At 36.0% G+C, this 115,343-nt stretch carries 115 protein-coding genes and 2 pseudogenes (1 of these 117 running past the window's edge); 43 read left to right on the top strand and 74 right to left on the bottom strand.

Going from position 1 to position 115,343, the window contains the following annotated elements; all coding sequences use genetic code 11:
• Positions 1 to 270, bottom strand: partial view of a glutamate--tRNA ligase gene (gltX, locus tag CES88_RS00580; protein WP_290729505.1) — the beginning only. Its footprint begins 1,158 nt before the window's first position; only the first 270 of its 1,428 coding nucleotides appear in the window; the start codon lies at positions 268 to 270; the stop codon falls past the left edge of the window.
• Positions 271 to 281: 11 nt separating this feature from the next.
• The gene (locus tag CES88_RS00575) at positions 282 to 2,066 is read right to left on the bottom strand and encodes a glutamine--tRNA ligase/YqeY domain fusion protein (RefSeq protein WP_290729502.1); all 1,785 of its coding nucleotides are present in this window, start codon (positions 2,064 to 2,066) and stop codon (positions 282 to 284) included.
• Positions 2,067 to 2,225: 159 nt separating this feature from the next.
• Here CES88_RS00575 and CES88_RS00570 point away from each other — a divergent pair, with 159 nt between their 5' ends.
• Positions 2,226 to 3,074 carry a serine protease gene (locus tag CES88_RS00570; RefSeq protein WP_290729499.1) on the top strand — a complete coding sequence of 283 codons (849 nt, stop codon included), beginning with the start codon at positions 2,226 to 2,228 and terminating at the stop codon, positions 3,072 to 3,074.
• Position 3,075: 1 nt separating this feature from the next.
• Here CES88_RS00570 and CES88_RS00565 read toward each other — a convergent pair whose 3' ends face one another.
• From CES88_RS00565 to CES88_RS00550, 4 genes are all read right to left on the bottom strand, one after another.
• Positions 3,076 to 3,636, bottom strand: a complete 561-nt coding sequence (locus tag CES88_RS00565) for an energy transducer TonB (RefSeq protein WP_290729496.1) — start codon at positions 3,634 to 3,636, stop codon at positions 3,076 to 3,078.
• 120 nt (positions 3,637 to 3,756) lie between these two features.
• The gene (locus CES88_RS00560) at positions 3,757 to 4,443 is read right to left on the bottom strand and encodes a hypothetical protein (protein ID WP_290729493.1); all 687 of its coding nucleotides are present in this window, start codon (positions 4,441 to 4,443) and stop codon (positions 3,757 to 3,759) included.
• Between the two features lie 178 nt (positions 4,444 to 4,621).
• Positions 4,622 to 5,236: an FKBP-type peptidyl-prolyl cis-trans isomerase gene (locus CES88_RS00555; RefSeq protein WP_290729490.1), complete on the bottom strand. Its 615-nt coding sequence runs from the start codon at positions 5,234 to 5,236 to the stop codon at positions 4,622 to 4,624.
• A 51-nt stretch (positions 5,237 to 5,287) separates the two neighbouring features.
• Complete coding sequence (locus CES88_RS00550) at positions 5,288 to 6,826, bottom strand: hypothetical protein (RefSeq protein WP_290729487.1); 1,539 nt, start codon at positions 6,824 to 6,826, stop codon at positions 5,288 to 5,290.
• A gap of 10 nt (positions 6,827 to 6,836) precedes the next feature.
• Here CES88_RS00550 and CES88_RS00545 point away from each other — a divergent pair, with 10 nt between their 5' ends.
• The gene (locus CES88_RS00545; RefSeq protein ID WP_290729485.1) at positions 6,837 to 8,084 is read left to right on the top strand and encodes an NnrS family protein; all 1,248 of its coding nucleotides are present in this window, start codon (positions 6,837 to 6,839) and stop codon (positions 8,082 to 8,084) included.
• Here CES88_RS00545 and CES88_RS00540 read toward each other — a convergent pair.
• Positions 8,071 to 8,670: a ChaN family lipoprotein gene (locus tag CES88_RS00540; RefSeq protein ID WP_290729482.1), complete on the bottom strand. Its 600-nt coding sequence runs from the start codon at positions 8,668 to 8,670 to the stop codon at positions 8,071 to 8,073. The genes CES88_RS00545 and CES88_RS00540 overlap by 14 nt on opposite strands.
• A gap of 94 nt (positions 8,671 to 8,764) precedes the next feature.
• On the opposite strand from CES88_RS00540, the gene CES88_RS00535 reads away from it, so the two are divergent.
• Complete coding sequence (locus CES88_RS00535) at positions 8,765 to 9,928, top strand: hypothetical protein (RefSeq protein WP_290729479.1); 1,164 nt, start codon at positions 8,765 to 8,767, stop codon at positions 9,926 to 9,928.
• A complete protein-coding gene (locus CES88_RS00530) occupies positions 9,928 to 10,959 on the top strand; it encodes a tRNA pseudouridine(13) synthase TruD (protein ID WP_290729476.1) in 1,032 nt (343 codons plus the stop codon). The genes CES88_RS00535 and CES88_RS00530 overlap by 1 nt, the downstream gene beginning before the upstream one ends.
• Here the strand turns inward: CES88_RS00530 and CES88_RS00525 are convergent.
• Genes CES88_RS00525 through CES88_RS00510 form a run of 4 tightly spaced genes read right to left on the bottom strand, consistent with a single transcriptional unit; the run spans position 10,943 to position 14,282 of the window.
• The gene (locus tag CES88_RS00525; RefSeq protein ID WP_290729473.1) at positions 10,943 to 12,148 is read right to left on the bottom strand and encodes a TIGR03862 family flavoprotein; all 1,206 of its coding nucleotides are present in this window, start codon (positions 12,146 to 12,148) and stop codon (positions 10,943 to 10,945) included. The genes CES88_RS00530 and CES88_RS00525 overlap by 17 nt on opposite strands.
• Positions 12,141 to 13,058: a cupin domain-containing protein gene (locus CES88_RS00520; RefSeq protein WP_290729470.1), complete on the bottom strand. Its 918-nt coding sequence runs from the start codon at positions 13,056 to 13,058 to the stop codon at positions 12,141 to 12,143. The genes CES88_RS00525 and CES88_RS00520 overlap by 8 nt, the downstream gene beginning before the upstream one ends.
• A 5-nt stretch (positions 13,059 to 13,063) precedes the next feature.
• Positions 13,064 to 13,393 carry a DOPA 4,5-dioxygenase family protein gene (locus CES88_RS00515; protein WP_290729467.1) on the bottom strand — a complete coding sequence of 110 codons (330 nt, stop codon included), beginning with the start codon at positions 13,391 to 13,393 and terminating at the stop codon, positions 13,064 to 13,066.
• Position 13,394: 1 nt separating this feature from the next.
• Positions 13,395 to 14,282 carry a LysR family transcriptional regulator gene (locus tag CES88_RS00510; RefSeq protein ID WP_290729464.1) on the bottom strand — a complete coding sequence of 296 codons (888 nt, stop codon included), beginning with the start codon at positions 14,280 to 14,282 and terminating at the stop codon, positions 13,395 to 13,397.
• Between the two features lie 85 nt (positions 14,283 to 14,367).
• Here CES88_RS00510 and CES88_RS00505 point away from each other — a divergent pair, with 85 nt between their 5' ends.
• The 4 genes from CES88_RS00505 (at position 14,368) to CES88_RS00490 (ending at position 20,435) form a co-directional block, all read left to right on the top strand.
• Positions 14,368 to 15,480, top strand: a complete 1,113-nt coding sequence (locus CES88_RS00505) for an S-(hydroxymethyl)glutathione dehydrogenase/class III alcohol dehydrogenase (protein ID WP_290729461.1) — start codon at positions 14,368 to 14,370, stop codon at positions 15,478 to 15,480.
• 14 nt (positions 15,481 to 15,494) lie between these two features.
• Positions 15,495 to 16,331 (top strand): S-formylglutathione hydrolase, encoded by an 837-nt coding sequence (fghA, locus tag CES88_RS00500; RefSeq protein WP_290729457.1) that lies wholly within the window; start codon positions 15,495 to 15,497, stop codon positions 16,329 to 16,331.
• An 81-nt stretch (positions 16,332 to 16,412) separates the two neighbouring features.
• On the top strand, positions 16,413 to 17,918 hold the full coding sequence (locus CES88_RS00495; RefSeq protein WP_290729454.1) for a potassium/proton antiporter: 1,506 nt from the start codon (positions 16,413 to 16,415) through the stop codon (positions 17,916 to 17,918).
• A gap of 105 nt (positions 17,919 to 18,023) precedes the next feature.
• Positions 18,024 to 20,435, top strand: a complete 2,412-nt coding sequence (locus CES88_RS00490; protein WP_290733269.1) for a methyl-accepting chemotaxis protein — start codon at positions 18,024 to 18,026, stop codon at positions 20,433 to 20,435.
• A 3-nt stretch (positions 20,436 to 20,438) separates the two neighbouring features.
• On the opposite strand, the gene CES88_RS00485 is transcribed toward CES88_RS00490, so the two are convergent.
• Positions 20,439 to 21,347 (bottom strand): glutaminase, encoded by a 909-nt coding sequence (locus CES88_RS00485; RefSeq protein ID WP_290729451.1) that lies wholly within the window; start codon positions 21,345 to 21,347, stop codon positions 20,439 to 20,441.
• A 67-nt stretch (positions 21,348 to 21,414) separates the two neighbouring features.
• Positions 21,415 to 21,885 carry a YaiI/YqxD family protein gene (locus tag CES88_RS00480; protein ID WP_290729448.1) on the bottom strand — a complete coding sequence of 157 codons (471 nt, stop codon included), beginning with the start codon at positions 21,883 to 21,885 and terminating at the stop codon, positions 21,415 to 21,417.
• Positions 21,886 to 21,981: 96 nt separating this feature from the next.
• Between CES88_RS00480 and CES88_RS00475 the strand changes: the two genes are divergently transcribed.
• From CES88_RS00475 to CES88_RS00460, 4 genes are all read left to right on the top strand, one after another.
• A complete protein-coding gene (locus CES88_RS00475; RefSeq protein ID WP_290729445.1) occupies positions 21,982 to 22,593 on the top strand; it encodes a hypothetical protein in 612 nt (203 codons plus the stop codon).
• 121 nt (positions 22,594 to 22,714) lie between these two features.
• Positions 22,715 to 23,185, top strand: a complete 471-nt coding sequence (locus tag CES88_RS00470) for a hypothetical protein (protein WP_290729442.1) — start codon at positions 22,715 to 22,717, stop codon at positions 23,183 to 23,185.
• Positions 23,186 to 23,237: 52 nt separating this feature from the next.
• Positions 23,238 to 23,858: a glutathione S-transferase family protein gene (locus CES88_RS00465; RefSeq protein WP_290729440.1), complete on the top strand. Its 621-nt coding sequence runs from the start codon at positions 23,238 to 23,240 to the stop codon at positions 23,856 to 23,858.
• Between the two features lie 13 nt (positions 23,859 to 23,871).
• Positions 23,872 to 24,405: a YaeQ family protein gene (locus tag CES88_RS00460; RefSeq protein ID WP_290729437.1), complete on the top strand. Its 534-nt coding sequence runs from the start codon at positions 23,872 to 23,874 to the stop codon at positions 24,403 to 24,405.
• 39 nt (positions 24,406 to 24,444) lie between these two features.
• Here the strand turns inward: CES88_RS00460 and CES88_RS00455 are convergent, their stop codons facing one another.
• Both CES88_RS00455 and dbpA read right to left on the bottom strand, forming a co-directional pair.
• Positions 24,445 to 24,987 carry a hypothetical protein gene (locus CES88_RS00455; protein ID WP_290729434.1) on the bottom strand — a complete coding sequence of 181 codons (543 nt, stop codon included), beginning with the start codon at positions 24,985 to 24,987 and terminating at the stop codon, positions 24,445 to 24,447.
• Between the two features lie 104 nt (positions 24,988 to 25,091).
• Positions 25,092 to 26,468, bottom strand: coding sequence for an ATP-dependent RNA helicase DbpA (gene dbpA, locus CES88_RS00450; RefSeq protein WP_290729431.1), 1,377 nt, complete (start codon positions 26,466 to 26,468; stop codon positions 25,092 to 25,094).
• A 101-nt stretch (positions 26,469 to 26,569) separates the two neighbouring features.
• On the opposite strand from dbpA, the gene rlmF reads away from it, so the two are divergent.
• Positions 26,570 to 27,553, top strand: coding sequence for a 23S rRNA (adenine(1618)-N(6))-methyltransferase RlmF (gene rlmF / locus CES88_RS00445; protein WP_290729428.1), 984 nt, complete (start codon positions 26,570 to 26,572; stop codon positions 27,551 to 27,553).
• A gap of 5 nt (positions 27,554 to 27,558) precedes the next feature.
• Here rlmF and CES88_RS00440 read toward each other — a convergent pair whose 3' ends face one another.
• Positions 27,559 to 28,761: a DEAD/DEAH box helicase gene (locus CES88_RS00440; RefSeq protein WP_290729425.1), complete on the bottom strand. Its 1,203-nt coding sequence runs from the start codon at positions 28,759 to 28,761 to the stop codon at positions 27,559 to 27,561.
• A 115-nt stretch (positions 28,762 to 28,876) separates the two neighbouring features.
• Here CES88_RS00440 and CES88_RS00435 point away from each other — a divergent pair, with 115 nt between their 5' ends.
• Positions 28,877 to 29,845: a tRNA-dihydrouridine synthase family protein gene (locus CES88_RS00435; RefSeq protein ID WP_290729422.1), complete on the top strand. Its 969-nt coding sequence runs from the start codon at positions 28,877 to 28,879 to the stop codon at positions 29,843 to 29,845.
• On the opposite strand, the gene CES88_RS00430 is transcribed toward CES88_RS00435, so the two are convergent.
• Together CES88_RS00430 and CES88_RS00425 are read right to left on the bottom strand one after the other, a co-directional pair.
• Positions 29,842 to 31,101 (bottom strand): type II secretion system protein, encoded by a 1,260-nt coding sequence (locus CES88_RS00430; protein ID WP_290729419.1) that lies wholly within the window; start codon positions 31,099 to 31,101, stop codon positions 29,842 to 29,844. The two genes, CES88_RS00435 and CES88_RS00430, sit on opposite strands and share 4 nt — an antisense overlap.
• Positions 31,102 to 31,167: 66 nt before the next feature.
• Positions 31,168 to 31,971: a TSUP family transporter gene (locus CES88_RS00425; protein WP_290729416.1), complete on the bottom strand. Its 804-nt coding sequence runs from the start codon at positions 31,969 to 31,971 to the stop codon at positions 31,168 to 31,170.
• A gap of 190 nt (positions 31,972 to 32,161) precedes the next feature.
• Here CES88_RS00425 and CES88_RS00420 point away from each other — a divergent pair, with 190 nt between their 5' ends.
• A complete protein-coding gene (locus tag CES88_RS00420; RefSeq protein WP_290729413.1) occupies positions 32,162 to 34,345 on the top strand; it encodes an OsmC domain/YcaO domain-containing protein in 2,184 nt (727 codons plus the stop codon).
• Here the strand turns inward: CES88_RS00420 and CES88_RS00415 are convergent.
• From CES88_RS00415 to CES88_RS00395, 6 genes and pseudogenes are all read right to left on the bottom strand, one after another.
• Positions 34,342 to 35,250, bottom strand: a pseudogene (locus tag CES88_RS00415) (ThiF family adenylyltransferase); the annotation flags it as partial. The gene CES88_RS00420 and the pseudogene CES88_RS00415 overlap by 4 nt on opposite strands.
• 66 nt (positions 35,251 to 35,316) lie before the next feature.
• A pseudogene (locus tag CES88_RS16640) lies at positions 35,317 to 35,712 on the bottom strand (molybdenum cofactor biosynthesis protein MoaE); the annotation flags it as partial.
• A gap of 23 nt (positions 35,713 to 35,735) precedes the next feature.
• Complete coding sequence (locus CES88_RS00410) at positions 35,736 to 35,978, bottom strand: MoaD/ThiS family protein (protein WP_290729407.1); 243 nt, start codon at positions 35,976 to 35,978, stop codon at positions 35,736 to 35,738.
• Positions 35,975 to 37,009, bottom strand: a complete 1,035-nt coding sequence (gene moaC / locus CES88_RS00405) for a cyclic pyranopterin monophosphate synthase MoaC (RefSeq protein WP_290729404.1) — start codon at positions 37,007 to 37,009, stop codon at positions 35,975 to 35,977. The genes CES88_RS00410 and moaC overlap by 4 nt, the downstream gene beginning before the upstream one ends.
• Positions 37,010 to 37,951 (bottom strand): GTP 3',8-cyclase MoaA, encoded by a 942-nt coding sequence (gene moaA / locus CES88_RS00400; protein ID WP_290729401.1) that lies wholly within the window; start codon positions 37,949 to 37,951, stop codon positions 37,010 to 37,012.
• Between the two features lie 122 nt (positions 37,952 to 38,073).
• On the bottom strand, positions 38,074 to 39,123 hold the full coding sequence (locus CES88_RS00395; RefSeq protein WP_290729398.1) for an alkene reductase: 1,050 nt from the start codon (positions 39,121 to 39,123) through the stop codon (positions 38,074 to 38,076).
• Positions 39,124 to 39,207: 84 nt separating this feature from the next.
• Between CES88_RS00395 and CES88_RS00390 the strand changes: the two genes are divergently transcribed.
• A complete protein-coding gene (locus tag CES88_RS00390) occupies positions 39,208 to 39,492 on the top strand; it encodes a helix-turn-helix domain-containing protein (protein WP_290729395.1) in 285 nt (94 codons plus the stop codon).
• A gap of 296 nt (positions 39,493 to 39,788) precedes the next feature.
• On the opposite strand, the gene CES88_RS00385 is transcribed toward CES88_RS00390, so the two are convergent.
• The 4 genes from CES88_RS00385 to CES88_RS00370 form a co-directional block, all read right to left on the bottom strand.
• A complete protein-coding gene (locus tag CES88_RS00385) occupies positions 39,789 to 40,826 on the bottom strand; it encodes a hypothetical protein (RefSeq protein ID WP_290729393.1) in 1,038 nt (345 codons plus the stop codon).
• A complete protein-coding gene (locus tag CES88_RS00380; protein ID WP_290729390.1) occupies positions 40,823 to 42,727 on the bottom strand; it encodes a hypothetical protein in 1,905 nt (634 codons plus the stop codon). The genes CES88_RS00385 and CES88_RS00380 overlap by 4 nt, the downstream gene beginning before the upstream one ends.
• 88 nt (positions 42,728 to 42,815) lie before the next feature.
• Entirely contained in the window at positions 42,816 to 43,475 is a 660-nt protein-coding gene (locus CES88_RS00375; protein WP_290729387.1) for a DUF4097 family beta strand repeat-containing protein, read from the bottom strand.
• 75 nt (positions 43,476 to 43,550) lie between these two features.
• Positions 43,551 to 44,273, bottom strand: a complete 723-nt coding sequence (locus tag CES88_RS00370) for a thrombospondin type-1 domain-containing protein (RefSeq protein ID WP_290729384.1) — start codon at positions 44,271 to 44,273, stop codon at positions 43,551 to 43,553.
• 508 nt (positions 44,274 to 44,781) lie between these two features.
• Between CES88_RS00370 and CES88_RS00365 the strand changes: the two genes are divergently transcribed.
• From CES88_RS00365 to CES88_RS00345, 5 genes are all read left to right on the top strand, one after another.
• Complete coding sequence (locus CES88_RS00365; RefSeq protein WP_290729382.1) at positions 44,782 to 45,762, top strand: DDE-type integrase/transposase/recombinase; 981 nt, start codon at positions 44,782 to 44,784, stop codon at positions 45,760 to 45,762.
• 28 nt (positions 45,763 to 45,790) lie between these two features.
• The gene (locus CES88_RS00360) at positions 45,791 to 46,552 is read left to right on the top strand and encodes a DNA-formamidopyrimidine glycosylase family protein (RefSeq protein WP_290729379.1); all 762 of its coding nucleotides are present in this window, start codon (positions 45,791 to 45,793) and stop codon (positions 46,550 to 46,552) included.
• 157 nt (positions 46,553 to 46,709) lie between these two features.
• A complete protein-coding gene (locus CES88_RS00355) occupies positions 46,710 to 49,061 on the top strand; it encodes a murein L,D-transpeptidase catalytic domain family protein (RefSeq protein WP_290729376.1) in 2,352 nt (783 codons plus the stop codon).
• A 103-nt stretch (positions 49,062 to 49,164) separates the two neighbouring features.
• On the top strand, positions 49,165 to 49,659 hold the full coding sequence (locus tag CES88_RS00350; protein ID WP_290729373.1) for a hypothetical protein: 495 nt from the start codon (positions 49,165 to 49,167) through the stop codon (positions 49,657 to 49,659).
• 56 nt (positions 49,660 to 49,715) lie between these two features.
• Positions 49,716 to 50,399: a lysophospholipid acyltransferase family protein gene (locus tag CES88_RS00345; RefSeq protein WP_290729371.1), complete on the top strand. Its 684-nt coding sequence runs from the start codon at positions 49,716 to 49,718 to the stop codon at positions 50,397 to 50,399.
• Here the strand turns inward: CES88_RS00345 and CES88_RS00340 are convergent.
• Positions 50,387 to 51,730 (bottom strand): hypothetical protein, encoded by a 1,344-nt coding sequence (locus tag CES88_RS00340; protein WP_290729368.1) that lies wholly within the window; start codon positions 51,728 to 51,730, stop codon positions 50,387 to 50,389. The genes CES88_RS00345 and CES88_RS00340 overlap by 13 nt on opposite strands.
• 158 nt (positions 51,731 to 51,888) lie before the next feature.
• Here CES88_RS00340 and CES88_RS00335 point away from each other — a divergent pair, with 158 nt between their 5' ends.
• A complete protein-coding gene (locus tag CES88_RS00335) occupies positions 51,889 to 55,494 on the top strand; it encodes a hypothetical protein (RefSeq protein WP_290729365.1) in 3,606 nt (1,201 codons plus the stop codon).
• Positions 55,495 to 55,514: 20 nt separating this feature from the next.
• On the top strand, positions 55,515 to 56,063 hold the full coding sequence (locus CES88_RS00330; RefSeq protein ID WP_290729361.1) for an NYN domain-containing protein: 549 nt from the start codon (positions 55,515 to 55,517) through the stop codon (positions 56,061 to 56,063).
• Here CES88_RS00330 and CES88_RS00325 read toward each other — a convergent pair.
• The 8 genes from CES88_RS00325 to CES88_RS00290 all read right to left on the bottom strand — a co-directional run bounded on the left by CES88_RS00325 (position 56,044) and on the right by CES88_RS00290 (position 63,295).
• A complete protein-coding gene (locus tag CES88_RS00325; RefSeq protein WP_290729358.1) occupies positions 56,044 to 56,583 on the bottom strand; it encodes an NUDIX hydrolase in 540 nt (179 codons plus the stop codon). The genes CES88_RS00330 and CES88_RS00325 overlap by 20 nt on opposite strands.
• Positions 56,584 to 57,168, bottom strand: a complete 585-nt coding sequence (locus CES88_RS00320) for a hypothetical protein (RefSeq protein WP_290729355.1) — start codon at positions 57,166 to 57,168, stop codon at positions 56,584 to 56,586.
• Positions 57,165 to 57,884 carry a glycerophosphodiester phosphodiesterase family protein gene (locus CES88_RS00315; RefSeq protein ID WP_290729353.1) on the bottom strand — a complete coding sequence of 240 codons (720 nt, stop codon included), beginning with the start codon at positions 57,882 to 57,884 and terminating at the stop codon, positions 57,165 to 57,167. Before CES88_RS00315 ends, CES88_RS00320 begins: the two co-directional genes overlap by 4 nt.
• On the bottom strand, positions 57,868 to 58,668 hold the full coding sequence (locus CES88_RS00310; RefSeq protein ID WP_290729350.1) for a DUF1338 domain-containing protein: 801 nt from the start codon (positions 58,666 to 58,668) through the stop codon (positions 57,868 to 57,870). The genes CES88_RS00315 and CES88_RS00310 overlap by 17 nt, the downstream gene beginning before the upstream one ends.
• Positions 58,665 to 59,852, bottom strand: coding sequence for an FAD-dependent oxidoreductase (locus CES88_RS00305; RefSeq protein WP_290729347.1), 1,188 nt, complete (start codon positions 59,850 to 59,852; stop codon positions 58,665 to 58,667). Before CES88_RS00305 ends, CES88_RS00310 begins: the two co-directional genes overlap by 4 nt.
• A gap of 70 nt (positions 59,853 to 59,922) precedes the next feature.
• Positions 59,923 to 60,882 (bottom strand): hypothetical protein, encoded by a 960-nt coding sequence (locus tag CES88_RS00300; RefSeq protein WP_290729344.1) that lies wholly within the window; start codon positions 60,880 to 60,882, stop codon positions 59,923 to 59,925.
• Positions 60,883 to 61,033: 151 nt separating this feature from the next.
• The gene (locus CES88_RS00295; protein ID WP_290729341.1) at positions 61,034 to 61,591 is read right to left on the bottom strand and encodes a GNAT family N-acetyltransferase; all 558 of its coding nucleotides are present in this window, start codon (positions 61,589 to 61,591) and stop codon (positions 61,034 to 61,036) included.
• Entirely contained in the window at positions 61,592 to 63,295 is a 1,704-nt protein-coding gene (locus CES88_RS00290; protein ID WP_290729339.1) for a hypothetical protein, read from the bottom strand. It lies immediately after the preceding gene.
• A 212-nt stretch (positions 63,296 to 63,507) separates the two neighbouring features.
• On the opposite strand from CES88_RS00290, the gene CES88_RS00285 reads away from it, so the two are divergent.
• The gene (locus CES88_RS00285) at positions 63,508 to 64,530 is read left to right on the top strand and encodes a sugar ABC transporter substrate-binding protein (protein WP_290729336.1); all 1,023 of its coding nucleotides are present in this window, start codon (positions 63,508 to 63,510) and stop codon (positions 64,528 to 64,530) included.
• Entirely contained in the window at positions 64,530 to 65,321 is a 792-nt protein-coding gene (locus CES88_RS00280; RefSeq protein ID WP_290729333.1) for a transporter substrate-binding domain-containing protein, read from the top strand. Before CES88_RS00285 ends, CES88_RS00280 begins: the two co-directional genes overlap by 1 nt.
• On the opposite strand, the gene CES88_RS00275 is transcribed toward CES88_RS00280, so the two are convergent.
• Both CES88_RS00275 and CES88_RS00270 read right to left on the bottom strand, forming a co-directional pair.
• On the bottom strand, positions 65,322 to 66,743 hold the full coding sequence (locus CES88_RS00275; protein ID WP_290729330.1) for an aldehyde dehydrogenase family protein: 1,422 nt from the start codon (positions 66,741 to 66,743) through the stop codon (positions 65,322 to 65,324).
• A gap of 44 nt (positions 66,744 to 66,787) precedes the next feature.
• Positions 66,788 to 67,027, bottom strand: a complete 240-nt coding sequence (locus CES88_RS00270) for a hypothetical protein (protein WP_290729328.1) — start codon at positions 67,025 to 67,027, stop codon at positions 66,788 to 66,790.
• Between the two features lie 328 nt (positions 67,028 to 67,355).
• On the opposite strand from CES88_RS00270, the gene CES88_RS00265 reads away from it, so the two are divergent.
• Complete coding sequence (locus CES88_RS00265) at positions 67,356 to 69,347, top strand: transketolase C-terminal domain-containing protein (RefSeq protein ID WP_290729324.1); 1,992 nt, start codon at positions 67,356 to 67,358, stop codon at positions 69,345 to 69,347.
• A gap of 24 nt (positions 69,348 to 69,371) precedes the next feature.
• Here CES88_RS00265 and CES88_RS00260 read toward each other — a convergent pair whose 3' ends face one another.
• The 7 genes from CES88_RS00260 to CES88_RS00230 all read right to left on the bottom strand — a co-directional run bounded on the left by CES88_RS00260 (position 69,372) and on the right by CES88_RS00230 (position 75,049).
• On the bottom strand, positions 69,372 to 70,565 hold the full coding sequence (locus CES88_RS00260) for an MFS transporter (RefSeq protein ID WP_290729321.1): 1,194 nt from the start codon (positions 70,563 to 70,565) through the stop codon (positions 69,372 to 69,374).
• A gap of 37 nt (positions 70,566 to 70,602) precedes the next feature.
• The gene (locus tag CES88_RS00255) at positions 70,603 to 71,058 is read right to left on the bottom strand and encodes a hypothetical protein (RefSeq protein ID WP_290729318.1); all 456 of its coding nucleotides are present in this window, start codon (positions 71,056 to 71,058) and stop codon (positions 70,603 to 70,605) included.
• Positions 71,059 to 71,407: 349 nt separating this feature from the next.
• Complete coding sequence (locus tag CES88_RS00250; protein WP_290729315.1) at positions 71,408 to 72,082, bottom strand: hypothetical protein; 675 nt, start codon at positions 72,080 to 72,082, stop codon at positions 71,408 to 71,410.
• 25 nt (positions 72,083 to 72,107) lie between these two features.
• The gene (locus tag CES88_RS00245) at positions 72,108 to 72,308 is read right to left on the bottom strand and encodes a hypothetical protein (RefSeq protein ID WP_290729312.1); all 201 of its coding nucleotides are present in this window, start codon (positions 72,306 to 72,308) and stop codon (positions 72,108 to 72,110) included.
• 11 nt (positions 72,309 to 72,319) lie between these two features.
• Positions 72,320 to 72,772, bottom strand: coding sequence for an HAD family acid phosphatase (locus tag CES88_RS00240; protein WP_290729309.1), 453 nt, complete (start codon positions 72,770 to 72,772; stop codon positions 72,320 to 72,322).
• The gene (locus tag CES88_RS00235; RefSeq protein WP_290729306.1) at positions 72,759 to 73,181 is read right to left on the bottom strand and encodes a DUF296 domain-containing protein; all 423 of its coding nucleotides are present in this window, start codon (positions 73,179 to 73,181) and stop codon (positions 72,759 to 72,761) included. The genes CES88_RS00240 and CES88_RS00235 overlap by 14 nt, the downstream gene beginning before the upstream one ends.
• Positions 73,178 to 75,049, bottom strand: a complete 1,872-nt coding sequence (locus CES88_RS00230; RefSeq protein WP_290729302.1) for an MFS transporter — start codon at positions 75,047 to 75,049, stop codon at positions 73,178 to 73,180. The genes CES88_RS00235 and CES88_RS00230 overlap by 4 nt, the downstream gene beginning before the upstream one ends.
• Before the next feature lie 98 nt (positions 75,050 to 75,147).
• Between CES88_RS00230 and grxB the strand changes: the two genes are divergently transcribed.
• Entirely contained in the window at positions 75,148 to 75,792 is a 645-nt protein-coding gene (gene grxB, locus CES88_RS00225) for a glutaredoxin 2 (protein WP_290729300.1), read from the top strand.
• Here the strand turns inward: grxB and CES88_RS00220 are convergent, their stop codons facing one another.
• A complete protein-coding gene (locus CES88_RS00220; RefSeq protein ID WP_290729297.1) occupies positions 75,793 to 76,668 on the bottom strand; it encodes a DMT family transporter in 876 nt (291 codons plus the stop codon).
• 43 nt (positions 76,669 to 76,711) lie between these two features.
• On the opposite strand from CES88_RS00220, the gene CES88_RS00215 reads away from it, so the two are divergent.
• Together CES88_RS00215 and elbB are read left to right on the top strand one after the other, a co-directional pair.
• Positions 76,712 to 77,329, top strand: coding sequence for a hypothetical protein (locus CES88_RS00215; RefSeq protein WP_290729294.1), 618 nt, complete (start codon positions 76,712 to 76,714; stop codon positions 77,327 to 77,329).
• On the top strand, positions 77,322 to 77,981 hold the full coding sequence (gene elbB / locus CES88_RS00210) for an isoprenoid biosynthesis glyoxalase ElbB (protein WP_290729291.1): 660 nt from the start codon (positions 77,322 to 77,324) through the stop codon (positions 77,979 to 77,981). The genes CES88_RS00215 and elbB overlap by 8 nt, the downstream gene beginning before the upstream one ends.
• On the opposite strand, the gene CES88_RS00205 is transcribed toward elbB, so the two are convergent.
• Positions 77,968 to 78,441 (bottom strand): Mpo1-like protein, encoded by a 474-nt coding sequence (locus CES88_RS00205; protein WP_290729288.1) that lies wholly within the window; start codon positions 78,439 to 78,441, stop codon positions 77,968 to 77,970. The genes elbB and CES88_RS00205 overlap by 14 nt on opposite strands.
• A gap of 166 nt (positions 78,442 to 78,607) precedes the next feature.
• Between CES88_RS00205 and CES88_RS00200 the strand changes: the two genes are divergently transcribed.
• Positions 78,608 to 79,144, top strand: a complete 537-nt coding sequence (locus CES88_RS00200; RefSeq protein WP_290729286.1) for a hypothetical protein — start codon at positions 78,608 to 78,610, stop codon at positions 79,142 to 79,144.
• On the opposite strand, the gene CES88_RS00195 is transcribed toward CES88_RS00200, so the two are convergent.
• Together CES88_RS00195 and CES88_RS00190 are read right to left on the bottom strand one after the other, a co-directional pair.
• Entirely contained in the window at positions 79,141 to 80,622 is a 1,482-nt protein-coding gene (locus CES88_RS00195) for a hypothetical protein (RefSeq protein WP_290729283.1), read from the bottom strand. The genes CES88_RS00200 and CES88_RS00195 overlap by 4 nt on opposite strands.
• Positions 80,594 to 81,208 carry a 50S ribosomal protein L25 gene (locus CES88_RS00190; RefSeq protein ID WP_290729280.1) on the bottom strand — a complete coding sequence of 205 codons (615 nt, stop codon included), beginning with the start codon at positions 81,206 to 81,208 and terminating at the stop codon, positions 80,594 to 80,596. The genes CES88_RS00195 and CES88_RS00190 overlap by 29 nt, the downstream gene beginning before the upstream one ends.
• 142 nt (positions 81,209 to 81,350) lie before the next feature.
• On the opposite strand from CES88_RS00190, the gene CES88_RS00185 reads away from it, so the two are divergent.
• Positions 81,351 to 81,989 carry a hypothetical protein gene (locus CES88_RS00185; RefSeq protein ID WP_290729278.1) on the top strand — a complete coding sequence of 213 codons (639 nt, stop codon included), beginning with the start codon at positions 81,351 to 81,353 and terminating at the stop codon, positions 81,987 to 81,989.
• 196 nt (positions 81,990 to 82,185) lie between these two features.
• Positions 82,186 to 82,563 carry a response regulator gene (locus CES88_RS00180; protein ID WP_290729276.1) on the top strand — a complete coding sequence of 126 codons (378 nt, stop codon included), beginning with the start codon at positions 82,186 to 82,188 and terminating at the stop codon, positions 82,561 to 82,563.
• A gap of 59 nt (positions 82,564 to 82,622) precedes the next feature.
• On the opposite strand, the gene CES88_RS00175 is transcribed toward CES88_RS00180, so the two are convergent.
• On the bottom strand, positions 82,623 to 82,766 hold the full coding sequence (locus CES88_RS00175; protein ID WP_290729273.1) for a hypothetical protein: 144 nt from the start codon (positions 82,764 to 82,766) through the stop codon (positions 82,623 to 82,625).
• A gap of 59 nt (positions 82,767 to 82,825) precedes the next feature.
• Positions 82,826 to 83,941 carry a DNA recombination protein RmuC gene (locus CES88_RS00170; protein ID WP_290729270.1) on the bottom strand — a complete coding sequence of 372 codons (1,116 nt, stop codon included), beginning with the start codon at positions 83,939 to 83,941 and terminating at the stop codon, positions 82,826 to 82,828.
• A 111-nt stretch (positions 83,942 to 84,052) separates the two neighbouring features.
• Between CES88_RS00170 and CES88_RS00165 the strand changes: the two genes are divergently transcribed.
• Positions 84,053 to 84,499, top strand: coding sequence for a DMT family transporter (locus tag CES88_RS00165; RefSeq protein ID WP_290729267.1), 447 nt, complete (start codon positions 84,053 to 84,055; stop codon positions 84,497 to 84,499).
• A gap of 1 nt (position 84,500) precedes the next feature.
• Here CES88_RS00165 and CES88_RS00160 read toward each other — a convergent pair whose 3' ends face one another.
• The 3 genes from CES88_RS00160 to CES88_RS00150 all read right to left on the bottom strand — a co-directional run bounded on the left by CES88_RS00160 (position 84,501) and on the right by CES88_RS00150 (position 87,846).
• Complete coding sequence (locus CES88_RS00160; RefSeq protein WP_290729264.1) at positions 84,501 to 85,397, bottom strand: M23 family metallopeptidase; 897 nt, start codon at positions 85,395 to 85,397, stop codon at positions 84,501 to 84,503.
• A gap of 67 nt (positions 85,398 to 85,464) precedes the next feature.
• Entirely contained in the window at positions 85,465 to 87,465 is a 2,001-nt protein-coding gene (locus CES88_RS00155) for a methyl-accepting chemotaxis protein (protein WP_290729260.1), read from the bottom strand.
• 141 nt (positions 87,466 to 87,606) lie between these two features.
• Positions 87,607 to 87,846 carry a hypothetical protein gene (locus tag CES88_RS00150; RefSeq protein WP_290729257.1) on the bottom strand — a complete coding sequence of 80 codons (240 nt, stop codon included), beginning with the start codon at positions 87,844 to 87,846 and terminating at the stop codon, positions 87,607 to 87,609.
• Positions 87,847 to 88,065: 219 nt separating this feature from the next.
• Between CES88_RS00150 and CES88_RS00145 the strand changes: the two genes are divergently transcribed.
• On the top strand, positions 88,066 to 88,380 hold the full coding sequence (locus CES88_RS00145) for a hypothetical protein (RefSeq protein WP_290729253.1): 315 nt from the start codon (positions 88,066 to 88,068) through the stop codon (positions 88,378 to 88,380).
• A gap of 102 nt (positions 88,381 to 88,482) precedes the next feature.
• Positions 88,483 to 89,214, top strand: a complete 732-nt coding sequence (locus CES88_RS00140) for a glycerophosphodiester phosphodiesterase family protein (RefSeq protein ID WP_290729249.1) — start codon at positions 88,483 to 88,485, stop codon at positions 89,212 to 89,214.
• Here the strand turns inward: CES88_RS00140 and CES88_RS00135 are convergent.
• Together CES88_RS00135 and CES88_RS00130 are read right to left on the bottom strand one after the other, a co-directional pair.
• Positions 89,192 to 89,632, bottom strand: coding sequence for a TM2 domain-containing protein (locus CES88_RS00135; protein WP_290729246.1), 441 nt, complete (start codon positions 89,630 to 89,632; stop codon positions 89,192 to 89,194). The genes CES88_RS00140 and CES88_RS00135 overlap by 23 nt on opposite strands.
• The gene (locus CES88_RS00130; protein WP_290729243.1) at positions 89,632 to 90,288 is read right to left on the bottom strand and encodes a class I SAM-dependent methyltransferase; all 657 of its coding nucleotides are present in this window, start codon (positions 90,286 to 90,288) and stop codon (positions 89,632 to 89,634) included. Before CES88_RS00130 ends, CES88_RS00135 begins: the two co-directional genes overlap by 1 nt.
• Positions 90,289 to 90,419: 131 nt before the next feature.
• Here CES88_RS00130 and CES88_RS00125 point away from each other — a divergent pair, with 131 nt between their 5' ends.
• Positions 90,420 to 91,172 (top strand): transporter substrate-binding domain-containing protein, encoded by a 753-nt coding sequence (locus tag CES88_RS00125; protein ID WP_290729240.1) that lies wholly within the window; start codon positions 90,420 to 90,422, stop codon positions 91,170 to 91,172.
• 25 nt (positions 91,173 to 91,197) lie between these two features.
• Here the strand turns inward: CES88_RS00125 and CES88_RS00120 are convergent, their stop codons facing one another.
• From CES88_RS00120 to CES88_RS00085, 8 genes are all read right to left on the bottom strand, one after another.
• The gene (locus CES88_RS00120; protein ID WP_290729237.1) at positions 91,198 to 91,527 is read right to left on the bottom strand and encodes an SWIB/MDM2 domain-containing protein; all 330 of its coding nucleotides are present in this window, start codon (positions 91,525 to 91,527) and stop codon (positions 91,198 to 91,200) included.
• Between the two features lie 142 nt (positions 91,528 to 91,669).
• Positions 91,670 to 92,518, bottom strand: a complete 849-nt coding sequence (locus CES88_RS00115; RefSeq protein ID WP_290729234.1) for a hypothetical protein — start codon at positions 92,516 to 92,518, stop codon at positions 91,670 to 91,672.
• Positions 92,519 to 92,577: 59 nt separating this feature from the next.
• Positions 92,578 to 94,077, bottom strand: a complete 1,500-nt coding sequence (locus CES88_RS00110; protein WP_290729232.1) for a chemotaxis protein CheW — start codon at positions 94,075 to 94,077, stop codon at positions 92,578 to 92,580.
• Positions 94,078 to 94,085: 8 nt separating this feature from the next.
• Positions 94,086 to 94,550, bottom strand: a complete 465-nt coding sequence (locus tag CES88_RS00105; RefSeq protein ID WP_290729229.1) for a chemotaxis protein CheD — start codon at positions 94,548 to 94,550, stop codon at positions 94,086 to 94,088.
• Positions 94,547 to 95,380, bottom strand: coding sequence for a CheR family methyltransferase (locus CES88_RS00100; RefSeq protein WP_290729227.1), 834 nt, complete (start codon positions 95,378 to 95,380; stop codon positions 94,547 to 94,549). The genes CES88_RS00105 and CES88_RS00100 overlap by 4 nt, the downstream gene beginning before the upstream one ends.
• Positions 95,381 to 95,382: 2 nt before the next feature.
• Positions 95,383 to 97,998, bottom strand: a complete 2,616-nt coding sequence (locus CES88_RS00095; RefSeq protein WP_290729224.1) for a PAS domain-containing methyl-accepting chemotaxis protein — start codon at positions 97,996 to 97,998, stop codon at positions 95,383 to 95,385.
• A gap of 265 nt (positions 97,999 to 98,263) precedes the next feature.
• Positions 98,264 to 99,076, bottom strand: coding sequence for a mechanosensitive ion channel domain-containing protein (locus tag CES88_RS00090; RefSeq protein ID WP_290729221.1), 813 nt, complete (start codon positions 99,074 to 99,076; stop codon positions 98,264 to 98,266).
• The gene (locus CES88_RS00085) at positions 99,066 to 102,110 is read right to left on the bottom strand and encodes an ATP-binding protein (protein WP_290729218.1); all 3,045 of its coding nucleotides are present in this window, start codon (positions 102,108 to 102,110) and stop codon (positions 99,066 to 99,068) included. Before CES88_RS00085 ends, CES88_RS00090 begins: the two co-directional genes overlap by 11 nt.
• 158 nt (positions 102,111 to 102,268) lie before the next feature.
• On the opposite strand from CES88_RS00085, the gene CES88_RS00080 reads away from it, so the two are divergent.
• Positions 102,269 to 102,661 (top strand): hypothetical protein, encoded by a 393-nt coding sequence (locus tag CES88_RS00080; protein ID WP_290729216.1) that lies wholly within the window; start codon positions 102,269 to 102,271, stop codon positions 102,659 to 102,661.
• On the opposite strand, the gene CES88_RS00075 is transcribed toward CES88_RS00080, so the two are convergent.
• The 5 genes from CES88_RS00075 to CES88_RS00055 all read right to left on the bottom strand — a co-directional run bounded on the left by CES88_RS00075 (position 102,654) and on the right by CES88_RS00055 (position 107,484).
• On the bottom strand, positions 102,654 to 103,784 hold the full coding sequence (locus CES88_RS00075; protein ID WP_290729213.1) for a hypothetical protein: 1,131 nt from the start codon (positions 103,782 to 103,784) through the stop codon (positions 102,654 to 102,656). The two genes, CES88_RS00080 and CES88_RS00075, sit on opposite strands and share 8 nt — an antisense overlap.
• Before the next feature lie 43 nt (positions 103,785 to 103,827).
• Positions 103,828 to 105,522 (bottom strand): hypothetical protein, encoded by a 1,695-nt coding sequence (locus CES88_RS00070; RefSeq protein WP_290729210.1) that lies wholly within the window; start codon positions 105,520 to 105,522, stop codon positions 103,828 to 103,830.
• Between the two features lie 78 nt (positions 105,523 to 105,600).
• Positions 105,601 to 106,485 carry a D-Ala-D-Ala carboxypeptidase family metallohydrolase gene (locus CES88_RS00065; RefSeq protein ID WP_290729209.1) on the bottom strand — a complete coding sequence of 295 codons (885 nt, stop codon included), beginning with the start codon at positions 106,483 to 106,485 and terminating at the stop codon, positions 105,601 to 105,603.
• A gap of 86 nt (positions 106,486 to 106,571) precedes the next feature.
• Entirely contained in the window at positions 106,572 to 106,910 is a 339-nt protein-coding gene (locus tag CES88_RS00060; protein ID WP_290729206.1) for a hypothetical protein, read from the bottom strand.
• A gap of 43 nt (positions 106,911 to 106,953) precedes the next feature.
• Positions 106,954 to 107,484, bottom strand: a complete 531-nt coding sequence (locus tag CES88_RS00055; RefSeq protein ID WP_290729204.1) for a shikimate kinase — start codon at positions 107,482 to 107,484, stop codon at positions 106,954 to 106,956.
• A 118-nt stretch (positions 107,485 to 107,602) separates the two neighbouring features.
• On the opposite strand from CES88_RS00055, the gene CES88_RS00050 reads away from it, so the two are divergent.
• Together CES88_RS00050 and CES88_RS00045 are read left to right on the top strand one after the other, a co-directional pair.
• The gene (locus tag CES88_RS00050) at positions 107,603 to 107,968 is read left to right on the top strand and encodes a hypothetical protein (protein ID WP_290729201.1); all 366 of its coding nucleotides are present in this window, start codon (positions 107,603 to 107,605) and stop codon (positions 107,966 to 107,968) included.
• Positions 107,969 to 108,031: 63 nt separating this feature from the next.
• Positions 108,032 to 109,288: a chloride channel protein gene (locus CES88_RS00045; RefSeq protein ID WP_290729198.1), complete on the top strand. Its 1,257-nt coding sequence runs from the start codon at positions 108,032 to 108,034 to the stop codon at positions 109,286 to 109,288.
• A 218-nt stretch (positions 109,289 to 109,506) separates the two neighbouring features.
• Here CES88_RS00045 and CES88_RS00040 read toward each other — a convergent pair whose 3' ends face one another.
• A complete protein-coding gene (locus CES88_RS00040) occupies positions 109,507 to 110,061 on the bottom strand; it encodes a transporter substrate-binding domain-containing protein (protein WP_290733268.1) in 555 nt (184 codons plus the stop codon).
• Between the two features lie 93 nt (positions 110,062 to 110,154).
• On the opposite strand from CES88_RS00040, the gene CES88_RS00035 reads away from it, so the two are divergent.
• Entirely contained in the window at positions 110,155 to 110,733 is a 579-nt protein-coding gene (locus CES88_RS00035; RefSeq protein ID WP_290729195.1) for an HAD family hydrolase, read from the top strand.
• Positions 110,734 to 110,752: 19 nt separating this feature from the next.
• Here the strand turns inward: CES88_RS00035 and CES88_RS00030 are convergent, their stop codons facing one another.
• On the bottom strand, positions 110,753 to 111,565 hold the full coding sequence (locus CES88_RS00030; RefSeq protein ID WP_290729193.1) for a LysR family transcriptional regulator: 813 nt from the start codon (positions 111,563 to 111,565) through the stop codon (positions 110,753 to 110,755).
• A gap of 85 nt (positions 111,566 to 111,650) precedes the next feature.
• On the opposite strand from CES88_RS00030, the gene CES88_RS00025 reads away from it, so the two are divergent.
• Positions 111,651 to 112,373: a TSUP family transporter gene (locus CES88_RS00025; protein WP_290729190.1), complete on the top strand. Its 723-nt coding sequence runs from the start codon at positions 111,651 to 111,653 to the stop codon at positions 112,371 to 112,373.
• A 13-nt stretch (positions 112,374 to 112,386) separates the two neighbouring features.
• On the opposite strand, the gene CES88_RS00020 is transcribed toward CES88_RS00025, so the two are convergent.
• Positions 112,387 to 112,806 carry a hypothetical protein gene (locus tag CES88_RS00020; RefSeq protein ID WP_290729187.1) on the bottom strand — a complete coding sequence of 140 codons (420 nt, stop codon included), beginning with the start codon at positions 112,804 to 112,806 and terminating at the stop codon, positions 112,387 to 112,389.
• 229 nt (positions 112,807 to 113,035) lie between these two features.
• Here CES88_RS00020 and CES88_RS00015 point away from each other — a divergent pair, with 229 nt between their 5' ends.
• Positions 113,036 to 113,665: a hypothetical protein gene (locus CES88_RS00015; protein ID WP_290729184.1), complete on the top strand. Its 630-nt coding sequence runs from the start codon at positions 113,036 to 113,038 to the stop codon at positions 113,663 to 113,665.
• 85 nt (positions 113,666 to 113,750) lie between these two features.
• Positions 113,751 to 114,488 (top strand): sulfite exporter TauE/SafE family protein, encoded by a 738-nt coding sequence (locus tag CES88_RS00010; protein ID WP_290729181.1) that lies wholly within the window; start codon positions 113,751 to 113,753, stop codon positions 114,486 to 114,488.
• 70 nt (positions 114,489 to 114,558) lie between these two features.
• Here the strand turns inward: CES88_RS00010 and CES88_RS00005 are convergent, their stop codons facing one another.
• Positions 114,559 to 115,065 carry an ORF6N domain-containing protein gene (locus tag CES88_RS00005; RefSeq protein ID WP_290729178.1) on the bottom strand — a complete coding sequence of 169 codons (507 nt, stop codon included), beginning with the start codon at positions 115,063 to 115,065 and terminating at the stop codon, positions 114,559 to 114,561.
• Between the last annotated feature and the right edge of the window lie 278 nt (positions 115,066 to 115,343).

The raw sequence follows: 115,343 nt of genomic DNA, 5'->3' as shown, positions 1-115,343 counted from the left end.
ATACATTTGCATTCTTTCAGACTGTCTATAAGGTCCAAAGTCACCGCCTTTATCTGGCCCTTCATCGTGTTCAATTCCAAGCCAAAGAAGATCAGCAATTTGTGATTCTTCAAACTCTCTCTTTGATCTTTCAAGGTCAGTATCTTCAATTCTTAGAATATACTTTCCACCCTTTGCTTTTGCGAAGAGGTAGCTATAAAGAGCAGTTCTGGCCCCTCCAATGTGGAGGTAACCTGTTGGAGATGGTGCAAATCGTACACGTACTGTCATATTTTTTTCCTTTATTCTGTAACAACTTCTTTTTTACTTGTTTTAACAAAATCATCCATAATCTCTTTTAAGTCACCTACAGATACTTTTAATTCTGCATTAGCCTGATCAACTTTGGACCAAGTGTCTTTTAGCGTAATTATTCGATTAAAGACTTTGAGATCACTCGTAGAGTCCTTATCAACAATGAAGTACCCCTGTCTTTCAAACTGGTATCTCTCTTCAAGCTTTGCTGTTCTTAAACTCTTCTCTACATACGTCTTAATTGTTTTAAGAGAATCAGGATTAATACTTTCAACAAATGACTTCTCTTTATTGCTCATAGGATTTGGAACAGTGAAAAGTCTATCGTAGAGTCTACATTCAACTTCAAGATTTTCAGTCGCAGAAACCCAGTTGATAATCCCCTTAACTTTCTTCATACCTTCTGGAGTCACACCAGCAAAAGTTTCTTTATCATACGTGCAGTGAAGCTCAACAATTTCACCATTCGCATCTTTAATCACTTCATTACAAGTAATCACATAAGCAAACTTAAGTCTTACAGATCCACCAGTTTTTAATCTAAAGAATTTTCTATTGGCCTCTTCTTTAAAGTCATCGCGCTCAATATAGATTTCTTTTGTGAAAGGAACTTTACGAGTTCCATAGTCTTCATCCTGTGGATGATAAGCACACTCAATCTCTTGAGTCCCTTCTTCCCAATTTGTAATAACAACTTTAATCGGATCGATCACACCAAAAACTCTTGGAGTAATTGGACCAAGAGTATCTCTTACATTTGTCTCTAACGTAGACATTGCAATTGTTCCATCTTTCTTCGTCACACCAATTTGCTCACAGAAATTTCTTAAGCTCTCTGGCATATAACCTCTTCTTCTCATTCCTGAGATTGTAGGCATCCTTGGATCGTCCCAACCGAGAACATGCTTTTCATCAACTAATTGCTTCAAATATCTCTTAGACATAATTGTGTACTCAAGATTTAATCTTGAAAATTCAATTTGCTGAGGGTGAGACTTTGTCCCCAATGTTTCTAAAACCCAATTGTACAATGGCCTTCTATCTTCAAACTCAAGTGTGCAAATAGAGTGAGTAATATCTTCAATAGAATCTTCAATACAGTGAGCGAAGTCATAGATTGGATAAATATTCCACTTATCACCTGTCTTTGGGTGATGAGCTTTTTTTATTCTATAAATGATTGGATCTCTTAAATTAATATTTGGAGAGCTCATATCAATTTTTAAACGAAGAACCATCTTCCCTTGTTCGATCTCACCATTTTTCATTTTCTCAAAAAGAACTAAGCTCTCTGCGGTATCTCTATTACGATGAGGACTATCTTTTCCAGGTTCAGTTAGTGTCCCTCTATATTCTCTCGCCTCTTCAGGAGAGAGTTCACAGATATAGGCCTTATCCATATTAATAAGCTTAACTGCGTACTCATACATTTGATCAAAGTAATCAGAAGCGTAGAATAAATTCTCTCCCCAATCATAACCAAGCCACTTAACGTCCTCTTGGATTGAATCAATATATTCGACATCTTCTTTTTCTGGGTTTGTATCATCAAATCGAAGGTGACATTGGGCCTTAACTTCTGCTGAATTATATGACTTCGCTAAACCAAAGTTTAGGCAAATAGATTTTGCATGACCAATATGTAAGTACCCATTTGGTTCAGGAGGAAATCTTGTAACAACTCTCGCACCATTTTTCCCAGACTCAAGGTCTTTTTCGATAATGCCTCTAATGAAATTAGTCTTGACCACTTCAGTGTTTTCTTCGGTCATTTCAGTCACCTTCTTATAAAATTTTTAAGTCCCGATTATAACGAAAAAAGAGAGGGGTGTCAGTCTACTTTTCTTACCTTTGCCTCTAAAAAAAGCCATTCCAAAGATAAAAGTTACACTTCTCCCGCAAGCTAGGAGTTTATGTGTTAAATAACCTCTATGAAACCTATTCTACTCATCACAGCGATACTTTTTAACGCACCTATGCTTTCTTCTTATGCAAAGGGAACGAAGATGCTCTATGGACAAGATGATCGCTACCAAGTCGTCAATAGTACACCTATGAGAAATTCAATAATGGCCCAAGTTTCAAAGAGTAAAGTAGATTTAAAAAACTTGAAATTTAAAAACTTTATAAGCTTGGCCAAAAGACATAACCTTTGCGCCGATGAAAAGTATGCTCAAGAGCCCTCTATTTCAGAATGTACATCCTTTGTTATTGGTAATGATCTAATTGCAACTGCCGGTCATTGCCTCTTCATTAATGGAAAAAATGACAAAGAAAACTGTGAAGAACATTTATGGGTAATGAATTATACAATAAACTCTAAACTCTCTAAAAGTGATCTATACGGCTGCAAAGAAGTTATTAGAATAGGCGCAGACCCTGATGAATACTGGGATTATGCAATAATAAGACTTGATAGAGAAATTAAAGGGGCACAGAAGTTAACTCTAACCGAAAGACTTCCTATTCTCGGAGACAACCTCACTTCAATCGGCTTTCCCTTAGGAGCCCCTATGAAGGTAAGTCCTGTTGGAAAGTACTTTGGACTTGAAGAGGATTTACCTATCTATTCTCTCGATCTCTTTCAGGGAAACTCCGGTTCGCCCATAATTAACCAAAATCAAGAAGTCTTTGCTATTCATATAATGGGTCCAAGTGATGCTATATACTACGACTCAAAATCAAAGTGTAATAGATATAATCGCTGTGAACCCAATCAAAGTTCTTGTCAGAAGAATTTAGGCTTTCCTTTTAGAGAAATTGGAATTTCATTTAAATAAACTAGATATTTTGAAGGGAGAATACAAACGGCTGATGATTTTGCGATTTAACAGGCTTCCCGTCAACAAGTGCAGGTGAAAACTTCCACTGCATTGCTGTCTTTATGGCCGCTTCATCTAGGACTTTGAATCCAGAGCTCTTAAGAATACTCACATCATAAGGAAATCCCTGCTCATTGATAAGAATTTTAACCACAACGCTTCCCTCTATTCCTCTCTTAATTGCCATTCGAGGATACCTAGGTTTTGGAGCATGCATACTGGTCTTATTAAAATTCGTTTTCATGATCGCGGCCTGAGGCTTTGAGACCTCTTGCTCAATAACAACTTCTTTCTTGGCCACAAGCTTCTTTGATTTCTTAACTAACTTCTTCTTTTGAATTGGCTTTTTCACTGCACGCTTTTGCATATTGAGCTGAAGCTTAGACGGAGAATTTGCCATTGAGACTTCTGAGAGAATTGTTAGAGGAGAAGATTTAGCGCTAAAAAGAACAAGAGCATGCACCGCCAAAGCTAAGCAAAGGCTTATTTGAAACGATTTATCTCTTGCTATATTAAACACTCAGTCTCCTATATGCTGCACCGAGAAAGTTATATTAAATAATTGATTGAATCACAATTTAAAAATTCTACACTCAATCCATATGTTTGACCAGCCGAACTAGCGCCAAATCTATAGAATTTACTTTGTATTTCCCATAGAGAAATCGAGCGCTCTCTTAAAGTCTATAATCTCGCTTCTTCCACTCTCTTTGAAAGTGTAAGAAAAATTATTTAGAAATAAATTATCTACTGCCACCCAAGAGTTTCTTCGAAGCTTCTTTCCCGACCTAAGCTCTATATCCATGACATTGAAAATAGCAGGAATTCCTCTATAAGCACCTTTCTTAGACCTAACTAAGTTCGCCTTCTTACAGCCTTGGAAACTCTTACAGAAGAGCTGCGCAGAGAGAGAATTCTCAACTCTCTCCCTATAAGAAGCTATTAATTTTGAGAGAGTATATGTCTTTAGATTTGTTTCATTAATACCAAATGTTGAAGGACAGAGGCGATGATTTCTCTCATTGGCCCTCTCCGTTTTTGTAAGGATGAGCTCAATCGAGTCTCCTTGTTGATCAACTTGGCCTATATCAATTCTTGTTTTAATAAAGTAGCTACACTTCTTTCTTTCAGAGATCGTTATGACTTTTGGTACTTCATAGACAACGAAGTTTCCAACTTTGATACTCTCATCAAGCTGAGTCACTCGCACTAACTCGGGAGCAATATTCTCTTTAGCAATTGGAGTTGCAGGAATAGGCTGAACTTCATTCTTTGACCCACATCCACTTATTAGAATTATGGCCACAGCTGAAAAAGTCTTCTTCATATACGTCTCACTTTCTTTACAAACGAGGGTTGTACAAAATTTAACGCATCCTATCAGCTAAGGTATTAAAATGTAATAAGAACTAAATAAAAAGAGATAAGCCAATGAAATCAATATCTTGAGTATGGAAAAAGTTACAATACTCACTCATTTGTAGTGAGTATTGTAACGTTAGAAATTACTTTACTGAAACAAGTTCAACATCAAAGAGAAGAGTTGAATTTGGTGGGATTACTGGAGGTGATCCAGCTTCTCCGTAAGCAAGGTTAGCAGGAATAAATAATTGCCACTTAGAACCTTCGCTCATTAGTTGAAGAGCTTCTGTCCAACCTGGAATAACTCCGTTAACTGGAAAGTCTATTGTCTGTCCTCTTTGGTAAGAAGAATCAAATACGCTTCCATTAATTAGCTTACCTTCGTAGTGCGCTTCAACTGTGTCTGTATTCGTTGGAGTTTTCCCGCTTCCCTCTGTAAGGACACGGTATTGAAGACCACTTTCAAGAGTTTTAATTCCCTCTTCAGTAGCATTCTTTGCTAGAAACGCTGAACCTTCTTCAAGGTTTAGAGTAGATTCTTTTTCCATTTTCTCTGCTTGCTTAGCTTGCATGTAAACTTGGAAACTTTGCATAATTTCTTGCATCTCTGGACCAGTAAGATTTGACGGCTCACCGTTGAATGCATCTTTAAATGAATTGAAGAAAGCCTCTAATTCAACAGTTATTCCCTGCTCTTTAAAGTCACTTCCAATTTGTTGACCCAGCACGTAGCTGACCTTATTCCAATCGACGCTCATAATTACTCCCTTTTTTTAAAGGGGCATCATAAATTATGAGCGCTCTATTGTCTAATCTATCGTATTATTTAAAAATTCTTTAACTAATCTCATATCTTCAGCAAAAGAAACTTCATTTCTTAGAACTTCTCTCGCCCACTCTCTCTGCTCTTCAGTAGAGTTGCGGCTTTCAAGAATTTCTTTCGCTGTGTTTTCTCTAGCGATACGAGCTTCACGCTTCTTATCGTAATCAATAACTTTCTTTCCTTCTTTAATCGGTTGGTCATAAGACATTCCACCAATTTGTCTAGCCGATGGAGTCTGAGGCATGAAGAGATAATCAACTCTCTTAACTCCGAGCTTCTTATTCTTTCTCTTCGAAGAAAAGTTTTTTACATAAGAGTTAAATGCTGCTCTTGGTACGTAGTGCTCAGGGTCTTCACTTAGGGCGTAACTAATAGTTCTAAGAGTATCTAATGTTCCCTCTGTTCCTGCATTCCTTGAACCGTATCTCAACGGATTAATTAAAGAAAGATTTTGAACATCAAAAACAGTTCTTAAGAAGTTTCTATGAGAACCCTTAATGCCTACTTCTCTCAGCGCATCGTTTGAAGTCGTTGTACAATTATAACCTGGAGTGATTTCTAATCCCTTCTCAGTTCTAACTTTGTGATTTTCAACTTCAAGATAGTCTCTCACATACTTTAGTTTGTTCTTATCAACACCATAAATAAATAAAGTAAATGTTGGTCTATAGTTTTGTTGACCTTGAATAAAATGACCAAAGTAACTTACAAGATCAGTATTTCCCGCAAGAACTTCTTTTGGACCTTCAAAGTAGAAATTAGAAACTTCTCCCTTGATAGACATATCTTCTTGGACTGTTCCCATTCCAACTGTAAAATGCCCGCCAGCAGCTCCAGGCGAATCTCCCTGTCTTCCACTAAGAGTAATAACTAGAACAGACTCACCAGGGTAAACCTTCTTCTTTGAGTCATAAACTGGCGCTCTAAATGGAACCATTGATTGAGAGTGAATATTCTTTGCCATCTCTTCAATGATAAACTCTTCAGGGTCACTTTCAAACCCTTGTGGTACTTGAAATTGAACTTGAGTATTAGCAGAAATTAAATCATCTAAGACAATAGCGTTCATTTCAAAAGCGTCGTCTAGATAATTTCCTTGGGCGATTATATTCTTACCGACAAATGAGTCTTTAGATTTCTGATCAAAACTAATTTTATAAATTTCTTTCGTTCTACCAAATTTAACTTTCTGATCACCGATATAAAGAGATCCATCTTCTTTCTTTTCAAGAGTTCCTACGAGTTCATCATCTCCGGCAACGATTGTTGGAGACTGCTTAGTCACAACTTTTGAATCAGTAATATCTCCTACAAATTCAAATATATAATTTGGAGAATTCAAAACCTTACTATCTAGTGTGAAAGCAAATTCTTTACTGATATCAATCACCCTAGACTTATCCTGACTCTTAAGTAGTATTTGATCTCCTACTTTAGATAGGGTTCCTCTAATTGAACCTTGCTCGGCAAGAATAGAAGGAATGAATAAAAAGCTCGAAGCCAGTAGTACTAGTAAAAATCTCATATAATCTCCAATGTCCCTTATAAAGCAAAATATGGGCCATATTTTGACGACTAAGTATTTGATATTTGCTTATACTAATCGTATAAATATTAGACAAATAAAAAGTTTTGACACTGTAATAAAGAAGCATAAGATGTATTTCTTCCACGCACCCTTTAGACCTTTCTTCACATTAACTGCCTTAGCAGCGATTCTCATTCCTATGTACTTCGTAGGAATTGTAGTTAATGGCTACTATATAAATGAAGCCTACCTAAGTTCAAACTTCTGGCATGCCCATGAAATGATTTTTGGACTCACGAGCGCACTTCTTGCAGGCTTTCTTCTAACAGCTGCTCCTAAGTGGACGCAAGGAAAAGCTGTCAGTAGCAATTGGACTCTTCTTATCTTTTTCTCGTGGATTGTCGCTCGATTAATTATGATCTATCAGCCATCTGAATTGGCCATCTATATTTTTTGCGCTCTTCCTCTCATTCTCTTAATCGCTAAATTAATTCTAATTCTCCGTGGAACTCAAAATGCTTACATAGTTCTTCCACTTCTTTCTCTACTACTTCTAAGTGAAGTATTTTCTATCTACGGAGCAGTTCATGAGAATGAATCACTATTAGAGAGTACTTATCAAGTCACGGCCTTCATCATTGCAGCTCTTCTTATTATATTCTCAGGAAGATTAATCCCCTTCTTTGTAAACTCAAAGTTTCAAACTCAGCTTATTAGTCAGAATAAGAAACTTGATCTATCAATTGTTGGTATTTCTCTGGGAGCGCTAATTTTCTCTCTTATAAATTTAAAATTTGCCACGGCCACATTGTCTTTTAGTTGCTTTCTACTTCTCTCTTTTCGTTTTAAAATATACTTTTTAAAAAAGATTCTTAAAGTTCCTATGCTCTGGATTCTCTTTCTAGGGCATCTCTGGCTAAATACTTACTTTCTTTTAAACTCTCTCGCTCTCTACCTAGGGCCTTTGACAGAGGCAAGGGCAGTCTTACATGCTCTCTATGCAGGGGCGCTGGGAACATTTGCCGTTGGAATGATGACGAGGGTTTCACTAGGACACTCGGGGCTAGAGATGAAAGCGACTAAGCTTATAATATTCTCTTTCATTTCCATTTTCATTGGAGCTCTGACACGAGTCTTCCATCCTATTTTCTTTGGAGGATTACACGGAACACTACTTCATATTTCAATGGGGTTTTGGACTCTATCGTTTATTCTCTTTTTAATTAAATTCTTTCCTAAATTTATAAAGAAGTAATATCAAAAGTAGCTGAGTCAGCGTAACACTCGTTTCGAAGCCCTGAGGGAAGATATTCCTTTAAAGAGTGAAATGAACCAATGATGACAATAATTCTTTGAAAGTCGGCCCGGCACAAGAGCTTTGCCATATGGGCCTCTCTTGCTACGCGAACTTTTGAAATATCTGGCGGAACAGGATAGAGAGCAGTTTCAGCTGGCCACTTTCTCTTATCTAGGTCAATGGCCAAGAGTTTGAGTTCCAGAGATTTAGCTCTCGTAATTAATTTCATATAGTTCTTAGTATTATATTGCCAGCGAACTCTTAAATACTCATAGAGTTCAAACTCAGAATTTTCACGCTCTTCTAAGAAGTTATCAAGTAGATACTGCTTATGGCTTTCAACCATCTCAAGTCCTAGAGTATCTCCTCCACTATCTTTAAAGCTCTGTAGAGAGTCTGAGAATATATCTCTTGCACGATCATTTATATGCCTCTCTCCAGCAAAGAGAACTCGAGAAGTGCTATCTAAATAGAAAGAGCTTAAGTCCTTCGCGTTAGCACCAAAGCAGAGGATGAGAATTAGGGTCATTATGTACTTTTTCATAGTATCAATATAGAGGATCTAGAAAAAAGTGATAGGGATTGTGTAAATTAAACAATGATAGTGTCTTATTAATATCACTATGTTAGAAATTCCCATGGCAAAGAAGAAGTTAAAATCAGGATTCCAATTAGATGGAATCGCTCCAAATATCTTATTAAAGCACGTAGAGAATACGGCGCCCTTTCTCTTTAGTGGTGAATTAGACACAAGTGGAGACAAGAGGGCCTACCTAGAAAAACTTAAATTCTATAAGAAGAACTTAAAGCAACTCTCCAATATTAATCTCACTGAATACTTTCATATCTGCCTTGCCGCTCATTGGACAACTGCCGGAACCTTTGTTCCTACTGATGTAGATAATCAAATTAGAGAAGGCCTTTGGAAGCATAAAGATATTAAGAAACATATTCAAAGAATGGCAAGACTTACAATTGAGTCTTGGTCATGGGATTATGCTCAAGTAACAAATAGAAAATCCTATAATAGAATTAATGATGAAGTGATGAGTACTCATGAAGGAACATGGCTAAGTGTTGCTATCGGAGCCTACTGTGCACTTATAAAACATCAAGAGTCAGAACTTGCCGAAGAAGTGGCCAACGTTATCCTCGCTGAAATTAAAAAAGAGGAAACTCTCCTTCTACAACTTAGAGAAGATAGAGACCATATTAATTTTCTTAGGGCCGCTCCACTCATGGCACATAATTTTGGAGACCTTGACCGAGTCATGATCCAGTGGAATATGAATATTGAGGACCCATTTTGTAAGAAGATCTTCAAACTAGGTCATGAACTCAACGATGCCTACGATCCAATTCTTGTCTTTACGGGAAAAGTGAATAAAGAATTTAGTTCCAAAGAAAATCATCGGCATATGTCCATGAGACAACCAAAATCACTTAGAAAGTCATCAGACTTCCTCATTCCAGTTGGCCCATTTATGGACCAGTGGGGAGAAGATCTTGGAAAGAGTGAGAAAATAACAATGGATGAGAAAGCTGAAATTGTAGCGGCCTTCTTTGAAGGTTATACAAGGCAAGATCAGGCCTTTGGATACTGTAGAGCGTTTGGCGCCATGATGAGAACATTTGATAATGGTGTAGATGTCTTTGGTCCCTATATGCCTTTTGACGTTCTCCATGAAATCAAAAATTCTAAATTCACTCAAATAGCAGAGAGAACACTCGAAGACTTTGAGAGTGATTATATTAAAGGTCTTGATGAATTTATCTGTCCTGTGACAGGAATGAAATTCTAATGATTACTCTTCCCTACTCAACACCATTAGAGCTTTCTATAGGTGGAGTCATTAAAGAAGAGTGCGAGCACTTTCTAGTAGATGAGATTCCTCTCTATGAACCAGAAGGTTTAGGTCAACATATCTACCTTCTTATTAGAAAAACAAATTTAAATACTACTGATATTGTTAAATCACTTTGTGAGTTATTTAAAATTACAGATAAAGATATTGGTTACGCTGGCTTAAAAGATAAGAGGGCCATTACAACTCAGTGGTTCTCCCTTTCACTTGGGGCAACAGCTGATATTGCTGAAGTATGCAAAAAGATTTCGTCTAGTTTAGAAAATGTAGAGATATTAAAATCTTCAAAACATTTAAATAAATTAAAAACAGGTCATCTAATTGCCAATAGATTCACGGTAACAATTTCAAATACGACTAAAGACTCCTTTCAAAATGCAGAAAAAATTCTAGAACTTATTAATCAAAACGGATTACCAAACTTCTATGGAGAGCAGCGTTTTGGCTCTAAGGGCGACAACGCTGATATTGGAAGAGAGGTCTTAACAGGAAAGAAGAAAGTTAAGAAACATTGGCTTAAGAAAATGTATATCTCAGCTTATCAGTCAGAACTCTTTAATAGCTGGCTTACAAGTAGAATAAGCGACAATCTCTTCAATGAATTAATACCAGGGGATCTTCTACAAAAATCGGAAGGTGGGCGCAGCTTTCCCTTTGATACCAATAAAGATCACCTACAGGAATTTAAAAGAGGTGAAATATCTTATACTGGACCTATCTTTGGTTCTAAAGTAACGGGGCCGACTCTACAAGCAGCAGAGAGAGAGGAGCTTATCTTCTCTAAAGATGAAGTCACTCTTGAAGATCTAAAGAAAATGAAAGTACAAGGAACGAGAAGATCAGCAAAGGTCTTTCCACAGAGTATAGAAATAGAAAAGGAAGATCAAAATATTATTCTATCCTTCACTCTTCCTGCGGGTAGTTACGCAACCATTTTGCTACGAGAGTTTACTAAGAGTCTTTCTTAGAAATTTCATCAGACACAAAGTTTGCCATAGAAAAACACCCCTGTAAAAGATAGCCGCCAGTTGGCGCTTCCCAGTCGAGCATCTCTCCTATGAGATAAATAGATTTACTTCCCTTTAACATAAGACTCTTATCTAAGTTAGAGAAGCGAACTCCACCACTTGTAGAGATGGCCTCATCTAATGGTCTTGCAGATTCAAGAGTAATAGGAAGATTTTTTATGGCCTTAGATAATTTGGCCATATCTTCAAAATGATCTTTTGAGACTAATTCTCGCAGCAGCTTCATAGAAAGTTTAGAGAGGTTTAAAACTTTTCGAAGATGGTTGCTTAAGGAGTTCTTCTTTCTTGGTCGATTAATTTTCTCTAAAATTTCATCTTCAGTTAATTGTGGCTTTAGATCTAAAGTTATTATCGCAGTTTTTCTCTCTGCAATTTGTCCTTGAATCAGAGAACTCAGAGCATAGACTCCTCCACCTTCAATTCCATATTTTGTAATCATCACTTCACCAGAAGTAACTTCTTTGTGAAATTTAACTTTAATATTTTTCAAGTAGTCGTCTTCAAAATCTTCTTTAAAATGATTACTCCAATTCACAGTGAAGCCACAATTCATAGAGCGAAATTCTTCTAAGTCTAAATTTAATTTTTTAAGATACCCTGTCCAAAGACCATCGGAACCAGTCTTCTTCCAACTGCCCCCACCAAGGCAGAGAATCGTATGATCAGACTTTGCCTTGAGTTCACCAATTGTATTTTCAAAGAGCAGGTTTCCTTCAAGATCAATATCAATGAGTTTATGCTTTAAATTTAAGGAAAAATTAGGGTTTTCCTTTAAAGACTTGAGCCACAGACTTAATAACTCTGCCGCTTTTAATGATTTTGGAAAAACTCTTCCACTAGAGCCAATAAATGTTTCAACACCTAGAGAGTCACACCATAGTCTTAAGTCTCTAGGACTAAATTGTCCGATAAGTTCTGTAAAGATTTTTGAGTTATCACCATATCTTGAAACAAATATTTCAAGATCTTCGGAATGAGTTAGATTAAGCCCACCATTTCCGGCCACAAGAAACTTCTTTCCCACTCCACCCATTTGATCGTAGAGTGAAACTTTGTATCCCTTCTTTAAGAGAAGATAAGAACAAAATAGACCCGAAGGTCCAGCACCGATGATATTTACACTATTCATCAGGAGAAGCCTCTATTCCATTAAATTCAACAAAACCTAGTATATCTTCAGCCTTCCAATTCTGAATATCTTCTTTTAATGAATCAATTAGCATTTGAAAGTCTTGAACTTTTCTATTGGCTGACTCTTGATTATTTAAACCAATTACTGACTCTCTCCATAATTCAGATTGAATGATTCGAGCACGAAGTCCCATGGATAGGATATCGGCCCACGATGGCACTGAGAAAGTAAAGTTAAGGGCAAGGGCTTCACTATGAGCATGAGTTTTATGCCAATAACCTCTTGGAACAAAGAGAATTGAACCTGGTGTTAGTCTATACTCATGCTGATAATTTATTGAATCAGAGAAAGGAGCTTCCATATAACTAGCAAGCTCTGGCTCAGCCTCGGTTCCCAACGTGTGCCTTGTAAGAGGATTCTTTATTGATTGATTTTCTTCAATCCACCAAGATTTCTCTCCGTGAACTTGAATGATTAAATTAATATTTTGATCAAAGTGTGTTGCTGTACCACCACCCTTAGGTGTCGCATAAATGAGATTTCTAGAAAGTGTTGCATTTGAAACACCAAGGTCTGCCGAGAGGCCATCTAGTAAACTTTGATAACACCCACCGCGAAGATTGGCGTCATTAAAGAGCAGTCCCATTCCTTTAGAGAAGTACTCCTTTGCAGAGCTAGCCTTAACTTTCTTTGTGCTTGCTTCATCTTTTAAATCTAATAGATGAACATCAACTTCTTCTTTCCAATTGGATAAGAGAGAATCGAGAGAGGAGAGAAATTTTAATTTTTTTAACTCCTCTAAGAATTTACCATCTGATTCAAAGAAGTAGACTTTATTTTGAAGTACACATTCTTGTAACTTACTTATTTCTTCTACTGGCAAAATTTTATTTAGAAAGTGATACATAGTTTCTACTTTTTAAATCGGCTAGTATCTAATTCAAGCATCTCACCCATCCAGATGGTATGATCAGTGTGATCGATATAATCATTACCCGTATCAGGGTGCATGAAAATAGTAAGCCCTTCTCTATTTTCTAAAATCCAAGGCATTGCCTTTGGAAGATCATCATTGCTAAATAGTAACTGGCAACTCCATCTTGGATGAGGTCCCACTAACTTCTCATGGGCCCTTCCCACTGAGAAGAACTCCACCTGTCTTGCTCTTTCAATAACCTCAAGAGCTTTCTCATGTGTTGATTCATCATAGTAAATATGTGCGTGATATTCTTTAAAGTTCATTTTACTTCTCTTTATCTAAATGGTTTTCAAGCAGGTCTAAGAAATGTTTTAAGTTTGTAGAGCTCTTCTTCTTTGAATGAGTTACCGCCCAAATAGGAATCTCTTTCACAACATATTGATCTAAAATACTAATTAGCTGCCCATTATCTAAGTACTCTTTTACATAAACATCGGGTAGTTTTACAAGTCCAATATGGTCTAGTGCAGCTTTTAGTAACACCCGTCCATTATCAGAGCGTAAGTTTCCACTCACTTTTACTCTTTGAACTTTCTTCTTTATATTAAAACTCCAAGAATCCCCAACACCTACTAAACAATTAAATTCAGCAAGCTCCCTTGGTGACTTTGGCTCTCCATTCGCTTTGAAAAACTTCTTACTCGCGCAGATATACTCACGTCTAGAAGAAATTTTTCTAGCATAGAGATTAGAATCCTGTAACTCTCCCACACGAATGGCCACATCTACATTCTCATCTAGTAGATCAACGTTTCTCGTTGAGAATGAAATATCTATCTTAAGATCTGGATAGAGCTTTGCCATTTCAAAGAGAATGGGAGCGAGATACTCCTCACCAAAAGCCCCTGCAACGGAGACTTTAAACATGCCTTTTGGAGACGGAGAACGATTTAAAAGCCCTTCTCTTATAGAATTGAGGGCATCAAGCGGAGCCTGACACTTTTCAAAGAGATCCTCCCCTAAAAAGGTTAATTTCACCTTTCGAGTGGATCTAATGAATAATCTCTCTCCAAACTCGTCCTCTAGGCCAGTAATAAGCTTACTAACATAGGCCTTTGATACTCCTAACTCTGTAGCAGCAGCAGAAAAGCTCTTATTCTTAGCAACTTTTTCAAATACCGAGATGGCCGAAATTACTTTTATTGTTTCCATATGGAAACACTCTGTCACCATAGTAAACTATTGTCAACTTAGTGCTAAGATAATGAGGTTTTAAAATCTACCACAGGAGATCTATATGAAAGTTAAAGCAGCTGTTGCATGGGGACCAAAGCAACCACTCACAATTGAAGAGGTTGATCTTGAAGGACCAAAGAAAGGTGAAGTGCTTATAAAAGTTATCGCGTCTGGTGTTTGCCACACTGATGCCTACACTCTTTCAGGTGAAGATCCAGAGGGAATCTTTCCAGTAATCCTTGGCCATGAAGGTGGTGGAATAGTTACAGAAATTGGTGAAGGCGTTACAACTCTAGCTGTTGGTGATCACGTCATTCCTCTCTACACACCAGAGTGTAGAGAATGTAAATTTTGCAAATCGGGAAAAACAAATCTCTGTCAAAGAATTAGAGAGACTCAAGGCAAAGGCCTTATGCCTGATGGAACTTCTAGATTCTCTAAAGATGGAAAGCCTATCTTTCACTATATGGGTACATCGACATTTGCAGAGTATACAGTTGTTCCAGAAATCTCTCTCGCCAAAATTAGCAAAGAAGCTCCTCTCGATAAAGTTTGTCTCCTTGGTTGTGGTGTAACAACAGGGATTGGAGCCGTTTTAAATACAGCGAAGGTAGAAGAAGGTGCGACTATAGCAGTCTTTGGTCTTGGTGGAATTGGACTCTCAGTTGTTCAAGGAGCGAAGATGGCCAAGGCTTCAAAGATTATCTGTATTGATATTAATGATGATAAATTTGAGATGGCCAAGAAATTTGGTGCCACCGATTTTATCAATCCAAAGAAGTACGACAAACCAATTCAAGAAGTTATTGTTGAATTGACTGAAGGTGGAGTTGATTATTCGTTCGAATGCATTGGTAATGTTGATTTAATGAGAGCTGCTCTTGAGTGCTGCCATAAAGGATGGGGGGAATCAATCATCATAGGCGTTGCTGGTGCTGGAAAAGAAATTAGCACGAGACCATTTCAACTTGTCACAGGAAGAGTTTGGAGAGGGACGGCCTTTGGAGGAGTCAAAGGAAGAACAGAGCTTCCAGGTTATGTGGATAAGTATATGAGTGGTGAAATTAACTTAGATGATCTAGTTACTTTTAAATTACCTCTTGAAGAAATCAATACGGCCTTCGATTATATGCATGAAGGAAAGAGTATTAGAACTGTTATAGATTTTGAATAGATTAGGAAGAAGAAATGATCATTGAACAAACAAAGAAGAATAAAACCTTTAATGGAGAAACTTGTTACTACAAACATAAGTCTGTAGTAACTGGAACCAGTATGGCCTTCTCTACTTTTGAACCGCGTCCCAAGGAAGAGATTGAAAATGCCATTATATGGCTATCAGGACTCACTTGTACGGAAGAAAACTTCATTACAAAGTCAGGAGTCCAAAAACTTCTCGCTGGAACAAATACAATGGTCATTTGCCCAGATACCTCACCTAGGGGTCTTGAGTTAGATAAAGAACATGAGAGCTATGACTTTGGATCAGGTGCGAGCTTTTATTTAAATGCCACAACTTCTGGTTATAAAGATCATTATAAAATGTACGACTACGTCTCCATCGAATTAATAGAAATCCTAAAGAAAAACTTTAATGTGAAGAAAATTTCTATAATGGGTCACTCTATGGGTGGCCATGGAGCTCTTGTACTTGCCCTAAATGAGATAAATCTCTTTAGTTCTGTTTCCGCGTTCTCCCCCATCGTTAATCCAAGCGAATGCTCTTGGGGAAGAAAGGCCTTTAAAGGCTATCTGGGAGAAGATAGTGATGAATACTCTAAGTACGATGCAACACTGCTTATTAAGAATAAGAATTTAAGAAGTGATAAAATTCTCATTGATCAAGGACTTGCTGATGAGTTCTTAGAAAAAGAATTGCTAACCGACAATTTCATTCAAGTATGCAATGATGCAGGACAAGAGTTAGAAGTGAATTACCGCGAAGGGTATGATCACAGCTATTTCTTCATCTCTACATTCCTAGAAGATCACATTACACACCATTTAAATATTTTGAATCAATAACTTCTAGGGTATCCTAATAAAAAGGGTACCCTATCTAAAAAAGTTTATTAATTTTTCCCTTAAAATTCCGAGAAAGAAAGAGTGGAATATATTCTAAACAATGCTTTGATTATTGGTTCAGTACTTTTGCTACTTAGTGTAGTAATGAGTAAATCTTTAAGTAAATTCGGCCTTCCTATTCTTATTCTCTTTTTATTTATTGGAATGATCTCTGGAAGTGAAGGAATTGGTGGAATTGATTACGAGAATTATGAGCTAACCCACTCTCTATCACTAGTGGCCATTTGTTTAATTATTTTCACCGGTGGTCTTCTTACAAAAATATCAGACATAAAACCTGTCATGAAATCAGGAGTTGTCTTATCAACTCTTGGAATTCTTCTTACCACTGGAATGGTCGGTGTATTCTGTCACTACCTCTTCCATATTGATTTCTTTGAAGCACTACTTATTGGAGCAATTCTCTCCTCCACAGATGCTGCAGCCGTTTTTACAGTTCTTCGAGATAAGAACGCTCAAGTATCAAAGAATGTTAAGTCTCTTTTAGAGCTAGAGTCAGGAAGTAATGATCCAATGGCCTATCTACTAGTGACCATTTTCCTTGGCCTCTATCAAGCAGACGCGACAACAACAACTCAAGCTTCCTCCTTTCTTTTATTTCTCGTGAACCCTCTCTTCGGTATTCTAGGTGGCTACGCTTTCTTTAAAATATTCAAGCTTATCAATGACAAAGTAGAACTGGATTTTCAAGGACTCTACCCTGCTCTAGCTCTTGGTTTCTTATTTCTTACTTATTCTCTAGTAACTTCTTTCTACGGAAATGGATTTCTAGCCGTTTATATATTTGGACTAAGGATAGGAAACGAGAGGATTATCCACAAGCATATTCTCACATCTTTCTTTGATGGAATTTCATGGCTCTTTCAAATTGGCCTCTTTATTATGCTAGGTCTTCTCGTATTTCCATCTAGACTCTACGAGATCGCTCCAAGTGGAAGTATGTTAGCTCTCTTTTGTATTATCATCGCTAGACCTACTATCGTCTTTATTTGTCTCATGTTTTCTAAATTTGATTTCAAAGAAAAGCTTCTCATTTCTTGGGCAGGACTAAAAGGGGCTACTCCAATAGTGTTTGCTAGTTTAGTGGCAACAAATGTAGGGAAGGAATCTCTATTTATATTTGATCTTGTCTTCTTTACTGTACTTATTTCTGCTCTAGTTCAAGGCTCTACAGTGAAGCTCCTTGCCAAGAAATTAAACTTACTAATTGAATCTATTTTTGATCCTGACTTCCCGATTGATCTCGAAGTTATTGAGAAAACAAAGAATGGAATTAGAGAAATTAAGATTGAAGATAGTGACTTTGCTGTGGAAAAGAGAGTTGTTGATCTAGGTCTTCCAAAGGGAACCGTAATTCTATTTATTAAGAGAAATGGAGGATTTATCATTCCTGATGGCTCCACGTCATTTAAATCCCAAGATAAGATACTCATCGTGACTTCTGAGAAAGAAGATCTTGAGAATTCCTTAACCCACTTTCGAGTTGATAAGACCGAGGACGAGCCTGAAATAATCTCAATGGCTTAGACTACCTTAAGAAATATATAATTTAATTATTAATCTTAAAACTTTCCCACACTTCTGACGATAAAATTAAATACACAATATTTAAACGAGGAAATTAGTGTGAAGATGTCTCTTAAAAATAAGTTAATTATAAGCTTTTTAATGGCAGGTCTTATTCCAGCTCTAACTATTGGAATCATGTCCTATAAGTATTCATCCAATTCACTAGAGATGGAAATTAAAGAAAAGCTCGTTGCAATTAGAGAATCTAAATCATTTCAAATTCAAGAAATGATAAAGATTATGAAGACTCAAGTTAAAGATCTTGCAGAAAGTGGCTTAACAACTGGAGCCTATATAAATTTAAAAGCGGGATATGATAACTACACAAACGATATTGCAAATGCTGATGCCTACCAGGCCAAGAGTGATATTGAAAAATACTATAAAGATAACTTCGTTTCTGAGTTCAATAAGAAAAATGCAAATAAGATTGATGCTAAAGTCATTACATCGACTTTAAACGACACATCTCTTCTTCTACAAAGAGACTTCATTGCTAATAATTCAAATAAAGCTGGTGAAAAATATAAATTAATGAGTGTTAATGAATCGGGTTATTCTACAGCTCATAGTAAGTTTCATGCTGACTTTGTAAAGTATGCGAAGAATTATAATTACTACAATGTTTTCATAATTGATTCTAAGACAAGTAATATTATCTATACGATTCATAAAGAAAGTGATTTCGGTGCGAACTTAAAAAGTGAGCAATATAGGAATAGTCCTCTACTCGCCGTCTATAATCAAACTCTAAAAAATCCAAATGAAGCGATTATCACAGATATCGGAAAGTACTGGCCTAGTTTCAATGCTCCCGCTCAATTTGTCGGACATAGTATAAAAGTAGATGGACAAGTTGTGGGGTCTTTAATTTATCAAGTTCCTGTTCCTAAGTATAACTCTATTCTTACAGGAAACTATGGTTGGGAAAAGCACGGACTAGGAAAGACTGGTGAAAATATTCTCTTTGGTAAAGATCTCATCGAGAGAACAACCTCCAGGTTCCTACACCAGAATAAAGACTTATTTCTAAAAGAGCTAGCTGCTATTAATTATTCAAAAGATAAAATTCAATATATTCAAGCTCAAGAAACAAGTGCCCTCTCTCTAAAAATAGAGAGTAACGATATTGCAACAGCTGTTAAGGATGATTCTCCAAAAGTTCTCTACTACAAGGACATCTCTGATATGACTCAAATTGCGGCTATACAGAAAATAGAAGTCGAAGGGCTCTCTTGGTTTATGCTAAGTAAGATTAGCCGAGAAGAGGCCTATGAAACTGTCGCCTTTTTAAGAAATCTGATGTTCATAATTGTAGGGATATCTGCAACAGTCATAGTTGTATTCTCCTTTCTCTTGTCGACCAAACTTTCCAATAAAATTTCTCATATTGGAATGGAGCTAAAGAAAGGTGCTGAAAATGTTCTTGGAAGTAGTACTAGAATTGCAGAAGGTTCAACAGAACTTTCAACAACAACGGATCAATTGGCCGCAAGCGTACAAGAAACTTCCTCTTCAATAAGTGAGATTTCGGCCATGGTGACAAGAAGTTCTGAGTCCGCCGAAAAAGCCTCGAAGCTAAGTAAAGAAAGTAAAGAGAAAGCAGAAAAAGGAAAACTATCTGTTGCTGAAGTGAAGAGAATAATTGAGCTCATTCATAGAAGTAACGAAGATGTTGTTCAAGGTGTAGATAAGAATAACGAAAAGATTGAAGATATAAATAAAGTCATTCAAGAAATTTCTGAAAAAACAAAAGTTATCAATGACATTGTTTTTCAAACAAAGCTTCTCTCTTTCAACGCTTCAGTAGAAGCCGCAAGAGCAGGAGAACAAGGGAAAGGCTTTGCTGTCGTTGCTGAAGAAGTTGGAAACCTTGCCTCTATGTCAGGAAAGGCCGCTGCCGATATTGGGCTTCTCTTAGAAGATAGTACTCAGAAAGTAAGCAATATCGTTCAAAGTTCCAAAGAACAAATGGAGAAGATTCTCGTCTCGGCCAAGAAGAATGTTGAAGATGGTATTGAGAAATCTGGAGAATGTGAAGCGATATTAGATGAAGTTTTAAATAGCTTTCAAATTGTTGATCAATCAGTAACTGAAATTGCGACTTCTGCTGGAGAACAAGCACAAGGTGTTCATGAAATCACTCAGGCCATTCAAGAGATTGATACAGCAACACAGCAAAATTCAGATGTTGCCAGTGAATCTTCAACAAGAGCAGAAGAACTTAGAAATCAATCAGATATACTTTCAACTATTGTTCTAGATATGGAAGAAATTGTTCACGGAACAAGAGAGCACACGACTTATAAGAAAGTTGAAAGAAAACCTAAGAAAGAAGTAAAGAAAGAGAAATCAACATTGAAAGTTGTAAAAAAAGAACCGGTTGTGACTAAAGTAGCTCCTGCCAAGAAAGAAGCTCAATCAATAGAGGGAATTCCTTCTGCTGATGATGATCGTTTTGAAGATATTATTTAAGAACTAGAAAATTGATTTTTCAGTGTAACTCGTAAAAAGCTCCAGGGCCTTAGTTCCAATAAGCGAGTTACCTGAAAGATTCAATTCAGGAGACCATACTGCGACAGAGAACTCTCCAGGCAAAACTCCAACAATTCCACCGCCAACACCACTCTTAGCAGGTAAACCTACCCTATAAGCAAAGTCCCCTACATTGTCATAGAGACCTGAAGTGAGCATCAATGAATTTACTCTCTTCGCCTTGAGCTTACTAATAACTTCTTCCCCGTTAAGAGGATTGACACCAGCATTGGCCAAGAATAAGAAAGACTTTGCAAGATCTTCCGTATTCATAGCGATCGAGCAATGATGAAAGTAAATATCTAAGAGTTTAATTGGATCAGAGTGAATATTTCCAAAGCTCTTCATAAAGTAAGCTAGTGCCGTATTTCTCTCCGAGTTTTGAAATTCTGATTGAGCAACCTCGTCATCAAATTTTATTTCTGGATTTTGGCAGAGCCCTCGAACAAAGTTTAAAATTTCATTATAAGGATCAGTGAATCTCTGATTAATAGCATCTGTTGTAACAAGTGCTCCAGCGTTGATGAATGGATTTCTTGGAATCCCCTGCTCAGTCTCAAGTTGAACTAAGGAGTTAAAGGCAGTACCAGATGGCTCACGCCCAACTCGGTTCCATAGCTCATCTTGTAAGAGCTCCATTGCCATAGTGAGAACAAAGACTTTTGAAATACTTTGAATAGAGAATTTCTTAGAATGATCACCGCAGGAGAAAACCTCTCCATCAATCGTCGCAACACTCATAGCAAATTGCTTAGGATTCACTTTCGCAAGCTCTGGTATATAATTGGCGACCTCACCCATTCCAAAGTATGGTTGAATATCTCTTTCAATTCTATCTAAGATGTCTTGCACTTAATTCTCCAAAGCCAATTTATACATGATGAGAATGGGATAAATACATAATTCAGTAATTTTTATACTAGTTTTTAAGCTTCTTTGTCACAATCCGGTTTAAGGAATTTGTAAAACTCTCCTTATCTTTAGGACCAAAAGGAGCTGGACCTCCGGTATCAATGCCGCTATCTCTAAGGTCTTGCATAAAGTCGCGCATAGAAAGCCTCTCGGAGACATTCTCTTCAGTATAGAGCTCTCCTCTAGGATTGATGGCAATTGCTCCTGATTCAACAATTAGAGCGGCAAGAGGAATATCTGCGGTTATGGCCACGTCATCGCTGGAAATATGATCAACTATATACTGATCTGCCACATCTGCACCTTGGTCAACGTGAACAAAGCGAATAAATGGAGTATGAGGAAAACTCATAAAACTATTGGCCACCAAGACCACCTCTATCGACAAACGAGATGATGTTTTAAAAACAGTCTCTTTAACTACTTTTGGACAGGCATCTGCATCAATCCATATTTTAAATTTCGCTTTTTCACTCATAAGCCAACTCTAGCAGAGTATTGAATATTTTTCAGTACTTAATTTATCAATTCACGACTAAAAGAAATCATGTTTATATAGGCTAAAGGAAGAACTATGAAAAAAATCACTCTATCTCTACTAATATTCTTAAGTACTAATATACTAGCGGCGACCACGACTGTGGACCCATTCTCATTTGAGTTCTTTACTCATGAATCCAAAATAAATGTGAAGGCCACTTTAGTTCAGTCTTGCCGATATGAGAGAATTGTCTGGGGAGATTCATCAGAGTACAATACTTCTTACAACCAAATTCCTCTAACTCTTAAAAATACTAACTTAAGAAATGGTCTGGTTAGACATCAGGTAAGCCTATCTACAAAGCAAGTTATGAGTGTAAGTGGAGCCTTCAAGCCAACTAAGGGTTGCAAGAGTGATATAAAGATCGAACTCGTCGATGCTATTTACTCAGTTGGTTGGGCCAATCAATACTCAAGACCAATTAACTTCGAGTTCTATGATATAGAGAGCTATAGACCAGGAAATACTGAATTAGATACTTCTAAAATTGAAGATCAAATGGGTAATAAGACTTTTAGCTACCTCTACACACCAAAGTCCTCTCAAGTGAATATTAATCTCCTTGCTGATGGTAATAAGCTCTATGGCTTTTCAAAATCTGCAGCGATAAATAAGAAAACCCAAATGCCTTTCAAACTAAGGTAGTTAACCTACTGTTTTTACAGCTCACTGTAAAAGGTTTTAACGGCCTTGAATATATTTCAAGATCAATAGAGAAAAATAAATCCTCTGATAAAATAAGTAAAAAATTATCAGAGGAAATGTCATGTCTATTAGAAAAGTTTTAACCTTCGCTTCAATTATTCTAGCGACCACTTCTATCTCAGCTGGAGAGATTACTCCAAGAGAGTTCATCGACTGCTATAAGAAAGCCGTTAATGAGAGAATTGAAGAAATAAAAGAAGATAAGCCAGAAGCTGAACTATGTGATCAAATGACAGCAACAGAAGAAAGACTCTTAGATGCTCTCTACTTAGACGCGTTTATTATAAACGGAAGATATACTAACTTCACAAGTGCTTCAATGGGAAATGCTTCAATACAAAGTCACTATGATCTAATCAAAAATGAAAAACAAAAATATGATATCTCATGCTATGAGAGTAGATTTCACCTGCTAAAGAGAACTGACTTGGACTTAATCGAAGAAGCTCTCGAAAAAATGTTCAACATGAAACTAGGATTTAAAGGTTGGTCTAAGAAAGTCAAAGATCTAGACCTTTCATATTGTAAGTAATACTGGCTTTTCATAAACTTCAGTACTAGAATTTCTAAAAAAGGAGTTCTATATGCTGAAGTTTTACGGTTTTAATTCACAAAATAATAAGAAAGTTATTTATGTCGCTGAAGAGCTAAACCTCTCTTATGATTTTCAATTAGTAAATTTAATGGAAAGAGAAAATCGTACAGAAGAATTTCTAAAAATGAATCCCGTTGGAAAAGTTCCCGTTCTTGAACATGATGGAAAGTATCTCTTTGAGTCAGGGGCCATCTGTAGATACCTTGCAGATATTTCAGACTCTCCCCTACTTCCTTCAGATAAATTCGAAAGGGCACAAGTTGATCAGTGGATGGAATTTTTCACTAATCATCTAGGTCGCTGGCTAAACTCTCTCTTCTTTGAAAGAATACTCAAAAATTTCTTAGGCCTTGGTGAAGCGAACCAAACGATTTGTGAAGAGGCTGAAAAATTTAGTTCAATACAATTAAAGATAGTTGAAAAAGAACTTAGCAAAAGGAAGTATATAGCATCAGATAATCTTAGTATTGCTGATCTCTTTGCCTATGCCTATGTAGAACAAATGGACCCACTTGAAATGTCTTTCGATCAATTTCCAAATACCTTAAAGTGGAAGAATGAAATTTCAAAGAGAGACTCTATTGCAAGGGCCCAGAAGAACTTTAAATAAGAAGGAAATTTAAGTGGCACTTAGTTCAACAATTTATAAAGCAGAGATTACTCTTTCAAACTTGAATGATCATTACTATGATGACTTCTCCCTCACTATGGCAAAGCATCCGTCAGAAAATGAAGAGAGAATGATGAGAAGGCTTCTCTGCTTTTTAAGCTGCGCTCATAAAGACCTAGAGTTTACTAAAGGTCTAAGTTCAACTGATGAACCAGAGCTGTGGCAAAAGAGCTTAACAGGAGATATTCTACACTGGATAGAGCTTGGAGAGCCTGATGAAAAACGCATTCGACAAGCCTCAGGAAAGTCTAAGAGAGTTTCAATCTTCACGGTAAATAAGAATACTTCTGAACAGTGGTTTCTAAAGGTGAGAGATAAAGTCTCTCACGAGAAAGTTAATATCTTTCATCTTGAAAACCTTACGAAAGAAGATCTCACAAGTCTTGTGACAAAGAGCATGAAATTAAGCTGTACTATTGAAGATGATTCACTTTATTTATCAAATGATGAAAGGACAATTCACTACAAGATAGATAAGAAGTTATAATTTCTGATCAAAAAAAAGGTGCTTAGAGCACCTTCAGTTTTATCTTAATTTAGAGATTACTTCATAGCTATACTTACCATGATAGTAAATTTCGGTTCTAAAGATTCCCATCGAATGAACTCCTGGATGGTAATAAAGAAACATATGCCACTTACCTTCCGGATAATCATCATCCATAGTCGACTTAGATCTTATTTCAACTTTATGGGCACCTTGATAACCATCAATATCTACTTGTTTAATGTACTTCATCGTTGCAACTTTATCTTCGTTAGCAATATCAATTGGTCCACCGCTCTGAAGATCATAATAACCTTGCTCGACAATCATACCTACTGGAAAAGAAAGGATGTAAGAACCTTCCATATACTTCTTTAGAATTCTACCAATAATCCCTTTAGGCTTAAGCTTGTAGTCAATATTTACTTGGAAGTCATTATTGAATGCTTCGAATTTCTTAATCTCAAGATTTCCATCTTTGTGATACTTACCATCTAGAACTCTATGGTGAAGAGACTCTGTGACCGCAAGAACTGATGTTGTCATAAAAAGTGAAAGGATAAGTGCTAAGAAAGTTTTCATTACGTTTTCCATTGAAATAAATAATAATTACTTTAAATGCTATCAAAGTTGAAAATAATGTGCATGATTTTTATATACTTAAGGCATCGCACAAGGATATTATTTTAAGCAAGCCCTACTCTAAAGCGCCTCTTCTTGATCTTCCCTGTCGACAGCCCTTCTAGAACTGCCCCAACTTTCTCAGTACTAATTGCAACATAGCTAAGAATATTCATTACAGTAATGTCCCCTATATCGCTTGCATCTATTCCAGAAGTCCCAATAATTGCCCCGACAATATCCCCTGGTCGAATTTTATCCTTCTTTCCTCCACTGATGAATATCGTCGTCATAGGTGGAGTGAGCTGATAGCTCCCCTCCGCTGCGTCAAAGTCATCAATATGAGTGATATTAAACTTTAAATTCATATACTCTTCAATGGCCTCAACTTTATAGTCTTCTTTTGACACAAAGAGACTAAGAGCAAGACCCTCGTGCCCAATTCTTCCCGTTCTTCCAATTCGGTGAACGTGAACCTCGGGGTCAGTAGAGAGATCAAAATTAACGACCAGGCTTAATTCTTTAACGTCTATTCCTCTCGCAGCAACATCTGTGGCCACAAGAATCAAACAACTCTTATTAGAGAATTTAGTCATAGCAAGAGTTCTATCCCTCTGCTCATGATCCCCATGAATCGCCAGAGCAGAAACTCTCTCACTCTGTAAGTAGTCCGCAACCTCATCACAGCTCTTCTTTGTCTTACAAAAGACTACCGTTGACTCCGGAGTATACTTGGCCAAGAGCTTTGAAAGTAACTCTAATTTTTCTCTATGAGAATTTAGTTCAAAGAAAATTTGTTCAATCGTGCTTTCTTCTTGTTTAGAGTCTACCTTTACAAAATGAGGACTTGTTTGAAGAGCGCTACTCAACTCAATAATTTCATCGGGATAAGTTGCAGAGAAGAGTAAGGTTTGCCTCTCTAAAGGAAGAAAAGTTTCAATTTCTCTTATTGATTCATAGAAACCCATATCGAGCATTCGGTCAGCTTCATCTAAAACAAATGAGGAAATTTCATCGATTTCAAAGTGAGCGTCTTTTAAGAATTTTAAAACTCTTCCTGGTGTTCCCACAATAATATGAGCCCCGTGCGCCAGAGAGCGAATTTGGTGATACTCGCTAGTGCCTCCACAAACAGTAGTGATTTTCACATTACTAGTAAGTCTTGCAAGCTTTCTAATTTCTTTCGCGACCTGATCGGCCAGCTCTCTTGTAGGACAGAGGACAAGAGACTGAGGTCTGGTACTATTTAAATTTAGAGAGTTCAAAACACCTAAACCAAAGGCCGCAGTCTTTCCACTTCCAGTCTTAGCCTGTCCAATAATATCAGCGCCTTCTAGTATTATAGGTAGACTCTCTTTTTGAATAGGAGTCATTGAAGAGAAGCCAAGGCCACTTAGATTTTCGATTAATTCTTTTGATAGTTTAAGTTCTTTAAATTCCATGGCGAACCTTAGCATGGGCGCAAACTAAGCACCATAGAAATGACAGAGAGCTGTAAAATAAAAGGGTCTTATACTTTCTTTCTGTGCTAGTATCGGTCACTATGAAAAACGAAAAAAGTAAGGGTCTACACCCTAGAAGTCACCACAACGAAAAGTATGATTTTAGCGAGCTTATAAAGTGTACGCCAGATCTTGAAAGATTTGTTTCAACAAAGCCAAGTGGTGAGCTATCAATAAACTTCTCAAAACCAGAGGCCATTAACCTCTTAAATAAATCTCTACTCCATCACTACTATGGTGTTGAGAAATGGAATGTCCCTAAAGGACATCTCTGTCCACCAATTCCAGGAAGAGCTGACTATCTTCATATCATTGCAGACCTTCTCTCTTCGACTAATAGTGACGAAATTCCGATAGGAGAAAAAGTCAAAGGCCTCGATATTGGAGTTGGAGCAACTTGTATTTATCCCCTTATCGGAAATAGAACTTATGGTTGGAAATTTGTAGGATCTGATATTGATTCAGAGTCTGTGAATTCATCTAAGAGCATTGTTAAAGCAAATAAGAATATAAAAATGGGTGCTATTAAAGTGCGTTTTCAAACAGAACAGGAACATATCTTTGATAATATGATCCAATCTGGAGAAAAGTTTGATTTCACAATGTGTAATCCTCCATTTCATTCTTCCCTAGAGGAAGCTGAATTATCTGCACAAACAAAGATCAAGAATCTTGAAAAGAGTGCAAAGAAAAATGGCATTGAAGTAAAAACGAATTCAAAGAATAAAGTGTCATCAAACTTTGGTGGCAATCAAAATGAACTTGTCTTTCCAGGAGGAGAGATCGAGTTTATAAGAAAAATGATTAAGCAAAGTGCACAGAAAAAACCAAATGTTCTCTGGTTTACGACTCTTGTTTCTAAAGAGGCCCACCTAGATACGATCTACCAACTGCTTAAAGACTCAAAAGTTGAGGAGTATAGAACACTCCCTATGCAACATGGAAATAAAGAAGGTCGAATCGTTGCTTGGACTTTTCAAAATGATCAGCAAAAGGCTTCATGGGCCAAGAAGTGGGAGAAGTAGTCGTTCTACTTTCTTCTAGCTCTCTTTCTCCTATTAAAGCTCTTAGGTGCTTTAATGGCCTCTACACTTGCTGAGGTAAGTGCTTCATGAAAGGGATGATTTTCAACTAGTGGAATATTTCTACTAATTTTCTTTTGAATATTTCTAAGTAATGGGAGCTCTTTTTCTACACAAAGAGAAATGGCCACTCCATCTCTTCCCGCCCTAGCAGTTCTTCCAACACGGTGAACATAGTAGCTAGAATCTTCAGGAAGATTGTAATTCACCACATGAGTCACATCACTAACATCAATTCCTCTTGCCGCAATATCTGTGGCCACGAGAACTTTAACATTCCCTTCACTAAAATCTAAGATCGCTTGATCTCTTTCTCTTTGACTTCTATTGCTATGGATTTCAGTACAGGAAATTCCACTCTTTTCCAAAATATCAACAATAATTGGCACACTATACTTTGCCTTACAAAAAACAATGACTCTCTTTGCTTTAGAAGAATTTAAAAGAGAACAGAGAAGATAATTCTTATTTTCAGCACTGACATAGTAGAGTTTTTCTAAGACTCGCTTGGCAACAGTCGACTCAGGTTCTATCTCAACTCTAATAGGATTTCTTAAAATTGACTTTGCAAGATCTGCAATCGCTTTTGGCATAGTTGCAGAAAATAAAATAGTTTGCCTCTCACTAGGAAGCTGAGAAATAATTTCATTCACATCATCAAGAAAGCCATAATCAAGCATCATATCTGCTTCATCAAGAACTAAGGCAGAAAGTTTTGAAAAAGAAACTTCCCCCCCTCGAATAAAGTCAAGTAACCGACCAGGAGTAGCAATGAGAAAATCACTTCCTTTAGAAAGTTTTTTCAATTGCTCTTCTTTACTCACCCCACCAATGGCAACAGTGGAAGTAATTCCACAACCAGCTGAATACGATGAAATATTTTGATCAATTTGTGTAGCCAACTCTCTTGTGGGAGCGATGATTAAAAATCTAACTTCATTGGAAGATAGATTAATTTTTTCTTTAAGAATCTTTTGAACAAGAGGGAGCGCAAAGGCCGCAGTCTTTCCCGTTCCAGTTTGAGCAATGCCCAGAAGATCCTTTCCATTTAAAAGGTGTGAAATACATCCGCTTTGAATCGCTGTTGGGGCTTTGTAAGTGAGCTGATTTACAATCTCTTCACATAACCCTAAATCTCTAAAATTATTCATTTCTATAAGATTCCACGCTTTACTCCGATTAGTCTCAACTCCTGTAAAAAATATCCACCGAAGCTTCAAAAATTAAAGAAATTGACTATATAACTCCTAGCAAGTAGCTCTAGATATGTTTGAACCTGACCACCATCTCGTCTTGGCCCCAATAAAGGGTGTAACGAATTATATTTTTAGAAATGCCCTAGAAGCGACTTTTGGTGGTGCAGACTCAGCAATCGCTCCCTATATCGTGACGAAAGAAAGTGGAGAACTTAATCAAAGACAACTCTTCGATGTTGATTTTACAAAGAATCAACTACCAACAACGGCACAAATCCTCACGAAAGAAGTAAGTCAATTTCTTCATGTAGCAAAACTCTATAAAGATATGGGAGTAAAAAAAGTAAACCTGAATATGGGTTGTCCCTACCCTATGGTGGCCAATAGAACCAAAGGCTCAGGTCTATTGTTACACCCTGAAAAGGTGGAGAGACTTCTAACAGAGATAAAAGAGAAATGTCCAATAGAGTTCACTGTTAAGATAAGACTTGGACGGGAGTGTACAAGTGAGATCAAGAAAATTATTCCCATTATAAATGATTTAGAAATAAATGATCTTACAATTCACGCCAGACTTGGAAAGCAAATCTATAAAGGAAGCGTTGATATAAATGGCTTTGAAGAATGTCTTCCTCTTTTAAGGACTATTCCGACTTACAATGGTGATATAAAATCAGTTACAGACTTCAATAGACTATCAAAGCGCATGCCTCAGATAAAGAAATGGATGATTGGTCGTGCCGCACTTTCAAATCCCGCTCTTCTCTCTCAGATCCGCGGAGAAGTTTTCAATGAGCAAACCTATCGATCTAAATTTATTAAAATGCATCAAATGATGAGTTATGAGTACCTAAACTCTGCTAATGCAAAATCAGATTATTTACAAAGAATGCGAGAGCATTGGCTCTACTTCAAAGATATTTTTGAAAATGAACATAAAGTCTATAAGAAAATAAAAAAGGCCAAAACAATTGATCAATTCCATGAAGTCATTGAGTGGGCCATGGACCAAGAAATTTCAGAAAATATCTTAAACTAATTAGTCCACCTCTTTATAATTGGTGAATACTCTCCTTCGCAGAAGAATCCTATGAATAGAGCGTCATCGGACCCGACATCTCCAGACGTCATAATTCTTCCCCATGAGCTATCAGAAGTACTTTGAATCTTCTTACAAGAAGCTTTTTCAGGAGAGGAATACCATTGGTCAGTATGCCCCATACAAATAGAACACTTCTCCTTCATATAATCATCTAGCTCTGTCGATGTTCCACTAGGACAGCGTAAGCGGTAATAAAAAGAATCGTCTTCGTTTACATCCCCTGAAACCTGAAGTGTTGCGCTAGAATTGAATGAGAAGTTGTACTGCTTACTGGAAAGAGGAGAATTATTTACGATAGAGCCGTTGTCAGTAACATCACGCCACCCAAAACCAAGTTGGCACTGTTGTAAATATGAATCTATTTCATTTCCAGATCCGCAATTCCCCGAAAGCCTAAAGCGATCATCAGAGTTCACATCACCTCTTAAACGAATAGCTGCAAAACCTCCTGAGTTCATATCTAAAACAGTAGACCTAAAGGCTCCTCCATTATCACTATGAGATAGGGTCATAGAACAACTTGAAGGGTAAGAGAAGTTCTCCTTCTCGCTCTCTAAGAATTCTTTATGGCATGAAAGAATACGGCTAACTCCAGAACTTTCAGGAGTTTGTCCCGAAGAGAGATTGACGACAAGGTTATAATCTTCAACCATTTCTCTAACAGTTGTTGCTGTGATTTTCTTCTCAATTACGACTCTTAAGATGGCCACATCATTAATAGAAGAAGAGTCTTCGTAGTCCCAATTTAAAGCACCATCGGCATCTGGGTTATTAAAAATCAATTTCATTGATTTAATCGTGAGTTTACCAAATTTACTCTTATCGTTATCACCTGGATTATTTGCTCCATTAAATCTTTTTAGAGTTCTACTTGTTCCTTCAATATTAGAGTTATAAAGAGAGATATCAATACCTTCTGCTTCATTATCATTTTCAGATTTCTTAAAAGTAACAGGATCTTCAGGATTACCTTTCTCACCATTTCCAGCAAGGCTCACTCTACAATATCTCTTATCGTTTAATAGTAAATGTATGGAAGACTTTAATTCTAGTTCGTCATTCTTAGATTCTGCAAAGTTTTGCTGATCACTCATATTCTTACTCATCTGCATAAATGCCAGAGATAGAACTCCCATTAGCCCCGCTACAACGATGACTTGAACAAGCGTAAAACCTTTATTATTTTTGAGCATAAGCACACCTATTTAAAATATATCTATAAGTATAACAGAAAATTTTAATCGAATATAATCTAAATTTTATTTACTTGCGATAATATCGAAGACTGACTTACAAAGAAGACCTATTAACACAAAGTTAAATACACTTTTTATAACTTTTGTATTCTCTCTTACAACAAAACTACTTCCTATGAAATTTCCCGTAATACTTGCAATAATAGCAATACTGGCAACTTCCCATGCTATTAGTCCCTTAGTGAAGAAAACAATGAATGCAGAAATATTACTCGTAAAATTAATTAGACGAGCACTTGCAGAAGCTTTATGCATTTTCATGTTCATAAAAAGAACCATTGCGACAATAAGAAAAGTTCCAGTCCCTGGCCCAAAGAAGCCATCATATCCACCAATAATTAATCCAATAAGTGAGCATCTTACGATTAAGGCCGTCGTACCAATAAAAACTTCATCAGTATCTAGAATTCTATTTCTGTAGTGATTTAGAATAAAAATAATAGGAACAATAACAATCAAAATATAAGTCATATTCTTGCTATCTAAGTGCGTTGCTAGGTTTGCACCAATTGAAGCGCCAACGAGTCCAAAAATAACACCAAACATGATGATTCGAAACTCAATTACGCCACTTCTTATGTAGCGAAAAACCGCGACGGAGCCACCACATGTACTCACAAGTTTATTGGTTCCTAGAATTAATTCAGAAGGTAAACCTAGAGCAATATAAGTCGGTATTGTAATCAATCCACCACCGCCAGCGATTGAATCAACAAAACCTGCAAAGCCAACGAAGATAAAAATTAAAACATACTGAATTCCAGATATATCCATCTCTACATTGTACTTTACAAGAATAGAATTCATAGAAGAAAATAAATTATCCTCCTCATAAATATCTGTAATTATTCTAAAATCGACTAGACTTCAAGCTCTTCTATTCATCAAATAAAAAAAGCTTATATAGGGCAAGAAAACTTAAAACTCTAGAGAGTAATTCTTATAGTACTTTAGACGTAGTCTATTATTTTTAAGCACTTACTGCTATATCTCTCCTATGAAAGTAAACGTAATCTATCTCGACAATTTAAAACTTGAAGCAAGCTTCGATGACTATAGAATCATCTCTGACCAACCGGTAAGATACAAAGGTGACGGACTCGCTCCAGGTCCCTTCGATTACTTCTTGGCCTCTTCGGCCATGTGTGCAGCCTACTTTGTAAAAGTTTATTGCAAGGCCCGTGGTATCCCAACGGAAGATATAAGAATTAGCCAACAAAATATTGTCGATCCGGAAAATAGATATAAGCAAAGCTTTATTATTCAGGCTGAACTTCCACCAACCATTTCAGAAAAAGATCGCCAAGGAATCATAAGCTCAATGGACCGCTGTACTGTAAAGAGAGTGATTCAAAATGAGATTGATTTTAAAATTGAAATCAAAGACTCTCTAGAGAGTGATGCCGGTCTTGAGTATGAAACTGAAACTACTCCAGGAACCCAGACAATGATTCTTGGAAAAGATTGCTCATTAGAAGAAACAATTGAAAATATGACAGGTCTTCTAAAAGACTTAGGAATAAATATTGAAATCGCTTCATGGAGAAACCCTGTTCCTCATGTATGGTCAGTACATATTCGAGATGCTGACTCTCCTATTTGCTACACAAATGGAAAAGGCTCAACAAAGGACTCTGCTCTTTGCTCGGCCCTTGGTGAGTACTTAGAGAGAATTAGCAATAACTACTTCTACAACGACTACTACCTAGGAGAAGAAGTTGCCAATGCTCAGTTCGCTCACTATCCGAATGAGAAGTGGTTTAAGTTAACGCCAAACGGGAAAATGCCCGAAGGGTTGATGGATAAAACTCTATTCAATACCTATGATGTTGATGGAGAGCTAAGAGCACATCATCTCATCGATACAAATTCAGGAAATAAAGAACGTGGAATTTGCGCTCTTCCATTCACTAGAAACTCTGACCAAGAGACTGTTTATATTCCAGTGAATTTAATTGGAAACTTATTTGTTAGTAACGGAATGAGTGCAGGAAATACAATTTTTGAAGCCAGAGTTCAATCTCTCTCTGAAATTTTTGAGCGCGCTGTAAAGAATCAAATCATCTTAGATGAAATAGCTCTTCCAGATGTACCTATGGAAGTCTTAAAAAGGTTTCCAACCATTCTAGAAGGCATCAAGAAACTGGAAGAACAAGGTTTTCCAATTCTTATAAAAGATGCTTCTCTAGGTGGAAAATTTCCTGTTATGTGTGTGACTCTTATGAACCCAAGAACAGGTGGAGTCTTCGCGTCTTTTGGAGGGCACCCAAAATTTGAAGTGGCCCTAGAGAGAAGTCTAACTGAGCTACTGCAAGGAAGAAGCTTTGAAGGAATGAATGATATCGCTCTTCCAACATTTAATGAGTTTGCAGTAAAAGAACATAATAATATTGTCGACCACTTTATTGACTCAACAGGAGTTGTCTCTTGGAAATTCTTTAGCTCAAAGTCAGATTATGAATTTGTAGACTGGGATTTTACCGGAACGACAGAAGCTGAGTATAATTACTTAATGAGTATTCTAAAAGAAATGGGTAAAGAAGTTTATCTCGCAGACTATGAAGAACTTGGTTCGTGCGCCTGTAGAATTCTCGTTCCAGAATACTCAGAAATTTATATGCCTGAAGACCTAGTATGGGACAATAATAATAAAGGTGTTCACTTTAGAGAAGATATTCTAAGTCTCCATAGACTTAGTGATAAGCAACTAAATCAACTTTTAGAAGATATGGATGAATATGAGCTAGACGATCACTTACCTGTGTCTGAACTCATAGGAGTTGCCTTTGATGAAGTCTCTAACTGGGGACAACTAGTTAATGGTGAATTAAAAGCAATGATCAATCTCGCTCTTGGAAATTTAGAAGAGGCCAAGGATAGCGTCGAGCTACTCAATCAATTTAACGAATACGCCCCAGATAGAAAGAAGTACTATCAGGTACTAAATATTCTTCTTGATATAGCAATTGATGACGACTTAAACTTTGAAGACTATAAAGAAAACTTAACTCTTATGTTTGGAGAAAAAGTTCTTAATGAAGCAAATTCTACAATCAACAGAGAAGTTAAGTTCTTTGGTCTACAAGAAACTAGTATAAATCTTGAGGGTATTGATAAACATCAAAGACTAATAGAGAGTTACAATAAACTTCAAGTCGCTAGAAGTAAGTATCAGAATTAGAGAGAGCGCGCTCCACCTTTTAGAGAGAAGAAAGAATCATGCCCCTTCTCTCTCAGACTTGCCACGACATCTTTAGATCTTACCCCTCTGTGACAATAGAGGGCTTTCACTCCTTTATGACTGAGAGAGTTGGAGATAACCTCTTCCTCATTTTCTCGAATATCTAAGAGAAGTGCTCCTAGCTCATTCGCTTTTTTTAGAGTTATCTCAAAAGAGCTTTCCTGAATATCAATATTTCCTAAACAAGTAGGACAATTCTCTCTTCTAAGATTCTTTATTTTCATTTGAGAAAGATTTTCAAGATTAAAAAGGTGCGTTTCATGACTTGTATTATTAGTACCATTATTTAAATAGAGAATTGCTTCATTTGCCAAGAGACTTCCAATAACTGCGACACTTGAACCAAGAACCCCAAAGTCATTACAATTTCCAACTTTAGAGTCTTTAGGAGTCTCATCATAAGCACATCGTAAACATCCCAAATTCTCTTTAGGAAGAAACGTTCTAATCTGTCCTTCAAACCTATAAATACTTGCTGAAATGAAAGACGTTCTATTCTTAAAGCAAGCGTCATGCAAGAGAAACTTTGTTGCGAGGTTATCTGTGCAATCAATAATTAAATCTCTTTCGCTTATGAGTTCTAAAATATTCTCTTCAGTAATCATTGTATTAATTGCAGTGACATTAATAAAAGGATTCAAAGTCTGAAGTCTATTGGCAGCGACGATTGCTTTCTTCTCCCCGACAACATTCGGTGAATAGAGAACTTGACGGTGAATATTTGAAATAGAGATAGTATCAAAATCTACGACTTCGATGCTTCCAACCCCTGCGGCCGCTAGAGATTGAAGAACAGGACATCCAAGTCCTCCAGCTCCTATGACTAAGACCTTGGCTTCTTTTAAGCGATCTTGATCGACCAGCTTTTCCTGTTTTTCATAATATTCTTCTTCATGAAAATGCACATGAGTATGATGGTCTCGGCAAAAGACCCATTTAGACTCTTCTTCTGTGTAGTGCTCTTTCTTCCAAATCGGAAGACGGTGCTTAATCTCATCTATAACAAAACGAGAAGCTTTATAAGCATCATCCCGATGGCTCGCGGTTGCTCCAATCCAGATCGCTGTTTCAGAAAGTTTGAGATGTCCAAAACGGTGAACACATTCAATATGGTGGAGATTAAACTTCTTCTTAGCTTCTTCTAAGATTTTCTTTCCTTCTGAATTGGCAAGGGCCTCATACACTTGATACTCAAGAGAAGAAACTTTCTTTCCTTCGTTATGATCTCTTACCCAACCTTCAAAAGTAACCAGTGCCCCTGCAGAGATATTTGAGATATCAGATATTAAGCGATCCCTTTGAATCACCTCTTGTGTTAGCTTAAACACCTCTAGCCTCCCGCGACTGGAGGAATAAAGACGATACGAGCTCCGTCGATTACCTCTCTACTCTTATCTATATATTCGTCATTAACAGCAATTTGAATCATGCTTAGAGGAAGGTCAAATTCATACTTATGATTTAATTCATTATAAAGATCCGCGTAAGTCACCGCCTTAGTTTCTAACTCTTCTTTTTCTATATTGGACTTCTCACGCAACATCGCAAAATACTGAATATAAACTCTTTTCATATCTTAACCTCTTCTAATTCTAGCGGAGTATTGATATTAGCAAGATTTACAACTCCACTCTGCAAGAGAGTCTTCACTCTTGCATTTTTTAAAACTTTAACAGGACAAGAGGTTCCTTCCTCAACAGCTGTCTTAAAAAGACTATAGGCCTTTGGCGTGTACAGAGTACAAAGTGGTTCAGCAAAGTCTTTATCACTATTTTTAAACGCGATAGCGTCACTTGATTCACAGTAATTTTCAAGTAATTGAGAAATAGTCTCTTCATTAAAATAAGGAAGATCGCAGGCAACAATAATCCAATTTGAGTCAGGATACTTTTCAAAAGCAGTGAGAATTCCAGAAATTGGCCCTTCACTCTCCTTTGAATCAAATATCGTTGGTATATTTTCAAGAGAAGTGTCACTCCACTGGCCCTCTCTTGCCGAAAGATAGACCTCATCGCAAACTTTACCTAAGACAGACTTAATATACTCAGCATGGGGCACTCCTTGATACTCGATAAGCGCCTTATCTCTTTTCATTCTAGAACTCTTTCCACCAGTAAGAACTAATCCTCTTAGAGGACGATTAAAGACAAGCCTCTTTCCTCCAGACTTCTGGAGGAGCTTGGTCTCTCCGAGAATCATTTCATGTGAGACTGCTTTGCACATATCATAAATTGTGAGGCAGGCCACAACCGCTCCGTGCATGGCCTCCATTTCAATTCCTGTTTTAGAACTTGTCTTAACTGTGCAAGTCACAATAATTTTCAAGGAATCACTTGGTTGAATATTTACCTTACAACTTTCAATAGGAATCTGATGACAGAGAGGAATTGTTTCATGAGTCTTCTTAACCGCCATTGTTGCTGCAATAATCGCCGTTTGAAAAACAGGTCCCTTCTTTAGAACAAAATCACTCCCTGTAAAGTACTCGCGCATACTCTCAGGTAATTGAATCGAACTCTCGGCCGTTGCAACTCGAGTATTAACTTCTTTAGCTGAAACATCTACCATGGAAGGCATATTATTTTGATCAATATGAGTAAGCATCTATCCTCCTATGGCATTCATCTGATGCCCTACTTCTTTGGGACGACTAATTGGCTTCATTCCAAGAAGTGTATGATAAATCTCTTCTCTTTCAGAAATTGATTTATCTTTAATTTGAAGTCCACCTTCTTTTAGAAGGCAGGCCTTAAGTTGCCCATCAGCAGAGAGTCTCCATCTTGAACAATTCCCACAAAAGGGCATAGACTCTGAAGCGATGAAACCTATTTGTGCTCCGTTATCTAAGAGATAATTAAATGAGGTTGAATCATACTCTTTTGTCACTCTCTTAAGCTCGTACTTTGTTTTTATAATTTCTATTAAATCTGTGGCCGAAATAAATTGATCATTCTGATTCTCGCAGGCAAAACCAATTCGCATAAATTCAAGAAAACGAATTTCGATTCCTGTTTTAGCCGAGTAATTAATAAAGTCAAAAATCTCATGATCATTGACTCCTTTCATTGCAACGACATTAATTTTTATTTCGAACCCCTTTAAACGAGCAGTCTCAATATTTTCTAAGACTCTACTTAGGTGATTCCCATAAGTGATTTTTTTAAAATTATCTTGATCCAAACTATCGAGACTAATATTTAAGTACTGAACTCTATTTTCAAGGAGAATATCAAAGTAGCGATCGAGAAGAATAGCATTCGTAGTTAATCCAATTTTCTTAATTGGAAGTGGAGAAATTCTTTCAATGATTTCTTTGAAAGATCTTCTCATTAATGGCTCTCCACCAGTAATTCGAATCTCTTCTAGACCAAAAGAGCAGAGATCTGTCACAATTTCTTCATATTCAAGAGGTGATAGAAAGCTCTTCTCATCCATAAAAATTGAATCCACTGGCATACAATAGTGACACCTAAGATTGCACTTATCGGTAAAGGATAACCTCAATTTTCGAACTCTACGACCGTGAGGATCTATAAGACTTTTCAAAGAATCCTCTGAGAGTAATGCGAAGAATAAAACATTCTAGTTTTTTCCATGTCCACATCAAGTAGTCAACTCAGAGGCCTATTTAAGCGCCGCGCACAGTAGACATGCGCAGCGCAAGAAAGCTATAAATGTGGGTAATCTGTATAACCAATTTCTGTTTTCGTATAAATAGTCTCAGGATTAACTTCATTTAAATCCGCCCCCACTTCAAATCTCTTAACGAGATCAGGATTAGCGATAAAAGGAAGCCCAAAGGCCACTGCATCAACTAGGCCCGAATCAATGGCCTTCTCAGCACTCTCTTTTGTAAACTTCTCATTTCCAATAAAGACACCACTAAATAATTCCCTAAGTTTTGGAGTGATGCTGTCATCGGCTTGATATTCTCTTGTAAAAATAAAAGCTATCTCTCTCTTACTAAGTTCTCGGGTCACATAACCAAAGGTTTCAAGTGGGTTTGAATCTCCCATATCATGAGCATCACATCTTGGAGCTAAGTGAACACCCACTCTATCTGCTCCCCAAACACTTATCGCTGCATCGGTCACTTCTAATAAGAGCCTCGCTCTATTTTCAAGACTTCCACCATAAGTATCTTCTCGGTGATTCGTGCTATCTTGGAGAAATTGATCGATTAAATAGCCATTGGCTGCATGGATCTCAACCCCATCAAAGCCCGCCTCTTTAGCATTCTTTGCCCCCACTTTATACGCCTCGACAATTTCTTTTACCTCTGAGGTTTCAAGTGCTCTTGGAGTTTCATATTCAGTAATTGGACGAACAAGAGAAACATGTCCATTGGCCTTTATAGCAGAAGGGGCCACTGGCAATTCTCCATTTAAGAAGCTTGAATGAGAAATTCTTCCGACGTGCCAAAGTTGCATAAAGATTTTTCCACCTTCGGCGTGAACAGCTTTGGTAATTTTCTTCCATCCCTCGATTTGTTCAGTCGACCAAATACCAGGAGTATCGGCATACCCAAGTCCCATAGGAGTTACAGAAGTTGCTTCCGTAAGAATAAGCCCTGCTCTTGCTCGCTCACCGTAATACTTGGCCATTAAGTCATTGGGGACTCTTGTCTCTCCGGCCCTTGCACGAGTAAGAGGGGCCATTATAATTCTATTTGATAAAGTTAAACTTCCTAACTTTAAAGGATTAAAAAGTGAACTCATAAACTTCTCCATTGTTTGACATTTATCAAACTATATTCTGAGACTTGTATCTTTGCAAGTTTTTTGTTAGATATATATCTAACTATGAAGAAAATAAAACAAGTTCCGTTAGACAAAATACTTAAAGCGTTGGGCGATCCAATACGACTTAGCGTTATTAAGCAGCTTCTCGATCTAGGAAAGAACGAAATCACTTGTGGTGAATTTGACTATTGCGTTCAAAAGGCGACCTTCTCTCATCACATCAAAATACTTATTGAAGCAGAAATACTCTGTCAGCGAGTAGAAGGTGTTAGGAAGTATCTCTCAATCAGTCCCGATATAAAACGTCACTACCCAGAGTTATTAAAGACAATTAAGAATTCTTAATTCTTCATGCTCTTATAATGAGTCATAAGCTCGTCTAGTTCTACAACATCTTTGCCCTTTGTACAGACCTGTACTTTCTTCTTAGACATTTTCAAAGTTGCAAACTTAGGTATACCTTCACTCTGATAACACAGAGAAAAGAGAATATTTTGATTGGAGTAAAAACTTAGTTCTGTAGGAACTGTAAAACATTTCTTAATTTCTTTACAATTTTTAGAATAAATATTTCTTCCGTTTACTAAACAGAAATGCTTTCACTCTTATCAATAAGTAATGTATCTGAATGAACTTTACTCTCAATTGCTAATGTAGTCGATGCTAGAGACCATATCATAAAACTTCTGATCACTAACCCAATATGCACCTTCTTCATAATTACATTCCTCGATCTTAGTACGATCATAACCACCACAGCTCTTACCCCATGAGTTTCTTATCTTGAATTGGCATTTACCATTCTTCCATCTACGTCCAACAAGAACACTTGCATGTCCACCACTTGAACTCGTAATATTGTTTACATTATAACTAACTCCCATAGGTTTCCCTGACGAAAGAACTTTACCAATTGTATCAAAATGCCTTCCCAACTTCTTAGTAAAATCTCTTTTCGCAGATGAACTTGATTGTCTATGTCTTCTTGAATAATTTGGCCTTGACAGGGATTTCACTTTATATTTTTCAACCTTAATTAAGTCTTTCTTGCAGTTTTGACTAATCAAATCAGAAAACGCTCTATTGATATTATCGCTTTCAAGAATAAGATAAATCTCGTTAATGTTCATATTCTTAAAAGAATCATTTCTTAAAAGAGTAATTTCAAGACATGAATTTGAAATATTGTCTTCTTTCAGTCTAGACTTAATTGACTCCAATCTTTTAACAATCATCGCTGTTTCGCCGCGCCTATTTTCATCAAAAGGAAGATCCTCTTCAGAACAAACAAACTTCTCCGAAGAAGTATTCTTAACTGCTCGATCAATCCACCCCCCTTCATAGGCCGTATCAAAGGCACCATCAGAGAATAATTGTCCGATCTTATATCCCGTCTTTAGAAATATATTCTTGTCTATTTTCTTATTAAAGATTGCTGATACATGAGTAGAAGAAATAGGCGTTTTAGCCTCTGCTGTCATTAGATCTGCAGCAGCAAATGCATAACACCAACCTACTCCATCTTGATTCTGCGGTTTACTGAAATGTTCTTGCATTTCATCATTCATTTTGTCCCGGACATCAATATCTGAACATTGAGCTTGAGGGATTTTAATATCTCTAGCAAGCAGATTAAAATTAAGAGTTAGTAGAACTGCACATAAAATAATTTTCTTCATGGATTTACCTCAAGAACAACATCACGCTCAAGGTCGTGAGTTAATTCATACTTTATTCCCTTCTTCTTTAATAATCTCTGATAAAGTCTATAATGGGATTTAGATGTATATATATAAACACTATCTAATTTATCTTGCGTTTTAAAATAAGAAAAAAGTTGAGAAACTAATTCATCGCTAAGCTCTCGGTCTCCTTTCTTTTCATCAACAGTGAAGCGAACAATTTCGCCAATCTTCTTCCCTTTAGTTCTCTCTATCTTTATTCCCGTTGCTTTTTCAAAAGGAAGAAGCTCTTTACTATTACTTGAATCAACGAAGGCAAGTCCTCCCCGTAGAGAGTTTCGACTATTTTTTTCTGTACTAACTAAGAGAGTCGTTCTATTTTCCATTTCTTTACTGCTCTTTATGAAGTCTGAAACTTCTGCTTCTGTTAAATTTAGCCTCTTCCTATATGTGTCAGATACGAAATTCCAATAATTAGAACTTATGTCAGAAACTTCACTTTTAGGACCATTTAAGTTTAAGACATAGTAATCTCCCTTTTTAGAAGAGAGTTTAAATCCAGCTTCACCGTAATTAGCATTATCTATTTTCTTATTTCCAACATAGTAAGAAAGCTCATCTAAATCCTTTACATGGAATAAGGTCTCACCATCTTTAAAACCTTTACTGAGTTTTAAAGAGTTCATGATATTTTTTAGTGATGAAAATCCTGCGAGAGAAGTTTCCGCCGTTAGAAAGAGAATATCTGAACTTAATTCCTGATTACACTCAATATACTTTTGGTATTGAACCTTATCTTTAGAAGAAATAAATCGATTAAGATTCTCTTCGCACTCTTTTCTTTTCTCTGGAATATTAATCGCATCTTTTAAAAAGAATGCACTACTTGAAATACCTGCTGTGGCCTTAGAGACACTTGCATATAGTTCTTCTCTCATTCCCCATTTCAATAGTTTTGCGCCTTTCAATCCCCATACTCCAAGCCTAAAAGCTGGACCTACAAGAAAGGGAGCTGCGACCATAGCAACCTCAAGACTTATCTCTTTTAAATTTTCAGTAGCGACAAAGTCTTTATTCTCTTGGTAAAGTGAACATAGCATTTCAGAGTCACGACTATCTTTGATCTCTCCACGCCAATCGACTTCACTTAGAATTTCCGAGCTATGTTTATCAAGAAGGTTTTTTCCACTTAGAAGTTCTACAAATTTATTAAGCCTAATATCTTTTAATTCATCTCTAGAATTCAAGGCAAAATTATAGTCTCTTTCAGATTTTCCAAATCTTTGATTAAGCTCAAATATTTTATTCTTTGCCGTAGTTAGGTAATCTGAATAAGTCTCAACAAAAGCTTTTTTAATCTTTTCTTCGTCACTATTATCACTAAGAACTGCTTCCTCAATTATAGGACCTGCAAGAATAGGTCTTTTTGATAATAGAATTAATTTTAATCTTTGAAGCTTACGAAGATGTTCTTCATTATCAACACGCATTGAGGGAGTACAAACCTTGAAACACATATTTAATTTATTAGAGACAATCTCTATCTCTTTTGAGATATCTTTTAAATTTTGAAAATCATTTCTTATTTCTTTATATTGCTGAGCATACCATTCACGACTTTCTTTAGAGTCAACATAATCATCTCGAAGAAACCTAAGCATTCCTTTATTATTATCAATTTCTGCTTCTAGAAAGGTCTTCTTTTGTTTCGCTTTTTCTTGAATCCAGGACCATTTCTTAAATGAGTCAAAGTTTAATGCGTTTGTACTCCCCTCTCTAATTTCAGAAGGAGTACATTCATTGTTAATTGAAGTCTTAGCTGTACACAGATCTTCAATAGGATTGGCCCAAAGAGCCTTCCCACTAAGTAGTTGTATAAATATTAGAATGTATTTCAATCTCACACTATTCGTGTCGGCTTTTCATGGAGTTTTATTTAGAATAAACTTTCTCAGGATTCATATAAATTCAATAAGTTAAGTTTTTTTATTTTACGTAATCTATCTCAAGTGAGCCTGTTCCTGTTTTTACATCTACCTTTAAATCCGCAGTGTCGCTCTGAATTACAGTATTTTTCAGCTGTCCTGTCCCGGACTTAAATTTAACTTTCGCGGTTTTACTCTTTGGTATTAAGATACTGATATTTCCAGCTCCTGTGTTTGATTCAAAATCACTACCGCTCAAGAGCGTTGAATATTTAATTTCAATACTCCCGCTCCCTACATCACCTTCAATTGAGGCAGAACTCGTATTTAGCACAGAAACTTTCCCACTACCTAATTTAAAGTCAATTTCCCCATTAACTTCACTCAACTCAATATTTCCAGAACCAAGCTTTAAATCACTTTCGAGGTTCTTTGGCATACTTACGGAGAAATTAATCTGGCATTCATTGCTTGAAAACCACGACGAGTCTTCTTTAACTTCAACTTTCACTTTGTTATCTTTTTTCTTAAAAACTATTTCGCAGTCTTTATTCCATTTTATTTTTTCAAAATTAACCTTTAGCTTACTTCCGCTTACACCAGTAATTTTAATATTCCCAGAAGTACTCACTAAATCAAATTCGCCATGACCTAATGCAAACTCTCTAGTTTCTCCAAATGAAACAGTCGATAATAGAAGTAAAAATAAGATTCTTTTCATAAATACCCTTTAAAATTATTAAAGAGTTAGTATACATCAAAATCTTTTTTTTAAATATTGGAAGATTATCCCCCTTTAATTAGGCTCACATGTCCAAGTGTATGTTCCATTAGTTGTCCAACAATCTTCTTTAGCATTATTTGGAATTCCATGTCTCGCCATGCACTCTCCGTGATAATAACCGCCTTCTTGACTAGTACAGCAAGACTTTTGTGAGGCTCCGACGCAACCGGCACCATTTCCTGTAGGAAATGGATTCGAACAAGTCCTAGTTCGTACATGAGTAGTCGTATTACAAGTACCCCAATCACTCCAGCCCCCATCCTTATCACATGCGAAAGTATTACAACTGGCTAACGAAGATCCATCACATCCAGCTCCTCCATTGCTAGGAGGAGGATTAGTACAGGCTCTTATTTGAGTTCCACCACCGCACTCTTTATTACATGGTGTCCATGCAGTCCATCCTCCGTCAACTGGACAACCTTGAGTATTGCAACTCTCAGAAAAATCTCCAACACAATCAGCTCCACCATTTTGAGGGGAAGGATTAGAACAACTTCTAGTATGTGTTCCTCCACCACAAGTTGCGGAACAAACTGACCATGCAGTCCATCCTCCATCAATCGGCACAGATGGAGGTGTCACAGAAATGCAATTCAAAGTTCCATCAGACTTAATACCTTTTATAGCTTCTCCATCAGGGCAACTTTGTTCCAGAAAGTCACGACATCTTCCGGCAACACATATCTTTGTCGTAGAAGAAATATCTTCATTAACATTAAGTTTTCCCGTCATGGTATCACCTGTAATATTCACAAATCTCAAATCTAAAACTTCGGTCAAGAAACGATCTAAGTACTCTGTCGAAACAGCAATGAAGTTTTTAGAACTCGAAGCCGGATCAAACTCTACGAGCTCGCACTTTCCAGCTGCCTGAACTACCCGAAGTCGAAACAGTTTTCATACACTTATGTCGTCTACTTTACGATATTTTCATGTTTAAGCATCAACAAGTATCTATTTTTCTATAAAAACTTAAAGTAAATGTCGAGTTTTCGTCAAGGAGTCTTCATGTACAAGAAGTACGATCAAAACAGTAAAAGATATTATTATAAGAACTCAAAATCCAAATGCACTTCCAGAACTTAATATTCCAAGAACTACTGCTCTTTACTGGATTAGAAACTCAAAGAAAACGATTCGACATACTAAAGAAACGAATGAAGTCTTCCAAAAAGAAGTTAATGATCTACGAAATCAACTAATCAAAGAGAGGGCAATCGTCTGCTTTTTAAAAGAAATTTTGGAATACTACAAGAAGAGCTCTGCGAATCCAGATGATTCGATTATTAATATATTACATAAATACAATAAATGGTTAAGTATCTCTTCTATGTGCCATTTAATTGGGTTTAATGAGAAAATATTCTATAAGAATAAAAGGAAAAAAGAGTATTATGATTTTAAACAAATAAGGTCCAATCAATTAACTACACATGAGCAAAAAGTATTAGTAAAAACTGCTTCAAATAAAAGACTACAACACCTATCAATAAAACAGCTTCAATTGTACTCCTTCAGGAATAATATTCTTCATTGTCACTACGATACATGGAGAAAATATATAATTCTTTTTGATATTCAAAGAAACAATAAACTCAACACTAGTAAGTCACGAAAGTATTCAAAATTATCTTCAAATAGCTCTAATGAATTTTGGCATATAGACATTACTTTTTTCAAAAGAAAAAATGGAAAATACCTATATCTTCAAGTCATTCAAGACAACTATTCAGGACTAATTATTTCTTGGTCTGTTAAGTTAAGAAAAACAAAATACAACACCATCGAACTCCTGTCAGAATCAATGAACAAAGTAACTCCTAAATATTTAATCTGTGATGGAGGAGGAGAAAATGTAAATAATGAAGTACGTTCTCTCTTAAAAGATTTAAATATTTTACAAATTACCTCAAAAGGTAGCTCTAAAAGGCTTAATTTAAAAGTTGAGGCCTTCTTTAACATTTTAAAGAACAGGTATTTAAATAAACATAAACACTACTCAAAGATGTCTCTATACAAAACAGCGAAATCCGCTATAAAAAACTATAATAACTCTCCATCTACGAAGTTTTATGGTGCAACTCCATATGAGGTATATACAAAAGACATAGATTACAATTTTTTAAAAGAAGAATTGAATACAAAGCTTCAGTACGCTAAAATTCAGAGAAAAAATACTTATAACCAAGAGGTTAATCATTCCAGAACTTCCGGAAGTTGAAACAATCAAAAATCAGTTAAACGAGATCATGCCGATCAAGGTGATTGAATGTGTTCAGTCGAAAGTGATTTCTGGAATTGCTCACACTCCTATTAATCTTACGGGTAGAAAAATCATTGCTGTTCATAGAAAAGGCAAACTCCTCTACTTTGAATTAGATAAGAATGAATTTCTTCTAAGTCATCTAGGAATGACTGGTGGTTGGAGAATTGGAAAAGAAAAACCTTCTGATCCAAATGGAATCAAACATAATCATCTCTGCTTAAAACACCAAGGTGGTTACTTAAGCTACGTTGATCCAAGACGCTTTGGTCATATGTATCAACTCAACCAAGAAGATACTCAATCAAAATTAGACGAGCTCGGAATTGATCTAAAAGATCCTGCCTATACCTGTGACTATTTAACAGAGACCATTAAGAAATATCCCAATAGACAAATTAAGGTTCACCTACTCGATCAAAAGCTCTACGCGGGAACGGGAAATTATATCGTCAATGAAATCTGCGCGCGCGCCGGAGTTCGTCCAACAAGAAGAAATAAATCACTATCTAGTAGCGAGATAAAAAGAATGCATCATGCAACGGCCGTTGTTATAGATGGAGCAACCCAAACTGGTGGAACAACATTCCAAGGAGGGTATGCCGATACCACGGGCTCAAAAGGCAATGGTGTCGGGCACTTAGTTGTCTTCTATCAGAAAATTTGCCAACTCTGCCACGAAACTCCAGTCAAAAAACTCTATCTGGCCCAGCGTGGGACATATTATTGTCCAAAATGCCAAAAGTAATACTTCATAAGTGCCTAGTATTGTTGTTAGAGCGAGAGGAAAATCAGCGAAATTGAAGACCTCTAAAAGCCCTTGAATTTAGGTTTATTCAGTAAGAAAGTTAATCAAAACTAAACTCAAATAGCAGTATTTCCGACATGTAGACTAGGATATTACTATGAAGTTTATTAAGTCTACATTGATTATTTTCATCTCACTAAGCTCTGTCTTTGCTCAGGGAGATTGGGATATGAAAGTCTCTCAGATGTATAATCAATTTGGTAAAGACTCTGGAATAGACTTCGAAGCTTTCTCTAACGGAATTACTGGTTACTATAGTTTAAAACTTCAGGGCAAGACCAGTGACTCTCCGATATTTTCCATTATAGATTTTAATGAACCTAGCAATAGGCATAGATGGCACTTCTATGATCTATCTCAAGGAAGATCACTCTTCAACGCACCAGTTGCTCACGGAGCAAATACAGGTGGCTTGATGGCACAGAGTTTTTCCAATCAAGATGGTACTCATAAGTCCTCGCTCGGCTTCTATAGAACAGGAAGACAAAAGAAAAGTAGTGAAACTAAATTTCACCGCGCGATGTATTTGACCGGCCTAGACGACGGCCAAAATGATAATGTAATGAATAGAAATATCATTATTCATAACTCTGCTTATGTAAGATACAATTTACCAGAAGGACAGAAAAACGGGAGAAGCCACGGCTGCTTTGCTGTTCCAAACGGAGCGCTTCCAGATAAATTAATGTCCCTACTTTCAAGTAGTGGTACAACGATTATCTATGCCCACCAAGACCAAACAAACTCAAAATGGATTGATAAAGAAAAGGCCCTCGCCGGTTATGAGAATTCAAAATTCTCGTCAGTTCAGTTACCACAAATTACAGAAGCTGATTTTAAAACAATGCGAGCACAAGATAATCCACAATTTGCAAATGTCTCAGGACAGACAATCGCTGCTCAAGGTGGAGAAAGCGCAGCAGGGTCTGATCTCTTTCAAAAATGTCAGCAAATTTCAAATAAGTCTTGGGCCGATCAAGTTAAATTATCAAATAGTAGTGATACAGATAAAGCCTCAGACTCATTTAGATCCTCCTATTTAGATCTTCAAGAAGATATTGAAGGAAAGGCAGGAGATAATATTACAAATGAGATGGCCGTTGATATGGCAAAAGAGAGAGCTCAAGAGATACAGGACTGTACTGCCACTTCGTTTCTAAATTCAAGAACAGCAGACATGATGCCAGGTGGAGATGGAGCAGAATCTATGCTTGGAAAAATTCTCTCTGCTCCCGGGAATTTCTTAACAAATCTTCTTAACTTATTTAAAGGCGACCCACAAAGCACTAAGTCTATTTCTTCAAATGACGGGGTCATCGAATGTGACTACAAAGGTGCTGAAGCACAAGATTTTCCAGACTGTGTAAAGATGGTTGATGAATATAACCAAATGGAAGTTGCAGAAGTTGTTCAACAAGAAGAACAAGAAGAACAATATGATAAATTAGCAAAAGAGAGAGTTGAACAAGTTAAAAATGACATCAACATTCAAGGAGCGACACAACAGTCTTTCAAAGACGCTCAGAAAACTCTTCAAGGAATGTCTAGTGAACGAGCAGCTCTTCTCGATGCGAAGATGGAGAGATTAAGTGAACTCCGAGATGCTCTTCCAACTAAAGAGTCACTTCTCTCTGAATGTCAGAGAAAAATGAGCAGCGTAAAATCAAGCGGTAAAGAGGACTTCGTGGCCTTCACTAATCAATTTCAAACTGGCGGAGATCTTCCTTACGAAATAGAAACTCCTTGTGTGAGGGCACTTGAAGCGTCAGGAGCAAATCTTGTTCAAAATAGAAAAGCTGCCCATCAAGCAAATGATGTTATTTTAAAGTACGGAGACAAATCAAAAGACTACTTTCAAAAGGCCATGCAATTTAAAGCACAGAGATCAGAATTAGATGGAATTACGTCTAGCTCATTTGATGGAATCAATATTGGAAGCTTTGATAGCGATATAGAGAAAGAAAGTTCTTCTTCTGAAGTGGCCGCAATTAACTGGGCAAAATCGAAAGATCAAGTCCGCGCCGATAAAGTTAAATTCAAAGGCGGAAACGGTTTAAAGAATTTTGGTAATTCAAAATCTAAATCAAATACAAGTTCTGATTTCAACAGTCGGTTTAATTCACTCCTTGGTGGTAATTCTAGAAACTCTAAAAAGAATGGTAATCAAAATGTCTTAAAGTTTAAAAATGGAAATAATAAGGCTCCCACCGGACTATCTGGCGGATATATAGGAGAAGCAGACCTCTTAGAACAGAGAAGGCAACTTGCTCTTCAAAAAAGAGATAGCGCCTTCTTTAATAATCAGAGAGCGATAGCCAGTAAATCCGGCGCTCAAGGAGCTACTTCTTCCGCAGGTAATGGAAGTACTCTCAACTTTGACATCAACACTAACGAAGAAGCAGACCTCTTCAAGATCATTTCAATACGCTATATGAAGAGCTTTTATTGATATCACCCCTCATTCCCACTAAAATACTGAAATAAGTACTCAGCTCACTAGTTTTTAACGTCCTTTAATGTTAGGTTGGGCCACTTTAACAAAAGGACGCATTATGAGAAACAAAACAGATTCTAGAACGACTAGAAATAGACCAAACACTTTTACAAAGGCCGGAGAGAAACCATCCGCACCTAAGAAAAGTATTCACATTACAGATGATATCACTAAACCAGTCGTCTACATCGGTAACATGAGCTACAAGAGAAATGACTTTGGTATTTTAAAACTTTTTAAGCCATTTGGTTACGTTGTAAATGTAAACCTTATTCAAGATGAAAAACTTGAGAGAAGTAAGGGAATTGCTTTCGTTGAGATGCAAACAATTAAGGCCGCAAAAGACGCAGTTAAAGCACTTAATGGAACAGTTGTAGACGAGAGAACAATAAAAGTTAGTATCGCCGAAGATAGAATTCATCCAGAACACATAAAGCCAGTTTCTGCAGATGACCTTCTTTCAAAAGGTGAAAAGAAAGCAAAACTTAAGAAAGAAAAATCCAATAATAAAGCAGGTCTTCACAATCTATTTAATCACCTAAGCAATAAATAGAACTCTTGCTTACTTCAAGTTGCTCCTCTATAGTGAGTGGGCAACTCGGAGTTTAAATGATCCTATCAAATATAATTTATCTCATCGCTAAAACCTTTAGCTTAACTTATAGATATAGATTTATCGGCCATGAAAATATAGAGAAAGCTCAAGAGCTCAGCCAACATGGAAATTATCTTTTAGGTATTTGGCATCAAAATCTTCTCCATGGAATTCTTGCTCAAACAGGAAATCCTCACGTTGTTATCGTCTCAAAATCTAAAGATGCCGATCCTGTCGCCTACACTTGCAGAAAGATTGGAACTATTGTCGTTCGTGGAAGCTCTAAGAACGCTGCTGGCGTTGATAAAGGCGGTAAAGAAGCGAAGCTTGAAATGATTGAGCAACTAAATCTTGGACACCCTGGAGCCGTCACAGTCGATGGGCCAAAAGGACCTGCAAAGAAAGTTAAGCCAGGTATTGTCGATATGGCCTTAAAGACTGGAACGACGCTTATTCCCTATCTTCCAATTCCTAAGTCCTATTGGAGCTTTAAGAGTTGGGATAAATTCCGTCTGCCAAAACCATTTTCTAAAATTGTAGTTCTCTACGGTGAGCCTATCCCAGTGACCGAAGTTTCAAAATTTGATCAATATCAAATTGAGCTTGAAAACTCACTCAACGGACTTGAGGCCGATGCAGTGGCGGCCCTGTCGAATTGGTCAAAGCTAAGTAAGAAGAATTGGAATCAAAATAAGTAATTAATAGATGTATAGATTGTATCGTTTGTTCTGTAAGCACTCCAATAGGAAGTGTTATCGGGCGATTTTATAAGTTCTGCTCCAACTCTTAGGCTAAAAGCATTTGCGATTATATAATCACCTTCAATTCTAACAATCTGATCCTTGCGAACAAAATCATAACGATAATCTAAGAGAGTAAAAATTCCCTCAGTCCACATGATTCTTCCCATGGCGCCTATTGTACTCTTCCACTTCACTGTCTCAGAGAAGAAGTCATCACTTCCTCTAGAGTTATTACTCATGAGGTGAATATAATTTAAAGAAAGAATATAACTTTCTCTATCGACACTAGCTGAAGCTGAGAGATAACTTTCTTTATCGTAATTTGGTTTAATAGAGAAGTATTCAGACTCAAAGATTCTATCGTTATCTTTAAGCTGTAGAGGATTTAGAACTTCAAAGTCATCACCAAGTTTTGCATTTGGATCAGTTACATCGAATGAGACGACACCTAGAACATCTCCAAAATATTGCTTTCCTTGAAGACCGTACATTAGGTGGTGATTCACGATAGGATTAGCGATAGCAATTACTTTACTACCATCTGTTGCCAATGAGGCCTCTGCATTTGATCTAAGATTATTTTCAGGTTTATAAATGGCGTAAGAAGAAATCGCTCCAGACTTCCACTTATAGGCCGCATTGATTCCTAAACTCTTCTTTAGAACTATATCTCCAATACTTGGTTCATTCATTCTATATTCAATTGGAACTGTCGAGCCGAGAATAGTTGTTCTCTCTGGCGGTCTTCTCACCCATTCAGAGTTACTTGTCACCTTACCGCCTTCAATTCTAATTCCAGGGTTTAAAGCTGGAATATGGAAGTAGGAAAAGAAGATTCCAAGATCAATTTCTTTTGTAACTTCTTTTGTATAGTGGAGACCTGTTAGTCCTTCTTGTTTAGATGAGAGAAGTGTAAAGCCTTGCCTTCCATTTAAATTTCCAAGAAGCCAGTATTTTTCATTCAAAGACCAATTTACAATTTTCCTACCATAGGTCCATGTTGAGTCGTCGGTTTCTGATGTGTAGTAAAGTTCAGGAAGTGAATAATTTAAGCTCTGTGGCCCATTGAAGTAATAACGTAGATTGGCCTCTCCGAAGACTTCGGTATCTCTCGTTTTATCCTTATATATTGCCCCAAGCCCAATCCAATCGACCGCTTTGGACTTTTTCTGTGGAGAATTGAGTCTTAGAAACTTTTCGTAAGAGAATTCACCCTCAATACTGGCCCAACTCGGTGTAGAGAGGGTCAAGATCATTACTAATGTACTGATTTTACTTAAAAACACTGATAAATTCTCCTAATTTCACTAACTATCTCAAATTAGAGAGACATAATCTAGAATCAATGACGCACCATGTAAATAACACTCGAAATAGCTAGAAACCTAGTATTTTGCTCACTTATCATCTAAATTTTAAGAATACTTAATTTAACAAAGATATTATGAAGAGTTTAAAAATACTACTACTCACATTAATTTTTTCAATTGTCTCCTCGTGTGGCTTTTTGAATGATGAGCCTGTTAAGGATCAGGATATCTTTGTCTCCGATGAGCTTAATGCTGCCTGTGACCTAGACCCAGATAGTTTTGGAGATATTCTAGATTCAAATATTGAAGAGCAAATAGCTTGTTTAGAAAGTAATTTCCTGCAATTTAGTAGATATGTTAGATCTAACGACAGGACAACAATATCTGAGGGAGAGCTCTCTGATTTTGTAAGAAGGTTTTTCAAAGAAAACACAGATACCATTATTCAAGGCCTAAAATTAATCTTTGAGCTTAATATGCTTCTCTTAAAAGACGAAGCCAACTCAATAAATAGAGATAATATTACCCCACTCTTTAAACTACTCGTAACAGTAAATAAAGATGCGATGGTCATTACTAAGACTCTTCGCGAGATGGAAAAAGAAAAAGACAGTATAAAGATCTTTAAGAAACGTGCAGAGCTAAAAGAAGCGTTAGAGAATTTTAGTAAAACTTCCCTTGAAATTATTAGCAAACCAGATACGCTTGCGAAACAAATAAATCTCAAGAAGTTTCTCTTAGAATTAAATACGAGGCTTAATCTCGGATCAAATGTTATTGATGAAAAATTGGCCAACGCGATTATCTTTATAAAGAAGTTATTCTTTGGTGGAACTAAAGAGATTTTAACTTCCTCTGAAATAGAGCTAGCTATAAGAAAAATTCCAAATCTGATTTTAATGGCGACAGATTTTCTTCTTCTTAAAGATTATCATTTTGAAGATAGAACTAGATATATTGGATTTCAGACAGATATCATAAACCGTTTTAGAAATACTCTCTTCCCATTAAAAGACCATGAAGAAATTTTTAATATGGAAGATCTCTATACTCTCTTTGAGAGGATCGGATCGGAAGATGATGACTTCAATATCAGAGATTATGAGAAAATCTTTAATAGTTTAAAGAAAGACCTGATTGGTGGAAATAGCAAAGTTTTTAACTATAAAGAGTTCAAGTATCTCTTAAACTATTTAAATGTATCTCTTGATGCCATGAATGGGTACGAGAAGCATAAGATCCTCGCCAAAAATATTGATTCGAAGACTTTTGAAGAGAAGCTTGCGATAAAGAAAGAGTTTGTAGGATATGTAGAAGATCTTTCCACGAAAGCCATTAATGAAATGCAAAGGTTTGGAGGAATTCCAGCGAACGTAGATATCTTAAATTTTGTAAAAACACTTACAGAAGAAATAGACTCACTTAATTTTAACGTTCAATTTATTGACGCAATTTTTGGACTAAAGATTGCGGTTGCTGGCGGAAAAAAGAACTTACTTACCAATGATGAAATGTATCTTGTTCTAGGAAAGGCAAAGAGTCTTGCATCTTTCTATTTTGACATGAGATATATGAATGGCTCTTTTGAAAGAAATAGTTCAAAGAAGTGGAACTTTCTCGCATCCACACTTGATCAAATCTTTCCTCTACTTATAAGTGATGGAGATACAGAAGCCCTTAACATAGATGATCTAACAATTATCCTAGAAGAACTTTTCCAAGAAGACGAGTCGCACTCATCAAGAGTAAGGGCCGTAAAACTCACTTCTGATGAAATCAAGGCCTTCACTAAGACACTTAAGGAACACGTTCTCACAACAACTCCAGACAGTATCAATATTACTGAGATCAAGTCGGCCTTGAAGCTCACTCAATTAGGTATGTCAGTTATAGAGTTTGCAAGATTCTACCAAGAGAAGTCAGACCTCGCCAAAACAGACCCTACTTCTGTAGAATTATTCGCTAACGAGATTGAAGCAAAAGCCAAATCACTAGAGGCCTTAATTCAAAGAGATCTTCCTACCCTGGAAGGGATTAATCACAATCTAGATTACCAAGAAATCGCTAAGAGTGTTTCTGTAATCTTTAAAAGTGATAATGACAAAGATAGTGTTGCCGATATTATCGAAAAGATTGCACCTCTAAAAACGATCCTCTTAGGTGGTACAAGACAGTTCCTAACCTTTAAAGAACTATTGAACTTCTCTTCCAATATAAGCTCTTATGCTAAGACCATTTTCACTCTAACTAACACTGATTTTAGTGAAGAAAGTGATAATGAGAAGTTCTATAAGAACTTGCTTGATTCTTTTGTACAAATCCAAAAGAATTTAATTATTGATGAGAGCTTACACTACTTTGAGGCTTCAGAGTTACTTGTCGCAGTCGATTGGTTCTTAAATAGCAATATTACCAATGAAGAAGACAGAATAGATTATACAAAGTTTAGTAGCAGCTTAGTAAATGTTAAGGGTAGAATTATTCATTTAATTCGAAATCCAGAATTGAACCCAAATGACTTTCCATCCGTTCACCTTTTTACAGCTAATAATATAGCGGAGATCTTCGAATATATTAGAAGTGGATTAGAAGTTACTTACTTTAATGAAAGAACATATAAAATCTTTGATCAAGAACTCCAAGACAGAAAACCTATAAAATGGCTTCACCTCGCTAAGGTTAAAGATTATCCAGGAATAAGACTTAATAGAATTCTCTCTCTTAGAAGAGACTTTCTAGACAGTGTTATTAAGTACAGACACTATACTTTTAAAGTTGAAAAACTAGATTTAGATGGAAAGCCAGTGACTCGCTTTATTCAATACCTTGGAACAGAGTATAGAAGAACCCGCTTTGGTCACGTTCTAACTTCAATCATTAAGCATGTTTTCAATATTGTTCTAAAGGGCTATACCATTAAACAAGATGGCCTAGATGTTGTAGATATCCCAAGAATCAACATGCTCTTTAAAGATCTAAGACCAGTGCTTGAAGAGTTTGGTCTATGGACTAGTAACTTTGAAACTTTTGGAGAGAACGTTATACTCTTATCTGATTTATTTCAAAATACTTCTAATGGAGACAATGCTCTTGGACTTGATGAGGGTGTGGAGTTTGTTACAATTGTACTTATCGCCTCTTCACTTACTGATGAAGTCATGCACGAGATGAAGGACTATTGCCCAAATCAAGGAACGGAACAAGAACCATCATTTGAGACTAGTTGTTATAGAAAGAACTTATTTGAAATTTGGCTAAATAAACTTAACTACAAAGAAATGTTTCCAAAACTCACGCGCTACTATCAGACTCAAAGTAAAGAGTCTGTTATCGACTTTATCCAAAAGACAGAGGGCTTTGCACGAGATGTTGACGATGAGAAAATTCCTATGGCCAAGCGTGATTTCACGCTACTTATAGGAGCGATGCTAAATATAGAATCTACATTTGTAAGATTTGATAAAAATAATGACAATGTTATAGATACGAAAGAATTAGATGAGGCTTTTCTTATCTACCAAGTTTCAGTTCAAAAAATGGCAGACCTAAATGGATGGAAGAAAGTTTTAACAAAGACAGTTTTCTACTATATGGTAAAGAATATGAAGATTCCAACGACTTCAGAAGTTTTGAAATATCACTTCCAATTACATTTTAACCCAATGTACGAGGAAAATATTAAGGCCCAAAGACTGAATATTGGTGCATTACTCTATAACTTGTTACAGTATAGACAGTAGAAACCTTAAAGGGGGCACTAATGAACAATGAAGTTCAAATTAGTCAATCTGTTGCCATTCTAGTTGATGGTAACAACATTGAAAGAAGTATTCATTCCGAATCTTCAAAACAATCAACAATGCTAAATTTTGATACTCTAATACCTAGACTCTTAGTTAACAGAGGGCTTAATAGACTTATCTATTTTAGAGAGGGAAAGAATATTTCTTCAAAGCTGGCCGAAAGACTCCATGATAAATACCATGGTTCTGTTAGACCATGCCATAAGAGTGCAGATATTCCACTTTCGATTAAAGCAACGCAATTAGCACAGAAAGTTGATACCATTATAATCATGTCTGGAGACTCTGATTATATAGAACTAGTAAGTCACTTAAAATCTGAAGGTGTTAGAGTTGAAATTGCGGCCATTGAGTCAACGACCCATCACCTACTTATTGAAGAGGCGGATTATTTTCACCCAATTACAAGTGAAGATTGGTTTACGTTAAAGTCTCCTAATAAGAGATCAAATAAGCCGACCGTAAAGAAATCGACAAAGAAGAAAGCTACGGTAAAGAATTCTTAAGAAGGCCTATTCCGGCCAAAAAGAGGGAGTGGTGAATTTCACCACTTCTTATTTTATCTTCAACCTCATTCATTGAAATTTTCAAGACTTCAATCTCTTCTAAAGGATCTAGATCTTGAGCTGACACTTCCCTACAATTTCTAGCAACAAAGTAGTGACAGTAATTATTCATGAAGGCCGGATTAGCGGAAACTCTCCCAAGTTCGCTCCACTCATCTGAGCAGTGACCAGTCTCTTCCAGTAACTCTCTCTTTGCTGCGGTCAAAGGCTCTTCGCTAGATTCAATAACACCTGCAACCGTTTCAAGAGTTAGATCGTCAATTCCATGCCTATACTGCTTAACTAGAATAAGTTCGTCTCTTTCATTGAAAGCAAAGACATTGACCCAGTTACGACACTCAAGAATATCGAAAGAACCCTTTAATTCACCTGTAGAGTTCTCCCTATCTGCCTTGAAGTAGTTAAAGACGAAAGTTTTTAGAATGTGCTGATAATTATTCGTTTTCCATTTCTTCAACATTTAAAACTCAATTAAAATATAAGAATTACTTCCTTGCGCCTCTTTCTCTAGATTTTGATTGAAGGAATCTTTTACTTTTAAATATTCTACCATTTTCTTCTTTCCAATAATTTTAGAAAGGTTGGTCTCATAAATCTTTACTAATTTCTCATTAAACATCTCTTCATCTTCTGACGGTGAGTACGAGTAATTTGGTCCATACTTTTCTTCCATCATTTTATGAAAAGCTTCATACCTCTTCTCTCTTTCTTGCTCGTAACCTTTTTTTAATTTCAGATACTCTTTGAGATTTCTGTCATCTTTTGAGTTCTTATCAAGAAAAACTTCTTCCATGCTCTTATACCAATCATCTTCAACTTTTTCTAAATACTTATCAAATTGAGCAGAATCAAATTCTTCTTCGACTCTAGGAGAATTTTCTTCTTTAGAGTTTTGAATAACTTGCTTATCAGTAGTGATTGGAGAAGAAATTGACGGACTTTTTTCACGATCTACTTCCATAGAAACATCTTTTCCCTGTAAGAGATAGATGACTACAGCAGATACTGAAAGAAGTAGAGATATTATAAGTATTTTCTTTTTCATTTAAAACTAAACCCTTCAAATATGATTCCATTACCTTCTCTTAGAAGTTGATGAGCCTTCTCTTTACTCGTAATGGTCCAATAAATAATTTTCTTATTCTTATAAATTTTCATCATCGCTTTTTGCATCCAAATATCTACTCCATACTCTACGGAGAAGAAATCAGGACTCAAATATGGAGTTAGAAGCATATACTTCAAAACAATTTTCTTTAAGAATGATATTTTTGATTTCTTAAAAGAGCCTACTAGTAAACCAATTTGATAATCTGGTCTCTTGGTTGAAATATGCTTAAGAGAGAGAGGGTTAAAAGACTGAATAGCAAATATTCCTTTGTATGAATCTAGAATTCGAATGAGTTCATCTTCAAGACCCCCCACAGAGGATTCATTTTTAATTTCAATAAGAAGAGGAACTCTTCCTGCGACAAGTTCAAGCACTTTCTCTAAAGATGGAATGGTGTACTTAGATTTCAAAATACTCATTTTCTCTAAGTCTTCTAGAGCTGTTTCTCTAATCTTTACATTCTGACCAACAACTCTTTCTGTATCAATATCATGGAAGACAATGATTTTTCCATCTTTAGTGAGGCGAATATCTAACTCAATTGCATAATTGGCCTCTATCGCTTTTTCAAACGCCCCTAGACTATTCTCAGGATGATCTTGATCGTGCAGCCCTCTATGGCCAATAGGAGTTTTACTTATCCAGTTCATGGTTTGTACTTTCGAAGATTTTATCGGCAGAGTCTGTGACAAAACCTTGGTAGAGCTCACCATTAGACATAGAATAACGAAGAGCGAATTCATAGTAGCACGTAGGAACCAAAAGCTCTTTATCTGAAAAATTGACTTTAACTTTACTCGCCATCGTACTCGATTGCTCCAAATAAACATTAGGACTTCCCTTAATTAAACCTCCAGAAGTATTTAGAGGAACGTGATTTCTTTGTAAAAGAGCATTTAATTCTTCTAAATTTTTAAATGACTTGAGTTCATTTACAAGGACAGTAAAATGATTTGCTCTAAACCCAAGAGCACAAAGCCAGGCAGCGTACTCTGACTCTTTCAATAAGCTTTCGTACTCAGAGCTTGAAATATTGAAAACATCTTTCTTAGAAATTAAATCAGAGAGTGAGACACCCTTAATCTTAGAAATTTCTCTTTCAATTAATGATACTGATGAATCACTCAATTCACGGTATCTAAGCTCGCTTATAAATATCTTTGGCATTTTTGGATTTTCAATATTTTCTAAATGAATAGCATTCAGCTTTTTTACCTCAAAGTCATACTGCCCTTTTACTTCATACCCAAATTCCTTAAAGAAAGAGGAAAATGCTTCAAGTCCAATTCCAGGAACGGCAAGAGTTCTAAAAGCAACATGATCATTGTAAATCGTTTCGCCTCTCTCCTCTAATAACTGGTGAATACTCTTAGCGATAGGAGTGATCGAAATATAATCATTCCAAAAAAAATCTAATAACTCTTCTAATTTCACGCAAACCTCTTGGCAGAGATAAATGATGGAATCTCTCTATCAAAGAGAACATCGACAAGGCATTTACCACAATTAAATGCCAATCCCATTCCATGCGCAGTAAACCCTCCAATAAAGTAAACTTGAGGATCAGATGGAATGGCTCCTACCATAGGTTGGCCATCGGCAGAAAAGCCCATGATCCCTGACCATCGATGAGTGATCTTATTTTCTTTAATTGATGGTATATGCTTCTTCAAGAAATCTTCCAAAGCTTCTTGGATAACATCTGTAACCTCATCACTATACCCAACCTCTGTATCTTTCTTTAATTGCCTAAAACCGCCGATAACAATTTCTCCAGTTGGAGTTTGTCTAAAGTAATCTAGAACAAAATTTGCATAACAAGGGCCTTCTAATAATTTGGGTAAGGGTTCCGTTGCGAGGATTTGTCCTCTTGTAGGATAAATTTTATCTTCAAAGAATGGGTGTAGCTGAGCTGAGTATCCATTGGTTGCCATAATAACGATCGGAGTATCTAATCGTCCTGACTTTGTATGCACTCTCTTATTCTCTCCTACCTGCTCTATATTAAAAACTTCACTATTTTCTAAGAGAGTAAAGTTCTTATCATCACGAAATTGATCGTAGATCTTATCAAGTAGTAGTACAGGGTGAACAGAGGCATCATTGATATATTTTATTCCTCCAACAAACCCCGATGCATTTAATCTATTTTCAATCGCTTCTTGACCTAGAACTTCTACTTCAATTCCCAGCTCTTTCATTATTTCGTAAGATTTCTTTAGTTCAATAAATTCTTCTTCAGTTGATGCTAAAGAAAAGCTTCCATTTTTCTCAAATTGAATATCTGCGGCTGAGCCTTTAATAATGTGTTCCTGTAAAAGAGCAAGATTATCTTCAGAAAACTTCCAAATCTCTAAGGCCTCTTTAGCTCCATGTTTTCCAACAAGTCTATTAAAATGCTCTACTGAACCACATGTAATAAAGCCTGCATTTCTTCCAGTTGCCCCTTCTGCAAGTTGTCCCTTTTCAACGAGAGCTATCTTTAACCCTTCATTTTCTTGTATAAGCCAATAGGCCGTTGAGACTCCAGCGATACCGCCACCGATGATTACAATATCAAACTCTGATATAGCTGAATTACTCGTTTTAGAACGATCTTGCCAAAGCGAAACACTCATAAATTACCTCACAATAGTTAAGCCTAGCATATGGCTCCATGGCTTGGAAGTGCAGTTAGAAGAAATAAGATTATTTTGTGAGAATTTCGATGACCGAAGTATAAAACTCCTGATTCTCGGCGGAGCTATTTTTAGCTTCTTTTTCAAATTTATGAACCAAGCTACTCTTTTGTGCTTCTGACATTGAAGAGGAAAACATTCCGATAATTCTATAGACTACATCCTGATACTCTTTGGCGGTATTTTCAATAATATGCTCTCCATTTTGATAAGCATTAATTATGGCAATAGCTGTAGTTGCAAGGCCCGTCACGACGAGATAGGGACGAAGCTCATTATAGGTCAACTCTGCGCCTCCGAGCAATCTGTACTTTGCCATCAATTCATCTAAGTTTGGAAGTATCCCCTGTTGGTAAATCTTTTCAATAAGCTCATCGCTAGGAGTAAACATTCTAAGCTCGTAGAAAGTATAGAACGTTCCAACATTATGAATCATCGTAATATTAGAGAGTAAGCTTAGAATTAACTTTGTCCTATTCTTCCATTTTGAAACTACCGAAATATTTGGTGCAACATGATTCATAAGGATTTGTTGCTCCGTTCTTTTAATAATAAAATCCCTTGTCGCAACTTTAAAAGAATCAAAATTAAGAGGAACCTCTCGGTGAGTGTTCATAATGGAATAGTACTTAAAAATAAAACGGCGGTACTTACTTAGCGTCCAATCTGAATTGAAGTCAACTCCATCTAGGGCCTTGGTTAATTTCTTAAGCATTTTCTCCGTAAGCTTTCTGTGATTATCTTGAAATCCTGAAAGGCTTGGATACTTCATTTTAAATTCAACGATGGCCTCAAGGTGAGCGATCTTATCAAGAGGACTTTTATACTCGCTTCTCACTCTCTCATTAACTAGATCGTCTAGTCTTTGCGCTTTAAAAACTTCAAAGAGGTCTTCATCAAGATTTACTAATTGATGTAAGTCATCGCTTGCCAAATACTCTTCTCTATTCCCTTTAATAAAGTTCTTCATATAAGATGAGCACGATAGATCTGAGGATATAGATGAGAGTTCTCTAAAGTTCATAGAGGAACAAGACGTGAGTAAAATACTCACAGTGATAAATAATAAGTAATTTAAAGCTTTAAAAGTCACAACAACTTATCGGCTAATAAGAATCAGTTTATATATACTTAATCATTTCGATGGCTGTACACAAACATTTTGCCGGTCCACACTTAGTGCAGTGATAATCAATTTCCGACCAAAACTCTCGGTATTCTTTAACAGGCTGAAATCCCATACTAATAAGGTAGCGCTGGGAACTATTACTAGGAGACTCTAACCAGGAATGACATATCACGGCCTTTGCGCCTACCTTTTTTAATTGCTCTATCGATAAGGTAGAAAGAGATTTTCCGATACCCATTTTTTGAAAATTCTCGCTCACAAAGAGACTTTTAAAGTAACCTACTGAGCTTGCCTCCACCTTCCAAAGATCCGTTGATAGACCTCTCATAGAGTTCACCCAATTCCCTGGAGCAAGAGTGAGTCTCACACCAGCAAGTTCTTCAGAATCAGAGACAGCTTTCAGTGATGTATTTATTCCATTCTTCTGTCCAAGGTTTATAATCTCTAGAAGTTCGTCTCTACCAAAGTAGTTCTTTCCAATCCACAAATCCGTAAAACTTAAAATATCTTCAAGGTCAGAAGTGTGAATTTCTCTAAAGTCTATATTCATCTACAATGTTTTTAAGAAGTTTATTAAGTCTTTCTTCTCTGCTACAGAATAGATTTCATTTCCATTCTTGTCTAAGAACATTTTAGTATGCCCTGTATTTCTAAGACCTGGCTTTGACGTATCAAAGTAAGCATCTTTATCTTTTAACCATTCTTTTGGAATATTCTTTCCAACTGGATACCCCACACACTCACTGTCAAAGTCAGACTCCTTATCTACCGCCGGACCTTGAATAAAACTCTTTGGCCTATTTTCAACCTTTGTTAAAAGAGCGCAAAGAGTTGGAACAGAATTATTGTGAAAGTATGGATACCTTGCCCAGATACCAACAAGTGGTGGTGGGACATATCCCTCTTGTGGTTCTACTTTAGTCTTCATCCACTTAGATATTTTGAGTTCATTCAAGCGATCAGCAAAGTGTTGCATACCTTGATATCTCTGAGGGTCTGTCCCTACATTCTTCACAGGAGTTTTCTCATGATACTTAACTTTCACTGTTGCCAAAATATCTACTTCACTAAGTTCTTCGGCATTTTCTAAGTTCCATGCCTTTTCATAACTACCATGACATTTGGCACAGCTTTTTTCAAAGACCTTCTCTCCCCTTTTTGCAGAAGAGAGGTTAATAGTTGAAGCATCAAAGAAATCTGTCCAACGAGGAGCCTTTGTAGAAAAAGCGGCTGCCGTTAATTCTCTAATTTTTTCAGTATTATTTTGCATCCAACTTTCTAACTCTTTAAGGTCCGTTCCTCTTCCTAACTCATTCCAAAGAAAGTTTGTAAAAATAGGGTTACCTTCAACAATTGATCCGTCAGAGAGCCATCGTGTTTTATATTTTAGATTCCACCAAACGGCAGGTTTTGAATCCGCTACAAAGTGATCAAGAGCATTTCTTCTTGGAAATTTCTCGAGAAACTTACTCTTAGTTGCGTACTCATCATTCTTTCTTCTAGCTAAACTCAGGGCGACTTGAGGTAGAGAAGTATCAAGGCCTAAGACTTGAGGCTCAATCGCCCCAATAGAATTTAAGTTATACTTTGTTCTTCTAAATTGAAGTCTCTCTTCCTCTGTTGCACGAGTTCCAACTTGAAAAATTTTACTAGGAATTAAAGGTACCGTTTGCTTTGCCATGTGAAAGAATTTATTTGCACGAACTCTCTTATTCGTAAGTCCCATAACGCTCTTTCCAAAGAGATTTGAAGTATGGCAAGTGGCGCAACTAAAAGTTAATCCCTTCCCTTTCTTCGTGTTCATAATCGTCACGCCCATTGGAAAGTCTGGCATCTCTCCACCTGGATAAGGTATTTGATAAATGCCACTTACTTCTTCGTTGTCATTATATGGATTCAAACCAATCCAATCATACATCTCTTGAACTGAACTAAATCCAACTCTCTTCTTCGCTATTTTTGCAACTAATCTACGAAGTGGATTCTTCTCATCAGCTTCTAAGAAATCACGTAGGGGTTCAATTGGAACTAGCAGACCCGTCACGGTCACTGGATATTGAAGAGCGTGAAGATAACCATTATGCTTAAGCTTAGCGAATTCAGCTTCACTGACTTCGTATATATTCTCCCTCGTAGACCCTATAGGTAACTTAAAGTTACGTGTCCAATCAGCACTATCCCAAGATTCATTACCCGCATAACTTAAAGATGCAGTAAATAAGACGCTACTTACTAAATAAATGACTAATTTCACAAATATTCCCCTTAGTGTGACGAATTACATCAAACTTTTCACTATTTGACCAAGTTATTGAAAAAAATAAAGGCTTAATTCTATTAAAGGGGTTACAATAAATGCACATAAACTACTGATAATTCAAGAGACCTTAAGAGATCTTAAGAGATCTTTAAATAGACCTTCATCCAGAGAGAGGATATTATTAAGAAGGCTCTAGGAGTAATGCTATGAAGATTCTATTTATATTACTTTTCTTTACAAATTCATTACTGGTCTCAGCAAAGGATTACCGAGTTGCAGCGCTCTATTGGTCGATGGATATTGAAGGCCAAGTTGCAATGAGAAAAGGTGTTGAAGAGAGGGCCAAGCACCTTAACAAAACAACTAAAGACAAAATTTCAATAGAAGCCTACGTTGCAGGTAATGGACGCGAGGGAGCAAAGAGACAAATAAAGCAATTCTATAAAGTCTTACACGATAGAAGCCCTGTTGATCTTATTATCATTCAGCCCACTGATAATTCTGCTCTAATAGGCCCTCTTCAAATGGCCAATAAATTAAAAATTCCCGTCATTGCCTACGACCAATATATTTTAGGTGGAGAACTCACAAGTTTCATCACTTCTAATAATTATCAGGCAGGGAAATTAAATGGCGAATATATAGAATCTCTCTTTCCAAATGATTATGAAATAAAGCTAGTTATTGTAGAGTATCCAAGAGTAACCAGTACTATCGAGAGGGTGGAAGGTTTTATTGATGCTCTTAAGAAAGCTGGGCAAAACTATAAAATAATCAAAACATATACTGCTGTTGAGCCTGTTGGGGGAAAGCTAGTAGGTGAAGAAATTCTAAAAGACTTCCCTAAGGAAAAAAGTATCGATGTGGTTTTTACAATTAATGATGGTGGAGGTCTTCCTATTGTTGAAGTGCTAAGTAAGGCCAAGAGAAATGAAATAAAGGTAGCGACAATTGACGGAGACCCCGTCTCTATTCAAAATATTTTAAAGAATAATTTAACAGTCATTAACAGTGCTCAATTTTGTTCACAAATAGGAAGAGAGAGTATGCAGGCCGGATATGATTTCTTAAAAGGAAAGAAAATAGCAAAGCGAATGCTCATTCCAACTTTCCCGGTAACCGCTACAACTCTTAAGTATTTCACAGGATGGGAAGACAACATCCCCAAAAGAATTTCTCTTCCATGGAATAAAAATAAGTGGAATAACAAAGTACAGAGAATAGACTAATGGCCAAGGCACTTGCTCTTATATTCCTCTATTTATTTTTGAGCTTCAATGTAAGTGCGAAGAGAACTTATAAAATTGCGCTCTCTTCCTCATGCCCCTATTACTGTACTGAAGAAAATCATAAGAAAGGCTATATCGTAGACCTACTCGACCTATTCTTTAAAAAACATGGCATAAAAGTAAAATTTGAAACAACTCCCTATGCTCGTCTCTACGATAATTTAAAAAGTGGTGTAAGTGATCTTGCCCTCTTCACTTCTCTTGATGTGAGAAATCATTCTAACTTTATTATTTACGACGTAACTCTTGGAGTAAGTTCTGCGGGTATAGTTTCAAGAACTGGAACGAACCCAGTAGTCTTGGACTTCATTGACTTAAAAGATAAAATCCTTTTTCTAACTCCAGGAAGTAAAGCTTCAGAGATAATTTACAATGAAGTTGGTAAATTGAATAAAGATTCCTCTTCAATACAACTTATCACGGGTTCTCGCATCCACGATAGACTCATCGATTTAGTTGCTCTTGGAAGAGCTGACTACGCCATTGATGACTATAATGTTTTAAAGTATTTCTATTCAAAGAGCGCCAAGAAAAACAAAGTGGTTTTAACACCTACATCAATATCGGGCTATAATCCTCTAAAATTTGTAAGTAGTAAGTCACTTCCTATTCAATCTATTATTGAAAAGGACTTAAATAAATTTGTAGAGCAGTACCGAAAAAGTGGAAAGCTGCAGATACTTTTAAAGAAATATAATATTATAGACTGGAATATTGTGCTCACGAGATAGTTAAAAAACGAGAAGCCTCTCTTCTGTCATATCAGCAATAGCGTATTTAATCCCCTCTCGCCCAAGTCCAGAGTCCTTTACTCCCCCATAAGGCATATGATCAACTCTAAATCCAGGAATAGAATTCACAATAACTCCACCAACTTCAATTTCTAAAAAGCATTTCTTAATAAAGTCCAAACGATTAGAGAAGACACCCGCCTGTAACCCAAAGCGCGAATCATTTACAAGCTCAATGGCTTCAGCGTCTGATGAGAAAGGCTTAATAAGAACTACTGGGCCAAAGATCTCTTCACAATTAATAAGATCATCATGCTGATACTTTTCTATTATTGCAGGAGTCAGAATTTGAGAACTTTCACTCTTAAGCTCTCCGCCTATAAGAATACTTGCTCCTCTTTTCTTTGCTTCAGATAGCCAGGATAGAATTCTTTCAATATGTACGCGGTCAATAATTGGTCCAACAATTGTTTCCTCTAGCCGCGGATCACCACTAACTAACTTAGAAGTTTCTTCTACTAAGCATTTCTTAAACTCTTCATACTTATTCTCTGCAATAAAAACTCTCTGTGTCGATATACAAATTTGACCTGCGTAGAGAAAAGCTCCCATTGCAATAGACTTTGCTACTTCTTGAATATTGCAAGTCTCATCAACAATTACGGAAGCATTACCACCAAGTTCTAGAACAACTTTCTTCTTTCCTGCAATACTTTTTAAATACCAACCAACCTTAGGACTCCCAGTAAAAGATAGAAGTTTAAATCTCTCATCTCTAACCAACACTTCACTGCTTTCATTACTACAAATAATAATATTCAACACCCCATTTGGATAACCTGCTTCAATGGCCATCTCTCCAAGTAGTAAACTCGTTAAGGGAGTGTAAGGAGAAGGCTTTAAAACAATTGTGCATCCCGAGGCCAAAGCTGGAGCAATTTTATGAAGAGCTAAATTAAGAGGAAAGTTAAATGGAGAAATCGCAATCACTGGGCCAATTGGAAACTTAGAAGTGAATGCTTGCCTTCCTGTAGAAGGACCGAAGTTCATTGGTACGACCTCGCCCCCAACTCTCCTCGTCTCTTCAAGCGCGAACCGAAGTGTTTCCACGCAGCGAGAAAATTCACTTCGTGCATAAGAAATTGGCTTTCCAGCTTCTTGAACGATTAAATTGATTAATTTCTTTTCGTTAGATTTAAAAATTTGAAAGAAGTTTTCTAATAATTCATACCTCTGTCCAGAAGAATACTTTGAAAATTTCTGAAAAGCTTTTTCACTAGATACAATAGATTCTTCTACATCATCATTAGTAGCAAGAGAAATCTGAGCGATCTCTTTTAGAGTAAACTTATCCTTAACGATGAGTTTATCTACTGAACTTTTTGAGAATTTCCCATTAATAAATGAACTTTGATTTTCCATAGCGTCTCCAATCTACATAGTATAAATTGAGACGCTTACTTCGGCTAGAAACTCTTTGATACGAAGTTTCTTCTATGTTGATTAAGATGTTTTAAAAAACCTAAATTCTCTAAGAGAAATTTTTGTTCACCTAACATAAAGAGTTGAATGTCATGGAGTGGACAGACTTTTATCACAGCGGTTTGTCCTTTAAAAACGCGATATAATTTAGATGCTGAGATACGAAATCTTTCGCCATTTCTAAATTCAGCATCAAGCCCTTCGGCCTTACAAACATCACACATTCTAAAGTCCTCCCACTCAAAGAATACTTCTTACTCTCTATCTTATCGCCACTACGCATTAAAAACTAAGCAAAAATTAACTTTTTCTTTACAACTCTTTAATTTAAGACACTTATGAAACATCTCTTATTACCATCATAATTTTCGATTCAATAAGATCTCTTACATATGCCTAGAAACAAATACTTAGAGTGCCAACTTAACTCACTGATATCAATGACAACTTAATTCAACACTTTATCGCAGTAAGCAACATCTAAGCCTTAACACTTTATCAAAAAGAGAATACCCTTTACCCATAAAAACATCTTCAATCGGAGAACCATAGATGAAACCTCTTAATTTAGAGAATAAATTAGCGCAAACACCAAAGAACGATCCAAAATATTCAACAACTATAAAGTCAATTGACGGAAGTGAGATGACTCTCGGTTGTCCTAAAGTAACGAGAGGCCTAGTAGCATTAATGAATCAGCACGCAGTCATTGGCGGAGCTGCTTGTCACTGGGGTGGACCTGCTGCATTTGCAGAAATGTCTTCCTCCCTACATGCAATCATGTTTAGCAATAAAAAGAGAAATTGGTTTGAAGATTATAATTTTGTAAACGATGCCGGCCATGCTGAAAACGGTATTTATGCACTTAGAGCAAATTACGGCTTTGATAATTTAACATTTGAAGACCTAAGAAAGTTTAGATCAATTGAAAGTAAATTAACAGGCCACGGTGAAGCTCACTTAAACCCTGAAGGCGTCTATCTTTCAAATGGTCCTCTTGGCTCAGGAGTTCCTCAGGCCCAAGGTCTTGCCCTAGCGGACAAACTCATTGGAAATGAGAGAACAACTCTATGTGTCCTTAGTGATGGTGGAAGTATGGAAGGTGAAACAAAGGAAAGTTTCGCAGCAATTCCAGGACTTGCTTCAAAAGGAAAGATGAATCCATTTGTTCTTATAATTTCAGATAACAATACAAAGCTCTCAGGGAGAATCGAAGCTGATTCCTTTTCTATGGAGCCAACATTTAATTCACTAGCTACTCTTGGTTGGAATGTTATTCATGAAGAGAATGGAAATGATCTTCAAAAAGTTCATAATACTTTAGAGGCTGCAATCTTAGAAGCGAAGAAGAATCCAAAGAAGCCTGTCTGTGTATTAGTCAAGACAGTTAAGGGCTTTGGTGTAAAGTCCACTGAAGAGAGTGCCTCTGGAGGACATGGATTCCCTTTAAAAGCTTACGACGAAAAACTTACCGCTTTCTTAGATGAAATCTTTGAAGACAATACTCCTGCTGAGTTTTCAGAGTGGGCAGAAGAAATTCTTGCGAGTAAACCAGCTCCTAAAGAGAGTTCTACGACTAGCTCTGTAAAGAGTGAAAAGGTGCAGCCAGGTTTTGCGAGAGCGGCCATTGAAGCAGTAGAAAAAGGTCTTCCAGTATTCTCTGTTTCATCAGATCTTCAAGGTTCTACTGGTATTAACGACTTTCAAAAAGCTTATCCAGAAAATTTCGTAGACGTTGGAATCGCTGAATCAAATATGATCAACACTGCGGTAGGGCTTTCTAAGCAAGGTCTTATTCCTATTGTCGATACATTTGCTCAATTTGCGATAACTAAAGGAAATCTTCCATTAATTATGTCCTCTCTATCACAAGCACCAATTATTGGACTCTTTAGTCACGCAGGCTTTCAAGATGCAGCAGATGGGGCTTCTCATCAAGCGACAACTTATCTTGCAGCAACTTCGTCAATTCCACATGTAACGACTGTCGTTTGTTCTTGTTCAAGTGAAGCTAAGAGCTATATGAGCACGGCCATTGAAAATATTAAAAGAGAAAGAGAAGCAGGAAGAGTTGCTGATTCTGTCCTCTTCTACTTTGGTAGAGAAAATCACCCAGAGTATTATAAAGAGTCTCTCTCTTATGAATGGGGAAAAGCGCAAGTCCTTCTTGAAGGTTCCGATGTTACTATTGTGACAAATGGGCCACTTGTTCAAAAAGCATTAAATGCAGCGGCAGAGCTTGCTAAGAAAGGAAAGTCAGCAACTGTTATCAATAATCCTTTTGCAAATAAAGTTGACCTTGAAACATTTAAGACTGCTCTTTCTAATACAAATGGAAACCTTGTTACTGTTGAAGATCATCAACTGATTGGTGGGATGGGATCAATGCTTGTTCATGAGCTTGCAATGAATGATGTAAAATTTAGAGTTAAGTCTCTAGCAAACCATGGAAAATTCGGACAATCTGCTTATATGGCCGATGAACTCTATGAACTACATGGTCTTTCAGAGAATCATATTATTGAAGCTTGTCTTTCATTTTAGATAGTAGGCCCTTCGGGGCCTTTTTTATTGCCTAAATTCTTTTCTAAGTTTGATCAATGGTAGAAGAAAAATAAAGAAGCAAATGATAAAGAGATAACCAAAGAAAGTTAAGCTCACCTCGTAACCTTTATTATCTATTAACCACCCAAGAATTGGACCAAAGAGGATGAAAACTATTCTCATTCCAAGACCAATAATACTATTCACAGTAGCTCTCATCTCAGAGCCTACCCTAGCATTTAGCGCATCTTTTAGAATCACTTGATTAAGCCCTCTACAGAGCTGAAAAGAAAAGCAGAAGAGGACACCAAGAGTTCCACCAAACTTACCCATTCCAAAGAAACCGATAACAGGTAAAATCCCAATAAGAATGAGTATATTTACACTTCCAACTCTCTTCTCAAAATCATGGGCAAAGCGAGCAACAATCCCCACAAGGAAATTTGTCAAACACCACAGATAGCCGAAGTACTGATAGTCTATGCCAAGTTCCTTCCAATAATCTTGAAAGGTCCAAACAGCAAGTAAAGTTGAAGCACTATAAATTATATTATTAAAAACGATAAATTTTATGAGTAGTCCACTCTTGAATAGTTTTGAAATAATATCTCGCCAATTATCCCCGTGCCTGCTCTTACTCATCTTCTCCCTAGGTGGCTCGATGACTGTTAGAGAAATAAGAAATGGTAGCCAGCAAATAAATGCCTGCACTTTCACTGGAGTCTCTAAATTACTCATGACAAGGGCCCCACCAACAAGGGCCGCAATTGCTTCTGAAGTTTGGGAGTAGAATATTTTCTTTCCAATTAACTTTGCTTCATTTGGTTTAAAGAATTTATCTTTGATTGCATGAAGAGAATCATAGATAATTGAAATATCTGTTCCTGAAAATAATGAAACTCCAATACCTAGAAGTAATTGAATAAAAATTAATCCCCAAAAAGTATCAAAGCTTGGAAGAAGAGTGAAACCTACTGCGTGAAAGAGACTTGCAGCAATTAAAGTATTCTTTCTTCCAATTAGATCTGCCACATAACCTGACGGCAATTCAAAGAGTAGAACAATTAGAGAAAAGAATGACTGTAGCTCAAAGACTTCCTGCATGGAAAGTCCCTTAGACCTATAGTATGGAACAATAATAGGAAGGATAATTAAAAACATCCATGCACTATTAAACGCAAATATTTTAGAAATATTTTTCTTTAGAGAAAAGTCCATAAGATATTATGGACTTCATTCACTACAGTGCCAACAACTATATATTAGCGAGTTCTCTCTCTGAACTTCCTTGATAGTAATTGTCCCCATTCTCCAACATATCGAGCTCAGGAAGTAGTACTTTTTCAATAAAACCAGTCTTTCTATTTAATTTTATTTTTACCTTAGTACGCTCACCAATTGCAGGAAAAGTGGCATTTAGAAAATTCTTAAAGAAGTGACAAGTTAGATCATCTTTAAAGAGGAAGTCTTTTACATGAATTCCATAGAAGTTTTCATACTCAATATAAGAGTGCTTATTTCTATAAAAAGGATTATCAGAGCAATACAATATAAAAGTATTTCCATTTTTATTTCTAAGAGAGAATGTGCCAAAGTCTGATGGTTCAACTTCCCCCGACTCTATCCAAATAAACTCACTCTTAATTTTTTCCTTAGCATAAACTCTTCCACTCACCACTAAAACCAAAATTGAATAAAATAAATACTTCATAGAATATCCTCCGTATTAATTTCTATCTAGCAGAAATTAAAGAGACAATAGGGTCGTATTAAACCTGACAAAAGTTCACAGAGTATTTACATCGGTGACTTATTGGGACAGCTAGTGTCTAAGTGACCCAGAAATTCATACGAAATGTTTGAAAATATTGGCCTACGTTTTGCTTTAATGGTGATAGGGACCTTTAACCAAGGATGGTTAATGAAGGATAACTGGAAGTTAAAATTAGTAGAGACTGCTCCCTATCTAATTTTGGCCTTAACATTATTAATAAGTGTTTTATATGAAAGCTCTAGGGAAGAAGAAATAAGCCGTGAGAAACACGGCTTACAAAGAACGCTTACTTTAAAATCTGACGTGAGCTCTGAGCACTTCCGTTAGAACAAGAAGTAACTCGGATTCTATTTTGAACCATCCCCTCTCTTGCTCCTGCGACACTAGAAAAGACAGAGAAAGTCTCAATAAATGTAGGCATATAAGCACCTGCTGTATTTTGAGCAAACTTTCCAATTTCTAAAATTGATCCATTAGTAGAACTTAAGAATCTATATTGATATTTTATAGTTCCGCTCGTTTGAATATTTGTTACATTAATATCATTAAGAACATTGCTACAAATTGATTCCAAGCTTGGATGAATATCAGAAAGAATATCTTCCGTGAAACTTGTTCCTCTTGGCCCTTCAAAAGTTAACTCACCAACTCTTGGGACTCGTAAGTTAACACTATAATCTCTTTCACTTGAGTATGTGTCACTTTGACAAGACTTATCAGATAGAGAGAAAATAAAACTCAATTCTCTATCCCCTCTTGTTTCGAAGAACTCTCTTTTCTTTTGAAGAGAGAGACACATATCTTTTGCGACTTTAAACTCACCTTCTCCAAGAACACGCTCTTTAGCGATTTCTTTTCCAAAGACAAATCTCTCATCTGGGTTTGAATTTTCTTTCTTCTCTTCTTTGTTACACGAAAATGTGAGAAGACAAATGGCAAGGACGCCAATCATTAATTTCATAAACCTTCCTTGGTTAGCTATTCTATTACTGTAATTTAAATTCTTCTTTCTTACCGTCTTTACTTGTATAGAAGAGTTTTGTTTCTTCCATATTGGCCTGAGGATAACTTTCTAACCAATTTGAAAAATACTCTCTTACTTCATCTAGATCCATTCCACCGTCAAAGAAGTCACCAAGTAAAATGATTTCATTGTTTTCTTTAACTATTTGCATTCGAGGAATCATCAATTTTCTCTTTAGAAATTGCCCCAATCACATTGGAGACAAGTAATATTTAACTTTCGCCACATTTCTACTACACTAAGTCTATCTTCTACAACAAACAATGTCTCATATTCAGGTCTAATAAAATCTAAAAAAATCTCTCTCTTGATCTCTGAGTCTTCTCGCGAATCTTGCGCTTTGCGCATATAAAGCTCTGTATAAGGTACTTGATACTTTTCAAGCCACTCTTCTGTTTGATTACGGCTCTCTTCGCCTCTTCCTGTCAGGAGAAGAATTTTAAACCCCTTTTCCTCCATTGCAGCGACCAACTCGGCGCACCAAGAGTTTATCTCATCAAGGCCCATATCCCGGTTAAAGGCCACCCAGTCCTTCGGAGTCTTTTCTACATGATGAACCCTATGGTCGCAATTTGCGAGCGTTCCATCTAAATCTACAATTATTGCCCTCTTCTTAGCAGAGTTCACAGAGGTTTAATCCAATATCTGCGTTAGGCCTTCTTTCAATTCTCATATTATGTACTTGTAAGTAAACCTCACAAGTCACAGCAACTTCAGCACTAAATAAGTGTCCACCACTCGTTGAGAAATCTTCATTTCCAAGAATAGTATGTAAGTGAAAGAATGGTTTTCCCTCATTGAAAGTGAAGTTTCCATTAAGGGCCAATAACTCTTTTTCATTTTCTATAAAGGTTCTATCATAAGATTTTTCACTGCAATGAAAGAAGCCAATTTCGACATTCTTTAAAGCTCCAATAGCTGAAACCTGTGCTCCTAGAAAACCGTCTTGCTTTTGAACTTCGTAGAGAGACTCAAATAGGTCTTCCCCTTTATCAATTACTACAAAAATTAAATTTCCCTCTTTCACATACTTCATTGATTCAATTCCTTTCTAAATATATTTTCTAATTCTTTAAAATCAAATTCTTCCGAGGTTACTGGCGGGAGAATTTTCAAAGTAACATCTCTCTTCGAAAATTTAAAACCTTTTAAGACTCCCTTCCCCTCAAAAGAGAAGAACGAACCCCATAGACCATCAATTACCATTGGAATAACAACAGTTGGTTGCATTGAGACAATTTTCTTAATTCCTGGTTGAAATTTTCTGAGCTTCCCATCTCTTGTTATCCATCCTTCCGGAAATAATCCAATAACATCACCATTCGTAAGACCATTTTCAATTTCTTTAAATGCGTTTACTAGCATTTCAGGGTCATCTTTCTTTGTTGCAATTGGAATCAAATGCGCCTGTTTTAACCAAAAAGTAAATCCGGTTCTATAATAGTAAACATGATCTATCACAAAGCGAACAGGACGTGGGCATGCGGCCATCACCATAATCCAATCTACAAAACTCACATGATTTGAAGCAATGACAACTGCTCCACGGTCAGGAATATGCTCTCTTCCTTCAATTTTCACTGAGTAGAAGAACTTAGACATCATCCAAAAGATAAATCTAAGTGTAACGGCAGAGTTTTGAAAATAAATGTAAAAGAAGTATAGAAAGTTTCCAACTGCTAAGATGAAGAATATCCAAGGTATAGAGATACCTTTTCCGGATAAGACCATAATACAAACAGCAGCAGAGACCATGAAAATTGCGTTCCAGATATTATTTCCAGCAATGATTCTCGATAAAATATTTCTAGGAGCGTAATCCTGCAAGAAAGTGAATTGAGGAATAATAAACATTCCACCAAAAATAGAAACTATGAATAGATCTAAAAGAGCTCTCAATGAATATTCATGGTTAAAGAATTCAGAAATATTAAATAAGTCTGAAGACGTTGAATAGCTGAAATTCATTGCAGAGTAAGACATATCAACTAAGAATATACTCATTCCAAGAGCGGCAAGTGGAACCATTCCCATCTCTGGCCTTTTCTGTGAAAGCTTTTCTGCTAGAAATGAACCTATTCCCATTCCAATTGTAAATGATGCGAGAAAGAGAGTTCCGACCTGCTCAGAGCTATTGAAAATATCTTTGCAAAGATTTGGAAGAAGAGAAAGTATCGCCGCACCTAGAAACCAAAACCATGAAATCCCCATGCAAGTATGAAAGATCTTCTTATCCTTCATCGTAATTTTTATGATCTCTAGAGTTGGCTTAAAAAATGTATAATCAGGCTTAACCTTATCATCTACTGCTTCAACAGCTGGCATAAAGAGTGATGTCATAAATCCAATAGCAGCGACAGAAATAATACCAATAGCAATTACGATAGAATTGCTCTCACTCGTAACAGCTAGTCCTCCAATAATTGTCCCAATGAGGATCGCTAAGAAAGTTCCTCCTCCAATAACCGCATTTCCAGAAACTAACTCCTCTCGCTTTAAGAGTTGGGGAATAATTCCATACTTAAGTGGACCAAAGAAACTAGACTGTGTGCCCATGAGAAAGAGAGTAATTAATAGGATATAGAAATTGCTGGTATAGAACCCAAGACCGGCCACTAGCATTATTAGAAACTCTGTAACTTTTGTGTATTTTACAAGTTTTGACTTTGAAAGCTTATCTGACAATTGCCCTGCAGTGGCCGAAAATAAGAAAAAAGGAAGGATAAAAATCCCTCCAGCAAGTGCCACAAGAGACTGAGAACTAAGTCCCATAAGAGAAATACTTTTATAAGCGATAATTATGACAAGAGCATTCTTAAAGAAATTGTCGTTTAAAGCACCTAAGAACATTGTCCAAAAAAGTGGTGAAAACCTTCTATCAGTACTAATTAGTTTAAGTGACACAAAATACTCCTTATATAAATATTCTAAGGATTTTGCCTCACTATGTTAATAGTTATTTTATATTTGCCTGCCTTTCTTTCGTGTTCTAAAGTTAAGCTATGAAATTATATCACTACGTTCACTGCCCATTTTGCATTAGAGTAAGAATGGCCCTTGGTCTTCTTAATATAGAATTTGACTCAATAGTCCTTCCATATAACGATGAGGAAACTCCAAAGAAGTTAACAGGCGTAAAAATGCTTCCTATTTTTACATTTAAGGACACTCTCAGCTCTAATGAAAGCTTGGAGATTATAGAGAAGATAGACGAGCGCAATATTCTTCAAATGGAAAAACTTCAGTCAGAAGAGAGAAAGTCTGTTGAAGATTTACTATCTAAGCTTGGTAACGACGTCCACTCCCTTTGTATGCCCTATTGGATCTGGACTCCTGAGTTTGATAATACTTCAAGAGCTTACTTTCAACAGAAGAAGGAATTAAAACGTGGCTCCTTTAATAAATTAATTCAAAACAAAGCTCAATTTCTAGAGAACTTTAGTAAGAATTTAGAAGCTCTGATTCCACAAATTGAAAAATTCTATAAGAGTGATTCTTTAACTATCTTTGACATTATGATTGCCTCACATATTTGGGGTATGTATATCTTTCCAGAGTATCAATTTCCTAAAGCCGTTCATGACTACTTACAAAGAGTGAAGGCCGAATGTCGCTTTGATTATCATATTGATTTTTGGAAGGATTGATTACTGACTCAGTATATACATTCCGCCAAGAAAGAACATAAACGCTATTAGTAAGTAACGGCTCGGCCACTTCTTATCCACAATACACTCAAGTAAACTTGAAAAAATCGTCCCAGTAATAGCAATACCTGAAAGAGTTGCTAGATGAGCCGTTTGGATCGCCTTTAGATAGAGAGCAAGACTTAGAAAAGTCCCCATTAGGCTTCCAAAAATAAGTATTCCTTTTGCTTTAAAGTCTTGTTCTTTCCATTTTGCAAAGAATTTAAAAGGCTTCCAATAAGAGAGAAGTATAAAAGCGAAGATTGCTCCAAGACACCTATGAAAATTCCCCTCCATTGCAGTGAGGTTTGGGTTAAAATCAAAACTATAGCGAGTAATGATGACTCCTACCCCATCAAGTAGAACTCCTATGAAGGCAATTGAAATGGCCTTCATATCCCAGGAGCCCGACTTCTTAAATGACTCAAGAGAGAAGGTTGCCAGACAGAGAATACAGAAGAAAATTGCTAGAAATTTCTTTGGATCAAGGGCCTGATCAAAGACAAAGTAGCTCAGGACACCAATAAGAAGTGGTTGAAACCCAAAGATCATGAGAGTTCTTCCAGGTCCCATTAATGAAAATGCTTTTAATAGAAATATATCTCCAATACCGAGCCCCATAAATCCAGAGAGAAAGAAGAGCGAAAAGTATTTAGGAGAAATCTCATGCCAAACGCCAAAGAATGAGACGAATAGGCCAAAGGCCAAGGCCCCAACTATTGCCTTAAAACAATTCATCCAACTAGAGGAAATTTGCCTCGAATAAATTGTAAAAATTTGAGAGCCTATAGCAAACGTTAAATTTGCCCCAAGCCCGTACAAGTAGACGTCTTTCATTTTAATATTTATAGCACGAGTTTATTTTATCCCTAAGAGAAATATGATAAAAATTACTATGAGAAATTTTAATACAACTAATATCCCTAGTCCTAAATTAAATCATTTTGAACTTCCCCATCTTCCTCTTGATATAGAGATTGGATGTGGAGTCGGACTTCACCCAATTCAATACGCAATTAAAAACCCAGAAAGATTTCTAGTTGCTATTGAACATACAACAGAGAAATTTAAGAAATTTGAAAGAAGATATGAAAAACATAACTCTCCTAGTAACCTCCTCCCTATTCATGAAAACGGAATATCATGGGTAACTCACCTATTGCCTAAAGAGTCTGTATCTAGGTTCTTCTTCTTATTTCCAAACCCTAACCCTAAACCTTCTCAGCAAAATAAGAGATTTCACGCCATGCCTTTTATGGAAAGAGTTATTGAATGCTTAAATCCAGGAGGGACGATTCACTTTGCGACAAATGAGAAGTTCTACGCTGAAGAATGCTTAGACTTTATGACGAATATCTGGAAACTTCAGAACATTCAGAATAAAATACTAGATAATCAATCAGGACATATTGGAAGAACTCACTTTGAAAGAAAGTACTTAGAGAGAGGCCAAGTCATTTATGATCAAATATTTCAAAAAGGAGATAGTCATGAGTAAGAAATATGCAGTTATTCTATCAGGGTGTGGTTACTTAGATGGAGCAGAAATTAGAGAGGCAGTTCTCACTCTACTCGCGCTAGATACTCATGGTGCTTCTTACGAAATTTTTGCACCAAATGAAAAACAATTTCATACTATTAATCATCTAGAAGGATCAGAAGTTAAACAAGAGAGAAATATTCTAGAAGAAGCGGCAAGAATAGCTCGAGGAAAAATTTCTCCTCTTAAAGATTTAGACTCTAGAGAGTTCTCTGGATTATTGATCCCCGGAGGCTTTGGTGTTGCAAAGAATTTATGTGACTTCGCTTTCAAAGGCTCTGGAGCTAAGGCCAACTCTATCATAAGCGGAATTATTACGGACTTCTTTGCGGCCAAGAAGCCTATTGGTGCCATTTGTATTGCACCAGCATTAGTCTCCCTTGTTCTTGGAGAACATTCAATTGAAGTAACTATTGGAACAGATGAAGGAACTGCTGCGGAGATTGAAAAAACTGGCGCCAAGCACATTAATTGTACTGAATCTGAATTTCACTTAGACATAGAAAATAAAATTGCCACAACTCCCGCCTATATGTTCGATGATAACAAACTTCATCTTGTTCAACAGGGAATCTACGGTGTTGTAGAGAGTGTCATTAAGTGGTCTTAATTCCTATTTTTCGGTAGAGAGATCTTAATACCCACAGAGGACCTATTAAAAGAAAGAATAGGTCCTTTAAAAAAGAGGGCTTCTTCCCTTCAATTCTATGGCCTATAAACTGCCCCACCCAGGAAATAATAAAGAGTCCAACAAAGCCGTAAATAATTATTCCACCAAAGTTTACTCGAAGATAATTAATCACCACGAGCATTGGAATAAGCATTAGAACAGAGCCTATAAAGTAGCGTGCACTTTTTAATGATAAATAGAATAATAGAGCAAAAGCACAAAAGAGAGTGGCCCAATTCAAGTAAGGAATACTCCAAAAAGATGATGGTGTTGGTATTAACCATAGGATACCGAGTAGTGAAAACTCTATAGCGGGAACACAGACTTTGTGAATGACCTGATTCGTTTTATTTCTATGGCTCTCGCCGTATTCACTCAACCACTCATCTATTGTCTTCATTAAACTCTCCCTCATACTCAATAAAACCATTATACCTCTGTATAACTTTTCCACCATGTCTAAATTTTAGACACTTTTAATAAACGCAAACCACTGATAATACAGAATATTTTTTTGGTATATATTTTGCTCTTATATCTGTATTAAATCATTTAGGGGAATAAGAATGAGACTAGTATCGCTACTACTACTTCTGGCGTTCTTTACGAGCTGTGGTGCTCAGAAGAACAAGAAACACACTCAATATCTTGAGGGAACTAAGCAATATGCAGTAAGTGCAAATGCTTTCTCTTCCTATATCACTGCCTTTGAAAAAGAAGCCGCGAAGAATTTATCAGAACCAAATTTTAAAGTTGGAGACATCCCTATAAATTTTGGAGACACAACAAAAGATGAATTTGATGGAGTTTGTAATACCTATAGTGATGGAACAAAGGAAATTCTCATTAAGAAGAGTTGGTGGGAATCAACAGATAAGACACAAAGAGAAATCATGATCTTCCATGAACTTGGACATTGTAGACTTGGAAGAGATCACGATGAAGAAATTGTCACGACAAGTAGTAATAAGACCTATAAAACATCTGTGATGAATCCAGTTATTCCTCACTCAGATATTTATTTAGAGAAAAGATCTGCCTACCTAACAGAACTCTATCTTTATAATAAAACGGCTCTACTGGAATCTTTCGGCATTAACTAGAGAGGAGCTTTGATTAAGTTTCTCTTACACTTCTTACTACTAATAGGTTTATTAAATTTTTCGCCGGACGTTTCTCTATCGACAAGATAGCAGTGACCGGCATTCTTTCCTTTTTCTCGGTGAAAAATATACTTTAAAAATTTTGGAGCACACTTCTTTAGAGGAGCTTCAATAACAAAACCATCATTTCCTTTCTCTACGTCGACTTCAAAACATTTTCCATCTAGCTTCTTAAAATTGTGCCAAATAAACTTCGTCTTCGCGGTCCTACACTTTTCTTTACGAATAGATCTCTCTCTGACATTACTTCCTAAAGTTCTCATCTCCACACACTTTCCGCTCCAACCATCGTCTTCTAAGACCCACTTTGGCTTCGCTCCCGTATCCTCACACTTACTTAAAGAAACTTTTCCTACATATAAATTACCATTTGTTTTTAAGTCACTCTCTACACAAATAGGATTTCCATATTGATTTGGAAGAAGAGAATATTGAAAATCTTCAACTTCTTCTCGACAACTACTAGTCGTAATGACTTTGGCAAACCTCTGTCCACCAGTTAATTCGTCTACCAGTAGACAGGAACCTCCAAAGCTAGACGTCCTTTTAAAGAAGTTCTTCGTCTTAAAATTAATACATTTCTTGAAATCAACTTTTCGAGAAGATACTTTCTCATTGATAGAACTTCTGACTTCCAAACATTCACCGTCAACTCCACTCTCATCACTCTTCCACATATAATTAGGAGCCGCTGAATTAAAACAATTAGACCTGCTAACTCTTCTTGAATAGCCTTTAGGTCCATTCTTTAAATCAACTTCATAGCAATAGCCCTGTTCTCCTTCTCTCTTCATATGAAGCGTATAAGAAGTTTCACTAGGTTTACAGTTTTCAACACTCACACTTTCTATATACCCTGCTGGTCCTTGCAAAGAATCTATTGCAAAACACTTTCCACCCCAATCACTTGCTCTTGGTACCCAGTGGTGACTAACTTTCTTAGGAGCGCAATTGTCTTTACTCACTTTTCTTTTTAAGTTTCCGTCAATCTGATAACACTCTCCTGAAGTCTCCGATACAAGCGCCCAAGAGTAACTAACTTCTTTTGTGACACAATTACTAGCAGAAGATGGTATAACAAATTTTTCTCCCTTAGTTTCAGAGTCAACTTCATAGCACTTTCCGCTAACACCCTCTTCACTTGGTACCCAAAGGGTTTCAGTCTTTTCAGGTCTGCACTTACTCTTCTTTGCTACTGCTTGAAATTTCTGACCACCAGTTTCAAGATCATATTCATAACAATTTCCACGATAAGATTTCTCAGGATCAGAGACCCAACTAAAGCCAGTGACTTTCTTATTAATTAAATTTGCGGAAATATTTAAGGAGAGAAATAAAATAGGCCCAAGTATAGAAAACTTGGGCCCAATTATAAAATTTAAAATTTGATTAAGCGGCTTCTTGATCTTCCGACTCAACTTCTGCAACAACCTCAGCTGTTACATCAGTAGTTTCTTCAGCAACTACTTCTACTTTTGGAGGGTGACAAGAAACTACGTTTGTTTCCTCACCTTGTGCCCATGTAAGTCCCTTTGGACAAGGAATATCTTTAAGAGCAAAATGTCCGTGAATACCTAGAGTAGAAATATCTACAGAAATAAATTCTGGCATATCACCTGGAAGACCAGTTACTTCAACTTCGTGTAATACGTGTTGAACCATTCCACCTTCTTTCTTACCTGCAGCTTCACCTTCAAAATGAATTGGTAATGTTACTGTAGTTTTCTCATTAGCAGAAATTTTGTGGAAAGATACGTGAAGCATTCTATCTCCCATATGATCCCATTGAACATTATCAAGTGAAACAAGATGCTTCCCTCTTCCTGCAACTTCTACTTCAAAAACTTTTCCTGAATGATGTAGGAACTTATTGATAGCAATAGATGGAACTTTAAAGTTCACTGACTCCATTCCTTTTCCATATACTACACCTGGAACATAACCTTCTTTTCTTAAAGATTTTACAGGTTCTTCTCTCCATTCAGCTTTTAGTAATTCGTACACTTAGTACCTCCATGATTGTATTGATCCTAATAAAACGGATACATATTAATTATAACTAAAATTAGTTTCTAACGCTACGAGGCAACAGTGTCCTATCCCCTGTGACTTGTCTCTCTTCGCCTTAATTGGTACAAAACTAAATATGATTTCTTCTAAATTCTTTGAAAGTACATTTTTGCCTGCCAAGTTTAACGGACCAAAACGTTCAACTAAAATAATGATTGTCATGCATGGCCTTGGTGATCATAAAGCCTCTTATAAAGACTTTGCTCTTGAAGTAAATGTTACTTGCTTAGACTACTTATTAATCAATGCCCCCACTCCTTACTACTTTGGATTTTCCTGGTATGACATTCCACCGGGTGAACCTAGAGACGGAATTAGAAACTCTATTGATAAATTAGAATTACTAGTAAATGAACTAAACCAAAAAGGTTACTCTGACGAAGATATTATTCTCTGTGGCTTCTCTCAGGGAGGATGTATTTCCTTACACAGTTTTCTTAGTTGGAAGAGAAAATTTGCAGGAGTCGTTTGCCTAAGTCCTAGAATCTATCTTGATAAAATGGAAGTTCAAGTTAAGGACATTCATTCAACCACTCCTATATTTATGGCCCATGGACACTTTGATCAGGCCATTGACTTCAATGGCGTAAAGTCTCAAATGACTCGCTTAAAAGATGAGGGATTAAATATTTCTTTTCATGAATATGAAATTGCCCATGAAATTGATATTCATGAAATTAGAGACCTTGCTTCTTGGGTGAACGAATTACTTTAAAGGTTGGCACTTTGGGACAAAATGACAACTTACTAGCTTATTGAGTTTTTGAATCCTCATTCATTAAAAAAACATCTAACTATCTAATATTAAACGATATTTAACTTCTCGGTCATATTTTAAGTACTTAAGAAGTCATATGTAGCCGAATATAAGTAATGGGATATTTTGCATATTCCAAACTTACGAGGTTTAAATGACTAAGACCAATAGAGATTCACCACAAATACTGGTAGTTGATGATGATATTAATATTAGAAACTCGCTAGCAGATCTTCTCGCTACCAATGGCTATATTGTTGTCCAAGCTGCTGATGGACTTGAAGCGACACTAAAAATGAAGAATCAAAATTTCAATTTAATAATTACTGATTTAAATATGCCGAAAAAAGATGGAATCAAGCTTACCAATGAAATCATTTCATCTGGCGGGCCTCCAGTGCTTTTGATGACAGGAGAGCTTGATAATTATGAAATAAAGCTTAAGAGCCTCAAGAATGTCATGTTACTTCCAAAGCCTTTTAACCCCAAGATACTCCCCGCCTTGGTGGCAAAAATATTAAGTTCAAAGTAGTAGACATAAAAAAGGCCCACTAATTTAGAGGGCCAACATTATTTAGAATTTCTTATTTATTAGTGTTTTTCGTCGTGATCGTGGTCATGATGTCCACCGCCAATGATATCATCGTCGAAAGTCTTAGTTGCTATCATTAATGAGATTGGGAACATCGCCCAACAACCAACGAGACATAACGCAACAAATACTTCAAAACTCATAATACTCTCCAAAATTTAACTAGAACTCCGCTCAGTATAGCTTAAAATCTATGGCCAGACTAGTCCTTCTGGGCCAAAAACTCACTATTCTCGATGTCTACGGTCATGATCTTCTGAAAGCGACCGCTAATTTTTCCCGTCGTTATATGGATGTCATCAACATCTTTACTCACTGTTCCAAGATGCTTTGCAAGCTTATTCCATCTCTCTTCGTAGCGATTAAATTCATCACCGAGCTTATTTATCTCTTCATGCATAACAGACATATACTTATTCCTCTCGAGGTTTAGAAGGACACTTTGAACCGTGGTAAGCGTCGCGAGAAAAGTCGTTGGAGAAGATAACCAAATCTTCTTCTGATTGGCGTAGTCGACAATTTCTGAGTGATAGGCATGAATCTCTGCAAAGATTGCTTCAGCGGGAAGAAAGAGAATTGCCTGATCAGCAGTTTCATTAGTGATAATGTATTTATTGGCAATATCATCAATATGCTTTTTTACATTCTTCGCAAACTCTTTTGCAAAGACTGCTCGCTGGGCTTCATCATTTGAAGTGCTAACTAACCTCTTATAATTCTCAAGTGGAAACTTCGAGTCCACACAAATCAATCCAATTGGTTCGGGAAGGAAAAGGGCCGCATCAACAATTTTACCATTACTTAATAAATGCTGTATTTTATAAACTTTTTCGTTTCTCTCTCCAAAAACAGTGCTCAATAAATTTCCAAGCTGTACTTCTCCAAAAATACCTCTACTCTTCTTGTCTGTGAGAACATCTTGCAAGGAAACAACATTTGTAGAAAGAGATTCAATCTTCTTTTGAGCTTCATCAATCTTAGCAAGCCTTTCAATCACACCTTGAAAAGTTGCATTTGATTTTTCAAATCCTTTCTCTAGGTTTTCTTGAACCTTATTTGAAATAGAATCAAGTCTAGACTCTATAATCTTGTGTAGTCCTAGCATGCTTTCTTGTTGCTGCTTAAAGAGGTCACTTTTAAATTCGTAGAGATCTTGTTGTTTCTTTAAGGAGTCCTGATTGAGTTTTTCAACAATCTGTTCTTTAAACTCATAAAGACTCTCTCTATGGTTAATAGACTCTGAATTAAAGTAAAGCTTCTTTAAAATAAAGCATAGAGCAACAATTATTAGTGAGAGAAGTAGTAGATTGATAGACATTTAAACTCCAAAATTTTATAAATCTATTTTCTCATAACTTTTACTAGAAGCAAGAACTATTGTATTTCAATACTAAGCTCACGGTGACATAATAAATAAAAGGATAATTATATGTATAAAGTTTATTTTTCAATACTCGGAATTTGTGCAGGACTACTTGTGCCATTCCAGGCCATCATTAATTCCAAACTCTCATCAGAGCTAGGTCATCCCCTTATTGCTGCGTTTATTTCATTTACAGGGGGATTTCTTGTTTTTCTTCTACTGATGTTATTTGGCCCAGTAAAATTTCCACCAATTGCTCAATTGGCAACAGTTAATCCCCTGCTACTTTCCGGTGGCCTTCTAGGAAGCTGCTTTGTCTTTGCTGCTATTATTGCTGTTCCAAAGATTGGATCTACAGCGTGGATTTCTCTTATTATTGCAGGACAACTCTTAATGAGTTTAGTACTTGATCATTACGGCGTACTAGGGCTTCCAATCAAAGCAATAAATATTTATCGCTCACTTGGAGTTTTGATGCTTTTTTCTGGAACTTACCTCATTATAAAATTTTAATTTAGATTCCTTCACTAAGAAGGGAAAATCCATTTATCCAGTGGTCATTTACTCTTACACCCCAATGAAGATGTGGGCCACTTGATCTTCCAGTATTTCCAGACAACGCAATGATTGCTCTTTGAGGAACGATATCGCCCTCCCCGACTTTAAATTCACTAAGGTGACAATACATAGTCATAATCCCCATTCCGTGATCAATAATAACAGTTTTACCTGTAAAGAAGTGATCTCTGGCGAGTACAACTCTTCCTCTATTAGCTGCTGGTATCTTTGTTCCAGGTCTTGCTCTAAAATCTACTCCAGAATGCCAAGAGTGTTTCATATCATTAAAGACTCTCTTCGATCCATATACTGCGGTTATTTTAGAGTTAAGTGGTTTTACAAAGGGTTTAGTGAACAAGGCCCTATCAGTTATCGCAGCGGCATAGACGAGATCCATATGAGCAGTCTCTTTCTTCCATCTCTCTATTGCTTGATCGCTAAGCTTCGCATACTTCTTTGCTACCGTTAGAGTTCTAAGGGGATAGTTTGAATCTATAATATTAAATTTTGCAACTGCCACCTTCTTCTCTATTTTATTAATTGTAAACCTATACTCACACCAAAAACTACCTGTCTCCTTGTGTCTAGAAGACGAAATATAGACATTGGCCACTCCATCTTTTGGAGAACCAAGTGCGACCTCATGACCAGCACAGAAGAGTTTTGCTTTAATTTTTTGAAATGGATAAATGAGCTGAACTTTTTTGACTGCGCCATTATTAATTGATGAAACTAAGGCCTTAGGAAACTTCAGACTCTTCGATTCTACTTCCTGCTGCGAAAGAGGTGATTCTTTCTTTAAAGTCGAACAAGAAGTAATGACTAAGACAAGCATATATATTATTTTCTTCACAGTGAGCTCCTAATACTATTTATTATAGGAACTCACTAAACACACGTCAATTAAACTTCGAAATAACCTATACGGCCATATCGAGATGGTCCGGATGATTTTTATTAGAAGTTGAAATATCAGAAGTAGAGTCTGAGTTTTCTTTACTCTTACCATTAACAACACTCATAAGTTTTATAACTTCCTCAAACAGTAGCTGAGACTGTCCTTCGAGAATGTCTGCCTGCTCATTTGCTTCGTTTGAAATTTGATTATTCATATGAGTCACTTCATCTAATTGCTTCATGGCCACATTTATCTCTTGAACGCCTTGAGACTGCTCCACAGAAGCATTTGCAATTTCTGTCACCTGAGCGTTCACTCTTGAAACATTTTCTACAATTCTATCAAGCGCGTCTCCACACTTATTCGCCAGGGTTGCTCCCCTCTCTACCGTTGATCTTCCCTTAGTGATAAGGCCATCTACTTTATGAGAGGTGCTAGAGATAATATCTTCAACAGTTTTCACGCTTCCCTCTAGCATTTCTGAGATTTCTTCAGCTGCTTTACCTGACATATTAGCAAGATTTCCCACTTCTTCTGCAACCACAGCAAAGCCCTTTCCATGTTCTCCAGCTCTCGCGGCCTCAACCGAAGCATTGAAAGAGAGAAGTTTTGTTTGAAAAACGATATCGTTGATTACATTGGTTTTTTCACCAATTTCTTTAATGAGTTTAACAATATCACCAATTCTCTTATTGCTATCACTCATCTCTCCAGTAATTTGAGAATTACTTTCATTTATATCATTAATGGCCTCGATCATTTCAGTAATAGTCTGCTTTCCATCAACAGCAACTTGTCGACTTTCCTCTGACGCCTTCTTCGATTCATTTGAAGCTTCAGTATTTCGATCGATCATGGCACTAATTTCATCAACTGAAGAAACTGTCTCCTGTAAACCTGCAGCTTGCTCAGTGGTTGCAGAAGCAAGCCTTGAGCTAGAACCTGCAATTTTCTTTGAAGCATTAGAGACGTCTTCAGCGTTATTAAAGAGCTTATTACTAATTGCTAGTATTGGTCTTGAAATTTGATTTCCAATTCCAGCGGCAATAATGAAAATACTTACACAGAAGATTATTGATAGCATTCCAATAAGCTTCTTAAAGTCAGCAACGGCTGTTAGTGCTTCGTCTTGGGATTGTGTTGAAAACATTGCTAATTCAGTATCTTTAAACTTAAAGAAAGAGGCATATGCAATTTCAGTAACTCCTGTTGATCCTACTTTAGTCACATTAAAGTCTTCTTTCTCTTCAAATATTTTAGAAATTGTAGAACCTGTCTTTACATCTCCAATTGGACCATTCTTTACAACTCTATTAGAGGCATAAATCGTTTCTCCATTTTCTTTCTTAGAAACTAAGTAGGTCTCCCCTGTATCTCCCATTCCAATTCGACTATTTGCAACTCTATCAATTTCAGAATTAGGTAGAGAGAGAATAATTGTTCCAATACTTTCACCAGCTTCCCAGCGACCTCTTGCAGAGGAGTTCTTTGCAAACTTTACAACTAGAAATGATTGGTACTGATTATCATATGTCGCATACTTTTCAAGGGAGGAGTACGAAACAGATTCATCTGAATCACTTGTCTTCGCTCTCTCCCACGCTTTAAAGAGAGGTGTCCCTTCAAATTGATTCATATTTGAAGTTATAATATTTTGATTGTTGATTGATCCAATTATCTTTCCTTCATTTGTCACAAAGGCCATATCATCAAAGAGTGAATGAAGATTAAGACTTTCAAAATAAGATTGATATTTTTTAACAGAGGACCAACCTGATTCGTCTGCTTGAACAAAAATATCTTGTAATTTTCTTGAAGAGGAAAGTAAGTAAGCATTTGAATACCATCTCGAAAAGAGATTTTCTAATTGCTGAACTTTTAAGCTCTTAGTCGCCTTAATTTTCTCATGAACTTCTTTTACAAGAGCTTCACTACTCTTATCTACTGCAATATAACTTGATATAGCGAAGGGAATTATTCCAACGGCTAGAAAGCATAGGATTAACCTAAGTTTTAAATTCATATAAACTCCTTATAACTTAATACTCGGAATTCTAGCAGATAAGCTATATTGAAATATGAATGAAAAACAGGAACTTAATGATAAATTGAATTTGGAAAAGAAGTTTTATGGAAGTATTGCTACTTCCATAAAGTATGATATTTACGCTAGAATGTCGTAAGGTCTAATTGTTTTTCTACCATTGGCAGTACACTTCTTCTGGGCCTGATCAATTAGCCAGTAAACATACTCATTCATGGCCTCTAAAGTATCAGAAGATACATTGTACCCTTTTCCTTTTAAAGCTTCCTTAGTCTTAGAACCTACTAGGAGCATGTCTTTTTTCTTTGCTGTTGTTTTCTTCTTTGGTGCAGCTTTTTTAGCAGCTTTCTTCTTTGCCATTTCTTACCTCATGTAAAGTTTAAGTTGAAAAACTATTTTATTTTTAGTCAGCCGTTTTCGTCAACTCTCTAGACAGAAAATCTTAAGAAAGTGATTAAAAGTTAGTCACCTGTATAGAGAGTTTAAATAAACCCCTTCTAAGTAACCTATAATTCAAAGAATAAAATGGCCTCGAAGTTGCTTATAGTTAAGACAAATAACTGACTAAAGGAATCTACTATGAAAAAGCTATTACTATTAGCTACCCTACTCATGAGTTTTGCAAATACTTCTGCAAATATTAATACTCCAAAACCATTAGAGTTCTATCAAGACATTTCTTGTCATGAGATGACAAATCTCTACTCTGAGGATGAGTTTATAAGATTTGCTGCTAATGAGATCATTACTGATTTAGGAAAAGACATCTGCTCAAAGGTACAACCTCTAGACTCTCTTGAATTTGGAGAAGAAGCTAAAGAGGGACAAGTTTCTGCTGTGCAATTTGGAAAATTAGTTGAGAGTATTCATACATTATATACATCAGAATATTAAAGTTTTTTCGGCTACTGTCTTTTCTCCCCCTAGTGAGGCAGTAGCCGTATAGTCCTAAAAATTTATTTTCTAATTCCGATAAACTCTAAAAGGGAGTTTACCGTGAAGAAGATAATTTTAATTCTATTATTAATTAGTACTAATATTTACGCAAAAAACCTCGGACACCGCGCAGGTGGTGGAAAGAAAGAGTTCTATAGTCACTTACCTGAAAATTCTCTAGCTGCCCTTGAGCAATCACTTCTTGAGCTGCAATTTGAAGAAGACTTCCTCTATCTCGAATTTGATATTCAAGAAACAAGAGACGGTGAAATTGTTGTCTTTCACGATAAGACCCTAAGAAGAATGGTTAATAGAAAGCAAAACAAAGAAGCATTAGATAAAATTTCCAAAGAAAATGGATTTTCATATATAAAGAAAAAAATGAATTTAATTCATATATATGATCTTACGTACGCTCAACTTCAAACCCTACATCTGACAGATCATCCGGATCAAAAAATTCCAACACTAAAAGAATTTCTAGAGCTTTCAAAAGAAATAGGCCTTAGAAAACCAATGTCTGTTGAAATCAAATATCTCTACACCACAAGAGTAAAAGAAAAAGTCATCAAAGTATTAGAAGAGTTTAGAGAAGACTATATGGACAGCGCTGATATCATTTTTGAAGAGAAATACGATATGCCATTTCGCGTAGGTTTTCTTGGTTTTAAATCAAAATTTAAAAAAACCTATAAGGACAAAGATCACTACTGGTGCAACAAAATTAAAGATGCTGGTCTATTCGGAGTTTTCAAACCAGGAAATCATATCAATCTATGTGACTCTTTTTAAGAGTCACATTAGCATCGTTAATTTGTTCATTTAAAGTCCAAAGATCGTAGAGGATACCTATTCCAAAGAGCCCTCCTGTCAGAATATAAATTATCCCTGTTCCAATTTTTCCCATATAGAATCTGTGAATACCAAGAACTCCTACAAAGAGCAGTAATAGCCAAGCAATACTATATTCGACGCGACCATCCCAATATGTCCTATCTGCCTCATCGTCCATACTTGGAATTAAAAAGAAGTCCACAATCCATCCGATACCAAAGACACCTGCAGTAAATAACCATATAGTTCCAGTTATTGGTTTTCCATAATAGAATCTATGAACGCCAGTAAAACCAAATGCCCAGAGAATATAACCAAGAAGTTTACTATGTGTATCGATGACTCTCTCTTCGCCTTTCATTATATATGTGGCCATTACTTTTCATCCTTTTTAATGAGATAGATTCCATCTCTAATGGGTAGGAGTGTTTTTATTAAGTCTTCTCTCTCAGAAATATAATCATTAAATTCTACTAGATATTTTGTACTCTTGTCTGCTTCAACTTCTTCTATAAAGTCTGGAACAACTCTTCCCGACCACAGAACATTATCCACAACAATGAACCCTCCTTCTGCTAAAAGGTCTAAACACTTATCGAAATAGGCTTGGTAATTCCTCTTATCTGCATCAATAAAAATTAGATCGAATTTCTTATTTAGAGAAGATAGGACCTCAAGGCCATCTCCAAAGAGTTGATGAATTTTCTTACCATGTTCAGATTTGTTCCAAAATTGATTTGAAATGGTAGATATTTTCTTATTCTTATCAATGGTGATTACCTGTCCATCTTCAGGAAGAGCTTCGGCCATTGCCAAGGCCGAATACCCAGTAAAAGTTCCAAGCTCTAAAATATTACGAGCTCCGCTTAAATTAATAAGAAAGCCTAAAAGTGATGCTTCTAACTTACCACAGAGCATACGATGAAGAGGGTGATTTTCAATTGTAAACTCTTCAAGTTCATTACACACTTCGCTTGGACTCGACGACTTTTCAATTGAGTAGTTTAAGATTTTATCGTTTAGAAAGTTCAAACATCCCCCTATCTTTGGTAAAAATCATTTAGAATATAATTACTTTAAACCATCGAAATCTCTGCTGCAAGTGCTGAAAGTTTTATAGAATTCTCTCTATCTGCTATAATAGTTAGGCAATGAAACTATATATGAAAATACTTCTCTTATTCACCTTGGTCGCTTTAAGTAGCAATACTTTCGCAAGAAAGGAAATTATCGTTGGCGGCTACGAGTTTCCTCCCTTCGTCTCTATTAATGACGGGAAGCCCCAAGGTATGACTCTCGACCTCATTGAGCTGCTAAATAAATCTCAAAATAAGTATTTATTTAAATTCACTCTTACAACTTCTAAGAGAAGATATAAGGATTTTAGTGAAAATAAATATAGCCTTATTTTCTTTGAAAATATTATTTGGGGCTGGCAAGCAGAACCCATTGCTCCATCTCGCGTAATCCTAAATGGTGGAGAGGTATTCATAGCGAAAGCTATTCCAGGGCGTGATGAGAGCTTTTTTAATACATTAAAAGATAAAACAATTCTTGGTATTATTGGCTACCACTACAAGTTTGCAAACCTAGTGACTAATAGAGAGTACTTACAAAAATATTTTAAAATGGAGCTTGGTACAGGACATAGAGAAAATATTAATTCTGTAATTGATAGAGATTCCCCTACGATTGCAATAGTGACAAAGTCCTACTTGAACCTCTTTTTAAGTAAGAATCCAACTCTTCGAAGTAAATTACTTATAAGTAGTAAGTTTGATCAAATATATCGCCATACAATTCTTGTGAGACAGAATACTGCTCCAGGAATATCTGAAATAAATGAGCTCATTGATAAATTAAAAAAGAAAGGTGAATTAGATAAAGTTTGGCAAAAATACGGAATTAAAAATTAGCGCCCAAACTTGGGCGCCAAAGTAATTACTTTTCGATATTCGCACCAACAACAGCTGCCATTTGCATCATGTTGATAGTCTCACCTTCTTTCATACTTGTAAGGTCAGTTAGTTTTCCAGACTTACTAGTAGACTTTGTATTCTTAAAAATTGGAAGTAATGTCGCATCAGCTACAATGTACTTTCCTGCATTTTCAGGAGCACCATTTTCAGTTTTTGTTTGTAACTTATTTTCTTTAATATAATCCCAAAGTTTTTTAGTGATTTCAGTTCTAGGTAATTCTGTTGCACTTAGCATTGCTGCTAAATCAGACTTTAACTTAACTGGCTTCTTTAATCCTTTTTCTTCTGACATTGCTAATCCTTTAATCTATTAATATTGAAGAAATTGTCCCATAACTAATTAAACAATGCCAAGAATGTAGGGCCTAAAGTGCATTTTTTTAGATAAAAATACGAACGACTCGCTGCACACTCCCTATTTACTCGGTGCGCACTTAAATATCTTCTCCCCTAGGAACGTACCAACACTTAGGTCGCAGCCCTCTAGTATGACCAGCTTCAACTGAACAATTCCCCTCATTATAGAGTTTTAAAGAAAAATCATTATCAATTTCCTCACTCACTTGGCACAAACTCCCTGCGAAGAGTGTATCTACTCTACATTGTGGATTGGGATAACCATTAAAGATAGTAAACATTCTTACATAAGGATCAGGAGTATTAATTGTTGGGAGAATTTCGATATCAGAAATAGCTTTAAAGGTATTGGCCATATCCCCTATGGCCAAAGATGCTCTTAAACAAATAGAGTACTCCTCAGAATGAATTGAGAAGCTCTCAGCACACTCTGACAAGGCCAATGGTTCAAGTGGAATACCTTTAATAATACTTTCATGGTCTTCGCCTTTAATGACCTTTCTAAAACACTTAGCTACAGAGAAGTAATCCGCTTGTCCTTCAGAACTTCCATCATTAAAAGGCTTATAGGTTGGTGCTCCACCCACAAGGTGCCCCACCTCATGACAAGCAACGAGAAGAAAGGCATCATCCGTAATAGTTTCAAAGCGGTAGAGTCCTCCATATATTTTAAAATTATAAGAATTCTCTTTCTTCCAGGCAGCAGCATTCACCTGAGGATTTTGCCAATCTCTAGTAACAGAAAAAGTCTTTCCAAAAGATTCAATATAATTCCTATATGTATTTTCCACTTGATCTATCAGAGCATGAAATCTTTCTTCTTGAGCTTGCGACTTATCTGTAACAGGTCGTAAAATACGATTATCAGGAATAGAAGAGGCCAATGAAGCCTGAATAAATAAAAGTGAAATTAGAATCTTAAACATAAATTCTCCTAGGAAAGAGAAATTCATATCATAAGATTTTTTGAAATTATATGAATAAACTAAAAACGTGCTGCAATATTCTTCACGTCCAACACGGTAAGAACATGATCCTTCTCTTCTCCACTATTGAATGTGATAACTTCTTTCAAATCGCTTCCGAGGCGACTCTCTAAGTCCCTTGTGACAATTTTAGGGAGAATTATCTTCGAGTTAATATCAATGGTCACAATACTTTCTAATGAATCAACAATTAACCCTACCAGCTTAGAATTAGCCTCAAGAATCAGAATCTTGGCTTTCTCAGGGTCTAATTCAATTTCCTCCATTGAATACAAGAGTCTCGTATCAACTATCGTAACTGCGTCTCCTCTAAGATTGAGCATTCCCTTCACATAAGATGATGAGCCAGGACTTGGAACAATCCCCGTAGAATAGTTGATAATTTCTTTAATATCTCCAATCTCAAAACCGTACATATCTCCTAACTTAAATGAAATAAAAGATTGATTAATAACTTTCTTTCTTTCAAAATTCTCATCTTTAAAGTCTTTGTTATAAATTAAGTCATGGCCCTTTGAAATCTCTATGATCTCATCATCATTTAAAATCATATTGTGATCAATTAGAATCACATTTTCCTTATCTTCACTAGCAATGCATCCAATAAAGATGTCCTTATACTTTTCTCTTAAAATCGGTATCGGCATTAAATCATTAGTGGAATACGATTGAATATTTTCGACAGAATCTACCAGAAGCCCAATCGATACTCCCTCATTCTTTAAAAGAATTATTTTTTGGTCTTCAATTTCACCATGGATATAACCTTCTCCTTCAAGAAAGTAATTGATATCAATTATTGGAATAACAAGACCTCTCAATTCAACTATTCCCAAACAAAGATCACATTGAATATGACTCTCCTTAAGCTCTGTTACTTTAATGACTTCATTGATTCCGGTTATCTCGAAGCTTAAATTCAAACTTCCAATAGCAAAAGCAATGCACTTCTTCATATTACGCTGAAACTCTTTATGAGTAAGAACTCCAGAAGAAATTTTCTGTTTGGTAATGATATCGCTTAAGTTTGAAATATTAACTAAGCTATCTACATTTAAGACATGAAGAATCCGCGAGTCTTCTTTCACTTTGATACATCCAGACATGTACTGGTTCTGCTCTTGTTCTTCTCTCGAATTAATAATATCAGAAGAAGAGACCCTAAGAATTTCACTTGTTGAATCAAAAACAAGTCCTATCTTAGCTCCTGAACATTCTACGATTGCAACTTTTTCACTACCAGTAATATGACTATTCCCTAAAGAAAGTAGTTCTTTTAAATTAACAATTGGAATGATTGCTCCGCGCAAATTAAAAATCCCTTCTAAGAAAGGTGTTGGCAGAGGCATTTTAGTTAGAGACTCTGGAAAGTTTACGACTTCTTGAACAAGTTTTACATTTAAAGCAATTTCCATTTCTCCAACAACAAAAGATCCAAAGATCATTTTTTCATTATTAGACGAAGTCAATTCATTCAGCTCTTCTTTTAAACTTTCCATATATCTACCTATGAAGCGAGTCTCGTGACTTCAACTTCTCCTGTTTTACAATCTATTGACATTTGTCTGCCATAATTCTTTCCAGAATCAAACTCTTTCACTCTAAAGTGGTACTTCTTTAAAATTAATTTTAAAGCGCTTAAGTTTCTCTCACCTATTTCGTTATTTTTATCCAACTTAATCTGCCCCATCATATTCGCGCCTCCAGCATAGGAGACAATGAACTCACGTTGATCTCTATCTCTTACTTTCATTAGTGCAACAAGAGACTCTACTGCTTGATTAACATATTTAGCACCGATGCCATATCCCTCATGACTCTCAGGTAAGAGGCAATGGGCCAGAGCACATTTCTTATTAATAGTATCAAAGAAAGAAATCCCTACACATGAACCAAGAGTTGCCTTTAAGAGTTCTTCTCCTCTTCCAACTTTAACTTCTCCAATATTAACTCTAACAATACGAGAACTCACGATAGACCTTTCTTCTTATAAATTAGCGGTGAAACAAACTCAAAGTTTGATTTTAACTTTGTTAATGACTCCGACTCACCAATGACAAGAATTCCTCCAGGATTCATTTTCTTATCTAAATTTCTCAAAACGATCTCTTGATCTTTCGAAGAGAAATAAATTAAAACATTTCGGAGAAAAACAATATCAAACATTTCTTTTTCTGCGAGAATATCAAAGAGATTGTGAATTTTAAATTTCACTCTAGACTTTAGCACTGAAGAGATGGCGTACTCTTCACCAGACGCTGTAAAAAACCTATCACAGTGCTCTTTTCTCTTAATTTTAAAATTATCAATTGAGCGCCCTTTATATCTTCCCTTTGTTGCATGATCAACAACACGGCTAGAGATGTCTGTTCCAAGGACTTTGTATTCAAACAAAGCGGGTTGCTTCCTCTTAAAGTCTTCACAGCACATTCCTATACTGTACCCTTCTTCTCCTGTAGAAGAAGCTGCAGACCAAGCACTTAAAGTTGAACCTGGATGATTTTTAAAAAACTCTGGTAAGTAGTCATTTTCAAAATACTCCCAAACTCTATCTGTACGAAAGAAGTTCGTTTCATTTGTTGTGACCATATTAATAAATTGTGTAAGCTCGTCATCACTTGCTTTTGCCAATTTAATATAATCTTTATAACTCGTTAAAGAGTGGAATTTCAAACGCGACTGAAGTCTTCTTTGTATCATTGTTCTCTTGTGTTCAGGAATAGTAATCCCCGTAACACTGTGAACAAATGAAATGACATTTCGAAGTGAACTCTCGTCCAATTCTTCAATCACGCTTTCCATACTTAGGCGACCTTAAACTTATCAACAGTGGTTCTTAACTCTTCCGCTCCAAGTGATAGATCTCTCGTAGCACTTGCAATGGATTCTGAAGCTGCTGCTGAAACCTCAGTTTGTTCAGCGACTTCTTGTATCGCCGAGCTGATTTCTTTTGCAGCGACAAGTTGCTCCTCTGCAGCACATGAAACTTCAGAGATGGCCTGAGTGGTCTTATTGACACCTTCTACAATTTTATCAAATGCAGCTCCGGCCTGTTTAGATATTTCACTCCCCTGAGAAACTCTTTTAACACTTTCGTTAATTAACTTAGATATTTCCTTTGTTGCTTGTGATGATCGCTCCGCAAGTTTTCTTACTTCATCTGCAACAACTGAGAAACCTAGCCCATGCTCTCCCGCTCTAGCGGCTTCAATTGCAGCATTAAAGGCCAGTAAGTTTGTTTGATTTGCAATTTCGCTAATGACTTTAACAATTTCACTAATATCTTCAGATGACTTACTAATTAGATCCATCGATTCAATTGCTTTAGCTATTGCTTGAGCTCCTGCCTCCGCTTCATCGTGAGTAGACTTGGCAACAGTATCAGTATTTTTAGAGTTTTCAGCAATGGCATTAATAGAAGCAGTTAATTCTTCGATAGAAGCATTCATTTCTTCTGTCGTTGCTCCAAGTGCCTGAGCCCCAGTTGCAACATCACTCGCTTTTAAGGATATATCTCTTGTACTATTTGTGAATTCCTCTGAAAGCTTTGTTACAGTTTCCTCTACTTCAACCTGAGTACTAATATCTCCTCCAAATTTTGTGACACCACATGGAACACCCATATTATCAAAATTTGGATTATAAGTTGCCTGTAGCCAGATAACTTTCTTATCCTTACTAAATCTTTTAAACCTTCCTGTATTAGGATTTCCTTTTCTTAAATCTCTCCAGAAATTTTCATACTCTGATGTTTTTGCGTAATCATCGTCACAGAAAATCCTATGATGTTTACCTACAATTTCATCTAAGCTATATCCAACAGTTCTTAAGAAATTATCATTTGCATATTTAATATTACCATTTAAATCAAATTCAATAACAGCCTGTGACTTACTAATCGCTTCAGACTTAAGTTTCTCAGCTGTAATATTAGAAGCAAATTTTACAACTTTAAAAGGCTTTCCATCCATATCAAGGATTGGATTATATGAAGCTTGAATCCATACTTCTCGTCCACCTTTAGCGATTCTCTTATATTCACCAGAGTCAAATTCACCTCTATTTAACTTATCCCAAAAAGCTGAATACTCAGCACTTGAAGTATAGTCATTTTCACAGAAAATTCTGTGATGCTTCCCTTCAATTTCACTTAAATCATAACCAAGTGTTTGCAAGAAATTGTCATTGGCCGAAATAATTGTTCCATCCAAATTAAATTCAATTACTGCTTGTGCTTTTGAGATCGCATTTATTTTTCCTTCAAATTCAGCGTTCTTTAATTTCGCGGCAGTTACATCAGTTGCAAACTTTACAACTTTAAAAGGTTTTCCATCCATATCAATGATTGGGTTATAGGAGGCCTGTATCCAGATCTCTCTTCCACCTTTCCCGAGTCTCTTATATTCACCTGCTTGATACGTTCCTGTTCTTAAACTTTCCCAGAAGCTCTTATATTCAGGAGAGCTTGAATATTCTTCTTCACAGAACATACTATGATGATTTCCCTCAATCTCACCTAGATCATAATTTACTGTATTTAAAAAATTCTCATTGGCAGAGATAATTGTTCCATCAAGGTTAAATTCAATAACCGCCTGGGCCTTAGAGATCGCATTAATCTTACCTTCAAACTCAGCGTTCTTAAGTTTTGTTTTGGTTATATCTGTTGCAAATTTTACAACTTTATAAGGTCTTCCCTGTTGATCGAAAATAGGATTATAAGAAGCTTGAATCCAAATTTCCTTCCCATCATTTCCAAACCTCTTATACTCTCCAAAGTCAAACTCACCTCTTTTTAATTTTTGCCAAAATTCTTTATATTCAAAGCCATTTGTGTACTCTGCAGAACAAAACATTCTGTGGTGTTTACCAATAATATTATCGAGATTATATCCAACTGTTGTTAGAAAGTTTTCATTTGCCGTTAGAATATTTCCTTCAAGGTCAAATTCAATGACTGCCTGAGATTTAGAGATCGCATTGATCTTTCCTTCAAGCTCAGTCATAACCATCTTATGCTTAGTAATATCCCTAGCGAATGCCAGTATCTTTACAACTTCACCGCTATTATTTGAGATCGGGCTATAGGTGCATTGGACCCATTTATCTTGACCAGACTTGCACTTGAACATTGCTTCACCAACATAGGGCTCGCCTGCCCTCAGCTCCGACCAAAACCTCTTATATTCTTCAGAACTCACATAGTCTTCTTCACATAGAACACGGTGATGTTTTCCATAAATATCATCTATAGAAGTGAGTCCTAAGAGATTAAGAAAGTTTTCATTGGCGTTATCAATCTCACCACTTGGCAAGAACTCCACAACTGCGTGCACCTTATTAACAACTTGATAAACAGAAAGTAGATCTACTCCTACACTCTCTTCAATCTCCTCTACATTCTTTAAAGCTGCACTCATATAAAACTCCTCATAATTATTAGATAAAATTTATGTCTAAACAACTCTTCGGATATACTAAGTGGGAAAGTTAAGAAATAAGTTAAAGAAGTTAACTGAATTTAACTAAATTAAACCCTTCTTTATAATGGGTCTCCAAGTGATTAAAAACTTAAGATTAAGCTCTTAATTATTAAGATTTTTTCAAATAAAAGATTACCTAAAGATCATCATGATATCTTTAAATAATCTAGAAAGTGTCAAGTTCTATTGTCATTTAGGTCGTTTATACTTCACTTAGATTAGTGGAATTAGGTCTCTTAATATTAAATTCTCTAAGAATCTTACTTCCTCTAATCGTTATATCTGTAAGGAAGGCTTTTTCAAATTTCACATCTAAGACGTAGGCCTTTACATTTACTTTAATGACGAAATCATTTGAAAGTGGCATCTCTTCAAAAATAATAGTGACAGGCTTTTCAAGAAAGACAAAACGACTCGTAATTACAACTTCATGAAGAAGCTGTCTCACCCGGTCCAAATCTTCATGTATTGAAATATAGAATGGTGTCACAATCATCATATCAAGCGCTCCACTATTTCCACTTGCAACTGTGTCAGTTAGAAATTTTGAATTGGGAATTGTTACAGTATCATCATTCAATGTTTGTAACTTTACTGATCTTAATCCGATACTCTTAATTTCTCCGTAACTATCTCCATAGGTCACTCTATCACCAACCTGAAAAGGTCTATCAAAGAGGAGAATAAAGCCTGCGATAACAGAGCCCACTAAGTCTTTCAAAGCAAAACCAAAGGCAACAGCAGCTGAACCACCAACTGTGAGTAGTAACTCCTTAGAAGGTCTAAAAACAAAGTAGAAGGCCCCAAGCGTTCCAATCAGGTACGTTGCAAAGGAGAAGACTGTCGTAATTTGGAGAATAAGGAGTCTTCTCCCTGAGAGTTTCTCTTGAAATTTTTCAGACCATAAATTTACAAGTCGAATAAAGAGCACAATAAGAGCAATAAGAAATATAAATAGAAAGATCTTATCTACTTTAAAGAAGTCAAAAACTAAATTACCAATATTAGTATCCATATATAAAATTCTTTGATCTTAAATACTTAATAAGACCGTATTGAGAAGATATTTCAATCATATATCTTCCATGTTTATCTTTATAAAAAAAGTTTCTCTCTTGTCCTACTTTTATTGCATTTCGGACAATTCCTTTCGGGAGATTTGTAGTACTTTCAATCTCAGAAGGAGATAAATTCTCATGCTTTAAAACATCGGCAATAACAAAGAAAATATCGTCAGCAAGTTTATCTAAACTATCTAAATCTGCATCTTTTGGAATATGTACATTAAATGTATGGCGATTTCTTCTAGAGAGAGAAGTTAGCCAGAGATAGAGTGCAGCTCTTGGATTACCACGGGAAAGCTCCCATAGGAGCTTAAAGAACTTTGCCTCTATCGTCGTATATCTATCGATCTCATCTTGAGATCTTGTTGCGTTAATCAATAGATCATAGGAAAGCTTAAATTCAGAACTTCTATGTCTCTTTAGAACTAACTCTTTTATGGCAGTATCATCCCACCCTTTAAGAGCAAAGATATTTCTAAAGAATTGACTACGCCCAAAAGCTCTATCCAAATAAAGCCAACTATACTTATTAAAAGAAAGTACCCAGAAAATATTTTCCGTACCAAGGTTAATCATATTAAGCAAACCATTATAAGCAGAAAAACCTTTTGTATGAGAGAGAAATAAGTTTTGAGCCTCATCAATAACAAGAATCGTTTTCTTAGCTAACTGCTTATCTAGTTTATATAAATCAAAAGACCCCTCTTCTTCAAATCCAAGAGATGTTTCGATAAAACGGTGGACCTTATCTTTATCAATCGTTTTAGCTGGTACTTTAGTGTAAATATACTCTAAATCTTCGTTATACTCACCCCTTAGGTCTTGGATAACTTTCTTTAATAAAGTCGTCTTTCCTATTCCTTTGTCACCATAAACAACGACAGAGTGCTCCTCCGATTTCCCTTCAACCCACTCAGAAACTTCTTTGCAAATAGATTCTTCGACTTCTTTTGTATGATCAACATAGTGGTCATCTACTTCAAGAGAATGAAAGGAGAACTTCTCTTTATATTCGACTGGAATTTTAACATCCGCACCATCTTCAACTTCGACACTCTCAATTTGTTTTTTAAAGAGGTTTGCCGAAATCTTCTTAGAAATTGCAAAATTCTCAGTGGCCTTAATAAAAATATCTATAGCTGTTAAGATAATAATAAAGATAAAACTAAAAATAGCCTGTAGCTTCTTAGGTAATATTTTAAAAAAGCTCTCTATCTTATCTACAATAACTCCAGAAAATTTCTTCTCTGTATAGCGGCTAAATTCCCCCGACCATGCAGAAGAAGTTTCCATAACCTGATAGAATGAGTAAATAATGGCAAGGACCTTAACAATTGAATATATATATACTCTTCCAACAGTTAAGTTTAAGAAAACCATTATGAGAGAGTAAACAAGAAAAATATTTGCAAACTTTCCTGCTGTATCTTCGGCCTTAATTTTAAACGATCTAAAGTTCCTTGTATCTATTGAGGAGACTGTACTTAAAAATAAAATAACAATAGAGCGAATGATTTTTGTAATAACAAGAATAATGAAAATATCTAATACAATTGCTATATTATCTAGAACTCCAAGATAAGAAATAAGACATAGAATTAAAAGCCAAGATACACTATAGAAGTTATCACTATGCTTATTCCAAATAGTTGTTAGATAACTAAAAACTCGAGACCTCTTCCTTCTATTAATCAATCCTCTGTTCTTACTCTCTAAGTATTCATATGTTTTATTTAAAACTAATCTAAAACTTAGAAGAGCAAGCACAATGAAAACATATTTAAAGAGATTTAAACAAAGTTCAGTAATACCATCTCTTCCAAGAGAGATTTTCTCATGCGCGTAGAGATATTTCGAATAGAGATAATTTAATATCCGATATGGAGACGCATAGATTTCATTCTTTAAAGATCCAAAGTAAGCAGATGACAACATTCTTCCAGACAAGAAACCAATACCTATTTTATTATAGTAATTACTTCTAAGTGAATTTATTTGAATGAGAAGGTTGTTTAAAAGTTTTAACTCTTCTTCTTTCTTCTTTGTTAAGTCAGAAATAGCTTCTTTTCTTAAGCTAAAAAGCTTTGAGCGCTCACGTTCTAAATTCTCTAATTCTTCTTCAGAAATCCCTGTTTTCGCTTGAAGTGCTCCAGGAACACGAGGCAAGTTGAAATTGATTACACTCTTAATAAGATCGTAGAAGTTCTGCTTTGTAACTTCTTTCCATATCTTTTCAACCTCTACAAATTGACTCTCAACTCTTTTCATTTCAAGGCTTTCAAAAGACGAAGATAAATTTGATAGCTTTAACGATTTTAGATTAAAGTATTCAATTTTTTGTTGCAAGTTTCTATTGTAAAGTCCCTTTGTATTAAGAAGCTCTAATCTAAATTTTAATAAGGAGTTCTCATAGAAAGTAATTTCTTTAGAAGAGGTTTTATTTGCAACCTTTGCTTCATTTTTGGCAAGGGATTTTTCGATCTCCCTTCTATTTTTTTCTAATTTTAAAAATTCTTCATTTACCTCTCTAGCAAGAGAAGGAATTGCACTATTTGAATCGATATTTAGCTTAATAGAGTTATTTAATAATTGATTCTTCTTAAATAATTCTATTTTTAAGTTATTATACTCTTTTGATAGAAGCTCAAATTTTTTCAAACGCTTAACTAATTTTAACTCTACTAAGCAATTTGAGAGGAACTCATACTCAGGTACAACTCCTTTTGAGTCCTTATTAACTCTCTCTAGATTTTTAATATATTCATTTGTTTTAGAAAAATTAAAGTCGTATCCGAAGACATTCCATATAAGAGAACTATCTCCCCCCCCTCCTTCTAAAACTTTATGAATTCCTACTTTTCGTTGTTGAATATTTCCCACAACAGTATCATTCAAAGAGATGACTTCACTCTGAATACACCTAGTGGAAGCAACAGCATCAAATACAAAAGTAAGGCAGAAAGTGAATAGTAATATATTCTTCAAATTTGGCTCCAAAATAGGGATTTAAACTATTCTAGAGTCCTTATTTATGATTGCAAACAACTAATTATGAAGAGAAAGCCTCGCGTCATAGAAGGTTTTTCTTCTCATATATCCTTTGAATAAATATTGATATACTGAGTTCTTCAAAGGAAATTATTATGAAGAATTTAGTCTGCTTATTTTCAATTCTCTTAGCTTCGTCAGCCTATGCTGGACTAACCCCCAAAAGACAGGCCCTCTACCGCTGTGTAAGCCTTGATGAAAATTCAGGTGTAGATGATGCCTTTATCTATCGATCAAACTTAGGTAGTAGAAATACTTTCCATGAGATAAAAGTTAATTCATTAGAGAATGGTCAAATAAAACACTACTATAAGAAGGTAAATCTTCTTTCAAGATATGAGGGAAGAGTGCAGGAATTTACAACTGGAAATTTTCGTATACGAGTTGATAAAGTAAGATCGGCTATAGACGGTAACTTTTGGGCATTTGCTAGAATTCCTTCCCACGAAGTTCACTCTACAAATTGGTCCTGTAAAGACCTTAATTAATCTTATAGTGGGTTAGTATTTTATTAATATTGGCCCCAATATAGACTCCACCAGAAAAGTCACCTTTCTTATCTTCTAGTCGTATCATAATTCCTATTTGAAAAGCCCCAGAAGATGCATCATAGTAAAGATCTGTTATATTACTGAGATTAAATTCTTTTTGTGATTTAACAATTTGGTATTTTTCTTCATCTGATTGATCAAAGTCACTTGTTTTAGAAATCCCTCCTAAAATTGCTCCTTGATAATTAAAGATAAATGCCTCAGTAATAAAATCAAGATGAGAAAGGGCTTTTTTAAGTCCATTACTTTCTTCGCTTTTAAGTATTTTTTGAACTAGATTAATTCCTTTAGACCCGTCTCTCCAGTTTTTTTCCTTCGCTTCAATATTAGAAACTTTCTTTCTCTCAATACTTAGAGATTTTTGAATTAATAGAACCTCTCTTCTTAAGTGCTCAGCAATACTCTTTCTCCTCTTATGCTCTAAGAGAAAATTAACTTTTTCTAAGCAATCACTATAGGCCTGCTTTACTTCAATCTTCCCCATCCCTACTTTCTTATAGAAGCTCGTATTTAACTCTATTCCCGACTCTACATATTCGAGAGATTTTAAGTCATAATTAGAAAGATCAAACGAATCAGGAATCTGAGACCTCTTGACAATAATAGCTTCAGCTCTTCTTTCCTCAAGTCCTTTAAATAAAGTCTGCGCATTAAGCACAGAGAAAGAGACTTTAAAAGTTTCAAACTTTTTTAAGTATTGATCATTGTCCCCTTTAACGAGACCAAGAGAAATATTCTTAAGAGGAATACCTTTAAGGCTAATTAATAAAACTTCGTCTATATAAAGAGGAGAAAGCCCATTGTTCTTTGTATGGTTATCAAATATTACAGGATAATAACCATCAACAGATCTATTTAAAAATTCTTGTCTTCCGCGGAGACTGGGAAAGCTTTTAATACTTATTTTTTCTTTTGGAATTTTAGTACTACATGAAAGTATAGAAGAAATTAGACTCTGATTTAGTCCGCCTAGATTAGTTTCAGAAATGGCAATCTTAAGCTCATTTGAAAAAGAGTTTAAGCTTGCCAATAACATAATTGTAACGAGTATTTTTATCATACTATACAATAAATTATAGTTACTTTTTTGTAAAGCCCTACATCTATCTAATGATATCAAGTATGGATATATTCTCTTGATAAACGTTTGAAATATCGGCACTTCCAAGCTCTGAAAGTCCGTAATCCATTCGTATAGAATAGTCCCTATCTATAGTATTTCTTAGGCCCTGTTCCTCGTAATACCACTCCAAGCTTTCTTTCGAGCTAACACAATTACTCAAGTGCTCATCACTAAGAAGTCCCCACCTGAGTTCAATACAATGGTATGGGTCAAAGGATTGCTTATAAATAGTTGAAAGCATTTCATCTAGGTTTAGTGATAACTCTTCCCCAATAGAAGAATTTATTTTCACAGAACACTTTCTACTTTCCTCAAAGTAAAGATTTCTTAAGTCTTCTTTTAAATTCTTCCCTACGTAGACAACCGCAGGGTCATTCTCTGAGTTAAGCTTTAAGATTTTCTCTACAAGATCGCGCCCCCCTCTTATAGATGCCTTCAATCTCGCATCTCTTGATGGTGTTGAGAAAGACTCCCACTCACCATCTGTTCCATATATATTTCTAGGAAGCTCGTTTGGATGATTCTTTAAATGTAACTTTTCAGCAATTGCTTTATCAACAGAAGACTTTCTCTCTTTAAAGTCATAGCAGAGTTCTCCAAGGAGTTCTCTCAATTCAAGAATTGGATCGTAAACAAGATTTCCAATCGAGAGTTTGTTCCTAACGAATTCATAGAAGTTCATTTCTCTATCATTGAAGATGAATTCATTACTTTTTTGAAATTGATCAAGAGAGTAATTTTCTAACTCTTCATTACTTTCAAATTCAACACTAGAGTCAACATAAGAGAAAGGTCTCCAATTGGAGAATCCTCCTCCTATTTTTACAGAGGTTCTTGAGAACTTCTCTCCATATGTAATTGCTGTTAAAGAGTTATCAGGATGTGCATCTATTAAGTGAATCTTCCCATTTTTTGTCACTTCATAAACTACAGCAATATGTCCGTTTGGATCATATAGAATTGTCCCCGGAACGATCGAGTCCCTACTAACTTTTACTGGATAAGTATCTCTAAACTTTCTTCCTTCGCCACTTTCAGATGCATTAGTTCTAAAAGATGCAGTAGAAATACTCATACTAATACTTCTCAAAACCTCATTTATACTGTCGCCACTTTCGACAAATCTCTTTGTCTTAATAACATTTCCGTTTGCATTATATCTTAGGTCAGGAACTTTTCGACTTCCACCATTCAACTCTTTTCTAAGCTTTTTAATTCTCGCTTTAATTACTCTCTTTCGAATAAATCCAGCGTCAGTTAATTCTGATTGAAGCTGTGCAATTTCCTCTAAAATCACTTGATTCTCAGCAGTGAACCAATTGGCAGGTAAGAGAGCATTTGGATAAGAGAAAGGTAAATTATTCATCCAACTAAAGTAGGCCCTAAGGACATACGGAAGATCAGCGCAATCTGCAAAGATAGAATCTAAATGTGAAGGATTTAAGTTATAATATTTAGGATTTGCTTTTGAGCTTCTGAGGCACTCATCTGTTGTTGAGCAATGTCCCTCTTTCTTTGCTTTACCAATTCCTGCGATAAATTCTGAATATTCTCTTTCAAAACTTGAATTCCAAGAACGATTACTAATATTCCATTGAATTGATTTCTTTGACGAAGCAAGTACAGGTGTCGCTAAAAAAGAAGCAACTAGAGACAGCTTTAGTAAAACGTTCATTATTCCCCCATTAATATGTACCTCGCGAAAGTACCTATTAAAGGGGATTATTTAAATAGTTTTGTAAAAACTATCTATTTAGAGGACACCACTCCCACCGTCTTCAGTGTGAATATGAAGCTTTCCGTCCTCACCAAACTTCCAGCAATCATCTTCTTTAATTCTCTTGATAGAACAATTATTTAAAGACCCATATTTCCAAAAGCGAGACCCGTCTTTTGGATAATTTGAAAGCCTCTTTGGGGAGCCTATTCCTACATGTAGTGTCTGGCAGCCAATTCCAACTTGTAAACTTAAAGGCTTTCCATCTTTGTACATTTTACATAGATAAGCTTGAGCTATCGCTCTCTCTTTTGGCGTATTAAAGTCTAAATCAAAGCCTCTCGCTTGAACGTGATCACTACTTTTAGCGCCGCCAACACTTGAGTTATAACAAGTTGGCCTCCACCAGTTTCTAAGGTGAATTCCTGAAGCTGATTTACTTCCCTTATTAATTTCGTTTCTAAGCTCAACAGCAAGCAGACCTTGAGCGACAGCGGACTTCCATCTACATCTACTTGGCAGTAGGTTTTCATAACCACATTTTCTAGCAACAGATTTATTATTAGCGCTAATCATCTCTCTCGCACTAAAATACTTAGTGAGGCCACTATCTTCAATAAAGCGCTGAAGCCCTGCAACGGTATGATCATAATCACTAGGAGAATGAATCTTACCATCAAACTTAAGAATCATTTCATCTAGATTATCTAGCTCTTCTTGTGTCTGATCAGAGCATTGATCCACCTCTTTCTTTTCTTTTGCAATTGCAGAAGGATTTCTCGTCATCTTTTCAACAGTCACATCTTCATAGTAGTTATGACCATTCATATAAGCTATCTCTTCCCAGTCGATTTCCCTATCTTTAAGTCCCATAGTGCAACTTATGGAAATAAGACCAATGAGAATCAATATATACTTCATAAAACCTCCGCTAACTAATTAAATACTTAACGGAAGTTCATCAAAGAAATTTAGTGAGATCTAGTTGACTGGGAAGAATTACCTGACTATTTCAATAGACATTCAGATTCTATGAGCGCTGATCGAGTCCACAAAGTATAGTTTAAAATATCTCCAGACTCTCTTACTTTACCAATTGCATAAGTTCTTGAGGCCTTTTCAACATCATAGGCTTGTAATTCGAATTTATCATCTTTCATAGACTTTAAATAAAATTTCAAAGAAGGAGAATCTGCAAACTTAATGCTCTCTCCTGCTGAGACTTTGAAAGAAGTATTATGAACTTCTTCACCATTCATTTTAATATTACAGTTAAACTCACGTGCAGAAATTGAAATAGAGCTAACTAGGGCCAAAAGGAGTGTCATCAATTTTATTTTTTTCATATTTTAATTAAAACAGAAAAAAGGAAAAATTAAATCTCTTAATTCAAACAATATCTATCACTTTAAAGAACTCTTCAGCATCAGACCTTCTCTTTAAATGAACAAACGTCTTTCCATCAAACTCTCCACTCTCAAGCATCAAATTATACTTTCTTTTTCTTCGAGTATAATCTTTAAAAATCCAAAGAAGAATTGAGTCCCTACTAAAGAAAGTTCTGAAGAAGCTTTCATAATTTCCGTTACAACAACTTGTCCTTAAAATAATTCGATTAAAACACCTATTTAAGGCCTGAATCCAAACAAGACTTTTCGAATAATCTAGCCATATAACGGTATCACTACTTTCAATTAGCATTTTTTGAACAGACTTATAATTTCCAACGAAGACCCATCTATCTTGCCCAAGAAGCTTCGACACCTTTTCTGAAAACTCCAATGGATTCGATTCTATCCAACCAGGAAACCAATATAAATCATCTAAATCGTAGAAATTCACACCTAGAAGTTTTGCCAATCTTCTTCCAAAAGTTGTCTTTCCAGAACAACTCACTCCAATGACTAGAACTTTATTCATATCCGAACCCTTTGTTTCGATTCTGGAACACATCAAGTAATTATAGACACTTAACATATTAAAAATTTGGCATATCTCTTGCTTATATAAGTTTATAACAATCATAAAGGAGAATAAAATGAAAAACTTAATCGTAGTACTTTTAATTGCGCTTGCTATTACAAGTTGTGAGTCTCAAGACAATGCTGCTGCTAATACCAACGGTAAAGCTAATACAATTTCAAAAACACAATATAAGAACGGCCCTTGTGGAGAAAGCATTCTAAATGAATTAAGATCTGCAGAGATAAGCTGTGAAGCCGTAGTCGATGATGAAAGCCTACTTCTTTGCGAGGAAGCTTTTACTAAAATTAAAGAGAGCTATCCGGAAATAAATTGTACAGCGGTTATGTATGATACAGAAGAGCAAGAGAGCTATGAATTTAAAGTTACCGAAGAACTACTAGAAGAGATACTTAAAGAAATTTCCTCAATGTACGAATAAGCTTCATCCTATTGTCAGTATTAGAGTTTAACCTATATAATACTTAATAAAAGGTTAAGCTAAATGAAATTAGATATTAAATTGAATAAATTCCTGAGATGGACTTTCTTAAGTCTTCTCTCAGGACTTCTAGCTGGACTTAGTTCATCAATATTTCTCATACTACTCTCTCTCTCAACTCAGACTAGAGAAGAAAATATGTTCCTCCTCTATCTTCTTCCGTTAGCGGGATTATTCATTGGATTTATTTATTACAAATTTGGAAAAGGCTCAGAGAAAGGAAATAACTTAATCTTAGACGAGATACATAATCCAAAGAAAGTCATTCCTCTTCGTATGGTCCCATTTGTTCTCTTTGGAACTTTGCTAACTCACCTATTCGGAGGTTCTGCCGGACGAGAAGGAACTGCCGTACAAATGGGAGGAACTCTATCCGATAATATTTCCCGTTTCATAAAAGTAACTGCCTATGAGAGAAGAGTTTTATTAATAGCTGGATCAGGAGCTGGTCTAGGTGCGGCGATCTCAGCCCCATGGGCCGGAGTTATTTTTGGAATGGAAATTATCACTGTCGGAAAACTTAGACTCTTTGCACTCTACCAGTGCTTGATTGCCTCTTTTGTTGGTTACTATGTAGTACATTTTCTAAAAGTTCCTCACACAATTTATCCAACAGTTAATTTTCCTCAGTTTAAAGTCTCTTATATTTTATACCTTATTTTAGCCGGCATTTTATTTGGGTTAACTGCAAATACTTTTTCACGACTTACTCACTTTATTACGAGTATCTTTAAGAAAACAATTTCCTATCCCCCACTTAGACCTTTTATTGGAGGAATTATACTCTTAATACTCTATCGCCTGGAAGGCAGTTACCAATATACAGGACTAGGATTAAATACTATTCAAGATTCTCTTCGCGAGCAAAGTCACTGGAGCATGACTCTTTTTAAAATATTCTTTACTGCCTTAACTCTTGGGTCGGGATTTAAAGGCGGAGAATTTACTCCTCTTGTTTTCATTGGGGCAACTCTTGGAAGTGCCCTCGCGATTTTCACACCTATTCCCTTTGAACTTCTGGCTGCACTGGGATTTGTTTCAGTTTTTGGCGGAGCTGCAAACGCTCCAATAGCTTGTATCATAATGGCCATAGAGGTTTTTGGTATCGAGATTGCTCCTTATGCTTTTATCACCTGCTATATGAGTTACTATTTTTCAGGGCATAATGGAATTTACCAATCACAGAGATATTTTTCAAAGAAACATCAAAAGGCATTCCACCTTATCTTATCTCTTAAAAGAATGCTCTTTAGGTCATAAAAATTTAGAGATTTCTACTTTTCATACTTTAAAAAGATATCCGTAAACTCTTTAGTTTCTTTAAACTTTTTTAGCTCTTGATCGTAGGCCTTGAGAACCTCTTCTATATTTGCGTACTTCTCACTTTTAAATTTTGATTTCTTAGAGAAAGCGACGGGATAATCTTTTGAAAATATTTTAAAGTCATAGTAGGTAATATTTTTAAGCTCTGGCTGACTCTAAATTGTAAAAAGTCCAATAGTCTTCGGTATTGGGAAGAGATCAATTCTTCCCTTACTAAGCTTTCTAAAATTCATTAAAGCATTTGCGGTTGGAGAGAGTTGATTATTATAATTATTCTCATCACGTGGAAAAACTTTCCAAAATGATTCATGATAAGAGTTCCCTCTAACAATACCTACTTTTAATTTATTTTTTCTTGCATCCTCTATTGAGGATAAATGATACTTCTCTTTTGTCTCTTTTGTCGCAAAGAAATAGAAATCAGCACTCCAGACAGAATTCTCAGGAAAGTAAACATACTTTTTACGATCTAATTTATTGGAAACAGATAATCCCAAATCAGCTTCACCATCTTGAAGCATTTTCCAACACCTCTTCCAAGGACACGAGAGCACTTCAAAATTAATATCCAATCGTTTTAAAATATTCGATATAATTTCGACATCTATTCCAATAAGATTGCCTTTCTCTATAAATTTATAAGGAGGAAACTCTTCCCCAACAACAACGAGTTTGTTACTGCCTAGTACAGAGAATGAAAATAAATAAATAATTAAAAAAATTCTTATACAAGTCTCCAGATAATCTGATAACTTATATTCTCCTATACAATAAACTATAGTGAAAGATTTTTTGGAAGGATTATGAAAATAAGTGCAGTAGTCTTCGATATGGATGGCACCTTAGTAGAAAGTAATATTGCGTTTTCATCGATACGCAAAGAGATAGGTATACCTGAAAGGTATCCAATACTTGAGTATATTGAAGAGAGCCTCACTGGAGAAACAAAGGTTGAAGCTTACAATACCGTTCATAAGTATGAATCTATCGCATGTAAGAATGCTAAAGAAATAAGAGATATCACAATCTTCTTAAGCTCACTACAAGAGGTCAATATTCCCACAGGAATACTCACTCGTAACTCGAAAGTTATTACCACTGAAACTTTGGAAAAGTTTGATTGGAGCTTCGACCTTATACTAAGTCGTGACTGTGCCAAACCTAAACCAGATCCAGAGGGCCTAGCTCTCTTTTCAAAGAAACTTCATATCCCTCTAGAAGAGATTCTCTATATAGGAGATTATGATTTTGATATAGAAACAGCAAAGAATGCGGGAGCTATTGCGGGCCTTCTTCTCAATGAAAAGAATCACTATTTAAAAGAAAGTGCCGACATTATCATCGAAAATTACATGGACCTTTTTAATAAGTATTTTGGCTAATTTTCTTCTATACTTAATTTTAGTACTTCTTTAAAGAGCTTCTTATAAACTCTAATAAGTCAGAAATATCTTCTCTAAGAAATGCCCTCTTTCTTCCAACAGCATATATAGGTCTATGTATTCCCGTCTTCAACATTTCTCTTCTAGAAAATCCAGCACTCTTTGCAACAGCAACTGGAACTAATCCTCGGCAAAATCCATTGCGTGCCATATGCGCAATTGGAGATAAGAACTCACTCCTCTCTTCTATTACAATTTCAAGTTTTGCAGCTTGCTTTGAAATTGCTTTCCATGTTCCACTTGTCATTTCAGCGCAAAATAAACGCCCACATTTACCAACAATAACCATTTCTTCCTCACCAAGGTTTTCAAAATGTAACCCTGGATAATTCTTTGGCCTTCCTCCAACAATTGCGATGCTATAATCTCCTGAAACTACCTTATCAACGATAACTGGTGTTCGATGTGCATGGGGTTCAAGAATAGTCTCCTTCTTCTTTAGAGCATACTTTGAAATAACGTGAGCCCCCCAAGAGGATAGTATTGATTCTGAAAAACCAATTGATATTCTTGAAACCTTTGTCTCCAATTCTCCTTTAATCGTTTCTTTTAATTCACGAAGAAGAGGAAGCGCTTTATCTAAGAGTGCAAATGCAGCAGGAGTAAGCTCTACAAGTCGACCATTCTTTACAATAAGTTCTTTATTAGAAATTTCCTCGAGTGCTTGAATACGCTTACTAACACTTGATTGAGTAACTCTAAGGGAAGTTGCCGCCTTTCCCATTGTCTTGTGTCTAGCGAGTGCATTTAAGGTTTCTAGCTCTTCAAACATATATTCCTCCTAAGAATAGATTATATTCTATTAATTCCCTTTTTTCATCACTCTTTTCATTCGATAATAGCTATATGGAGAATCAATGAGCCTAATAACTGCTTTTATTTACATACTACTCACAAGTACTCTCTCTGGTGCCCTTGGCATGGCGGGAGGAGTAATACTTCTGGCCATCTTCCTAGTCGTTTTTCCCTTACCTATTGCTCTAATTCTTCACGGTTTAACCCAAACAAGCTCTAACGGTTTTAGGGCCTTTATAAACAGGGAACACATCAGAAAAAAAGTGATCTTTCCATACATTATTGGAGCAATACTCGCCTATGGAGTTTTTGAATTTATACATATAAGACCTTCAAAGAAGGTTATTTTTATTTTGCTTGGGCTCATGCCACTACTTGGTATTTTAAAAAGAACTTCTATTCATTTTGACATTGAAAAAAAGGGAAGATCATTTCTATGCGGAATAGCTGTGAGTGCTACTCAAGCAGTAGCTGGAGTATCAGGGAGTGTTTTAGACTTATTCTATCTTTCAAGTACTCTAGGAAGGTTTTCAATCGTAGCTAATAAAGCCTTCACCCAGGCCTTTGGTCATATGCTAAAAACTTTCTACTTCTTACAGATATATAACTTCAAAGTGACAGATATCTCTCCAGAAATGTATGCGATAGCAATAATCACACTGCTATTTGGTAGTATTTTTGGAAAGAAAATTCTTGGAAAATTTAATGATAATTCATTTTTAGTCGTAGCAAAAACTCTTATGATATTCTTCAGCGGAGTGATGCTATACAAAGGTATTGTTTAATAACAAGCTTTCATTATTCAAATATTCGACCATCAGAAAAGTATCTCATATCACCTTCTTGAGCATAGTTCTCATATCTTGATGAGTACTTTGTAACCTTCCCTGCTGTATCAAGAAATGGAATTGAACTATCATCAAATGACCAATCAAAGTAGAGATGCATTAAAGTTTCTGCGGAACCTCCCGCAACTCGACCACCGCTAACAGAAACTGGCATCGAACTATCATAGCGCTCAGAAAATTTGATCGCTGTTCTATAGCAATCTTCCCAAGACTTTTCTCTAGTTTTTGAAAACACATCAGATATACTCACGTTTTTAAAGACTACACCGTTAGTTTTAAAGATTGATCCATTTCCTCTTACTTCGCATTTACTTGCAGCAAGAGAAGCTGAAGAGGAGATAAGGACCAGGGCCATTATAAGTGATTTCATTAATTCATTCCTTTTTTAGATTCTTACCCACTTTAAAGGAACTCCTCATTTCAAAATAGGCTCTTGTACTAATTACAATTTACTTTGTTTAATTTTTATACACTTCTTTTAAAAATTTATAAATTAATACTATTTGCTGCGCTAACAAAATAAGGCATTACCTTAAACGAACTTCTAAGCACTTAAGCGCTTTTTATCGCTTATAAGAAAATACGAATACACTTACATTATGGAACTAATAGACGTAGATAGACGATATTCAATAGACTCTTTAATCCAAACTCTTAAGGAAAATAAGAGTAAGATCAGAGTCTGGCAATCGATCAAAGAAACAGGTGATTACTCATTTGGAGTTATCGAGAGTATCAACTCCCTAAATAGAACAATTAAAATCCGCATAAAGAAGTCGGAGAGCACCACTCTTGATAAGAGACAGCATATTTATTTTCACTCTTCATGCCGTGATATTATTTTTAAAGCGCAAATTAGAGATTCTGCTCAAGGGTGTCTAGAAGTTTCTCTACCAGTCCTCGTAAAATTACAGGAAGCTCGTGCAGAAAAGAGAACAAATTTAGGAATACAAAGTACTCAATACGCAAAGGTTTTACTAATAAGATCTTCTCACGAAAAACTAGAATCAAAGCTAAGAGTACTAGACTTTTCGGCGAGAGGAATGGCCTTAATGGTTAATAAGTTTATTTTTGAAGGACTTTCTGTAGATGATAAAATCATCGTAACTCAAGTCTCACCTGAAGGAGAAGCTGAAAATAAGACTTACGTTATTAGAAATAAGGGAAGCATTCTTAATAAAATAGGCTCTTCAAAAGAATTTAGAATTGGACTAGAATTTTGCGGATAAGAGGTCTTCATAGTCGTATACTTTACGACATTATTTTAAAATTAATTCATTAACAAATATCGATAAATTCGGTAAAATTATCTTAATGGAAACCAGCATTTACCCTATTCTCTTAGTGATCTTTTTTGCATCCACTATTCGTTCAGCTTTTGGTTTTGGCGAGTCACTCATTGCCGTTCCTCTTCTCACTTTCTTTATTCCTATCGAAATAGCCGTCCCCCTATCTGTTCTTCTCTCTACTACAATCGCATTTATTTCTATGCTTACAGACTTTCGAGAAGTTCATTTTAAAAGTGCTAAAAACTTAGTCTTTTCTACTCTCTTTGGAATACCACTTGGCCTTATTCTTTTAAAATACGGAAATGAATCTCAAATAAAAGTAACCTTAGGAGTTTTAATCATTTCATTTTCTCTTTTCTTATTATTTTATAAGTCTGAAATTATTTTAAATGATAAAAAGTCGACGACCTACTTCTTTGGATTCTTAGCAGGTATTCTAGGAGGTGCCTATGGAATGAATGGACCACCTCTTGTCGTATATGGAAACTTAAGAAAGTGGAAACCACAAAATTTCAGAGCAACTTTACACGCCTACTTCTTCCCTGCAAGCATTATTGGAATGATAGGCTATTACCAACTTGGACTTTGGACAAGTAAAGTAACCACTTATTATCTATTTTCTCTAATCGCCATTGTTCCAGCAATATTCATGGGAAAGCTTATAAATCAAAATCTTCCCATTACTTTATTTAAAAATCTTGTTTACTGGATGTTAGTTATCATTGGATGTTCTTTAATTTTAGAGTCCACTGTTTTGAATTAATAAAGGAAGAATTTTATCATTTAGAAATGGTGGAGCGTATTTCCGACATATCGAACTTATTTAAAAGCAGCTAGTCTTTAAGACCAATTCTTTTTCTATCTTTATCATGGGAAGGCAATTTCTCTTCAAGATTGTCTAATCTTTCAAATACAATCTTAAACACTTTATTTGCGCCAGATTCAATACCATCCATACGGTCAGTCAATTCCTTCTCGAGCAGCAAAAAGCTTCTTAGTTTAGTGAATATCCTCATAATTGCAATATTTACTAAAGCAGCTTGGTCAGATTTCAAAACACTAGACAACATTGCAACACCATTCTCTGTAAAAACAAGTGGTTCCTTTCTCCTACCCCCGTGTTCAGAACTTGATGTGCCAATTTGGCATTTCAAGTTTTCGTATTCTTCTACTGTCAGCTCAAACATAAAGTCTTCAGGAAATCGAATGAGGTTCCTTCTTACTTGCCTATTTAACTGACTTGTTTGGACTCCGTAGAGCTTTGCTAAATCACTATCTAGCATTACCTTTTGACCACGAATCATATAAATCATTTCTTCGATATTTTGAATTTTAAACATATTTACTCCAATTTCTAATCGAGAGGTTAAATGCATAATCAATTTCGATATGAGTTTTATAAATATGTAAAATATCTGAGGTTATTTATTGATGAATTCAATACTTGATTTTAAAGACTAAAAAGATGGTCGACCGTACTTCCGACATATCGTAAGTTAGGCTTCTGCCACGTATAAATTCTTATAGCCTTTCTACGATTAGTATTCATGGAGGTTATCATGAATATTGAAGTCGTTGAACTAATCGCAAAAGCAAATAAGATTCTCGCAGTTACTGG

Origin of the sequence: Halobacteriovorax sp. JY17, assembly GCF_002753895.1 — a bacterium.
Classification (GTDB): domain Bacteria; phylum Bdellovibrionota; class Bacteriovoracia; order Bacteriovoracales; family Bacteriovoracaceae; genus Halobacteriovorax.
Note: the sequence above shows the minus strand (reverse complement) of the source record. Positions and strands in the feature narration are given on the sequence as shown.

What these genes read in the sequence shown, in the direction of transcription:
- CES88_RS00575 (WP_290729502.1), bottom strand. Translation starts at nt 2,066, where the DNA reads ATGACCGAAGAAAACACTGAAGTGGTCAAGACTAATTTCATTAGAGGC.
- CES88_RS00570 (WP_290729499.1), top strand. Translation starts at nt 2,226, where the DNA reads ATGAAACCTATTCTACTCATCACAGCGATACTTTTTAACGCACCTATG.
- CES88_RS00560 (WP_290729493.1), bottom strand. Translation starts at nt 4,443, where the DNA reads ATGAAGAAGACTTTTTCAGCTGTGGCCATAATTCTAATAAGTGGATGT.
- CES88_RS00555 (WP_290729490.1), bottom strand. Translation starts at nt 5,236, where the DNA reads ATGAGCGTCGATTGGAATAAGGTCAGCTACGTGCTGGGTCAACAAATT.
- CES88_RS00550 (WP_290729487.1), bottom strand. Translation starts at nt 6,826, where the DNA reads ATGAGATTTTTACTAGTACTACTGGCTTCGAGCTTTTTATTCATTCCT.
- CES88_RS00545 (WP_290729485.1), top strand. Translation starts at nt 6,837, where the DNA reads ATGTCCCTTATAAAGCAAAATATGGGCCATATTTTGACGACTAAGTAT.
- CES88_RS00540 (WP_290729482.1), bottom strand. Translation starts at nt 8,670, where the DNA reads ATGAAAAAGTACATAATGACCCTAATTCTCATCCTCTGCTTTGGTGCT.
- CES88_RS00535 (WP_290729479.1), top strand. Translation starts at nt 8,765, where the DNA reads ATGGCAAAGAAGAAGTTAAAATCAGGATTCCAATTAGATGGAATCGCT.
- CES88_RS00530 (WP_290729476.1), top strand. Translation starts at nt 9,928, where the DNA reads ATGATTACTCTTCCCTACTCAACACCATTAGAGCTTTCTATAGGTGGA.
- CES88_RS00525 (WP_290729473.1), bottom strand. Translation starts at nt 12,148, where the DNA reads ATGAATAGTGTAAATATCATCGGTGCTGGACCTTCGGGTCTATTTTGT.
- CES88_RS00520 (WP_290729470.1), bottom strand. Translation starts at nt 13,058, where the DNA reads ATGTATCACTTTCTAAATAAAATTTTGCCAGTAGAAGAAATAAGTAAG.
- CES88_RS00515 (WP_290729467.1), bottom strand. Translation starts at nt 13,393, where the DNA reads ATGAACTTTAAAGAATATCACGCACATATTTACTATGATGAATCAACA.
- CES88_RS00510 (WP_290729464.1), bottom strand. Translation starts at nt 14,282, where the DNA reads ATGGAAACAATAAAAGTAATTTCGGCCATCTCGGTATTTGAAAAAGTT.
- CES88_RS00505 (WP_290729461.1), top strand. Translation starts at nt 14,368, where the DNA reads ATGAAAGTTAAAGCAGCTGTTGCATGGGGACCAAAGCAACCACTCACA.
- fghA (WP_290729457.1), top strand. Translation starts at nt 15,495, where the DNA reads ATGATCATTGAACAAACAAAGAAGAATAAAACCTTTAATGGAGAAACT.
- CES88_RS00490 (WP_290733269.1), top strand. Translation starts at nt 18,024, where the DNA reads ATGTCTCTTAAAAATAAGTTAATTATAAGCTTTTTAATGGCAGGTCTT.
- CES88_RS00480 (WP_290729448.1), bottom strand. Translation starts at nt 21,885, where the DNA reads ATGAGTGAAAAAGCGAAATTTAAAATATGGATTGATGCAGATGCCTGT.
- CES88_RS00475 (WP_290729445.1), top strand. Translation starts at nt 21,982, where the DNA reads ATGAAAAAAATCACTCTATCTCTACTAATATTCTTAAGTACTAATATA.
- CES88_RS00470 (WP_290729442.1), top strand. Translation starts at nt 22,715, where the DNA reads ATGTCTATTAGAAAAGTTTTAACCTTCGCTTCAATTATTCTAGCGACC.
- CES88_RS00465 (WP_290729440.1), top strand. Translation starts at nt 23,238, where the DNA reads ATGCTGAAGTTTTACGGTTTTAATTCACAAAATAATAAGAAAGTTATT.
- CES88_RS00455 (WP_290729434.1), bottom strand. Translation starts at nt 24,987, where the DNA reads ATGAAAACTTTCTTAGCACTTATCCTTTCACTTTTTATGACAACATCA.
- dbpA (WP_290729431.1), bottom strand. Translation starts at nt 26,468, where the DNA reads ATGGAATTTAAAGAACTTAAACTATCAAAAGAATTAATCGAAAATCTA.
- rlmF (WP_290729428.1), top strand. Translation starts at nt 26,570, where the DNA reads ATGAAAAACGAAAAAAGTAAGGGTCTACACCCTAGAAGTCACCACAAC.
- CES88_RS00440 (WP_290729425.1), bottom strand. Translation starts at nt 28,761, where the DNA reads ATGAATAATTTTAGAGATTTAGGGTTATGTGAAGAGATTGTAAATCAG.
- CES88_RS00435 (WP_290729422.1), top strand. Translation starts at nt 28,877, where the DNA reads ATGTTTGAACCTGACCACCATCTCGTCTTGGCCCCAATAAAGGGTGTA.
- CES88_RS00430 (WP_290729419.1), bottom strand. Translation starts at nt 31,101, where the DNA reads ATGCTCAAAAATAATAAAGGTTTTACGCTTGTTCAAGTCATCGTTGTA.
- CES88_RS00425 (WP_290729416.1), bottom strand. Translation starts at nt 31,971, where the DNA reads ATGAATTCTATTCTTGTAAAGTACAATGTAGAGATGGATATATCTGGA.
- CES88_RS00420 (WP_290729413.1), top strand. Translation starts at nt 32,162, where the DNA reads ATGAAAGTAAACGTAATCTATCTCGACAATTTAAAACTTGAAGCAAGC.
- CES88_RS00410 (WP_290729407.1), bottom strand. Translation starts at nt 35,978, where the DNA reads ATGAAAAGAGTTTATATTCAGTATTTTGCGATGTTGCGTGAGAAGTCC.
- moaC (WP_290729404.1), bottom strand. Translation starts at nt 37,009, where the DNA reads ATGCTTACTCATATTGATCAAAATAATATGCCTTCCATGGTAGATGTT.
- CES88_RS00395 (WP_290729398.1), bottom strand. Translation starts at nt 39,123, where the DNA reads ATGAGTTCACTTTTTAATCCTTTAAAGTTAGGAAGTTTAACTTTATCA.
- CES88_RS00390 (WP_290729395.1), top strand. Translation starts at nt 39,208, where the DNA reads ATGAAGAAAATAAAACAAGTTCCGTTAGACAAAATACTTAAAGCGTTG.
- CES88_RS00385 (WP_290729393.1), bottom strand. Translation starts at nt 40,826, where the DNA reads ATGAAGAAAATTATTTTATGTGCAGTTCTACTAACTCTTAATTTTAAT.
- CES88_RS00375 (WP_290729387.1), bottom strand. Translation starts at nt 43,475, where the DNA reads ATGAAAAGAATCTTATTTTTACTTCTATTATCGACTGTTTCATTTGGA.
- CES88_RS00370 (WP_290729384.1), bottom strand. Translation starts at nt 44,273, where the DNA reads ATGACGGGAAAACTTAATGTTAATGAAGATATTTCTTCTACGACAAAG.
- CES88_RS00360 (WP_290729379.1), top strand. Translation starts at nt 45,791, where the DNA reads ATGCCGATCAAGGTGATTGAATGTGTTCAGTCGAAAGTGATTTCTGGA.
- CES88_RS00355 (WP_290729376.1), top strand. Translation starts at nt 46,710, where the DNA reads ATGAAGTTTATTAAGTCTACATTGATTATTTTCATCTCACTAAGCTCT.
- CES88_RS00350 (WP_290729373.1), top strand. Translation starts at nt 49,165, where the DNA reads ATGAGAAACAAAACAGATTCTAGAACGACTAGAAATAGACCAAACACT.
- CES88_RS00345 (WP_290729371.1), top strand. Translation starts at nt 49,716, where the DNA reads ATGATCCTATCAAATATAATTTATCTCATCGCTAAAACCTTTAGCTTA.
- CES88_RS00335 (WP_290729365.1), top strand. Translation starts at nt 51,889, where the DNA reads ATGAAGAGTTTAAAAATACTACTACTCACATTAATTTTTTCAATTGTC.
- CES88_RS00330 (WP_290729361.1), top strand. Translation starts at nt 55,515, where the DNA reads ATGAACAATGAAGTTCAAATTAGTCAATCTGTTGCCATTCTAGTTGAT.
- CES88_RS00325 (WP_290729358.1), bottom strand. Translation starts at nt 56,583, where the DNA reads ATGTTGAAGAAATGGAAAACGAATAATTATCAGCACATTCTAAAAACT.
- CES88_RS00320 (WP_290729355.1), bottom strand. Translation starts at nt 57,168, where the DNA reads ATGAAAAAGAAAATACTTATAATATCTCTACTTCTTTCAGTATCTGCT.
- CES88_RS00315 (WP_290729353.1), bottom strand. Translation starts at nt 57,884, where the DNA reads ATGAACTGGATAAGTAAAACTCCTATTGGCCATAGAGGGCTGCACGAT.
- CES88_RS00305 (WP_290729347.1), bottom strand. Translation starts at nt 59,852, where the DNA reads ATGAGTGTTTCGCTTTGGCAAGATCGTTCTAAAACGAGTAATTCAGCT.
- CES88_RS00300 (WP_290729344.1), bottom strand. Translation starts at nt 60,882, where the DNA reads ATGAAGAACTTTATTAAAGGGAATAGAGAAGAGTATTTGGCAAGCGAT.
- CES88_RS00295 (WP_290729341.1), bottom strand. Translation starts at nt 61,591, where the DNA reads ATGAATATAGACTTTAGAGAAATTCACACTTCTGACCTTGAAGATATT.
- CES88_RS00285 (WP_290729336.1), top strand. Translation starts at nt 63,508, where the DNA reads ATGAAGATTCTATTTATATTACTTTTCTTTACAAATTCATTACTGGTC.
- CES88_RS00280 (WP_290729333.1), top strand. Translation starts at nt 64,530, where the DNA reads ATGGCCAAGGCACTTGCTCTTATATTCCTCTATTTATTTTTGAGCTTC.
- CES88_RS00275 (WP_290729330.1), bottom strand. Translation starts at nt 66,743, where the DNA reads ATGGAAAATCAAAGTTCATTTATTAATGGGAAATTCTCAAAAAGTTCA.
- CES88_RS00270 (WP_290729328.1), bottom strand. Translation starts at nt 67,027, where the DNA reads ATGTGTGATGTTTGTAAGGCCGAAGGGCTTGATGCTGAATTTAGAAAT.
- CES88_RS00265 (WP_290729324.1), top strand. Translation starts at nt 67,356, where the DNA reads ATGAAACCTCTTAATTTAGAGAATAAATTAGCGCAAACACCAAAGAAC.
- CES88_RS00260 (WP_290729321.1), bottom strand. Translation starts at nt 70,565, where the DNA reads ATGGACTTTTCTCTAAAGAAAAATATTTCTAAAATATTTGCGTTTAAT.
- CES88_RS00255 (WP_290729318.1), bottom strand. Translation starts at nt 71,058, where the DNA reads ATGAAGTATTTATTTTATTCAATTTTGGTTTTAGTGGTGAGTGGAAGA.
- CES88_RS00250 (WP_290729315.1), bottom strand. Translation starts at nt 72,082, where the DNA reads ATGAAATTAATGATTGGCGTCCTTGCCATTTGTCTTCTCACATTTTCG.
- CES88_RS00245 (WP_290729312.1), bottom strand. Translation starts at nt 72,308, where the DNA reads ATGATTCCTCGAATGCAAATAGTTAAAGAAAACAATGAAATCATTTTA.
- CES88_RS00235 (WP_290729306.1), bottom strand. Translation starts at nt 73,181, where the DNA reads ATGAAGTATGTGAAAGAGGGAAATTTAATTTTTGTAGTAATTGATAAA.
- grxB (WP_290729300.1), top strand. Translation starts at nt 75,148, where the DNA reads ATGAAATTATATCACTACGTTCACTGCCCATTTTGCATTAGAGTAAGA.
- CES88_RS00220 (WP_290729297.1), bottom strand. Translation starts at nt 76,668, where the DNA reads ATGAAAGACGTCTACTTGTACGGGCTTGGGGCAAATTTAACGTTTGCT.
- CES88_RS00215 (WP_290729294.1), top strand. Translation starts at nt 76,712, where the DNA reads ATGATAAAAATTACTATGAGAAATTTTAATACAACTAATATCCCTAGT.
- elbB (WP_290729291.1), top strand. Translation starts at nt 77,322, where the DNA reads ATGAGTAAGAAATATGCAGTTATTCTATCAGGGTGTGGTTACTTAGAT.
- CES88_RS00205 (WP_290729288.1), bottom strand. Translation starts at nt 78,441, where the DNA reads ATGAAGACAATAGATGAGTGGTTGAGTGAATACGGCGAGAGCCATAGA.
- CES88_RS00200 (WP_290729286.1), top strand. Translation starts at nt 78,608, where the DNA reads ATGAGACTAGTATCGCTACTACTACTTCTGGCGTTCTTTACGAGCTGT.
- CES88_RS00185 (WP_290729278.1), top strand. Translation starts at nt 81,351, where the DNA reads ATGATTTCTTCTAAATTCTTTGAAAGTACATTTTTGCCTGCCAAGTTT.
- CES88_RS00180 (WP_290729276.1), top strand. Translation starts at nt 82,186, where the DNA reads ATGACTAAGACCAATAGAGATTCACCACAAATACTGGTAGTTGATGAT.
- CES88_RS00175 (WP_290729273.1), bottom strand. Translation starts at nt 82,766, where the DNA reads ATGAGTTTTGAAGTATTTGTTGCGTTATGTCTCGTTGGTTGTTGGGCG.
- CES88_RS00170 (WP_290729270.1), bottom strand. Translation starts at nt 83,941, where the DNA reads ATGTCTATCAATCTACTACTTCTCTCACTAATAATTGTTGCTCTATGC.
- CES88_RS00165 (WP_290729267.1), top strand. Translation starts at nt 84,053, where the DNA reads ATGTATAAAGTTTATTTTTCAATACTCGGAATTTGTGCAGGACTACTT.
- CES88_RS00155 (WP_290729260.1), bottom strand. Translation starts at nt 87,465, where the DNA reads ATGAATTTAAAACTTAGGTTAATCCTATGCTTTCTAGCCGTTGGAATA.
- CES88_RS00150 (WP_290729257.1), bottom strand. Translation starts at nt 87,846, where the DNA reads ATGGCAAAGAAGAAAGCTGCTAAAAAAGCTGCACCAAAGAAGAAAACA.
- CES88_RS00145 (WP_290729253.1), top strand. Translation starts at nt 88,066, where the DNA reads ATGAAAAAGCTATTACTATTAGCTACCCTACTCATGAGTTTTGCAAAT.
- CES88_RS00135 (WP_290729246.1), bottom strand. Translation starts at nt 89,632, where the DNA reads ATGGCCACATATATAATGAAAGGCGAAGAGAGAGTCATCGATACACAT.
- CES88_RS00125 (WP_290729240.1), top strand. Translation starts at nt 90,420, where the DNA reads ATGAAAATACTTCTCTTATTCACCTTGGTCGCTTTAAGTAGCAATACT.
- CES88_RS00120 (WP_290729237.1), bottom strand. Translation starts at nt 91,527, where the DNA reads ATGTCAGAAGAAAAAGGATTAAAGAAGCCAGTTAAGTTAAAGTCTGAT.
- CES88_RS00115 (WP_290729234.1), bottom strand. Translation starts at nt 92,518, where the DNA reads ATGTTTAAGATTCTAATTTCACTTTTATTTATTCAGGCTTCATTGGCC.
- CES88_RS00110 (WP_290729232.1), bottom strand. Translation starts at nt 94,077, where the DNA reads ATGGAAAGTTTAAAAGAAGAGCTGAATGAATTGACTTCGTCTAATAAT.
- CES88_RS00100 (WP_290729227.1), bottom strand. Translation starts at nt 95,380, where the DNA reads ATGGAAAGCGTGATTGAAGAATTGGACGAGAGTTCACTTCGAAATGTC.
- CES88_RS00095 (WP_290729224.1), bottom strand. Translation starts at nt 97,998, where the DNA reads ATGAGTGCAGCTTTAAAGAATGTAGAGGAGATTGAAGAGAGTGTAGGA.
- CES88_RS00090 (WP_290729221.1), bottom strand. Translation starts at nt 99,076, where the DNA reads ATGGATACTAATATTGGTAATTTAGTTTTTGACTTCTTTAAAGTAGAT.
- CES88_RS00080 (WP_290729216.1), top strand. Translation starts at nt 102,269, where the DNA reads ATGAAGAATTTAGTCTGCTTATTTTCAATTCTCTTAGCTTCGTCAGCC.
- CES88_RS00075 (WP_290729213.1), bottom strand. Translation starts at nt 103,784, where the DNA reads ATGATAAAAATACTCGTTACAATTATGTTATTGGCAAGCTTAAACTCT.
- CES88_RS00070 (WP_290729210.1), bottom strand. Translation starts at nt 105,522, where the DNA reads ATGAACGTTTTACTAAAGCTGTCTCTAGTTGCTTCTTTTTTAGCGACA.
- CES88_RS00065 (WP_290729209.1), bottom strand. Translation starts at nt 106,485, where the DNA reads ATGAAGTATATATTGATTCTCATTGGTCTTATTTCCATAAGTTGCACT.
- CES88_RS00060 (WP_290729206.1), bottom strand. Translation starts at nt 106,910, where the DNA reads ATGAAAAAAATAAAATTGATGACACTCCTTTTGGCCCTAGTTAGCTCT.
- CES88_RS00055 (WP_290729204.1), bottom strand. Translation starts at nt 107,484, where the DNA reads ATGAATAAAGTTCTAGTCATTGGAGTGAGTTGTTCTGGAAAGACAACT.
- CES88_RS00050 (WP_290729201.1), top strand. Translation starts at nt 107,603, where the DNA reads ATGAAAAACTTAATCGTAGTACTTTTAATTGCGCTTGCTATTACAAGT.
- CES88_RS00045 (WP_290729198.1), top strand. Translation starts at nt 108,032, where the DNA reads ATGAAATTAGATATTAAATTGAATAAATTCCTGAGATGGACTTTCTTA.
- CES88_RS00035 (WP_290729195.1), top strand. Translation starts at nt 110,155, where the DNA reads ATGAAAATAAGTGCAGTAGTCTTCGATATGGATGGCACCTTAGTAGAA.
- CES88_RS00030 (WP_290729193.1), bottom strand. Translation starts at nt 111,565, where the DNA reads ATGTTTGAAGAGCTAGAAACCTTAAATGCACTCGCTAGACACAAGACA.
- CES88_RS00025 (WP_290729190.1), top strand. Translation starts at nt 111,651, where the DNA reads ATGAGCCTAATAACTGCTTTTATTTACATACTACTCACAAGTACTCTC.
- CES88_RS00020 (WP_290729187.1), bottom strand. Translation starts at nt 112,806, where the DNA reads ATGAAATCACTTATAATGGCCCTGGTCCTTATCTCCTCTTCAGCTTCT.
- CES88_RS00015 (WP_290729184.1), top strand. Translation starts at nt 113,036, where the DNA reads ATGGAACTAATAGACGTAGATAGACGATATTCAATAGACTCTTTAATC.
- CES88_RS00010 (WP_290729181.1), top strand. Translation starts at nt 113,751, where the DNA reads ATGGAAACCAGCATTTACCCTATTCTCTTAGTGATCTTTTTTGCATCC.
- CES88_RS00005 (WP_290729178.1), bottom strand. Translation starts at nt 115,065, where the DNA reads ATGTTTAAAATTCAAAATATCGAAGAAATGATTTATATGATTCGTGGT.